Origin of the sequence: Cupriavidus sp. OTU4054 (assembly GCF_038440175.1) — a bacterium.
GTDB lineage: Bacteria > Pseudomonadota > Gammaproteobacteria > Burkholderiales > Burkholderiaceae > Cupriavidus > Cupriavidus pauculus_D.
Genome location: NZ_JASATF010000015.1, coordinates 1 through 115,343 on the forward strand (window position 1 = coordinate 1; position 115,343 = coordinate 115,343).

The window sequence follows — 115,343 nt, forward strand, 5'->3', positions numbered from 1 at the left end:
CCCCCCCCCCCCCCCCCCCCCCCCCCCCCCCCCCCCCCCCCCCCCCCCACGAGCGTGGATTCGGGCACCGCTTCCAGCAGGCCCATGCCCGCAAGGTGCGGCGACGCGCGCACCGACATGCGGTCCGGCATCGGCAGCGTGTTGCCGCTGACGTCCGTCAGCGTGTAGACCGGCGTTTGCAGGGTATAGGCGGTGCCATCCGGATACTTGCCCGACGTATTGCGATAGCTCGACACGCGCAGGATCGCATTGCGGCCATCCCACGTGCGGCCGCCATCGGTGACGAGGCCCTGCCAGATACGGCCGCCGAAGCGGCTATCGGGCACGACGTTGCCATTGGCATCGGCCGAACCCGTCAGCACGACCATATTGTTGAGCGGTACGTTGAAGCCCGGCGAGCTCTTGCCGTTGTTCGTGTGGCACTGCACGCAGGCCGCTTCCTGAAACTTCGGGCCCGCGCGGTTCGCGAGCGTGTCGAACAGCGTCGGATTGCCGGCCTCCACGTGCGCGCCGGTCAGGAACGACGAGTGGAACAGGCGGCGGCCTTCCACGAACGGCTGGATATTGCGGCCGGCGATGTTCGGCGACGCCTGCAGCAGCTGCATCTCCGGTTCATTCGACGCATCCTCGTGCAGCGTCATCATCGGTCCGCCCGCGAACGCTTCGATCGGAATCAGCTTCGTATCCCACGGAATCGCGGCGGCGTCGCAGCATGGGCCGCGGAACCACGGCACCACGCCGGGCGAGCCGACCTTGTAGGTGATGACGTCGGCGTAGTAGTTGAAGCGGCCCAACGCGTCGCCCTGCCTGCCCGCGAGAAAGATGCCGAGCTCGAATTCGACCAGATCGCCATTGCGCAGCCCGCGGTTCAGGCGCGGCAGCGTCTTGATCTGCTTGACCAGCACGAACTCGCCATCCTGCGGCGGCACGTTGAGGTCGGTGTCGTAGTTGCTGTCCGGATCCTCGCCCAGACTGTCGTAGTTGGCGATGGGCGTGCTCAGCTCCTGGCCGTCCTTGAGCATGCCCACCGGCAGGCGCTTGACGCCGCCGTTGTCGCCGTACAGGGCCACCGCGGTCGGGCCCGGATCGTCGCCATCGCGGCGGCCGATAAACCCGAAGCGGAAATTGGTGCCATACATCCACCATTGCGGCTTGATGACCAACGTGAGGATTCGCTCCGCCGGATTGGCAGGCGATACGTTGTCATAAATGGTAATCGCGTGGGTCCGGCGTTCAAAATAATGCGGCGCGAAAATGCCATAGAGATCGCCGCCGGCATTGGTGCCCGTTTCCGACGATTCGCGCGCGTGACGATCGCGCACGCGGCCGCCGACGCGGGTCACGAGCGTGCCGTCCGCCAGCGTGTATTGGGTAGACGGCTCGACGCTGGACCAGCTCAGCGGCGTAAAGGCGCCCACCGGCAACGGCTGGTTGGTCGAGGGACCGGTGCCGCCGCTGCTGCCATTGCCGCCGTTGCCACCGTTGCCGCCGCTGGCGCCGCTGCCGCCGGATCCATCGCCGCCGCCGCAGCCCGTCAGCGCCAGTATCCCGGCGAACATGCCCGCGCCCAGCAGACGACAGGCGGCCGCCATCCAGCGCGATGGCGCGTCGTTTCCCTGATGCATCATTGACCCTTTTTTGTATGAACGTGCTTTCTTTTTAAATTCGCACGTGTCGAACCATCTGACTCGATAAAACCGTTCGAAAATGCTTGCAAATCGCTAGCGGTAAATAATCGATGCCGATGACACGCGGATGATAAATTAATTGGATGGCTTGTAAATACCCTCCCCGTTAATTTCCGCGATGGTGCACGCGGACGGGGGCCGGCGCCAAACGGGGGCATAATCGGGCGGTCTGGAGGAGTGCGCCACGGCGCGCCTCGTTCCTGGGGTGATTCCCCCCAATGCATCATGACTTTCGACCTCTTCGACTCGCTGCCGCCGGAACCCGATGACGATCCGACCGAGACCCTCGCGCCCGGAGCGGTGTTGTTGCGGCGCTTCGCCCGCGACGACGACCAGGCGTTGCTCGCCGCAGTGGGCGACGTCACGGCCAGCGCGCCCTGGCGGCACCTGATCACACCCGGTGGCCTGCGCATGTCCGTGGCCATGACCAACTGCGGCAGCTATGGCTGGGTGTCGGACCGCGCGGGCTATCGCTACGATCCGATCGACCCCGACAGCGGACTGCCGTGGCCGTCGCTGCCCGCGCCGTTTCTGTCCCTGGCCGCGCGGGCCGCGGCCGCGGGCGGGTATGACGGGTTCGTGCCCGATGCCTGCCTGATCAACCGGTATCTGCCCGGAACGCGGCTGTCCCTGCATCAGGACCGGGACGAACAGGACATGCGCGCGCCGATCGTTTCGGTGTCGCTAGGACTGCCCGCAACGTTTCTGTTTGGCGGACTGCGCCGGGCCGACCGGCCCGCGCGCGTGCGGCTCGCCCATGGCGACGTCGTCGTCTGGGGCGGCCCATCGAGGCTGGTATTCCACGGGATTGCGCCGCTGGCCGATGGCGACCATCCATTGCTGGGCCACGAGCGCATCAACCTCACGTTTCGCAAGGCGCGATAAGGCGTCGTGGCCTGAAATCGTAAGGGGTTGCCTAAAAAATGTAACTCGGGGGGCGCGCGTCGTCGTACGATTGCCGGACCACGACAATACGCACCGACGCGCACGCGGACGGTGCCATAGCCGAGACAATCGCCATGACCACCACCCCCGCCGCCCCGGCCGCCGTGACGACCGGACGCGCGGCAGACTCGATTCGCGCCGCCCTGCTGATTCTCGCGTGCATTGCCGTGGCGACGATCGCCGGCCACGCGGCGGGCGCCTCGCCCAAGCTGATCCTGGCCGCGGCGCTCGTGCTGTCGACGGTGTGCTGCTGGGCCGTGGGCGTGCTGCCCGAGCCGACCACCACGCTGTTGTTCTTCCTCTGCGCCGTGGTGTTCCATATCGCGCCGCCGGCCGTCGTGTTCTCGGGCTTTTCCTCGGCCGCGTGGTGGCTGATGTTCGGCGGCGCCGTCACCGGTGTCGCGCTGCGCAATACGGGGCTGGCGCTGCGGCTGGCGGACCGTATCTTCCATCAACGCGCCAATCGCTACACGCAGGTCATCGCGACGGTCGCCGCAACGTCGGTCGGCCTCGCGTTCCTGATGCCCTCGACGACCGGACGCGTGCTGCTGCTGATGCCGATCGTGCTGGCGCTCGCGGATCGGCTCGGCTTCGGTCCGCACTCGAACGGGCGCATCGGCATGGTGCTGACCGTGGCCGCGGCGAGCTATATGCCGCCCGCGACGATCCTGCCGGCCAATATCCCGAACAGCGTGCTGCTCGGCGCCGCGAGCTCGCTCTATGGCATCAACCTCAGCTACGGCAGTTACCTGCTGCTGCATTTTCCGGTGCTGGGCCTGCTGAAGACCGTGATCCTGGTCTGGCTCGTGTGCAAGTTGTTTCCGGAGAGCGGGCCGATGCCGCCCCAGCAGGGCGCGAGCCATGCCGCGACGAGCCGGCAGGAACGCCTGCTCGCCGTGATTCTCGCGGTGGCCGTCGCCGGATTCGCCACCGATGCGTGGCACGGCATCTCGCCCGCATGGATTTCGCTGGCCGCGTGCATCGTCTGTCTGCTGCCCGGCATCGGGCTCGTGCCGTCGAAAGCGCTGAACGAGCAGGTACACCTCGTGCCGCTGCTGTACGTGGCCGGCTTTCTCGGTCTGGGCGCGGTCGTGGAGTCGACGGGGCTCGGCACCGCGATCAGCGGCGCGCTGCTGCATTGGCTGCCGCTCGCACCGGGCCATACCGTGGGAAACGTGGGCGCGTTGAGCGCCATGGGCGCCGCGCTGGGACTGGTATCGACGCTGCCGGCGTTGCCGGCCGTGCTGACACCGCTGGCGAAGGATCTGGCCACGGCCACGGGGCTGCCGCTGGAGACCGTGCTGATGCTGCAGGTGCCGGTGTTCTCCACCGTATTCCTGCCTTACCAGTCGCCGCCGATCATGATCGCGATGCAGCTCGGCGGCGTGGGGTTGCGGCACGGCACGCGACTGTGCCTCGCGCTGGCCGCGATCACGGTCGTCGTGCTGCTGCCGCTGGACTACCTGTGGTGGCGCGCGCTCGGCTATCTGCATTGAGCGCGCGCCAGGCGACCGCCGGGCCTCAGGCCCTGCCGTAGCCGCCGCCTCCCGGCGTTTCGATCACGAACGCGTCGCCGGCATTCACCGTGGCGGTGTGGGTAGCACCGAAATGCTCGACGGCGCCATCCGCGCGTTCGATCCAGTTGCAGCCCGCGGCCGCATCGCTGCCACCGGCCAGGCCGAACGGCCGCACGCGACGGCGTCCCGCGAGGATGCTCGCGGTCATCGGCTCGCGGAAGCGGATCTTGCGGATCGCGCCGTCGCCGCCACGCCATTTGCCGTCGCCACCGCTGCCGTAGCGGATCGCATGCGTTTCGACGAGTACCGGGAAGCGCGTCTCGAGCACTTCCGGATCGGTCATGCGCGAGTTGGTCATATGCGTCTGCACCGCCGACGTACCGTGATGGCCATGACCGGCACCCGAGCCGCCGGCGATCGTCTCGTAATACTGCCGCTGGGCGTCGCCGAACGTGAAATTGTTCATCGTGCCCTGCGAGGCGGCCAGCACGCCCAGCGCGCCGTACAGCGCGTCGGTCGCGGCCTGCGAGACTTCCACGTTGCCCGCGACCACGGCGGCCGGGTACACGGGGTTCAGCATCGAGCCCGTCGGAATCACGATATCGATCGGGCGCAGCACGCCTTCGTTCATCGGAATCGCTTCGTCGATCAGCGTACGGAACACATACAGCACCGCCGCCTTGCAGATGGAGCGCGGCGCGTTGAAGTTCGTCGGCCGCTGCGTGCTCGTGCCCGTGAAGTCCACCTTGACCTGGCCGCGCTCGCGATCGATCGACACGCGCACGCGGATCACCGCGCCGTCGTCCATCTCGCACGCGTACTCGCCTTCCTTGAGGTGCTTCGCGGCGCGGCGCACCGCTTCCTCGGCGTTGTCCTGCACGTGGCCCATATAGGCCATGACGACATCGCGGCCGTAGTGGTGGATGGCCCGCATGAGCTCGTTGACGCCGGTTTCGCACGCGGCAACCTGTGCAATCAGATCGGCGATGTTCTGGTCGATATTGCGCGCCGGATGCGGGCCGCTCGCGAACAGCTCCCGCACGGACTGCTCGAGGAACACGCCATTGCGCGCGATGCGCACGTTGTCCAGCAGCACGCCTTCCTGCTCGATCGACACGCTGGCCGACGGCATCGAGCCCGGCGTGATGCCGCCCACGTCGCCGTGGTGGCCGCGCGCGGCTACGTAGAACAGCAGGTCGCCGTCGTTGCGATCGAACACGGGCATGACCACGGTGATGTCCGGCAGGTGCGTGCCGCCGTTGTAGGGCAGGTTCAGCATGTAGACGTCGCCGGGCGCCATATGCGCGCGGTGGCCGTCGATCACGGCGCGAACGCTGTCGCTCATCGAACCGAGGTGCACCGGGATATGCGGCGCGTTGGCGATGAGGTTGCCCTCCGCGTCGAACAGCGCGCACGAGAAGTCGAGGCGCTCCTTCATGTTGACCGAGCGCGAGGTCTTCTCCAGCGTGGTGCCCATCTGCTGCGCGATGGACATGAACAGATTGTTGAAGATCTCCAGATGCACCGGATGGCGTTCCGTCGTGATGCCGCCATGACGGCTGCGTTCGCCGGTGCGCGCGAGGCGCAGCGTGCCATCGTCGAGGACGGTCGCGGTCCAGCCCGGTTCGACGACGATGGTCGAGATGTCCTCGCTGATCAGCGCCGGGCCCGCCACGCTGTCGCCCGCGGCGAGCGCGCGGCGGCGGCGCAGCGGGACGTCGCCCCAGCCGGCTTGTGCGCCGTCGTCTTCCGACGTCACGTGCAGCGTCACGGTTTCGTTCGCCGGCACGGCATTGCCCGCGGCGGCGGACTTGCCCTGATGGCCCGCCGCAGCCAGCGCGCCTTCGCGCGTGCCCGCCACATCCATCACGCCGATCGCTTCCACGGCGATGGACTCGATGACCAGCGGCTTGCCTTCCATCGCAAAGCCGAAGCGCTGGCGATGCGCCTGCTCGAACGCAAGCCCCATGTCGGCGGCATCGGCACGATCGACTTCGATTGGGGTATCGGTGTCCTTGTACTTGATACGCGCGCGCTCGACGTAGGTCACCGCATTGGGCGGCACCTGCTGTGCCGCGAGCTCGCCGCCGGCCTCGTCGGCCACGCGCGCCCACACGCCTTCCAGTGCCGACACTGCGCGGTCGTCGAGCACCTCTTCCACCGCGAATTCGCGTAGCGCGCGCAGGTCGGACAGGCCCATGCCAAGCGCGGACAGCACCCCCGCGAACGGATGAATCACCACGCGGCCGATGCCGAGCACGTCGGCCACGCGGCAGGCGTGCTGGCCGCCCGCGCCGCCGAACGAACACATCGCATAGTCGCTGACGTCATAGCCGCGCTCCACCGAGATCATCTTGATCGCGCGCGCCATGCTGTCCACCGCCACCGACAGGAACCCTTCGGCCACAGCCTCCGGCGTCATGGCCACGCCGCTCTGCGCGGCCACGTCGTGGGCCAGCAGCGCAAAGCGCTCGCGCACGACGTCCACGTCGATGGGCTCGTTGCCTTCGGGGCCGAAGACATGCGGGAAGTGCTCGGGCTGGATGCGGCCAAGCATCACGTTGCAATCGGTGACCGTCAGCGGGCCGCCGTTGCGATAGCAGGCGGGCCCGGGATTGGCGCCGGCCGATTCCGGCCCGACCTTGAAGCGTCCGTTCTCGAACGTGCAGATCGAACCACCGCCGGCCGCCACGGTATGCACGTGCATCATCGGCGCGCGCACGCGCACGCCCGCCACCTGCGTCTCGAATACGCGCTCGTATTCGCCGTCGTAGTGCATGACGTCCGTCGATGTGCCGCCCATATCGAAGCCGATCACGCGATGTTCGCCGACGTTGGCACACGTCTTGACCGCGCCGACCACACCGCCGGCGGGGCCGGACAGGATCGCGTCCTTGCCCTGGAAGCGCTGGGCGCTGGCCAGCCCGCCGCTGGACTGCATGAACATCAGCGGCGTGGGACCCGTGTGCCGCGTCACGCGGCCGACGTAGTCGCGCAGGATCGGCGACAGGTACGCGTCCATCAGCGTGGTGTCGGCGCGACCGACGATCTTCATCAGCGGGCTGGTCTCGTGGCTCACGGAGATCTGCGTATAGCCGATTTCGCGCGCGATCTTCGCCACGCGGCGTTCATGTTCGCCGTGACGATAGCCATGCATCAGCACGATGGCGATCGCGCGGATGCCGGCCGTATAGGCATCGGTCAGCGCGGCGCGCGTCGCGGCTTCGTCGAGCGTCCGTAGCACGTTGCCCTGCGCGTCCACGCGCTCCTCGATCTCGACCACGCGCTCGTAGAGCTGGTCGTGCAGCGCGATATGGCGCGCGAAGATGTCGGGCCGGTCCTGATAGCCGATGCGCAGCTGGTCGCCGAACCCCCGCGTGATGGCCAGCACCGTGCGGGCGCCCTTGCGCTCGAGCAGCGCGTTGGTCGCGACCGTGGTGCCCATCTTGACCACTTCGATGCGTTCGTGCGGCAGCGGCGCGTCGGCGGCAAGGCCGAGCAGGTCGCGAATGCCCTGGATCACCGCGTCTGGATAACGCGAGGGGTTTTCGGAGAGCAGCTTGTGCGTGACAAAGCCGCCGTCGGGACGCAGCGCGACGATGTCCGTGAAGGTACCTCCACGGTCGACCCAGAATTGCCAGCGGCGGGCGGTGTCGGATGCGAACGATGGGGTGGGAGCGGGGGTAGGCATGGTGGCAGTCTTCCTCTTCGGCAGCTTCGGTGGCGTATGCACGGTGGCATGTGGAATTTTTCGGGCATTCTGCAAAACGACGGCGGCCCCGGTCCAACTAGAAATCTTCGGCCCAATGCATAAGAAAATCGCATGCTCCTTTCCGATGCCCTACACTGCCCCACTTTGATGCCTGCTCGCGGGCATTCGCACCGTTCTCGCACGCGCCATGAATCTCAAGTTCATCGAAACGTTCGTCTGGGTCGCGCGGCTGCGCAGCTTCAGCCTCGCCGCGGACAAGCTCTTCACCACGCAGGCATCGGTATCGAGCCGCATCTCCGCGCTGGAGCGCGAGCTGGACGTGCGCCTGCTCGAGCGCAACTCGAAGACCGTGCGCCTGACGGCCGCCGGCTTGCGCGTGCTGGCGGAGGCCGAAGCGGTGAGCGAATCGGTGGAGCGGCTGCGCACGGCCCTGCGCGCGGACGAGAACGCGAGCGGCGTGGTGCGCATCGGCGCGATGGAAACCGTCGTGCACACATGGCTCGCCGAGATGGTCACGGCCGTGACGCGGCGCCATCCGAACCTCGAGGTGGAGCTGGTCGTCGATACGGCGCTGCGGCTGCATACGCTGCTGCGCGAGGGTCAGATCGATATCGCGCTGCATACCGACCTCACGCACGAGAGCGGTATCGCCAGCACCGCGCTGCTCAGCCATCCGCTTGCATGGATCGCGGCGCCCGACCTGCCCGACACCGCGCGCGATCGCATCATCACGTTCTCGCGGCATTCACGGCCGTATCAGGACCTGGCGCAGCTGCTGCGCGAGCACGGCATGGCGCGCGCGCGGCTCAACGGCATCAACTCGGTGGCCGCGATGGTCCGGCTGCTGATCGGCGGCTTCGGCGTGGGGGTGATTCCACCCGCGATCGTCGAGGAACCGCTGGCGCGCGGCGAGCTCGTCGTGCTGGACGACGCGCTGCCGCAGCCGCCCGCGCTGCCGGTCACGGCCTCGTGGCGCACCGATATCGGCTTTCAGGCCACGCAGCGCATTCTCGATCTCATCGACATGACGGTGGAACAGTACGCGGCCCGCGTCGGGCCCCAGCGCGCGGTGCTGGCCGTACGTTGAACTGCGTATTTACCCTGAGACACGGCGGCGGCCTGCGTATGCCCATGGTGCGGACGATCGTGCGGATGCGGCGTCAACCGTGGCTTTGGGGGAAATGACCCGCACGTGTTCACAAATACTTGACGCTGCCGGCAGAAATAACTTCGTCGCCAGACATTTTTTTTACTTCTAAGGTTGGAACCTTCATAAGCCGCTCGTTCCATCCATGTCCCTCATGTCATCCCCCGACCGGTCCAACGCCCTGCCCTCGCAACTGCGCAGGGCGGTGCGCGAGCGGCTCGTCACTGGCCCCACGGCGGGCTTCTGCGGCGAGTATGCGCAGGCGAACCTCGCGATCCTGCCGAAGGCCCATGCCGACGACTTCCTGCGCTTCTGCTTCCTGAATCCGAAGCCGTGCCCGTTGCTCGCGGTCGGCGAGCCCGGGCAGTGGCAGATCCCCGCGCTGGGCGAGGACCTCGACATTCGCACGGACGTCCCCGCCTATTACGTTTACGCGCACGGCGAGCGCACCGATGAGGTGCAGGATCTGCGAGCGCTGTGGCGCGACGATCTGGTCGTGTTCGCGATCGGCTGCTCGTTCTCGTTCGAGGAGATGCTCAAGCAGGAAGGCATTCCGCTGCGCCATGTCGATTGCGGCGTGAACGTGCCGATGTTCCGCACGAACATGCCGAATCACCCCGCTGGTCCCTTCGGCGGCAACCTCGTCGTATCGATGCGCCCGATGAAAGCCGCCGATGCGATTCGCGCGATCCAGATCACGAGCCGCTTTCCCGGCGTGCATGGCGCGCCCGTGCACCTCGGCGATCCCACGCTGATCGGCATTCGCGATCTGTGGCAGCCCGACTTTGGCGACGCGGTGCCCGTGCACGAGGACGAAGTGCCCGTGTTCTGGGCCTGCGGCGTGACGCCACAGGCCGCGATCGAAAGCGCGCGCCTGCCGTTCGCGATCGCGCACAAGCCGGGCCACATGCTGGTCACGGACATTCCGAACCGCACGCTCGCGGTCATCTAGCAACGAGGGAGCTACCAGCGATGGCGATCGATATCGAAACGAATCTTCCGGGCGCGGACGTGCAGGACCGCGCGAGCACATGGTACGGCCATATGACGCGCCCGCAGCGCAACGCGTTCTGGTCGTGCAAGCTCGGCTACATCCTCGACGCGATGGACACGCAGTTCCTGAGCTTCGTGATTCCCACTCTGATCGCGGCGTGGGGTATCACGCGCGGCGATGCGGGATTGATCGGCACCGTCACGCTGCTGACGTCTGCGGCCGGCGGCTGGATCGCGGGCGTGCTGTCGGACCGCATCGGCCGCGTGCGTACGCTGCAGATCACCATCGTGTGGTTCGCGTTCTTCACACTGCTGTGCGCGTTCGCGCAGAACTTCGGGCAACTGCTATGGGCGCGCGGGCTGATGGGCCTGGGCTTCGGCGGCGAGTGGACCGCGGGTGCGGTGCTCATCGGCGAAGTCATCCGCGCGAAGGATCGCGGCAAGGCGGTGGGCATCGTCCAGGCGGGATGGGCCATCGGCTGGGGACTATCGACGCTGCTGTTCACGCTCGTGTTCTCGCTGGTGCCGCCCGAGTACGCGTGGCGCGTGCTGTTTGCCATCGGCATCGCGCCCGCGCCGTTCGTGATTTGGATTCGCCGCTACGTCGAGGAGCCGGAGGTGCATCAGCGCCAGCAGGCGGCGCAAGCCGCGGGCGACGCGCAGCGTGCATCGTTCCTCGACATCTTTCGCGGCGATATCGCCTGGACCACGCTCCGCGCGTCCGTGCTCGCCACCGGCGTGCAGGGCGGCTACTACGCGATTACGACGTGGTTGCCGACCTACCTCAAGACCGAGCGCGGGCTCAGCGTGATCGGCACGGGTGCCTACCTCGGCGTCGTGATCGTGGGCTCATACTGCGGGTATCTGGCCGGTGCGTGGGCCAGCGACAGACTTGGCCGCCGGCGGGCCTTCATGCTCTTTGCGATCGCATCGGTGATCGTGGCGACGGTCTATACGCAGTTGCAGCTCGACAACGTGCTGATGCTCGTGCTGGGATTTCCGCTCGGGTTCTGCGCGTCGGGTATCTTCTCCGGCATGGGTGCGTTCCTCACCGAGCTCTATCCCACGCGCATTCGCGGCAGCGGACAGGGCTTCTGCTACAACTTCGGCCGCGCGGTGGGCGCCACGTTCCCGTTCCTGATCGGACACGTGTCGCAGGGTATGAGCCTCGGCCACGCAATCGGCCTGTTCGCCGCCGTCGCATACGGCGTCGTCATCCTCGCCGCGCTGACGCTGCCCGAAACACAGGGTCGCGCGCTGACCGAGTAAGCGCCCGCAGACACTCCCCCGGCGCTCAGCGCTTGATGTATAGCGCCAGTTCGTAGACCTCCATCAGCGCGAGCAGCTGGGCCGCGCTGATGGTCTCCGGATTGAGCTCCATATGCGAAATCCAGCTCTGGCTCACGTTCAGCCGCGCCGCGGCCTCCGCCTGACTGAGACCGGCAATCGTTCGTGCCCCCTGAAGCACCCGACCGAGGTCGAGTGCCGTGGCGATTCGTTCTTCCATAGTTATTGTTTCCCTCCATCTGCTGGCATTCCGCGCGGTGCCCTTCTCCTGATTTAGCAGTCACACGCATATTGCGCAACCCATGGCATTGCAAGCCGTTGCAACAAGCCTTGCAATAACTACCTCCGCCACACGGGCGAAAGCCGGCCAGATTGCGTGATTTCGCGGCGTTCCTTCGAGTGGAACGGACCTTGCGGCGCATGGCATGACGATCCCTGACTCGCACTGGAGACCATCATGCAAAAGAACCGAATTGCTCCACCGCTCACCGATTTTCACTATGGCGGCCACAGTGGCGTGAATGACGAGAAGAGCCGACCCGAGCGTCCGGTACGCGCGGCGGACGATCCCGCGCCAGGCTCGCATACGAATCTGCCAAAGCAGCCATATCGGCCGCAGCCGGGCTCAAACGAGCCTGCCGGCGTCGAGCGCTACGGCATGTATGGTGTGGCGCCGGGTTCGGACAAGCTTCCGCCCGAATTCGCGCAGTCCGGGCAGCGGCCGCTACCGGGCCCCGCGGCGCTCGGCCAGTTCGACGGCGACGATATGCGACCGCTCGAGCCGCTGAACGATGCGCAGCGCCTGGAGGTGCTGCATGAACGGCTATCGATGGTCGTGGACCCGGGCATCATCAGCATCGACATGGTCGACGGTGCCGTGACGCTGCGCGGGACCGTGCGCGATGCCCCCACGCGCAAGGCCGTGGAGAACATCGTCATGGGCTGCCTGACCGACCACTACGTGCGCAGCGAGATCGATGTCGCGGCGACGCGGTGATGACTATTTGAGGTAATTCCCATACCGCGCGCGGATATCGTCGATATGCGCGAGCGTGCCCGACAGATGCTCGCGCAGCACCGCCTCCGCGCGCACGCCGTTGCCCACGGCAATGGCCTCCACGATGGCCGCGTGGTCGCGCAGGACTTCATGCGCCTTGCCGGCGATGGGCAGATGCAGGCGTCGCAGCCTGTCCAGATGACCGCTCTGCCGGCGCACGAGCGCGTGGAGGTCCGGGACATTGGCCGCATCGTACAGCGCGCGGTGGAAGGCCTGATCGTTGTCGCTGAACTCGTCCAGCGCATGCACCTCGAGCATGCGCGTGGCGCGCGCCACCGTCGCACGCAGTTTTTCGATCAGCCGGGCATCGGGTGCCGCGGCCAGCGTACGGACGATCTCCAGTTCCACGGAACGCCGCAGGAAATGCGCCTGGCGCGCCAGTGCGACGTCGATGCGGCTCACCCGCGTCGCGTGCTGCGGAAAGATGTCTACGAGCCCTTCCTCCGCCAGACGGATCAGCGCGTCGCGGACCGGCGTCTGGCTGATGCCGTACTGCGCGGCCAGATCGATCCGCGACAGCACCGTGCCGGGCGGCAGCGCGAGCGCGATGATCTGCTCGCGCATATGCTCGAACACCTGCGGCGCCGCCTGGCGCGTGCGGTCGAACTGGAACAGGGTCGAAGGTTCCTGCAGCAAGGTTTCCATATTGGGGCGCGATTCTAGCCGAAAGCCGTCCGGGCGACGCCGTTGACGTACTAATATATTAGTGCTTTAATCGTCGGCATCAAGGCCGGCCATGCAGACCGGCTCCGCCATCTATATGGACATGGAAGAGACAACCATGACGGCACGAAAAACGCCCGACGCGCTGCGCAGCGCGCGCTGGTTTGCCCCCGACGACCTGCGTTCCTCCGGTCATCGCTCCCGCATCATGCAGATGGGCTACGCGCCCGACGAGTGGATGGGCAAGCCGGTCATCGCGATCATCAATACCTGGTCCGATATCAATCCCTGCCATTCGCACTTCAAGCAGCGCGTTGACGACGTCAAGCGCGGCATCCTGCAGGCCGGCGGCTTTCCCATCGAACTTCCCGCGATCTCGCTCTCCGAGAGTTCGGTCAAGCCGACCACGATGCTCTACCGCAATCTGCTCGCGATGGAGACCGAGGAGCTCATTCGGTCCCATCCGATCGACGGCGCCGTGCTCATGGGCGGCTGCGACAAGACCACGCCGGGGTTGCTGATGGGCGCGACCAGCGCGGGCGTGCCGGCCATCTACGTGCCGGCCGGGCCGATGCTGCGCGGCAACTACAAGGGCAATGTGCTGGGCTCGGGCTCCGACGCGTGGAAATACTGGGACGAGCGCCGCGCGGGGAACATCAGCAAGACCGAGTGGATCGGGATCGAAGGCGGCATCGCGCGCAGCCACGGCACCTGCATGACGATGGGCACGGCGAGCACGATGACCGCGATCGCCGAGTCCATCGGCATGTCGCTGACCGGCGCTTCGTCGATTCCCGCTGCCGACGCCAACCATATCCGCATGTGCTCGGAGTCCGGCCGCCGCATCGTGGAAATGGTGTGGGAGGACCTGACGCCCGCGCGCGTACAGACACATGCGTCGTACGAGAATGCGATTGCCGTGGCCATGGCGATGGGGTGCTCGACGAACGCGATCATCCACGTGATTGCGATGGCGCGGCGCGCGGGCCATGACATCGGGCTGGAAGACTTCGACGCGATGAGCCGCCACGTGCCGGTGCTCGCGAATATCCGGCCGAGCGGCGACAAGTACCTCATGGAGGACTTCTACTACGCGGGCGGCCTGCCGGCGCTGATGAGCCGCATCACGGACAAGCTGCATCTGGACGCACCGACGGTCACGGGCCGCACGCTTGGCGAAAACATCGCCGGCGCGGAGGTGTACAACGACGACGTCATCCGCTCGCGCGAGAACGCGCTGTATCAGGAAGGCGCGCTGGCCGTGCTCAAGGGCAATATCGCGCCCGATGGCTGCGTGATCAAGCCAAGCGCGTGCGAGCCGCGCTTCTACAAACATACGGGGCCAGCGCTCGTGTTCGACGATTATCCGTCGATGAAGGCCGCGATCGAGCGCGACGACCTCGACGTGACCGCGGACCATGTGCTGATCCTGCGCAACGCGGGCCCGCAGGGCGGCCCCGGCATGCCCGAGTGGGGCATGTTGCCGATTCCGAAGAAGCTCGTGCAGGCGGGCGTGCGCGACATGCTGCGTATGTCCGATGCGCGCATGAGCGGCACGAGCTACGGTGCCTGCATCCTCCACGTGTCGCCGGAAGCGTATATCGGGGGGCCGTTCGCGCTGGTACAGACGGGCGACATGATTTCCGTCGATATCGACCAGCGCCGCATCCATCTGGAGGTCTCCGACGAAGAACTCGCGCGACGCCGCGCCGCGTGGCAGCCGCTGCCGCCGAAATTCGGGCGCGGCTACGGCTGGATGTTCGCGCAGCATATCCGGCAGGCTCACGACGGTTGCGACTTCGACTTCCTGCAGACCGACTTCGGCGAGTCCGCGGGCGAACCGAGCATCTACTGACCGAAGCGACAGGACCCTCATGACCCAGCTCAGCCCTACCCTCCGCGACAGGCTCAAGTCCGTCAGCACGGCCACGCTCTGCACCGCCCTGTTCAAGCGCGGCCTGCGCAACCAGTTTATCCAGGACGTGCATCCGCTCGATCCGAGGCATGCCGCGAAGCACGGGACGATGGTCGGCGAGGCCTTCACGCTGCGCTATATCCCCGCGCGCGAGGACCTCAATCCGATCACCGTGTTCCAGGACCCGAACCATCCGCAACGGCAGGCGATCGAGCAATGCCCGCCAGGTGCCGTGCTCGTGATCGACAGCCGCAAGGATGCGCGCGCGGCGTCGGCTGGCTCGATTCTCGTCACGCGGCTGATGCAGCGTGGGTGCGCGGGAATCGTGACCGATGGCGGCCTGCGGGACTCGCCCGAGATCGCGCAGCTCGATATCCCGTCGTATCACCAGCGCGCCTCCGCGCCGACCAACCTCACGATGCATCAGGCGCTGGAGTTCGACGTGCCGATCGGCTGCGGCGACGTGGCGGTGTTCCCGGGCGATGTGGTCGTGGGCGATGGCGAAGGCGTGGTCATCATTCCGCGCGAACTGGCCGAGGAAATTGCCACCGAGGCAGTCGAGATGACCGCGTTCGAGGACTTCGTCACCGAGGAAGTGAAGAAGGGCCGCTCGATCATCGGCCTCTATCCGGCCACGACCGAACAGGCGCGCGCGGATTTCGCCGCATGGCGCAAGGCTTCTGGCCGATAATGGCCGTCTCGATACCCCAACAGGAAACATTCGCATGAAACCCCGCCTTCTGCAGCATGGCCGCCTGCCCGAACATATCGAAGCCCGACTCGCCGAACACTTCGACGTGCATCCGTTCTGGGCCGAGAAGGATCCGGCTGGCTATCTTGCGAAGCACGGCGGCGAATTCGTCGCGCTGACCGCGCGCGCCGCCACCGGCGTCGATGCGGCGACCATCGCGGCCTTGCCCGCGCTGCGCGTGATCTCCAGCTTTGGCGTGGGTCTCGACAAGATCGACCTCGACGCCGCGCGTGCGCGCGGTATCGCGGTGGGGTACACGCCCGACGTGCTCAACGACTGCGTGGCGGATACCGCGTTCGCGCTGCTGATGGATGCCGCGCGCCAGATCAGCGCGGCGGATCGTTACGTGCGTCGTGGCGAGTGGCCCAAGGCGCCCTACCCGCTGACCACGCGCGTGAGCGGCAAGCGCCTCGGCATCGTGGGTCTCGGCCGCATCGGCCATGTGATTGCCAAACGGTCGAGCGGCTTCGACATGGAAGTGCGTTACTTCGGCCGCAAGCCGCAGGAAGGCGTGTCGTACGGCTTCGAGCCGTCGATCGAAGCGCTTGCGTCGTGGGCGGATTTTCTGGTGCTGGCGACGTCGGGTGGCCCGACGACGAAGCATCTGGTCTCGGCCAGCGTGCTCGAGGCGCTCGGCCCCAGGGGCTATCTGATCAATATCGCGCGCGGTACCGTGGTCGATGAAGCGGCGCTGGTCGATGCGCTCGCAAACAAGCGCATCGCGGGCGCGGGGCTCGATGTCTTCGAGAACGAGCCGCACGTGCCGGAAGCGCTGTTCAAGCTCGACAACGTGGTGCTGCTGCCTCACGTGGCCAGCGGCACGCACGAGACGCGCAAAGCGATGGCGGATCTTGTATTCGACAATCTGCAGGCGTTCTTCGAGACGGGCAAGGTGCTGAAGTCCGCGGTCTGATCGGGCTGCCCACATAAAAAAACCGCGCCGGATGGCGCGGTTTTTTATTTGGCGTCAACCGTTACTCGGCCTTCGCGCCCGAGTCCTTGGCAACCTTGATCCACTTCGTGGTTTCGGTCTTGATGAACGCCGCCAGCTGCGGTGCGTTCATATCGCCGGCGGTCACGCCCTGTTCGTCGAAGCGCTTGACGACGTCGGGCTGCTTGAGCACCTTGGCCAGCTCCGCGCCCGCGCGCTGCTTGATCGCATCGGGCGTGCCCCGCGGTGCCATCAGCGCGTACCACGTCACCACTTCATAGCCGGGCACGCCGCTCTCGGCCACGGTCGGCACGCCGGGATAAGCGGCCGAGCGCCTGGCCGACGTCACGGCCAGCGCGCGCACCTTGCCGCTCTTGATATGCGGGTTCGCCGACGGGCTGGTCTCGATGGCCATCTGGATCTGGCCGGCGATGATGTCCGTCATCATCGGCGCGCCGCCCTTGTAAGGCACGTGCGAGATATCGGTGCCCGTGGCCGAACGGAACAGTTCGCCCGACAGGTGTTCCGTGCTGCCGATACCGGCCGACCCGTAGTTGACCTTGCCCGGATGCGCCTTGATGTAGGCGATGAGCTCCTGCACGGTCTTTACGGGAATCTGCTCGTTGACGATCAGCACATTCGGCGTGGAGGCGACCATGCCGATGGGCTCGAGGTCCTTCTGGAAGTCGTAAGGCAGCGACTTGTAGATGCCGGGTGCCATCGTGTGGGCGATGGTGGCCAGCAGGAACGTGTAGCCGTCCGGCTGGGCCCGCGCCACGTTGGCCGCGCCCAGCGTGCCGCCGGCACCGGGACGGTTGTCCACGACCACGGGCTGGCCCAGCGCTTCGCCCAGCTTCTGGCCGACGGCCCGGCCCACGATATCGGTGGTGCCGCCCGCGGCGAACGGCACGACCAGCGTGATCGGCTTGCTGGGCCACGCATCGGCGGCATGGGCCATCGGGAGGGTGGCGCCCGTGGCGATCAGCGCGGCACTGAGCATGGCCTTCAGCGCTGTACGACGCGCATGGCGGCGTGGCATCGATTTCATCTTGGTGTCTCCTCGGAACCTCTGGTGTTATGCGCCGGGCCGTTGCTGCCCGGCGGAATCACCCACTCTAACGCTCGCGAGGTCTCCCGCCCAGCCCCTGTTCGGCATGGGGGGATCACAAATCGTGAAGGCTCATGCCGTACGGCCGAATGCCTCGCGCAGCTTGCCTTTGGCACGCCGCAGCGTGGCCAGGCGCTCCCTGGGCAGATTGCGGCCCGCCCGGTTGATATAGAAGTTCAGCATGGACATCGCCGACTGGAATGGCGTGCCCTTGCGGCGGCGGCTACGCGTGGCGGAGTTCTTGAGCGAAGCGGCCACTTCCTCCGCAGTGCCGGACTTGAAGATGTCGTGCTTCAGGTCCATCGCGTCGCTGGTCTCGGTCACGTGCTGCGACCAGCGCCGCGCCTTGCGGCGCGCGCCGCCGCTGGCGGGACGATGACGGGTCGTTGCCATGGCAAGCTCCTTGCGGAAACCAAATGTCTGGCATTGTTGCGACATCCGTGCCAGCCTACCCCCCTGCTTACCCGGGTTCATCCCCGCGTTGAACGCGTCCAGAATGCCGGTAGGCTTTCTTCCCGCAGCGCATCTCACTGGAGTTCGCCATGCAAAGCATTCCACCGACTCTGTGGCCGATGACGGCGTTTTTCCCGCACCTGCAGGCCATGGGCGCCGCCGAAGGGCAGCAATGGAACGAGAACTGGGCCCGGCTGATGGGCCTGAATACCGATTTTGCGCGGTCGATGTTCGACGAGGCCCGTTTCGACTGGGCATCGATGTTCGTGATGCAGGACCCGGAATCGCTGTACGTACGGCAGATGACCAACCAGATTCCGGCGCTGAGCATTCCGCTCCACTACGCCTCCGCCTTGCTCGAGCTCGGCTGCGCCTCCCAGCGCGCGTGGCTCGATGTCTGGGGGCACTGGCTGGGCGTGCCTGCCGTACTGGTCGCGGACACGGCCGCCGGGGATGTGGAGGATGTGCCACGGCATGCAATTCGTGAGACGCGGCATCCCCGTAGCGGACGAAGCCGGGAGCACTAAGCAAGATATGCGCAGATCCTGCCAGTTTGACGCTTTTACCGGTACAAGCTACAACCGCCTCGCCTACATATGGACATTAAGACATCCACACCGATGGCACAACCAATGCGTGCTTCATCTAAAACTAAGGCATAGTGTCGTCTGCACTGACAGAGGGCTATGCTTGCAGAGTGCAGCATTAAGCTGCCTGTCCGATCGACGCGGGGCGCAGTCGACACAGGTATTCGGATCGCGCCCAATTACTACATCGCGAGGCACCTTATGAAGAAGACCCATCTCACCAGTCTGATCGTCGCGGCCGCGGCCGTGGTTGCCGCGCCGCTGGCCATTGCGCAGCAAAAGCAAGTTGACCCGTACACCCAGGGCGCCAAGACCGGCAAGCCCGATCCGTACACGGACGGCGCCAAGACCGGCAAGTTCGACCCGTACACCGATGGCGCCAAGTCGGGCTCGACCCGTTCGGACCTCGTGAACAGCAAGCGCGATCCGTACACGGACGGGGCCAAGTCGGGCGCGCGTGACCCGTACACCGACGGTGCGAAGACGGGCAAGGCCGATCCGTACACCGACGGCGCCAAGAAGCAATAAGACACACTTCGGGCTTCGGCCCGCCGGCGCCTCCTTCGGGCGGCGCCGCGGAACGCCCCTCTCCTGGCGGAGTGGGGCGTTTTGTTTTTTGCGGTACCGTTTTTATGACACCGATCAGGGCACGGGATTGACGGCGCCATCGATGGCGATGACCGCACCGTTCACGTAGGCCGCGCGGCCCGAACCGAGAAAGACGACCATGTCCGCGACTTCCCCGGGCGTGGCGAGACGACCCATCGGCATCTTGTCGGTGAGCGCGCGCATGGCTTCTTCCTTGCTGACCTTGGCCGCCGCGGCTTCCACCTCCATGCGCGCATGGTAGCGATCGGTCTCGGTCGTCCCCGGATTGACCGCATTGATGCGGATGCCATGCTTCGCGTAGGCGTGGGCGAGGCCCGTCGAAGCAAGCATCAGCGCCGCGTTGGCCGCGCCCCCGCCGAGGTGGAACGTCGAGGCGACACGGCCGCCCACACCCACCACGTTGACGATATTGCCGGTGCGCCGCTCGGCCATGCCTGGCAACACGGCTTCCATCATGTGGATGTACGTGAAGTACTTGGCCTCCATCGCCGCGTGCCAGTGCGCGGCGGTCAGTTCTTCCGCGGGCGTGCGCTTGGCCGCGCCGGCGGAGTTGACCAGCACGTCGATGGGACCGAGCGCGGCTTCCACGCGCGCCTTGAGGTCCGCGGCCTGCGCGGGCACGGTCAGGTCGGCGGCGAAGCCCCTGGCATCGAGACCTTCGGCGGCCAGTTGAGCCACGGCCGCATCCAGACCCTCCGGTTGACGCGCGGCAATGGCCACCTTTGCGCCCTCCTGCGCGAACAGGCGCGCGCACGCGAGGCCGATGCCCTTGCTGCCACCCGTGACCAGCACGACCTTGCCCTTCAATTGCAGATCCATCGCTCCCCCGATTTGTAAGAAAAAATCAAAGCGCTAATATACGCCGCGCTATCGCCTGCCGCACCGTCCGGCCTGCATGACCCGCTGGCCCGCGCTGTGCCTTGGCCATTTCTTTCAAAGGCTGAAAGGTCGAAAGTTCCCGTCCGATTCGTTCGCAAACCGAAACAGTCAGTTATCGGAATCGGGCTGTTACTCCGCAATGATTGGCCTAGAGTAAGGACTTCGAATCGCCCTGCCGATTGGTCTGAACAAGGAGCCCCATCATGCGACTCACGCCTGAAACCCTGCTTCCCGCTTCGAACGAAGTTGCCGCTGTTGCCGCCGATGATGTGGTGACCGCGATCCGCCATCAGGACATCGTCACCGCCTGGTCCGGCACGATGGCCGAGCAGCGTGTGGCCGTGCTGCACATGCTCTATCCGCGTACCGATGCGCGCACGCACCGCAGCCTCGACGCGCTGGTCAATGCGCTGCATGTGCACGGGCTGCATCAGGTGGCCGAGCTGATCGAGCAGGAAGCCCACTACCTCGTCTTCAAGGACCCTGTGAAGGCGTGGAAGGCCCTGAACGAGATTCGCCATGATTCGCTCGCGATCGGCGTGCATCTCTATTACAAGGGCCTCAGCGGTAACGAGGCGGAAGTTGCGCTCGATCGGGATGCGCATCGCAAGGGGTGATCCTCCCTTTCACCCTGCGCGGGCATGGGCGGAAATTACAAAATCGCTCATGCCTGCGGGTGCGGTTCTTCCACGGCTGATACCGTCCGTCACGGTATTTCCAGTGCTTCCGGCGATTTGACCGGCTGGTACGGATTCTGCGCGGGACCACGTTCTCACATCCCTCATCACGGAGAACGTCATGGACCCCAACAATCTCGATCCGCAGGACTCTGCTTCCCAGGCGACGTCGCAACTGCGCGCAAGCACCGACCAGCTCGCGCGCGATCTCGACGATCTGCTGACCCAGCTTCCCAACCTGACAGGTGAGGCCCTCGACGCGGCCAAGAAGACGTTTCTGGCCAAGGCCGAGCGCGGGTCCAGCGCGTTGCATTCGCTGAAGGAAAATGCATGCAGCCGCATGGAGCACGCGCAGGAGTGCGCACGCGACTACGTGCACCGGGAGCCGGTGCGCGCGCTGGGCATGGCGATGGGAGTGGGATTGTTGCTCGGGGCGCTGATCTGCCGGCCCCACGGGCGGGACTGAACCCCGGACGGAAGGCGGTCCCTCTCCCCGATGGGAGAGGGACTACCGTGTGGCTTACGCGCCGGCGGTCTTGCCTTCGACTTCTTCATCCGGCCAGCTGCGGCCGACCATCCATTCGTAGAGCGTCGGCAGCACGATCAGCGTGAGCATCGTGGCGGTGATCAGGCCGCCGATGATCACGATGGCCAGCGGGCGCTGGGTTTCCGAGCCGATGGCGCGGGAGATGGCCATCGGGAACAGGCCCAGCATGGCCAGCAGCGCCGTCATCAGCACCGTGCGCAGGCGGTCCATCGAGCCCGTGATCACGGCCTGCCGCAGCGGCATGCCTTCATCGCGCAGCTGGTTGAAGTACGTCACCATCACCACGCCGTTCAGCACGGCCTGGCCGAACAGCGCGATAAAGCCGATGGCTGCCGACACCGACAGCGGAATGCCCGTCAGGAACAGCGCGAACACGCCACCGATCAGCGCGAACGGGATGTTCGAGATGATCAGCGTGGCGCTCTTGAACGACTTGAACGCGTTGAACAGCAGCAGGAAGATCAGCAGCACCGACAGCGGCACGACGATCGACAGCCGAGCCATCGCGCGCTCCTGGTTCTCGAATTCGCCCGACCAGCCGATCTTCACGTCGTCGGTCTTCACGTTCTTCTTGACCAGTGCCTGCATGTCCTTCACCACGCTACCCATGTCGCGGTCGCGGATGAAGATGCCGATGGACGTCGTACGCTGGCCATTCTCGCGGCTGATGTTCATCGCGCCCGAGGCCGCGCGGAACGTCACAAGTTGTGACAGCGGGACCTGCGCGCCATCGGCCGTCTGCATGAAGATGTTCGGCAGGTTGGGCAGCTCGCGCTCGTTGGGCTTCAGCCTGACGGCCACGCTGAAGTGGCGCTCGCCTTCCCAGAGCTCGGTCGCCGCCTTGCCGGCCAGCGCGGTTTCCATCAGGTCCTGCACGTCGGCCACGTTGATGCCGTAGCGCGCCGCCTGGGCACGATCGAAGTCGAGCACATACTGGGGCAGCTCGCCATCGCGGTCGATGAACGCTCGCATCACGCCCTTGACCGTCTGCACGTTGGCCAGGATCTGGTCGGCCACCTGCTTGTTGTGCTCGAGGCTGTCGCTCTGCACCTTGATGACGATCTGGCCCTTGATCTGCGAAATGCTCTCGAGGATGTTGTCACGCACCGGCTGCGAGAAGTTCGGCTCGATGCCGGGCAGCGCGCGGAGGTTGCGGTCGATCTCCGTGATGATCTTGCGCTTGTCGTAGCCCGACCGCCACTGCTTGTCGCCCTTGAGGTCGACCAGGATTTCCACGGTGTTGATCAGCTTCGGATCGGTACCGTCGTCGGGACGCCCGACCTTGGAGATCGTGGTGTTGACCTCGGGCGTCTTGCGAATGACGTCGCGCAGGATATGCGCCTGTTCGCGGGCCTCGTCGATCGACACCGATGCGGGCAGGTCGAAGCTGACCCACATCGAGCCTTCGTCGAGTTCCGGCAGGAACTCGCTACCGAGGAACTTGCCCACGCCGACGGTGGCGACGAGCAGGCCCAGCGACACGCCGACCACGGCCTTCTTGTGGCCGAGCGCCCACGTCAGGATCGGCTCGTACAACCGCTTGCTGTGGCGCACGATGAAATTGTCTTCGTGCGAGATGTTCTTGGTAAGCAGCAGATGGCACAGCAGCGGCACCACGGTCAGCGAGAGGATCAGCGAGCCGATCAGCGCGCCCGTCACCGTGTACGCCATCGGCGCGAAGATCTTGCCCTCGTGCCGTTGCAGCGTGAAGATCGGGATATGCGCCGCGATGATGATCACCATCGAGAACACGGTCGGCCGGCCCACTTCCGTGGTGGCCTGCAGAATCGCGTAGAGCCGCGCCTTCTTGTCCTTGATCTGCTGTTCCTTCAGCTCGCCCAGCCGCTTGAAGATATTCTCGACGACGATCACCGCGCCATCGACGATGATCCCGAAGTCCATCGCGCCGAGCGATAGCAGGTTGGCCGGAATGCCCACCCACGTCAGGCCCAGGAACGTCGACAGCAGTGCCAGCGGAATCACGAGCGCGACGATGGCCGCCGCGCGCACGTTGGCGAGGAACAGGTACAGCACCGCCATCACCAGCAGCGCGCCCTCGACGAGGTTGCCGAACACGGTGTGCAGCGTCTTGTCGATGAGCGTCGAGCGGTCGTAGTACGGCACGATCTTGACGCCCTTCGGCAGGATCGAGTCGTTGAGCAGCTCGATCTTCTGCTTCAGCGCCTCCAGCACGATCGACGGGTTCTCGCCCTTGCGCATGACCACGATGCCCGACACGATGTCGTCCTCGTTGTCCTGGCCCATCAGGCCCTGCGGCGGCGCGGCGCCGATCTTCACTTCGGCGATGTCCTTGACGAGGATCGGCGTGCCGTTGTTCTCGGCCACCACGGTATTGGCGATATCGGCCGAGGTGCGGTAGCTACCCAGCGAGCGCAGCAGGTACTGCTGGCGGCCGTGGCTGACGGAGCCGCCGCCCGCGTTCGAGTTCGCGCGCTGCAGCGACGTGAACAGCTGCGACAGCGAGATCTTGGCGTCGCGCATGCGCGCGAGGTTCGGGTTGACCTCGTACTGCTTGATGGTGCCGCCGATGGTCACGAGATCCGCCACGCCAGGCACCTGGCGCAGGTTCTTCTCGACCACCCAGTCCTGCAGCGTGCGCAGCTCCTGCGCGCTGTAGCCCTTGCCGGTCAGGCGGAAACGATAGATTTCACCGATGGCCGTGGAGAGCGGCGCGAGTTCCGGGCTGACACCGTCGGGCAGGTCGACGCCACGCAGGCGTTCGAGGATCTGCTGGCGCGCGGTCACGTCGGTGGCCTTGTCGTTGAAGGTCACCATCATGAACGACAGGCCGAACTGCGTATGCGAGAACACGCGTACGGAGTTCGGCGTGCCCGCGAGCGCGGTCTCGATCGGAATCGTGACCTGGCGCTCCACTTCCTCGGCCGCGCGGCCCGGATACAACGTGATGACGTTGACCTGGATGTCCGAGACGTCCGGGAATGCCTCGATGGGCAGGTTCTTGAAGGCGGCCAGGCCGCCGGCGATGAAAATAAGCAGCCCCAGCCAGACGAACAGCTTCTGGTGAAGCGCAAAACTGACGATGCGCGAGATCATGTGGCCGCGGTCCTCACTGCTTGGCGGCGGCGGCGCGCACGCTGTTGACGGCGGTGGCATCGCGCAGGATGTCCTGCAGGTACAGGTTGCCGTCGGTCACGACGACTTCGCCATCCTTGAGCCCCTCGAGCACTTCCGTGGTGCCGGGCAGCGACACGCCGAGCGACACCTGACGGCGCTCGAACACGTTCTGCGACGGACGCACGAACACATAGTTCTTGTTGTCGGCCAGGAACACGGCCTTCGACGGTACGGCGATGCCCTTGAACGACGCGGCCTGCAGCTTGGCCGTCACGAACATCTCGGCCTTGAGGCGGCGGTCTGCATTCGGCACGACCAGGCGCACCTTGACGCTGCGCGAGTTCGGATCGACGTAGTCGGCCACCTTGATCACGGTGCCCGGGAACGTCTCGCCCGGATAGGCGGCGCTCGACAGCTTGACCGTGACGCCCGGCTTGAACAGCGCGAGGTCCGCTTCCGTGGCGTCCAGCTGCGCCCACAGCGTGCTCGGATCGGTGATCAGGAACAGCGGCGAGGCGGGCGGCTGGTCGGGACGCAGTTCCTGGCCCGGGTTGATATTGCGCTCGACCACGAGGCCGTCGATCGGGCTGCGCAGCGAGAACTTCTGGTTCACATTGTCGTTGGCGGTGCCGTACATGCGCAGCGCGGCCTGCGTGCGCTGGAGGTCCGCCATGGCGCGGGCGCTGTCCGCCTGTGCCTGCTCGAAGTCTTTCTGCGCGATCACGCCGGCATCGTAAAGCTCGCGCTGGCGCGTCAGCGACTTCTGCGCGAAGGCGCTATCGGCGGCCGCCTTGCGCGCGTCGGCCTGCGCGAGACCGAAGTCCGGCGAGGTCAGCATCGCGAGCGGCTGGTTCATCTTCACGGCGGTACCGGGCTGCACGAGGATCTCGGTGACGCGGCCCGCGAACGGCGAGCTGATGCGCACGGTCTTGTCCTCGTCCCAGACCAGGCGGCCCGGCATGCTCAGCATGCGTTCGCCGCCCAGCTTGACGGGCTGGCTCGCGATGCCGGGCAGCGAGCGGACGCTTTCCGGGAACGTGATGACCTGGCCGACGACCTTGGGATCGTCGTCGTTCTCTTCCACGGCCTTCTTGCCGCACGCCACGAGCGCGAGCGCGCACAGCGAGACGGCGGCGAGCCGGGCCACGCCGGCGCGGGACAGGACGGACATCTCGGTAAATCTCTGCATGCTGTTATTGACGCGGCGCATCGGTACGGACCTGGGGAAGCTTGTTGATATCGGTATTGGTGGCCTGCAGGGCCGTGCGGTAGGCGGCGAGCGCCTTGGCATAATCGCCCTGCGCCTCCACGGCGTCCAGCCGTGTCTGACGCAGCGCGCGACGCGAATCCAGCAGATCGAGCACGCCGGAAGCGCCCTTGCTGTACGCGAACTCGGCGCTGTTGGCCACGCTCTCGGCCGCGGGCAGCACGGACTCGCGCATCTGCTTCAGCGACAGGCGCGCCGACTCCAGCTGCGCGCGCAGCCGCTCGATGTCGTTCTGCGCTTCCAGCAGGATGCGGTTGCGATCGTCGAGCGCCGCGTAGTAATCGACCTCGGCGCGGCGGGCTTCGCCGCCGAAGCTGTGGCGCACGAACAGCGGAATCGAGACGAACACGCCCCAGCTGTTGCCGCTGCCGGTGGTGTTGGTCTGCGAGATCGGATAGTGCTCGTATTGCGCGCCGACGGTCACGTCGGGCACACGGCCCGCACGGGCCACGTCGCGGCTGGCCGCGGCCGCCGCAAGGCGCGCCTCGGCGGCGGTCACGTCGGGACGGCGCTGGAGCGTATCGGGATCGACCGGCGGCACCGGGGTGTCGAGCGACGGCCAGTCGGGAATCAGGCGATTGTCGGCCAGCGTGCCCGGCACGCCGATCGTGGCGGCCAGCGCGGCCTTGTCGCGCGCGTGGTCCGCTTGCGCCGCGCGCAGGTCGTTCTGCGCGCGCAGCGTGTCCAGCTGAAGCTTGGTCACGTCCGAGCGCGATACGTCGCCGGCCTTGAGGCGCGCTTCGTTGGCCTGCTGGGTGCGCCCGTACAGCCCGACCATATCGGTCAGGACTTCCACGCGCTCCTGGCTGACCACGGCCTCGTACCACGCCTGATCGACGGCGCCGACCTGCTGCGCGACGATGGCCTGCAATTGCTCGCCGGCGGCGGCATTGGACTTGCGCGCCGCATCCACGCGCAGGTTGCCCTTGTTCGCGGTCTCGATCACCTGATCGACACGGAACGTCGAATCGACCGTCTTGCTGCGGAGATTGCCCGCCCCAATGCCGTAGGTCTGGTTGATATTGGCCACGCCGACGCTGAGCACCGGATTGGGCCGTTGCGAAGCGATCTGGATATCGGCCTGGCTGGCCTCTTCGGTTCGGCGCGCGGCAATGATGTCTCGGTTGCAGCGCTCGGCGTCCAGGCGCGCCTGCGGCAGCGTCAGCGCGGCCTTCGAGGGCGGTGCCACGCAAGGGCCGTCGGGCGGCAGGGGCTGGCTGGCAGCGCGCCCGCCGGTGGCCGCCAGGGCCAGCAGCATCGCCACGGCAGCACGGGAAACAGGAAAATGCACGATCAGTTCGGCTCGAGTCGACAACGGTCAGAGGTAAACGACCGTGCCAGCCGAACGGTGCACCGGAATGGCAATTTTTCTTTTTAGACGCCCTTTATCCCGGATAACCGCAGTCCAATATGTTTTTGTTGATGACTGAGCACGATCTCCCGAGCGTCATTCAAACCGACCTGCATTACAAACGGCTTTCATCTGACCGCCAAAACGCAAGAAATCAGGCTAACCCCGTATAAAGGAAAACCCGAATGGCATTATTCGGCGATTCCCCGCGTCCTGCTCGCACGCGCGCGAATATTGCGCGGCCGTGATGAGGGCGCCGCGGTTTTGACGGGTTTCCGACACGCGGAGAGGTGTCGCGGCGCGCATTTTATTGCGCGCGCGGTGCCCGCGGCGGCCCTCACCGCGCGGCCGCCGCCACGATCCGTAGTGCCCGGTCGAGCACGGGCTTGTCGACCATCTTCCCATCCACCGCAATGGCGGCCCCATTGGCTGCGGCCGCCTGGTCGACTACGCGCCGTGCCCAGGCCACGGCGTCTGCGGACGGCGCCAGCGCCGAGTGCACACCAGCCACCTGGCTGGGATGGATCAGCAGCTTGGCGCCAAACCCGAACCGGCGCCCTCTCGCGGTGTCCGCGGCCAGCGCGTCGGCATCGCCGATCGCGGTGCAGACGCCATCCACGGGCGCGGGCAGGCCCGCCGCGCGGGAAGCGGCCACGATGGCGCTGCGGAAGTAATCGAGCGGCGTGCCGTCGTCGGCCACGTCGAGGTCGGCCATCAGGTCGATGCTCCCGAACAGCAGCCGCTCGACGCCGGGCGAGCGCGCCACGGCGCGCAGGTCGTCAAACCCGGCCGCCGTCTCGAGCAACGCCAGGCAGGGCGTATCGGGCAGCTGCGTCCGCATGGTACGCAGCGCGGGCGGATCGGCCTTGGGCAGCACCACGGCGGCCACGGCCATTTGCCTGCAACTGGCGAGATCGGCTTCGAACCATGCCGTATCGGCGCCGTTCACGCGGGCGAGCAGTGCCACGCCGGCTGCATCGGCCTGCGGACGCAGCGTCGGCCACGCTGTGGCGAGGGCGGCACGCGCCGCATCCTTGGCGTCCGGCGCGACGGCATCCTCCAGATCGACGATCACGGCATCCGCACCGGCGGCGATCGCCTTGCCGATGCGGTCCGGACGCGACGCGGGGACGAACAGATAGCTGCGGGCCGCCATCAGACCACCTCCCGGGCGTGGAGACCGGCAATCGCCTCGGCCGAATAGCCGAGTTCGGCAAGGATGGCATCGGTATGCTGGCCCACCGCCGGCACCGGGTTCATGCAGGCATCGGTCTGGCCCGGCGGCAGCAGCGCGGGCAACGGGCCGACCGGCGAGTCGATCGTGCGCCAGCGGTCGCGCGCCGCGAGTTGCGGGTGCTGCCAGACATCGGCCATGGTATTGACATTGGCGTTCGCGATCTTCGCGCGCTCCAGCCGCTCGACGACCTGCTCCGCCGTGAGCCGCGAGAACGCTTCGACGATATGGGCGCGCAGCGTGGCCCGGTTGGCGCTGCGCAGCGAATTGCTCGAGAAATCGGGGTGCGTGGCCAGCGCGGGCTCGCCCAGCACGATATCGCAGAACACCGCCCACTCGCGCTCGTTCTGCAGGCCCAGCATCACAGTCTTGCCATCACCGGTCGGGAACGGGCCATAGGGATAGATGGTGGCGTGCGCGGCACCCGCGCGCGGCGGCGGCGCGGCGCCCTCGAACGCGTAATACATCGGGAAACTCATCCACTCGACCATCGACTCCAGCATCGACACGTCGATGCGTTTGCCCCGGCCGGTCTGGCCGCGCTCGATCAGCGCGGCGAGGATATTGCTGTAGGCATACATGCCGGCAGCAATATCGGCGACCGAGGCACCGGCCTTGACGCCCTCTTCCGGCGTGCCGGTCACCGACACGAACCCGGACTCGCTCTGCACGAGCAGGTCGTAGGCCTTCTTGTCGCGATACGGACCATCGCCGCCGTAACCGGAGATATCGCAGACGATCAGTCGCGGATAGCGTTGCGAGAGCGTCTCGAAGTCGAGTCCGAGCCGGGCCGACGCGCCCGGCGCGAGATTCTGGACCAGCACGTCGGTCCTGGCCAGCAACGCTTCCAGCAATGGCGCGGCATCAGGCGCCTTGACGTCGAGCGACAGGCTTTCCTTCGAGCGGTTGGTCCACACGAAGTGGGACGAGAGCCCGCGGACGCGCGTGTCGTAAGCGCGCGCGAAGTCGCCCGGACCCGGCCGCTCGATCTTGATCACCCGCGCGCCAAGGTCCGCCAGCTGGCGCGTGCAGAACGGCGCGGCAATGGCCTGTTCGAGGGAGACGACGGTGATGCCTTCGAGGGGACGTGACATGGCGGAAGCAGACATGGCAGAAGAATGGGCGGCTGTTCGATGCCGCTCATCTTCCCGCCAAACGGTCCCGCTGTGAACTTGCGATTGCGGAAGGCTCGGTAAGGCTATGCAATAGCCTGCTCGGCGGGCCTCGTCAGCGCCGGAACACCAGGCTGAAATTGTTGGCCGGCATCGGCAGCTGCGCCTCGCAGGTCAGGCCATGGGCGGCCGCGAGCTCGATCACGGCCTCCATGTCGCGCACACCCCATGTGGGATTGGCCGCGCGCAGCTGCTCGTCGAACGCGGCGTTGGTCGGCGCCGTGTGCGATCCGTTGCGGCGGTACGGCCCGTAGAGGAACAGCACGCCGCCCTCGCGCAGGATCTGGCCAGCGCCGGCAAACAGCGCCTCGGTCGCGGTCCACGGCGAGATATGGATCATGTTGATGCAGACGATGGCATCCGCGCGCTCGATGCCCCATGGCTGCCGATGCACGTCGAGGGCCAGCGGCGCCCGCACGTTCGACAGCCCCGTATGCGCGGTCCATGCGGCGATGGACTCGCGCGAGGTGGCATCGGGATCGCTGGGTTGCCAGTCGAGCCCCTGCAATGCCCCGGCAAAGTGCACGGCATGCTGCCCGGTGCCGCTCGCGATCTCGAGCACGGTGCCGGTGGCGGGCAACACGTCGCGCAACACGGCGAGAATCGGTTCGCGGTTGCGTTCTGTGGCGGGCGCCATGCGGCGGGCATCCAGGTTCTGAGCGGTCATGGGAGGGGACGTTGGCGGCGGCTGAAATTGCAAGCGTAACAAAATCCGCGCCAACTGAGGTTGCCCTCCCTTCGTCAGCTTGCGTCCGTAACGTTCTTTCCCGACAAACCGTCAGACAACCGGTGATGCGCCGCCATCCACGTTGATGGCAGTGCCCGCGATGTAGGACGCGAGGTCCGATGCCAGAAAACACGCCATGGCCGCGAACTCGTCCGCCCGTCCCACGCGGCCTGCCGGGATATCGGCACCCATCTCCGCCAGCACCGCGTCGAGGGCGACACCGGTCTTCTCGGCCTTGCGCACCCACTGGTCGCTCTCGATGCGGCCCACGAGCAGGGCATTCACGAGCACGCCGAACGGCGCGCCTTCCTTGGACAGCGCCTTGGTCAGCGCCATGCCCGCGGCACGGGACGCCGTGGTCGGCAGAGAGTTCAGGCCGGGCGCCTTCGCGCCGGTGTTCAGCACGTTGATGATGCGGCCCCAGCGCCTTTCCTTCATTTGCGGCCACACGAGCCGGGTAAGCCGGATGGCCGCGAACAGCTTGAGGTCGAGGTCGGCCTGCCACTCCTCGTCGGAGGTCGCCTCGAACGGGCTCGCGCGCGACACGCCGGCGTTGTTGACGATGATGTCGACCTTGCCGAAGACATCCATCGCGCCGTCGTAGAGCCGCCGCACGCCGTCCGCGGTGGACACATCGCACGGCACCGCGGCGACCTTTGCCCCGTATCGTCCGGCAAGCGCGCTGCGCGCGGCCTCCAGTGCCTCCGCCCCGCGCGCCGCGAGGACGACCTCCGCCCCGCATGCGCAGAATTGCTCGGCCACGGCCAGTCCGAGTCCCTTGCTTGCGCCCGTCACGATGGCCGTGCGCCCATTCATCCGGATTTCCATCTTTGTCTCGACTTTCTGCTTCCTGCTACGTTAAAGGAACCAGGCCGTACTCCGGCCCGGATGTCTGTGCCAGTTGCGCCAGGATCGACTTGATCTCCTGCCGCACGTATCGCATGGCCTGCGTCACGGGACGATTGGAGGCTTCCGCGACCATCAGCCGGGTTTCCACCGTGGGTTCGTCGATGCGCACCTCCGAAACCTGCCCCGCATCGAGCGCGGGCTTGTAGGCTGGCCGCGCCAGCACCGTGGATGCCGCGCCGCCCTTCACGAGGTCCATGGCAAGGCGCAGGGCATCGACCTCGTATCGCACATCGAGCGCGATGCCGGCATGGCCCGCCGCAAACTCCAGCGTCCGGCGCAAGCCATGGTTGCGCCCGGGCAGCGCCAGGGGAATGCCCTGCAGTTCTCGGATGGCGATATTCCTGCGGACGCGATTGCCGATCTTCATGCCACGCGGGGTAACGAGCGCCAGCCGCGCGATGCCGACCGGATCGACGGCGACCGTGGCAGAGCGCCGGGCGTCGTGCAGCACGGCGATATCGAGCCGCGCATCGACGAGCCATTCATGGATATAGCCGCTGTAGCCCGATACGACATTGACGGTGATGTGTGGATACTTCTCGGACAGCGCCGTCAGCAGCCGCAGGCCGATCAGGTCGCAGACCGTCGGCGTCAGCCCGAGAATCACGGTGCCCTTGGGTTCTTCCCTGCCGTGCCTGAGATCGGTGGCGATGGCTTCGAGCTGCCGGACGAGGGGCCGTGCCCGTGCAATCAGCTGCTCGCCTTCCGGCGTCAGCGAGACCCCGCGCCCATGCCGGTAGAGCAACCGGGCGCCGCACTCCTCCTCGAGCTTCTGTATCTGCCGGCCGAGGGCCGGTTGCGCAATGCCGAGCACGGCGGCGGACTTGGAAAAACTGCCGAAGGTCGCCACATGCATCAGCAGTTCGAGTCTACGCAGATCCATCGCGGGTTACCCCTGTCTAGTGTCCGACGGAGCTTAACACCGGCCCGGATCCGCCGCGCCCTAGTTCCCGGAGCGCGCCTGCACGGCGGGCCGCGACGCGCGCGGGAGTATCGCGTCGAGACTGGTCCGCACTTCGATGAAGTAAGGCGCCTGCGCGTGGAAAGCCCGATCAAGTGCGCCGTCGATCTGGTCCGCCGCGTCCACACGCTCGGCCTGGATACCGAACGCGCGCGCGATGGCCACGAAATCCGGATTGCTCAGCGTGGTACCCACATGGCGGCCGGGATAGGTCTTGTCCTGATGGACGCGAATCGAGCCATAGCAGTTGTTGTTCGACAGGATAAAGACGATGGGCAGCGCGCGCTCGACCGCCGCGATCATTTCGTTGCCGGTCATCAGGAAGCCGCCATCGCCCACCATGCAAACGACCGGGCGTTCGGGATGACGCAGCTTCGTCGCCACGGCCGCGGGCGTGCCGTATCCCATGGCGCCGGACAGCGGCGCCATCAGCCGTTGCGGATAGACGAACGGAAAGTGACGGTACACCGGTGCGGCAAAGGTGCCCGCATCGAGGCAGACCGCGAGATTGGGCGGCGCGATGGCGGCCAGCCGTTCCACCACGCTGGCGAACGGCACGCCATCCTCCACCGCGATCGATGGCCATCGGGCGATGTCCGCGTGCATGGCGTGGAGTGTGTCGGACCATGCCTGCCGGCCTGCCCACGCTTCCACCGGCGTGTCTACCAGCGCGCGCTCGACGCGATCGGCCAGCGCCTCCGCGAACAACGCGGGATCGCACACTACCCCGACATCGGCGGAGACATGCAGTCCGACGATATGGTCGTCGGGGTACACATGGACGAGCGGTTGCCGGGGTTTCGGCAAACTGGGAAACGCATAGCCCTGCGTCGTGATATCCCCGAGCCGGGTGCCGATGGCGAGAATCAGGTCGCTCCGATCGAATGCGGCAATCTGCTCGCGCGGGTTCACAAGCCCCAGATCGCCGACGAACAGCGGATGCGTGTTCGGGAAGATATCGTGCTGGCGGAACGACACCGCCACGGGAACATGGGCCGCCTCGGCCAGACGCCGTAGGGCATTGCGGCCGCGGTCCGAGTCCAGTGCGCCGCCCGCGATGATCAGCGGGCGCTCCGCGGCGCGCAGGAGATCGACGACCTGCTCCAGCGCGCCCGGCGACGGCACGGTGGCGGCTTGCGGCGACATTGTCCAGTGCGGCTGGGGCACCGTCTGCTGCTGGATATCCTCGGGCACCACCAGCACCACCGGACCCGGCGTGCCGGACGTGGCAATGCGAATGGCCTTGAATGCGGCCTCCGCGAGCTTCGCGGGGTCGGTTACCTCCACGACCCATTTGGCGATGGACCCGTACATCCGCTGGTAATCGATCTCCTGGAATGCCTCCTTCCGGAGATCGGCCTTCGGGATCTGGCCGATGACGAGAATCAGCGGAATGGCGTCCTGCTGCGCGTTATGGACGCCGATGGAGGCGTTGGTGGCGCCCGGCCCCCGGCTCACCATGACGACGCCGGGCCGTTTGGTCAGGCGCCCATCCGCGCAGGCCATGAAGCTTGCCCCGGCTTCATGCCGGCAGGTCACGACGTCGATGTGCGGAAAGTCGCTCAGCGCATCGAGCACACCGAGGTAGCTCTCTCCCGGCACCAGAAAGACGCGGTCGAGGCCGTTATCGGCAAAGACCTGAAGCAGCGCGTGCGCCGATGTGGTCACGATGATTCCTTCACGTTGAATTCATGGACGATCTTTCCCCAGTCCTCGTACTCGCGCTTGAGAAAGCCATCGAACTCCTCGGGCGACGACGACGTGCGGACCTCGGCGCCGAGCTGCGTCAGCTTCTTGCGCGTTTCGGGCTCGGCCAGAATCGCGTTGACCTCCGTGGCCAGCTTGTTGCGGATCTCGGCCGGCACGCCCGCCGGCGCGACGAGACCGAGCCACGCGCCCATATCGAAACCGGGGAAGCCCTGCTCGGCAACGGTGGGGACATTGGGCAGCAGCTCGGTGCGCTTGGGCGTGCTCACCGCCAGTGCCTTGAGCTTGCCGCCCTTGACCATCGGCAGCAGCGAGACCATGGTGTCGAAGGTCGCGTTGACCTGTCCACCGATGATGTCCGTCTGGACCTGCGTGCTGCCCTTGTAGGGGACATGCGACATGGTGACGCCCGCGCGCGACAGCAGCACAGACATCACCAGATGGCTCGTCGTGCCGATGCCGCTGGTGCCATAGTTCACCGACGATGGGTTCTTGCGAGCGTTCTCGAGCCAGCCGTTGAGGTCCTTCGCGGGATTGTCCGGCGCCACGACGAACAGATACGGGAGCCATACCAGCAGGCCGATGGGCGAGAAGTCCTTGCGCGCGTCGTAGGAGAGCTTGCTGTAGATATGCGGATTGATCGCCTGCGGCGCCGAGGCCCCGATCATGATGGTGTAGCCATCGGGCTTCGCGCGCGCTCCGATGCCCGCGCCGATGCTGCCGCCGGCACCGGGCCGGTTATCGACGATGAACTGCTGCCCCAGCCGCTGGGAGAGTTTCTCGCCGACCAGCCGCGCCACGGTGTCGGTGGCCGTGCCCGGCGGGAACCCCACGACGATCGTCACGGGCTTCGAGGGATATTTCTCTTGTGCCTGCGCGGCAGATCCCGCGATAAGCAACGCGCCGGATAACAACGCCGATACGACCGCGCCGGCTCTGCCCGCGGCAGACCGGATATCTCTGCGTACCATCTCGTCTCCTTGATTTGCCCGTGGATTGGGCTTTGTTTGGATCGGAGCATCGCATAGGCATGCCGCGCAAGCAGCACCGCTGGCGCTATAGCAGCTATACAACTTCGGCATAGGAGCCCCGGGGCTGCTTTCGCACCGGAGCGGTACACTGCAGGCTTCCACGCCGGTTTTTCCCTGCTGTCTTGCCAACCCTGCCTTGCCAACCCTGTCTTGCCAACCTATACGCTTGCCTCCGCGGTGCATGCGGATATCGAAATCCGCAAGAGCCGATTTATCGCCCAGGCCATATCGGTCGCCGATCGCGATGCCGCCATGGCGGAGATCGGGCGGCTGCGCGCCGAGCATCCCACCGCGACGCATGTCTGCTGGGCACTGCTGGCCGGTGGCCAGTCGGGCATGTCCGATGACGGCGAACCATCGGGTACCGCCGGGCGGCCGATTCTCGAAGTGCTGCGTCACCATGACCTCGACGGCGTGCTGGCGACCGTGGTGCGCTATTACGGTGGGGTGAAGCTCGGTGCGGGCGGGCTCGTGCGCGCCTATACCGATGCGATTGCCGCGGCGCTGAAGCAGGCAGAACGGATCGAGCGCATTGCGTACGCCACGCTGGCCATCGAGGTCGACTATGCCGACGAGCCGCGCGTGCGCCGGTGGCTCGAGCAGTCGGCCGCGCAGGGATGTTCGCTCGCGGATACCGCGTATGGCGCGCTGGCGCGGCTCGATATCAAGTTACCCGCGGCGATGCGCGCGCAGGCCATCGACGCGTTGCGCGATGCCACGCATGGGCGTGCGCGTTTTCCCGACGATGCGGCGGACAACGATGCGGCGGACAACAATAGTGACAATGTCTGACGATCGCACGTTCCACGCCACGGTGCTGCCCGCCGGGACGACGTTCGAGGCGCCGGCCGACCTGAGCCTGCTGGAAGCCGCCCTGCTCGATGGCGTGCGCCTGCCGAGCTCGTGCCGCAATGGCACCTGCCGTGCCTGCCTCAGCAAGCTGCATTCAGGTAGCGTGCGGTACCGGATCGAGTGGCCGGGGCTCAGTCTCGACGAGAAGGAAGACGGCTATATCCTGCCCTGCGTGGCGTGCCCTGCCGAGGATGTCGTGTTCGAGCCCGTCGGCACGACCTGATGTTCATACGGCACCGCGTCCATTGACCGAGAAAAAACGCAGCGCGATCTTGAGGGCGTCCGGTCCGGTCGGATCGGAGAATGCCTGTCCGGGCGCTCCGCCGCTCCATGCATGGCGGAGCCCTTCCACCTTGACGAGCCGCAGGAACGGATGCGACGCCGAAGCGCGGGCCTGTCCGTCGGGCACTTCTCCACCGCGCGCCTGCCAGTCGAACACCTCTATCGCGCGACGCGCGCCGCGCCGGATGCGCTTGACGGGCATTGCCGTCGCCGTGCCCGCTTCCGCAGGCATCAACTCCAGCCATAGCGCCGCCGCGCCCGTTGCGCTGTCATACGTGACGACGGGATCTTCGTCGCCATACAGTAACACCAGTGGCGGCGGACGACGGCCGGCCAGCGCGAACTTCGCGGCGCCCGCATCGGCCACGCGCTCGCCCCGCATCGCGCGCGCGGCCTGTGCCGCGTTGGTCGCGCTGTATGGCGCCGCGCCCGAGTGCGAGCCGATGGCGGCAAAGCGTTCGGGATGACGCAGGCCCAGCATCATGGCCATGGCGCCGCCGGCGGAGAGGCCCATCGCGCAGACACGATCCGCCAGCACCGCATAGCGGCGGCAGATATGGTCGATCATGGACATCAGCAGGTCCGCTTCCGCCGCGCCGCGCGTGGCGGGCGTGAACCACTGCCAGCAACGCTGCGCGTTGGCTTGCACCGACTGTTCGGGCATCAGCACGATCCATCGCGCATCGCGCGCGATCGTGGCGACGCGGGTGCTGGCCGCAAAGCTGGCGGCATCCTGTCCGCAACCGTGCAGCAGGACCAGCAGCGGCGCCGGGCGCGCGGCGCTGACGCCGGGGGGGACATATAGGCGATAGCGGCGCTGCGTGTGGCCGAGGCCGAAACCCAGGCCCCATAGCCCTTCTTCCCAGATGCCGCCGGTGCCGTCCTTGCGGGTGACGGGCGGGCGCGCGGGCGTGGCCACGCCGGACAGGGCCTGGCGCGTGGCGTTGCCTACCGCCTTGCCGACGGCGGTGCTTTGCTGCCGCGCTGTGCGCAGGACCGAATCCGTGACGCTGCGTTGCAGCCGCCGCGCACTGCGCGCGGCCTGCTTGCCCAGCGTGGTCCACAGTTTGGTGCTGCCTGTGCGCCGCTTCATGCCGACTCGCCTCCCTTGCCGTGCCCGTCACGGTTGCCGATCCGCCAATCCATGATCGTGCACTAGTTTGCGGCAGCAATGTGTCAGCTATTTGCGGCGTCTGTCGTCAGAAAACGCCGCGCAATGCGAGTTCCGCACCCAGAATCAGCAGACCCGAGAAAAACAGCTTGCGGAAGCGTTCCGCGCTGATGCGGTGGCGCAGCCATTGGCCGATGAACATCCCGCCGAGCGCGGGCACCAGCGCGAGGGCCGAGGTCCAGAGCACCGGAGTGTGCAGCAGCTCGCCGTTCATGGCCAGGCCGATGGCCAGCGCGATGGTGGAGATCGAGAACGACAGGCCGAGTGCCTGGATGAGGCTTTCCTTGTCCAGCCCAAGGCCCTGCAGATACGGCACAGCGGGAATCACGAACACGCCGGTCACCGCGGTGATGGCGCCCGTCACGAAGCCGACGATCGGCGCGAGCCAGCGCTCGGCGTGCGGCGGCACGACGAGCTTGACCGCGGCAAGGCCCATCAGCGCATATAGCACCAGCGCGACACCGAGTGCGGGCGTGGCGTTGGCCATCATTTTCGCGGGCACGAGCGCGGCGCAGGCGACGGTACCCGCGCAGATCATCAGGAGCATCGGCCACAGGCGTCGCACCAGCTGGCCGAAGCGCGGGCCGCTGAACAGCTGCACGATATTCGTGACCATCGATGGCGCGACAAGCAGCGCGGCCGCCTGCGCGGGCGGCATGGTCAGGCCCAGCAGGCCGACGGCAACGGTCGGCAGGCCCAGCCCGACGACGCCCTTGACGAAGCCGGCAAGCAGAAACGTGAACGCGATAAAGACGTAGAGTTCGATCGACATGCTGGTATGCGTTCCGGATTAGCGATCGTGAACGGCACGGCTATCGGCCGGCGCCTGGTCGCGCTCGTCCATGCCGTAGTCGCGCAGCACCTGCGCCACGCGCAGGCGATAGCCGGCAAACACCCCACCCCGCCCGGCCTCCTGCGCCCGGCGATGCTCGAACGTATTCCGCCGCGCCATGACCGCCTGCTCGTCACGGAAGAACGACAGCGAGAGGATCTTGCCGGGGGTGGTCAGACTCTGGAACCGCTCGACGGAAATAAACCCGTCGATGGTTTCCAGTATTGGCTTGAGGGTGGCGGCGATGTCGAGGTAGGCATTCTGCCTGCCCTCGGCGGGCTGGACTTCGAAGATGACGGCGATCATGGGGGCTCCTTGTTGTTATGGGTATGGGTGTGGTGTCAGCGGATGCAGGGAATGATGACACGCGGAGCCGCGGGATGCTTCATGGGGGCGTGAAGTGTGGAATGCCCATGTGCAGCCGTCAGACCGTGTCGTCGTCGAACTCGGCGCGAGGGTGGGACCAGAGTAGCGTTAGCAAAACCACGATCACGAACCCGACGGTGCGGAGTCGGTCAACGACCCGTTCCAGCATGGTCATGCATTTCACGCGTCATGCCATTCGCCCTGCACCGTGCGGAGGGCGTGCCATACGTTGTCGACCGTTGGGCACTGTGCGACATTGCCGAGGTTCATCGCGCGGGGGGACTCCACCACGCCCGTTTGCGCCGGGTCGGTGTCCGTGTAGAGGGCGACCAGCGGCACGTTCAGCGCGTTGGCCAGATGTGTGAGGCCGGTGTCCACGCCGATGACCGCGGCGGCGTGGCCCATGAGCGCGGCCGCGTCCTTGATGCAGGTATGGGGGCCACGGCGATGCAGCAACTGCCTTCGCCACTGGCGCCATGCAATGGGAATGACCTCGCTGATCCCGGGATGAAGCGCCGGGATATCCGCAAACGCCGCCTCGGTCAGCCAGCTGATGCGCAGATGCGGGTGATGCGCCTTGAGTTCGGTGATCGCGGGGAGTGTGTGAACGAGGTCCCCCATCGAGGAAGTTCGCACGATGAGGACGTTCTGCGCGGCGGCAGGCTGCTGCGTGGCACGGTCGTGATGGCTGGGCATGGGATCGCGAGTGGAAGCGATTCCGGCCTTGGCAACTGCCTATGAATGTGAACCGGAGACGGGACGAAAATTTCCAGTGCCCCGGCCTGTCACATTTGATAAAGATCACATTGCGGGGAGCTGTCCTTGTCCGCCATATCACGAATGGTTGATGCCTGGCGAGAGGTCTAAGCTCGCCAGCACTGCCGCATCAGCTATCCCTTCCAGCCCGATTTCCGCGTCATCAAAAAATCCGACGCGACGCATGAGGATGCCGCCGTGCTCAGCGATAGCCGAAATAAGCCCGAAGTCGACACGCCAATCTCCAGAGAAGCCTTCGTCCAACGATGGGCGCCAGTGTTCATCGCTGGGGAGAGCAACGAGATAGCAGCAAGCCCCCGCAATGGTGCGCTCCCGATACTCTTCGGCCTGACCGAGCGCCGCGCCGTAACAGCCCACACAGGCGTTTCACCGTTTATACTTATTCTTCTTCCCATGGCCCTCGCTTAGGTGGAGCGGGGGGCTCCCCTCTCTCTTCACGGGAAATGGAACGAAGTTCCTTGATCAATTGGTAAGTTATACCCACGAATATTGTTACGTAAACGGGGAGACCGCCGATAATTGGCTTCCATCCTGCGCCCTTCGTCAACGAAACGACTAAGAACATAAGCGGAAGACACAGCAGACATATATATCCAATCGCAAATCTTTTATACACAGTTTTTCGTTTTTTAGAAATTTCATCCATTTTATTGATAACGACCTGAACTGATCCGGGGGCGACCTGCGTCACCTGATTTATGAACTTACAAATGGGGCCCGGGAAAATATTTTAAAAGCCCATTTCAGTCGCTGCGGCGCCGCTTGCCGACCGCGGTGTTCGTCTTGCTCAGTACTGATAAACAACCTGCAATCCTGCCGTCACCGACGCTGTGTGGAACTGCTCTGGCTTGTACACCGGCGTGCCGAGGAACACGTCGTATGACACCCCGCCAAACTTTGCCGAACCCATACCGCCGCGCAGGCCAATGACCGCGCCCGCGAGTTGCGTGCCGATCAGTGCCTCGGTGGAGGGGCCATAGACACGGCCGTAGTCCACGCCGACGTACACGGCCTGGTTGCTTGCGCCCAGAGGCGCCTGTAGTTCGTTGCGCCAGTAGAACCCTTTCTCGCCCGCCAACTGGCTTTCTCCGTCGAAACCTCGCACGGTATAGCGGCTGCCGATTGTCAGGTCGTCGATGTAGTAGAGGCGGTCGTTGGTGAACTGGCCTCTTACGGTGGTCACGTATCGCAATGCCTGCTCGGCGACCTTGAAGGGGACCGACAGGTTGGCGTCGAGCACCATCATCCGGTAGCGCCATGTGGGGCCGCCATCCGACGCCAATGCATCATCCTGCGCCCCGAGCGCGCCGATGCCTTGACGGAACGCTAGCGTCGCGTCCAGTTGCGATTGACCGAAGTAATGGCGGTCCGTCACGCCAACTTCGACGATCGTGTTGTTGCGGTGCTGCTGCGGGATTTCGGTGTCTTCGATGTAGCTCTTGCCGAAACGGCGCGTCAGCTTGACTTGCATCCCGAAGATGTCGTTCTGACTGCGGCTCAGGACCCGATGCAGTTTCAGGTCAACGTTCTCCGACTTGCCGCTCGACACAAACGTCGTGTTCACGCCCGCGATCTGCTGGAAGTAGTTGCTGCTGTATGCCGACAGCGTTGCGGTCCAGTAGCCCCATGGCACCGAATAGAACCCGTTCCATCCGCGCGTGCCGTGCTCCTTGTTGCTGAACATCAGGTCCTGGTTGTAGCCGATGTTGAAAATGTCGCTCAGGCCCAGCGGGTTATCGATGCCAACGCTCACATTGCCCTGCCATTTGCCAGTGGACCTGGAACCAGAGTTGTCTACCGACGCTACGACGGTCCATGGCTTGTTGCGTTTGACCGCAATCACGACATCGCTGCGGCCGGGCACAGCGGTTGGGACAATCTGCATGCCGACGTCCTGACTCGCCACGCGCTTCATCTGCTCGAGCCCTTGCTCGAGATCGCGGAGGTTCAGCAGTTCGCCCGGGGCGGTGGGAAACGCGCTCTTCCATGTACCCCAGAGGTCGGGGTCGCTGAAGCGAATGTCACCGATGACGCCGGGGATCAGGGACAGGATCAGCGTGCCTGACGATAGATCCTGAGTCGGAATCAGGACGCGGGTGGTGACGTAGCCTTTTGACAGGATGGTCTGCGACAGGCCCTTTACCAGCGTTTCAACGCCCTGCTTGCCGATGCATTGGCCTTCGTAGTGGGATAGCCATTGCTGGGCGAAGGCGAACGGGTCCATGGGCAGCGAGGAGGCGCCGATGGCCTGCATGGCAGGGGGAAGATCTTTCGGGACTTCGAGCTGGAACTGCGTGATGCGGAAGCATGGGGCTTCATTTTGCAACGCAGGGTACTCAGCGCGCGCGATGGCCTCGCCGCGGACTGCGGGCGCGTTGATGGCGGCAGCACGTTCGCGCGATTCTTGTTGTTGGCGCGTGCGTTGGTCTTGTTCGGCGTTGGTCAATGCGGCGGATTGACTGGGGGGCGGTAGACCTTGGGTGTTTCCATTGGATACGTAGAGGGTCGCCGCAATCGCAATCGCCATTGCGAAGGGAGATTGATTGTGAGACATAAAAGATGATGCACCAATGACCGAGCCGCGGTGTTGTCCACGGATCTTCTTTCTCGTTTATATGGGATTAGCATGCGCCCGAAGCAGGACCCTTCCTTCTTTGAGCATCAGCCTTTATCTTCATCGGGCCTTGCTGCGGGTGCGGCCTGCGTCTTTTCATTATTATCCTGATATGTTCGCTTGGCTTTTTTCCAATCTGGCTCTCCGAAAACCCATAGGCCAGACAGCTGTGCACGCGCGGAAAAATATCCTACTGACATTAGCAAAAATCCAACCAAAAACAAAACAATCCCCAACCATCGCGGCCTAACATCAATCCATGCAGCAGCAAAGAACATGGAAAATCCGATGACATACGTAAGCGTCTGCGACAGAGTAGTGAAATTTCCATTTCTAAAAAATCGGCCCAACTTCTTCTCCCCCACGATTTATTGTCACCGTATCCAATTGGTCCAGTTCAGGCCCGATATATTTTCGGCGCCCACCTAATCCACGCATGCCGCGCGCCGCTCGGATGGATACGTCATGTACAGGTATCCATTGCGCGTATCGTCATCAAGCATGATGAGAGCAGAGGCACCACCCTTACATAAGAATATTTTTTCGCCATAATCCTTCGATGTTATCCACCCCAACGAATTCAATGTCTCCTTATATTTCTTCATCAAAACTGCAGACCATGCATCGGACGAAACCGTAAGCCTTAGCGTAGCGCTGCTTATTTTTGTTTTCTTGTCATCATCAAAATCGAGAATCTTTACATTTTCACTGCGGATGATATCCATGTCATGCCGCATCATCTGACGAGCAGATCTTGTCTCTGCAAGAGACGGATTCGACTTGAACGAATATCCTATACATATTAAAACAATAATAAAAACAGTCGAAAGCAAAATCGAACAAAAGCTGCGCAATGTGGCTTCCCACGTTCCAGGCGTTGCACTAACGCCTTTCCCTATTTGAGCCTCAGGACGTTTCGACATCAGCCTTTATCTTTACCGGACTTTGCTGCAGATGCTTTCTGCGTCTTTTCATTATTATCCTGATATGTTCGCTTGGCTTTTTTCCAATCTGGCTCTCCGAACACCCATAGTCCCGACAGCTGAGCACGCGCAGAAAAACAGCCAACTGACATCAGAAATAATCCAGTTACAATAGAAGTCATAACCAACCATCGCGGCCTGACTTGAAACCATAAAACACCAAATATCATAGAAAATCCTATGACACACATAAGTGCTTGCGATAGGCCAGTGAAATTTCCATTTCTAAAAAATCGCCCCCACGAATAATTGTTCACGTCTATTTTCACCTTATTTTCGCAATCGAATTTCTTAACGCATGCATCGAGGATTAAAAACAAAGACCATCGTTCTAACCCTCCTGCCATAAACGCTTCCGCAGAGGCACCTTAAGCCCTGCCGAGCTTCAAAGTCTCCGCCGCCGGCGGCTTACTGTTTCGCCAGAAATTCATCGACGTGCTCTGCCAGAAGGCAGAGATCCGCATAAGCAGCCAAGGCAAAATCGGGGAAGCGCTGTGCAATGTAGCTCCTCACGTCCGATGTACCGCTCGCTTCAGCCACGGATTGCATTTCGTCTACGAACACGGGCTGAATAATCCAGTTGGTACCTGGAAGCGAATGACGGTCATGTCCGGTGATACTCCATTTAATGCCCCCCTCATACGCCTGCAGAGCTGTTCGCAAACGCTTGATTAGCAAATCTTCTCCCGACGTCACTCTAAAAGAAGTGAAGGGCGCCGAGGTCGAGTGATCCTCTCTGATGGATTCATCACGCTTTAACTTTACAAACACGATCCGTGGCTGGAATTTCCTCCACTCCAACGTACAAAATTTTTCTATTACCTGAAGAAGTTCATCCCCGTTAGCAAGCACGATCATTTGGCGCCCTTGCTTGCACTGACTGCGATTCCATCCGAATTAGCAGACGCGAGGGAGAAAGGACATTGAGACATATATGGCGATGCACTTTTGACCGAACCGCGGTGTTTTCAGCGATTTATTTTTTGAAAATAAAAATAAATATCCAACTTACACCAAGCATAAACCCAAAAGCTACCGCCTTTTTAAACCGCAGCCAAAACGCATCAAAATCAACTGTATTACGCCAAAGATCGCCGCTACGCACATAATCAATCAACGTCGCCATAGATCCACCGCCGCACTCGTTAATAAATCCACACCATTTTCTCAAGACATAATTTTGAGTCGCTTCTTTTATTAACGGAATAATAGTCAAATCTATGATTACGAGCATGGCGCTGATCATCACTGTAAAAACCAAAACAATCAATAAGGCCTGACGCATAGACAGCGTGCGCACAACTCTCATTTTTGCATCCCTTGGACTTGATCTTTCACCCCGTTACTAACGGGTTCTTGCACCCATGCTGATGCTACGCCGGCTACGGCGCCAGGCCAAACGCTCGGCGCATTCCACTTAGATACGCCATAATCCAAGGCTATCCAATCTGGAGACCACCATCCTCTTGGAGAAACAATTTTCCCTATAGACGTTTCGATAGCTTTTCCCACGCCATATCCAACACCTGTACTCAAAGCGGCTCCTGCCATACCGCTTATTGGATTCTCTCCTTTTATGGCCGATCCGAAAAGAGATCCTCCCGTATTAGCGACTAGTGAAGAACCGAATCCAGATCCAGTCGTAATGAACCCGGTTGTCCCAGCGATGGCGACATCTTTCCAGTCCGTCGCTCCGGACTGATACGCATAGTTTGCAGCAGCACCAACCCCGGCACCAAATAGCTTCATGCCCACGGCGGTTACACTACCGCCAGTCAAGCACCCAAGCCCAATCATGCCAATTCCTGCTACCGTGGTGCCAATCGGATCTTTTGCAACGTTGGAAGTCACTAGTTGATTGTAAGTCTGCCGTACTAAATCTCGCCTGACAATTCATCAACCGCGATAACTCACATCCTATTTAACCAATATAAAATAGAACAATAAGTTAATACAAACCCTCGAAAAAACTCCACATATCCATTACATTTGACCACTCCCCGGCAATCTAGGAATGTCAGCAATATCCCAATTCACTGGAAAAGATCTTAAGGATGTAAAATCCACTTTCCATATGTCTATTTCGCACGGAATATGTTCCCTATCGACGAAGAGCGTAGCCAAGACGAGCACCCCATCCGAGTCGAATGATTGCGCAGTCGAGACCATTTCTTTATATGTGCTGCTCTGATAATCGGGAGGCACCTCGGCTACCAACCGAAAACTTCCCATCCCTCCATCGCCCAGACTCTGCACCATTAGGCCTTCTAAGTTGTCGGGAAGGTCAACTCGCTCGGCGATGCCGCAAAGGAATTTCAGAAGAGATGCTTCCGCGCTAGATATAGCTCTCATTTTTCGCCCTGCTTGCCGATGCATTCGCCTGCGTAGGGCGTCAGCCATTGCTGGGCGAAAGCAAAAGGGTCCATGGGCAATGCCGAAGCGCCGATGGCCTGCAGGGCAGGCGGGAGGTCTTTCGGGACTTCGAGCTGGAACTGCGTGATGCGGAAGCAGGGGGCTTCCTGTGGCAACGCAGGAAACTCAGCGCGCGCGATGGCCTCGCCGCGGACTGCGGGGGCATTGATCGCGGCGGCGCGCTCGCGGGATTCTTGTTGTTGGCGCGTGCGTTGGTCTTGTTCGGCGTTGGTTAGGGCGGCGGATTGACTGGGAGGTTGGGGAACCTGAGCGATCGCGTTGGATGCGTAGAGGATGACCGCAATCGTCGTTGCGGACGCGAGGGGGAAGCGATTGTGAGACATATAGGAATATGCAACAGTGACCGAACCGCGGCGCTACTAACGCCAGCATCAAAACGTTTCGACATCAGCCTTTATCTTCGTCGGACTTCGCTACGAGTGCTTCCTGCTTCGTTTCAGCATCATCCTGATATGTTCGCTTAGCCTTTTTCCGCTCTGGCTCTCCGAAAACCCGTAATCAAGGGAGTCTTAATGTCTACATCGATTACATTCCAATAACACAAAAACACCTACTTTATTCCTCTTCCCATGGTCCCCTCCGCGTAGGCGGTTCCAATTCGCCACGATCTCGCCGCTTCTGCGCTCGCAAATCCTTTACGAAGTAGTAGGTAATAGCCACGAAGAATGTGAGAAAAACTGGCAAGCCCGCAATAAGCGGCCTCCACCCGGCCCCCTGAGCCAAGGAGAAGCCTGCCGCCACAAGAACGAGATACGTCAGACTGAGATAGCCCACAATAAGGCGCTTGAATATTTTCTTACGATTATCTGACGAACTCATTTCCGTTCCTTAAGACGACTCTCTATCCCGGCTTGCAAGGGGCCTGCATTCATTTGGATCAGTAGGTTCGCAAACACTCCGACCGGTCCCCGAGCAGCGTATTGAAGGCCAGGTCCGATTACCGCAGATGCAGCTGCCAACCCTCCAGCGAGGCCGGGATTCAGAGTGGGGCTAAAGATTGACGAAGCGCCCAATGCTGCTTCACCAGCCAATCCAGAAAAATTTAAGGATGAGAATGATTGTCGAAATCTTTTACTCTTCAATTTTTGGGAAACTGGCAGAGCCACCTCAACCATTCCTCCACCAAGATCCCATTTCGCGAAGAGGACAACCCAATATTCCGGCCTTTCTCAACGGCGACGGAAGGTAAATCAGCAAGTAAATTCCTACCAAAACAGCCGTTGGACAAAATACCAATATCATGCTTTCTCGCTCATCGAATCCAACTATTTTTTGCGCTACTCCAGCGAAAACCATCCCCCAAAAAATCGCCCCAACTGGACGCAGCACCGCCAACCACGATGCAGATCTTCAATGCGCATAAGATTTTGATCCAATTCATTTTTATTTTGATATGTTAGCTTGGCCTTTTTTCCAATCTGGCTCTCCTAAAACCCATAGACCAGAAAGCTGTGCGCGCGCGAATTCCCATTTCTAAAAGATCGACCCAACTTCTTCTCTCCCACGATCTATTGTCACCGTATCCAATTGATCCAGTTCAAGCCCGATATATTTTCGGCGCCCACCTAATCCGCGCATGCCGCACGGCGCTCGGATGGATACGTCATGTACAGGTATCCATTGCGCGTATCGTCATCAAGCATGATGAGAGCAGAGGCACCACCCTTACATAAGAATATTTTATCGTCATAATCCTTCGATGTTATCCACCCCAACGAATCCAATGTTTCCTTATATTTTTTCATCAAAACTGCAGACCATGCATCGGACGAAACCGTAAGCCTTAGCGTAGCGCTGCTTATTTTTGTTTTTTTGTCATCATCAAAATCGAGAATATTTACATTTTCACTGCGGATGATGTCCATGTCATGCCGCATCATCTGACGAGCCGATCTTGTCTCTGCAAGAGACGGATTCGACTTGAACGAATATCCTATACATATTAAAACAATAATAAAAACAGTCGAAAGCAAAATCGAACAAAAGCTGCGCAATGTGGCTTCCCACGTTCCAGGCGTTGCGATAACACCTTTCCCTCTTTGAGCCTCAGAACGTTTCGACATCAGCCTTTATCTTTACCGGAGTTTGCTGCGGGTGCTTTCTGCGTCTTTTCATTATTATCCTGATATGTCCGCTTGGCCTTTTTCCAATCTGGCTCTCCGAAAACCCATAGCCCGGACAGCTGTGCACGCGCGGAAAAAAATCCCACCAACGTCAGTAAGAATCCAGTTATAAGGAGAGTGAAAGCTAGCCATCGCGACCGGACTTGAATCCATAGAACACCGCATATCATTAAAAAACCAATGACGCACATCAACGATTGCGCTAGCCCCGTAAAATTTCCATTCTTAAAAAATCGATTCATTTCTCCGCCCCATTTATAATCTTCCGCCAGAGCTGATTCATTTGCCGCTTGATTTCATCCATCGAGACTGTACCTTTAATGGTTTCGCCAAATTCGTTCAGAAATGGTCCCGCAACCGGCACTTTGACACTCAGCGCTCCGATCTCAGCACCAAGGACACTCTCACCCACGTACTGCCCAACGTCAGGCCGAGCAAGCTGCTCAAGACCGCCTAGCGCCCAACTCGCGCCTCCGAAAAAGAGCGATATTGCATCCGCCGGAATCGCGACCGTGGGATTCGTTGCTCCCACCGCTGCGGCGATAGCGCTGGCACGCCCCGTTTGCGTACTTAGAGAACTTGCGATGTTCGCCACATCAGTCGCACGCTGCTGTATCTCCTTATCAGTGTAGGGGGCGGAACTCCCGCCACGCAATCGGCTTGTCCCGCGCCACACCTTGATGTCGGAAGCGCCCCCGGAGAACTAGTGAAACGCGGCACGCTGCTGTAGTCCTGGCGATGTTCATAAGGAATATCACCGAGGATAGCTTTCTGTTGCGATTGAATGTACGCCATGATTGCGGTGTCCGGCTTCGCTTGGACCTCTTGAATGCGGGTAGTCCCTGCAAGCGACGTCCATTCCACGCTACCGTCTGTTGGTTTGGATGTCGCCGCATCAATCACGTCTCGATTGCCGGACTCCAGTACGTTCCCGTTCATGTCTACCAAACTAGACAATCGCATCTGGGCTTCGATTTGTTCGACGGTGTAGAGGCCTCCGCTGTTCTCCGCCATCCGCTTCGCCAGCGCCTTCTCATCCGGATGCAACTGCCGATTAAACCGATCCGCATTCGCCGCAGTCGCTGCACCTGAGCCACCGCCAGCAACAGCACCGATGCCTCCCGCCGCGAGGTTCGCCGCCAGGTTGCCGATGGCCTTGTCCAGATCCTTGTTACCGGTGTTGGCGCTGTCCGCCACGGCTTTGCCCAGCGCGGCGAGCTGTTCTGCCGCGAGCGATGACAGGCCCGCGCCTGTCGCGCCGGCGAGGGCGTTGCCGCCGCCGAGGGCGGCGATCATGGCGCCGCCGGCGGCGTGGAGGGCTGCGCGGTAGGCGCCGCCTTCCTTCCAGCCTTCGACGTCTGCCTTGGCTTGATCGAGCGTTGCGCGGTTCTCTTCGGACGGATTCGCGTCGTAAGCGATCTGCGCGGCCTTTTGCGCGTCGGTCGCTTCCTTGCGCTTCGCATCCGCAATATCCCCGACCGTCCTCCCAACCGCCTCCCCTGCCGCCTGCGCCGCCGCCATCATGTCGGCCTGCTTGCCCAGCACGTTGTTGAGGTCCGGACCCTTGCCGACCGTGGTGTTGGTATTGCTCAGGTCACGGTTCAGTGTCGCCACATCCTGATTCTGGTTGGCCTGATCGGTGATGGTAATCGTGCCGGCCGCGATGCCCGCCTGGCTGACGCCGCTCTGGCTGCCGCTTTCGCTTTGCGGGATGAATGGGCTCACACCGCCCGTGTTGTTCCCTGCCGTCTGGCCCGACTTCTTGTCGATGACCTTCTGCCCGAAGGTGAGCCCTCCTGTCAGACCCATCGACGTGCCGCTGTAGTCCGACTTGTTCTCGATATCGCTCCAGGTAAGCGTGCCGGTCGTCAGCTTGTTCTTGTCCTCGTCGGCCGTGCTCGCAATGATGGCGCCCTTGAGGTCCGTGTTGCCCTTGACGTTGAGATCGAACCCATCGTCGCCCGCGCGGATGCCGGATTGTTCCGTCACGTTGGCGTAGTTGCTGTCGGCCTTGCCTTTTGACGCCGAGAAAGAACCACCCGCGCCGCCCTGGCTGATGCTCAGGCCGCCGCCCATGCTCTTCTGCTCCGCATGACTGACTTCCGTATCCTGACGACTTGCGATGTTCAGGTTGCCGCCGATATCGGCCGACACCTTGCCGCCGCTGACCACGCCGCCGAGGATATTGGTGTCGTTGCCCGATACGATCGTGACCGACTCGCTGCCGGTCACGTGGCTGTTCACCTGCGTGGTGCCGACCGTGTCGCTGTTGCCCTTGCTCATCTGGCCGGACACCGACACGCCGAAACCCTGCGCGCCGTAGGAGACGCCGATGCTGCCGCCGCTCGACTTGTTCGTGGAATGGGTTTCGTAGGTGTCGGTGGCCGAGACGATATTGACGTCGCCCTTGGCGCCTAGACCCACTTTGGTGGCCGAGACGTCGGAGCCGACGATGTTCAGGTTGCCGGCGGTCTTGTTGCCGTCGGCATCCACGCCCGTTGCGATGAACGTGGCGGTGCCGCCCGCCTGAATATTCGATCCCGTATGGGTCGTACTGTCCTGCGTGAGCGTGTTCTTGCTCTGGCTGGTGCCGAAGGACAGCGTGATGGCCGCGCCCTGCGGTCCCTCTCCCGCTTTCAGGGCGTCATAGGCGGCGCCTGCACCAGCGGCCGCGTCATAGGCGTCCCGACCTGCTGCGATGCCCCACAACGCCGACGCGCGCCCATCTTCGCTCTTCGTGCTCGCGTTGATCTTCTGGCCGGCATTGATCGCCGCGCCGATGGCCCCGCCGCTCACACCGAGCGTGAAGCCCGTCTGCTTGATCTCATGGGTCTCGTCGTGGTGCTCGCTGCCTTTGGCGGCCTCGATGATGACATCGGCGCCCACGCCGGTCAGGTCCTTCGCCGCGATGACCTGACTGCCGGTGATCTGCAGCGTGCTGCCTGCTTTCAGGCTGACGCTGCCGTCGGTGCTGCCGACGAGGCTGCCGGTCTGTGTGACCGAGCTGTCATGCGTCGTGTCCTTCTGGTCGCGCATGCCGTAGGACAGACCGCCGCCGGTGGCACCGAAGCCGGTGGCCTTCGTATGGGAATACGTCTGGCTTTCGCTAGTGCTTTCAGCCGTGGTGATGGTCAGGTTGCGACCCGCTTCGAGGCTGAGGTCGTGCGTGCCGGCGACGGTCGAGCCGGCGATGGTCATATCGCGGCCAGCGCTGCCGGTGATGGTGTCGCCCGACACGACCGAGCCGACCGCCACGCTGTCGCGCGTGCTCGATGTCGTTGTCGTTTCCTTCTTCGACATGAAGCCCGAGCTTTCGGTATGGGACCAGCTGTCGCTGCGATGTTGTTCGGTCACCGTACCGATGGTCACGTCGCCGGTGGCAACCAGCTTGACGGCGCCGTCCGTGCTCGACACGCCCGAGCCGAGGATCGCCACATTGCCAGTGCCGTCGGACTGCGCGGCAGCAATGCCGTTGCCCTGCAGGATCTGATTGACAACGGCGGTCTGCCCCGCGCCAAGCGTGACATTGCCGCCCGCGTCGATGGTGGCGGCGCGGGTGCTTTCGTCGTACGCGGATTGCGTGAACTGGGAGGCCTTGTTGCTCATCGCACCGGCGGCCTGCGTGTGCGTGTCCATGGCGGCGGTTACGGTCGTGTTGCGGCCGGCCACCAGCGCGGCGTCGCCACCAGCGTCGATGGCCGAGCCCGTCAGCGTCGCATCACGTCCCGCCACCGCGGTCATGCTGCCGTCGGTCTTCACCGTGCTGCCGGCATTCACGGTGGTCTCTTCGCGCAGATAATCCTTCCCGCCATGCGCGGTCGCATCCTGCGTCGTGCCGAGTTGTACCGTCCCGATGTTCAGGTCACGGCCCGCAGCCAGCATCGCGTTGTTGCCGGCATCCACCGTACCGCCAGCGATCGTGATGTCGCGGCCGGCCAGCATGGCGACGTTGCCCGTGCCTTCGATGGTGGCCACCGCGCCAATGCCCGTGGCGCTGGCCGTGTTGCCGTTGGCCATCGTCGTGGTATTGGTGATCGTCTGCGACTGGTTGACGATGTCGCGGCCCGCCGCCACGACGACATCCTGGCCGCCGATGCGGCCGCCCAGGTTGCGGACGTCCTGCGTGGCGCTGACGACGGTCGTGCCGCTGCTGCCGATGCTGCCCCGGTTGACGATGTCAGTACCGACGATCTGCGTGGCAAGGTTGCCGACAATCGAGCCGCTGTTGTCCACGGTGCCGGTTGCATCGATCGACACCGTATTGCCCGCGACCAATGCGCCGGTGCTGTTCAGGTCAACGCCGTTGCCTTGGGCGAGATAGACCTTCGGCACGAGCACCGACTGGGTGGTGCCGTCCGGCAGCGTGACATCCTGCGACACCATCCACACCATATCGGTGGTGAGCTGGCGCATCTGCTCGTCCGTGAGACCGACGCCCGGGGTCAGGTCGAAGGCCTTGGCATACGTGACGCCGTTGTTCATCAGCGTCTTGTACTCCTCCAGCTGGTCCGTATAGCCCGTGAGGAAGGTCTTCCCCGTCAGTTGCGTAATCTGGTCGCGGACCAGTTTCTCTTCGTAGAAGCCGTCGCCAAGGCGCTTCTGGGTCTTCTGCGGATCGAGACCGAGCGCGCCCAGCATGTAGTCGCTCGAGATGAAGTTCGTGTACTGCGTGAAGCGCGGGTCCGTGGCGACAAGGTAGGTGTCGCCGGGGGCAGTGCGGAAGCGGTAGAGGCCGTTGGTGGGCAGCGTGAGGTTGGGGATGCCGCCTTGCGGCGTGCCCAGCGTCTGCACTACGCCCTTGACGGTGCTGGTCCCGACTGCGCCGGCCTGCCCTGCATTGCCCGTGGCACCGGCGGCCTGCGTACCGGTGGCCCCGCCGCCGGAGACCGTTGCGCCCGTCACCGCGGCGCCGACGGTGTTCACCGAGGCCACGGTCACGTTCTGCGCCGTGGTCTGGACGTTCTGGTTCGCAGTGGCCACTGCGGCGAGCGCCGACGTCGTGGTGGGTGCCTGCGGCGCGCTCGGGTAGGCGACGACCTGCGTGTCCGAACTGCTGCCCGTGCGCTGGTGCCAGTAGTAGGTGGAGGTGTCCTGCGTCGTGACCGTTTGCTGGAGCACCGTGCCAACGTCCTGAATCGTCCCGTTCGCGGCCACGCGGATCAGGTTGCCACCGGCCGCCATCGTCGACGACTGATTCAGGATATTGCCGTTGTTGCTATTGATGCGGATGCTGCCCGATGCCTGGATCTTCGCCGCGTCCGTCGCGCTGACGAGCTGGTCCGTCGCGGTCGTCGTCACCGTGGTACGGCTGATCTCGTTGTAGTCGTGACCGAAGTTAGCCTGTTTCACCTCGTCCGGGCGGATGTGCAGGTTCGGGTCCCAGTCGGGCCATAGCGTGATGCTGTAGGTCGTGCCGTTGTCTGTGATCGACTGGTAATACTGCGTGGGCCGCGTAGCGATCTCGCGCGTGCAGATGCCCGTGGTCTGGTCGCACGGGGAACTCGGGGTGGCGATCTGGTCGATGTACTCCTCGATGGGAGACTTCACGAACGACAGCGTCTTGTTCGTCGTGTCGAGGTTCTTGATATCGGCCTTGTCGACGGTCACCGTGATCGGGCCGCGCAGCGCGTTGGTTTGCGGCGTGCTGACCTGCGCGCTCTGGGTGTTCCAGTTCCACTGGGGGAACGTCAGGCTGGTATGGATGGCCAGATCGATGCCCGAGAGTCCCGCCTGCCACAACGTCAGCGTCTGCGACGCGGTCTGCGTCGGCGTGCCGGCCGTGGTGACGATGCTCGTACGCGTGTTGCTGAGCTGATTGGCGGCGATGTCGATATCGCCGTCGGCCTCGATATTGGCCGAGCGGTTGACAAGCGTGTTCGTCTGGTTGACGAGCAGGCCCGTACTTGCGTCACGGTTGCCGTCGCGGGCGATCTGCAGGTTGCCCGCGCTATACAGCGTCGCACCATCGAGGTTCTGGACCGAGTGGGTCGCGTACAGGTTCAGGTTCTGCACGGCGGCCATCAGGGCCGAGGGGCCGTTGTTGAGAATATCCGTGCCCTGCACCTGCACGTTGTTGCCGATGACCGTCCCGGTATTGCTGACCGTCGGGCCCGTGACCTTGACGGCATCGCCCTCGATACGGCCGGCGTTGGCGACAACGTTGGTGGCTGTGACCGTGGTGGTCGTGGCGTTGATGTCTGCGGAGTTGGCGTTGATGACGTTGGTGCCTGTTACCGTGACAGCGCCTGCGGAGGCGAGCGTGCCGGTGTTGGTCAGGGTGCCCGTGGCATTGACGCTCAGGTTGCCGTTGGCGTGGACTTGATTGGCAGCGTCGTTGGTGTAGTCGCCCGCGACGTTCAGCGTGAGGTCGCGGCCGGCGATCATGGTGCCACTGCCCGATAGCGCGCCTGCGACGGCGACGTCCTGATTCGCCTTGACCGCGCCGCCGAGGTTCGATACGGATCCGACGTTGACGCTGACGTCCTTGCCTGCCAGCACCTGCCCGCTGGCGTTGTCGAGCGTGGCACCGCTCTGGTTCAGCGTCAGGCTCTGGCCATAGAGGGTGCCATTGCGGTTGTCGAGTTGCGAGCGGATCTGCAGGTCGAGCGCGCGCCCGGCGGCGATCTGGGCGCCGGTGTCATTGGCGAGCGTTTGCGCGGCGATCGTGATGTCGCCGTTGGCGCCGATCTTGCCCGACGTGTTGGTCAGCGCGTTGGTGGCCGTGATCTTCGTGGCGCCATCGCCGGCGTTGACGAGCGCGCCACGCGTGTTGTCGATACTCGTGGCGGTGACGATTGCCGTGGTCGTCGCCCCGTTGGCGGCCAGCGTGCCATCGGTATTGATAAGGGCGCCGGTAGCCCCGACGGACAGATTGCCGGCGGTCTGGGCCGAGCCCGCGGTGTTGTCGATGCTGCCGCCGCTCGCAAGCGTGAGGCCGGTGTTGCCGAAGACCTTGCCCTGCCGGTTCGACAGGTTGCCGCTCGTGATGGCGGTGGTCTTGCCCTGCGCGGAGAGCGTACCGCTCGCATTGTCGAGCGTGGTGGCCTGCGCGGCGAGGTTGCCGTTGGTCTGGATGACGCCGCTCACATTGGAAAGCGTCTGCCGGCTCGTGACCGAGAGATCGCCTGTACCCGCGTGAGACACCGTGCCGCTGTCGTTGACGACACTGCTGCCGTCGATCGAGAGGCTCGCGCCGTTGGCGACGATAGTGCCGCCGGTGTTGTCGAGCGTGCCCCCTGCCGACAGCGTCGTGGCCCCCTGGCCGTATTGCTGGATCGTGCCGCCGCGGTTCGAGAGATCGCCGGTGGCGGTGACCGTTACGCGGTCGCCGTCGAGCCAGCCGCCGGTGTTGTCGACAGACGCGGCGGTGATGGTGGTGCTGGCGGCGGAGATTTCGCCGTCGCGGTTCGTGGTGGCGCCCGTGCTCGTCAGCTGCAGATTGCCGCTGGCGGTCAGGCTGCCGGTGTCGTTGTCGATCGTTTGCGCGTTGAGCGTTGCGTTGCCGCGCGAGGTGATGGTGCCCGCATTGGTGATCGTCGTGCCGGCGTCGAGCTTCATGGCGCCGTTGCCGCCGATCAGGCCCGTGTTGGCGTTGACGATGGCCTGTTGCGCGGTGACTTGCGTCAGGCCGTCGCCTGCGTTGGCGATGCGGCCGTCGGTGTTGTCGACGCGCGCGGCGGCTGCCGTCAGGGTGCCACTCGCTGACTCGATGCGGCCGCCGGTGTTGGTGAGCTGGCTATTGGCGTTCAGTGTGAGGCCGGTTTCGGCGTGGAGCGTCGCGTTGGTGTTGTCGAGGGGGCCGTCTGTGGTGACGGTAAGGGCCTTCTGCGATGACACCGTACCGCCGGTGCCTTTGAACGCGCCGAGCGTTGCCGTGAGGTCGCCGTTGCTCTGGATCGTGCCGGCCACGTTGCTCGCCGCACCGCGCGTCGTGACCGCGAGTGTTCCTGTGCCGGCGTGGGAGATCTGGCCAGCGTCGTTGGTCAGCGTCACCGCGTTGATGGTCAGATTCCGCGCGTTGGCGGCAATGGTGCCACCGGTGTTGTCGAGTGCGCCGCCAGCGGTGATCGCTGTATCGGTAGCGCCGGTCTGCTTCAGCGAGCCAGCGCGGTTGATCAGGTCGCCCGTCGTCTGGATGGCGAGTTGCGTGCCCTCGATCTGGCCGGAAGTGTTGTCGAGGGACTGGGCCGTGATGGCAACGCTGGTCGCCGAGACGGTGCTCTGGCGCGTGCTCAGCGCGTCTGCGTGGGTCGTCAGTGCGCCAGTTGTCTGGACGGTTGCGCCGGACAGGTCCATGGCGCCGCCCGACAGCGTCAGGTTGCCATTGGCCGCGGTCTGGCTACCCGCAAGGTTCAGGCTGCCACCCCGCAGCGTGACATTGCCGCTGGCGGAATTACGGCCCGTCGCCGTGACGGCGCCCGTGGCGTTGACCGTGAGGTCGGCGGACCCGGCGGTGGCACCATCGGGCATCATGCCTGCGGCAAGTGTGCCGGTCGACGCGACGCTCTGCGCGTTGACGCCGAGCCACTGCTGCGCGGCCAGCGTGCCGCTGTTCGTGAGCGTGCCCTCGGTACGGACGTCTACTGCACCGACGGCGTACGTCGTGCCGCTGTTGTCGATGCCATCGCGTGCGGACACCGAGAGATTGGTGCTTGCGCTCGTCTGCCCCGCCAGCACGAGCTTGCCCTGCGCGGTCAGCGTCATGTCGCCGGCCTGCGCGGCCGCGATGCCGCGGAGCGAGACGCCGACGCCGAGTTCCGTGGATGCCAGCAGGATCTTGTTGGCGTACATGCCGCCGAGCTGGCTGACGTCGATGCCGGCGGACGGTGCGGGGCCATTGCCCGCGATGGCGTTCGCTTCGAGCGTGCTGTAGTTGACCTGGTTGGCCCCGGCCACCACGTTGAGGCGGTTGGCGTAGAGCGCCGCGTTGGCCCTGACCGCGCGCGCGATCACATCCACCTGGTCGACGTTGGCGGCGTTAAGGCCCGCGCCCTCGAAACTGATCTGGCCACCGGTCACGCGGAACGCGTCGAGGCTGCCGCTGCCGCCGTAGATCGGCGTGCCGGTCGTCAGCGTCGCGCGCGGCGTGTTGATAAAGCCCGCGCCGTCCACGAAGATGCCATTCGGGTTCGAGATGACCACCTGCGCGCCCGGGCCAGCCACTTCCACATAGCCGCGCAACTGGCTTGGGGACATGCTGTTGACCTGGTTGACGATGATGCGCGCGGAGCCGCCGGCAGCAGGTTCGGGTTGCCGTTGATCAAGCCGGCCTGCTGCGTGTTGACGATGCCAGGCGAGTTATTGAGGATGGCGCCGCCGCGGTTGACGTCGAATTGGTTGTAGTGGTTCGTTGAGACGCCCGCGGCGGAGGGACGGGTGATATTGACCTGCGGCAGGCCGTTGGGGGTCGCGATGACCGTGGGGCGGTTGGCGCCCGCGTTCGGGTCGGCGACGATCTGCGCCGTTGCCGTCGTCGACAAACCCATGCAGGCCCCGAGGGCGATCCATACCGCCAGACGGATAGCCCCGATCGTTGAAATCGCGAAGCGATGCACGGCCGCCCCGGGCAGCGTGCCGCGCTGCGCCCTGCCCAGGGCGGCACTGTGCCGGCCCGTTCCGGTGCTGCTGGCGGTCTCCGCCACGGCCATCGGCATGGCGCGCGTGTGGTTGAAGACGATGCGGTAACAAAGGCGATTCATGGGACCCCGGATGCATGGCGTGTCGCTTGGCGCATCACACGGCGACATGCTGGGAATCCGCTGCAACCTCGGGGCAAAACACCAACGTACTACCCTTCGTACCGCGCGCAACTACAGCTGTAACCATTTGTAACGACACTGATGGGGCGCAGCGTAGAGGATGTGTAAAGAGATTTACACCCTACTTTTTGGCTAGCTCAAGTCTGTTTTGATTCACAAGTCCTCAACGCCCGCAAGAGCATACGGCTGTGCAACCGCGCTGGATATGGCATTACCGCCATTTTCCGGCGTTCGAGATAACCGCTGTCTCCTGATATAAAAAATATTTACATCAGATTTAAATGTACGATCGGCGCAACGGTTTCTACTGCGCAAGCCACCCCGGCAACTGGGCAACGAGATATAGCGTCGCGCCAATCAGGCCCCCGACGATCGTGCCGTTCATGCGGATGTACTGGAGGTCCCTGCCGACGTTTAGTTCGATCTGCCTCGACATGTCGCGCGCGTCCCAGCCGCGTACCGTGCCGCTGATATGCCGCGTGATGAAGTCCGCGAAATCGGGCGCCATTTGCCCCGCGGCGTCGCGCAGGTGCTGGTTGATCGATTGCCGGAGCGATGCGTTGCGCGCGAGTTCGTCGCCGACCCATTGCCCCGCGGCAACAACGCGTTGATAGACGGACGAGTCCTCGCGCGTCAGGTCTTCCTTGAGCCGTTCGTGCCAGTCGTTCCAGAGCTCGCCGATATACGCGTGCAGCGCCGGATGTTCCTGCAGATAGCGCTTGATATCGTTGGCCTTCGCGTGGAACGCGGCATCGTCGCGCAGCCGGCGAATCAGGTCCTGCGTCACCTCGTCGAACTTCTTGCGCAGCGCGTGGCTGTCGTCCTGCTCCACCTGCGTGAGAATGCGCAGCAGCGCGGCGGAGATCATGTCCGCGCCGCGATTGCCGATCCATTCGGTCGGCAGCACCTTCTCCTTGGCAGGATGCTCGGCCTTGAGCCATTCGACGATACGCGCCGCGATGAGCATGCGTGTGTTGGGCTCGTTGAGCAGCGCGACCAGATGCGTGATCGACTCCTTGAGCAGCACCTGATGGCGGTTGTCGCGCGTGAGCATGTCGAGCACGTCCGCCGCGGCCTGCGTCAGGTCGATGCGGCGTAGCACCGCGTTGATGGCATCGCGCGCGAACTTGCGCATGTCATCTTCATCGAGCAGGTCCAGCATGCCGCGCAGGAACTTCGCCACCGCGTCGCCAATCCTGCGTGTGTTCTCGGCGGACTGGAGCCAGTCCGCTACGGCCTGTGCCGGGTTATGCCGGTCGATCAGCGCGACGACCGAATCCTTGTCGAGGAATTTCTCTTTCACGAACACCGCGAGGCCATCGGCAATGTCGTCGCGCTTGCGGATGATGATGTTCGTGTGGCCGGACAGGCCCGGAATCGGAATACGGCGGAACAGCGCGGCCACGGCGAACCAGTCGGCGAGACCGCCGACCATGGCGGCTTCCGCGGCCGCGCGTATCCAGTCGGTGGCCAGGCTATGCGGCATGAACAGGGTGGCGGCGAATATGCCGGCCGCGGCGAGCAACAGGGCGGTGGCGCGGCGCTTGGCCTTGCCCAGTTCCTGCGCCTGCGTCATCGCGTTCGTGTCGTGTGCTTGAGGGGTCTGCATGGGGCTATTGTCGTCCATTCGCGGAGCAGGCTCACGAGCCATATAGCGAAACCGCCTATTCACATGCCAAATGGTCAGTTCGGGATGCAGGCGCGCAGCCGTAGGATGCAAGGCTCGCCTCTCGCCCGTACATCATGTCCATCGCTCGCATTCTTTCGCGACGCGCGGCGCTGCTCGTCCCTACGATTGCCGCCACGCTGTCGCTGTCCATCCTTGCCAACGTCTCCGCGCATGCGGAGGGTGTGTATCCGCAGAAGCCGATCACCTGGGTCGTGCCCTACACGCCCGGCGGCACCAATGACAATGTGGCGCGCATCGTCACCAAGCGGTTGTCGGAGAAGACCGGGCAGCCGGTCGTGCTCGAGTACAAACCCGGTGCGGGCGGCACGCTCGGCGCGGGCTTCGTCGCGGCGGCCGCGCCCGATGGCTATACGTTGCTGAACACGTCGATTGGCAATCTTGCGATTGCGCCGCAGCTGATGCCCGTGAAGTTCGATCCGTTCCGGGACCTCGTGCCTGTGGCCTATATCGGCAACTCGCTGGCGACGGTCGCGGTGAATCCGCATGTGCCCGCGCAAACGCTGCCGCAGTTGATTGCCTATGCGCGCGCGCATCCGGGGCAACTGACGTTCTCCAGCTCCGGCAATGGCACGCCGGGCCACCTTGCCGGCGAGCTGCTCAAGCAGACGGCCAATATCGATATCCGGCACGTGCCATACAAGGGCAGCGCGCCTGCTGTGGCCGATGTGGTCGCGGGGCACGTGGATATCGTGTTCGATCCGCTGAGCGCGCAGTTTATCCGGCAGGGGAAATTGCGCGCGCTCGCCTATTTTGGCGGCAGCCGCGCACCCGACATGCCCAACGTGCCGTCGATCCGTGAGTCGGGCGTGAAGGATTGGGAAGATTCGCTCGCCGGCGCGTTCTTCATCACCGCGCCGCGCGGCGTGCCGCCCGAGGTGCTCGCGAAATTGCGGCAGCTGATCGGTGAGATTCTCGACGAGCCCGACACGCGGGCCGCGCTCGCACGCGTGCAGGTCGATGTGCAACGCCTGACGCCGGAACAGACGTCGCAACGGATCCGGCAGGTGCATGACATTGCCGCGCGGGTTGCCACCAGCGGTGCGCTGGCGGCGAACTGACCAGTCCCCCGCCGGGGTTCCGCCTGGTTTTTGACTACCGCCCGCTCGCCGCGCAGATGGCGAGCGGTTTCCTTCCCACCTTCTTCATTCCCCCAGATGAAACTCGGTCTCTTCCTGCTCGCCGCAGGCCATCATGCCGCCGGCTGGCGACACCCCGACGCGGAATCCGGCACCGAAAACATCGACCTCGTCGTCCGCATGACGCAAGCCGCCGAGCGCGCGACGTTCGATATGGTGTTCTTCGGCGATCGCCTGCTGACGACCCCCGACTCGCATCCGTCGATGATCACGCGGCCCGATCCGCTCGCCATGCTCGCCGCGCTGTCGATGGTGACCACGCGGATTGGACTGGCCGCGACGGCCTCCACCACGTACACCGAGCCGTTCAATCTCGCCCGCACGCTCGCCACCGTGGACAAGCTGTCGCGCGGGCGCGCCGCGTGGAACATCGTGACGACGTTCGCGGACGGGTCGATCAACTTCAGCCGCTCGCGCCATCCCGATCACGACGAGCGTTACGAGATCGCGGAGGAGCATGTCAGCGTGGTGAAAGGCCTGTGGCGCTCGTGGGACAAGGATCCCTACGTGCAGGACAAGCAGGCCGGCATCTACGTCGACGTGAACAAGATGCATGCGCTCCACCATGAGGGCAAGCATTTCTCGGTAGCGGGGCCGCTCAACGTCACCAACAGCCCGCAGGGACACCCGGTGCTGATCCAGGCCGGCTCGTCCGGTCCGGGGCAGGCGCTCGCGGCGCGCCACGCCGAGGTCGTGTTCACCGCGCAGCAGGACCTCGAGGCCGCGCAGGCCTTCGCGCAGGGACTGAAGGCACAGGTCCGCGATGCCGGCCGCGATCCGCGCCACTGCCTGATCATGCCGGGGCTGATGCCGATTATCGGCCGGACGGAAGCGGAAGCCCACGAGAAACTCGCGCAGCTGCAATCGTTCACTGACCAGTCAAATGCCCTGGCGATCCTCAACGAGCAGCTGGGCATGGATGTGTCGGCGTACGCGCTGGACGAACCGCTGCCGCCGCTCCCCACCGACATCGTCGTGCACAGCCGCAGTGCGCTGCTGATCAAGCTGGCCCGCGCGCGCAACCTCACGCTGCGCCAGCTCTACCACCTGTGCGCGAGCGCGCGTGGCCATCAGATCGTCGTGGGCACCGCGGAACAGGTCGCCCAGCACATGATCGACTGGGTGCGCGCGGGCGCGGCCGACGGCTTCAACATCATGCCGGCGTACTTCCCGGGCGGCCTCGAGGAATTTCTGAACGAGGTCGTCCCCATCCTGCAGACACGCGGCGAATTCCGCCGCGAGTACGAAGCCGACACGCTGCGCGGCAACCTGGGGCTGCCTCTGCCCCGCTGACCGCGACGCCATCGACAATCCTCCTCGCGCCCCGGAGTGACATTGACTAATATAGGTCACTGCAAGGGCAACGGGACTTGTCGATGTCATGCTGAATCGCAGATCGTTCGTTCTGGGCAGCACGGGAGCGGTGGCGCTCGCCATCGGCTGGGTGGTCTGGTCTCCGGACCGCCGGCTGACCGGCAAGGCCACGCCCGCCAGACCCGCGCGTGGCGACGTGCCGCTCAACGGCTGGGTCATGATCGACGCCGACGACAACGTCACCGTGGTCATGTGCAAGGCCGAGATGGGCCAGGGCATCCATACCGGTGCCGCCATGATCCTGGCCGACGAGCTCGGCGCCGACTGGTCCCGCGTCCGCGTGATACAGGCCCCCATCGATTCGCTGTACATCAATCGCGAGATCCTTCCCGCCAGCCTGCCGTTCCGGCCCGACGATAACGGCGTAGTGGCCCGCACACTCAGACGCACGGTGCGCCGCGTGGCGCCGCTGGCGGGATCGATGGCGACGGGCGGCTCGACCAGCATCGCCGACCTGTGGACGCCGATGCGCGAAGCGGGCGCGTCCGCACGCGCGATGCTGTGCGCGGCGGCGGCCAGACGCTGGGACGTTCCCGTCGGCCAATGCGATACGAAGGATGGCAAGGTCTTCGACACCTCGGGCCGCTCGCTGACCTTCGGCGAACTGGCACTGGCCGCGAAGGACGAAACGCCGCCGCGCGATCCGGTATTGAGGACCGAGGGCCGATTCACGCTGATCGGCAAGCCCGTCAATCGGCTCGCGCGCGAAGCGCAATCCAAGCTGAACGGCTGCGCGCGGTTCGGCATCGACGTGCAGTTCGACGACATGCTGTACGCGAGCGTGATGATGAACCCCTCGCTCGGCGGCACGCTGAAGCGATTCGACAGGTCGGCCGTCACCCATACCGAAGGCGTGCAGGGTTTCTATCCCATCGACGGCTACAACGGCGGCACCGCCGGCATCGCCGTGATTGCCGCCAATCCATTCATTGCCATGCGCGCGCTGAGCGAGCTGCCGGTCGAATGGCATCCGGGCCCCGCCGCGGAACTCGATACCGCGGCCATTCGCGATACGTTGCTGAAGTCGCTCGATGACGATGACGACAACGTCCATAGCTTTTACAAGACGGGCTATCCCGACGCGGCGCTGAAGCAGCTGAAGACCGTCGCGGAGATGACATACGAGGTACCCTACCTCGCCCACGGCGCGCTGGAGCCCGTGAACTGCACGGTGCAGGTCGAGCGCGATGTCGCACACGTGTGGGTCTCCACGCAGGTGCCCATGGATGCCCGACGCGCGGTCGCCGATGTGCTCCGCCTGCGCGAGCGCGATGTGCATATCCACGAGCAGCTGCTCGGCGGTTCGTTCGGCCGGCGGCTCGAAGTCGATTTCATCGCGCAGGCCGCGGTCATCGCGCGGCACGCCACGCCGCGGCCCGTGCAAACGATCTGGTCGCGCGCGCAGGACACCACGCACGATTTCTATCGCCCCGCATGCGTGGCGCGATTCACGGGTGGACTCAATGCCCGCGGCGAACTGGTGGCGTGGCGTAGCGCTTCGGCAAGCCAGTCGATCGCCGCGCAGGTATTGCCGCGCGCGTTTGGCCAGCCCGAGTGGTTCGCGCGGCTGATGCCGGACGCGTCGATGGCGGAAGGGGCGTTCGACCAGCCGTACGAATGCAGCAATATATCCGTCAGGCATCATCGCGTGGACCTGCCCTTCCCCGTGGGTTACTGGCGTTCGGTCGGGCATTCCCACCAGGCCTTCTTCGTCGAGAGTTTTATCGACGAGATGGCGGCGGCGGCCGGCAAGGATCCGATCGCGTTTCGGCTCGGCATGCTGACACAGGGCGCGCACGCGCGGCACGCGGCCGTGCTGCGCGCGGTGGCAACGATGGCCGGCTGGCGCGCGCCGCACCGCTGGCGAGAGGGTGCGGATGCGGGGGGCAACGCGGGGGGGAACGATTACGCCCGCGGCGTGGCGCTGCACGAATCGTTCGGCAGCGTGGTGGCGCAGGTAGCGGAGATCCGACGGGAACGCCGCGGGCAACAGGAAGGGTTCACCGTGACGCGCGTGTTCTGCGCGGTCGACTGCGGCCGGGCCATCAATCCCAACCTCGTCGCGCAGCAGATGGAGAGCGGCATCGTCTTCGGCCTGTCGGCCGCGTTGGGACAGGCCATTACCGTGCGTGACGGCGTAGTGCAGCAGCGCTACTACACCGACTACCCGATGGTCTGCATGGCGACATGCCCGGAGATCATCGTCAAGGTGCTCGCGAGCGAAGCGACGCCCGCAGGCGTGGGGGAATCGGGCACACCGCCCATCGCACCCGCCGTCGCGAATGCGCTGTTCGCGCTCACAGGCAAACGGCATCGCGCGCTGCCGCTGCTGGCGCCGCCGAAACCTGCGGAGGGAGAAGACAAATGGAGCACGTGGTGCAGATCGATCTCAACGGACAACCCACCGAGTTCCACGCCGAAGCCGCCACTCCCCTGCTTTGGGCCCTTCGGTGCGACAAGCACCTGACAGGCACGAAGTTCGGCTGCGGGGTCAGCGTCTGCGGCGCGTGCACGGTGATCGTCGACGACGAGGCCGAGTATGCGTGCCAGTTGACGCTCGGTCAGCTGCGGCAACGCGGCGCCCGGCACATCACGACCATCGAGGGCCTGTCCGGCCCCGTTGCCGACGCCCTGCGGCAGGCGTGGATCGATTGCGATGTCGTGCAATGCGGTTACTGCCAGAGTGCGCAACTGATGGCGGCCGCCCAGCTGCTCGGGCATGCGCGCAATCCTTCGGACGATGCCATCAAGGAGGCCATGAGCCGCGTGTTGTGCCGTTGCGGCACGTATCCGCGCATTCTCAAGGCGATCAGACAGGCAGTGACCCAGCTGGGCCGCGGCCGCTGACGTCAGTGGCGCCGCTGGCGTCGAGGGTGTTGTCCGCGCCGAACAGCGCGTCGCGACAGCAGGTCAGCGCGTCGCGGATCATGAAGTTCACCAGCGTCGGCGACACGTTGAGCATGACGGCGATGTCCTTCTGCGGCACCCCGCGAAAGCGATACATCTCGAATGCCCATTGCGTGCGTTCCGGCAGCGATGCCAGCGCCTGCATGACCGAGCCGAGCGCCTGCTGGCCCAGCATGACGTTCTCGGGCGACGCGGCCTCGCTCGTCACGAGCAGGCCCTCTTCCTCGCCACCGACGTGGCGGTTTTCCACCTCGTTATGACGATGCCTGTCGATCGCAAGATTGCGGACGGTCTGAAACAGATAGCTGACCGGATAGCGCACGACGATGGCCTTTTCCTGGTCGAACAGTTTGACGAACGTGTCCTGCACCACGTCTTCGGCGCTCTCGCGAGAGCCCACGATACGTGCCGCAGCCTCGATCAACGCGCGGCGATAGCTGATGAACACCCCATACAATTCCTGGTTCATCCGCACGGGCTCCGCACCCCTTGCGTCCGCGACATTCCCTAGCTCCATCGACTTCTCGCTCATGCGATACCCCCTGGAGAAATTCGTCAAATATGCTACGTGAAATGCGAATCATTCGCAATGCATTTGCAGCATAGGGTCATTTCGATGACGGGGGTATGACGGCGCAAAGAGCGTCGGAAACGGGGCTGACCGTGCCCCGGCTTATCGGAAAAGCGGCAGGAAACTTCCGAGCGACGGCCTAGCGCGCCGCGGCATCGTTCCCCTGCGCGGGGCGTTGCGGATCGAGGGCCGCGGTCAGTTCGGGCGACAGCTTCCCCGTGACCTGCCAGACCACGAGGGCCTGCCTGAATTGCTCCGCATGGCGGGGCGATGTCCCCAGCCATTCCAGCAGCCGTTGTTCGGCCGTGGCGTCCAGTTGCTGGTCGCGCATCAACATGACCCAGCCAAGCGCCGCATCCCAAACGGGATCGTTGCCCGTCTTGTGCAGTTCTCCCACGAATGACTCCCAATTACCCGTTCCAACACCGGCCTCAAGGCTGGCACTTGTCGTGTCATTGTACTCACACGCCGTGATGTGGCGGCGTTTATCCGGCTAGCGATTGCAAACATTCGTTCAGGCGACACGCGCGTTCGCGTGCGTGTCCGCGCCGGTGGCGGGCGGTGTATCGGTCAGCCGGCCGTTCTCGATCCAGACCATGCGGTCCGCGGCGTCGAAGTAGCGGTCGTCGTGCGAGATCACGAGCACGGCCTTGCCCTGCGCCCGCAGTTCGCCAAGGATCTCGCGATAGAAGATCGCCTTGAAGGCAGGGTCCTGGTCGGCGGCCCATTCGTCGAGCACGATCACCGGACGGTCCTCGAGGCAGGCCGCCACGAGCGCGAGCCGCTTGCGCTGGCCCTGCGACAACGCGCGCGTGGAGAACATGCCGTTGGCGACCGACACCTTGTGCTGCAGCTGGAGCCGCGCGATAAGCCGGTTGGCGCGCGCATCGATGCCTTCGCCCGCGAGCCCGACGAGGCTGTCGAACAGATGGAAGTCGGAGAACACGGCCGTACATTGCTCGCGGTGCGTGGCGGCCCCGGCGCCGCCGGACAGCATGCGGCCGTTCATGCCGACGTGGCCGCCCTCGGGCGCATAAAGCCCTACCAGCAGCTTGGCCAGCGTGGTCTTGCCGCTGCCGTTGCCACCCACGAGGAAGACCACCTCCCCCGCGCGCAGCGACATGTCGATGGGGCCGAGCAGGAACGAGGCGTCCTCCGCTTCGCGGTGATAGCGATGGGTGACACCATGCAGGGCGAGCTCGCGGAACGGTTCGATGGCGCCATTCACCGTGGCCTGCATCGGCGCCGCATGATCGGCATCGAGCGATGCCGCAGCCTGCTCGATGCGCTGGCACGCCACGCGCGCCAGGTTCATCTGCGGCAGGCTGTTGAGCAGCCCTTCCAGCGGCGCCATCATGTAGAGGAACACCAGCGTGTAGCCGCTGGCCACGGCCGCATCGGCGCCCAGCGGGCGTTGCAGCACGAACAGGATGATGCCGATGACCACGAAGAACAGCGTGCTGCCGATGGTCAGCGACAGGTATAGCAGCGACAGGCCCGCCGTGCGATGCGCGCGCACGCGGTCGATGGCATCGGCCAGCGGGCCGCCCAGAAACGCCGCGGCGCGCGCGCGATTGAGCTTGAGTTCCTTGGCACCGCTGAAGATCGCGCTGAAATGTCCGGTCAGCACATCCTGCCATTGCGCGGCTTCGCGCAGCGCGCGCTGGGAACGCTTGCGGCTGGCGCGGTAACAGAGCGACCCGCCGAACACGGCCACCAGCGACAGCAGGAACACCTGCCACGACAGCCATGCGAGGTAGCTCAGGCAGCCCACGACGATGGTGCCGTTCATCACGATGAATGGCATGGCAACAAGCAGCGTGGCCACCTGATTGGTGTCCTCGCCCAGCAACGCCATGCCCTTGCCGCCGCCCAGACGTTCCAGATCGCGATACGGCGCGGCCAGCAGGCGCGCGCCGACATGTTCGCGCAGGCGCGCGAGCACGGTCTGGTTCAGACGGACAAACAGCATCAGCGAGACCGTGCGGCAAACCAGCACGAGCACCGCGAGCACGGCGAAGCGCAGGCCCAGCGCGGCCAGCGCGTCGGGCGGCGTGCGCAATGCCGCGTTGATGGTTGCGACCAGTCCGACGGCCGCCGCGCCGCCGCCGAGGCTGGCGACGGTGCCGAGCACGAGCAGCCGGCCGGACGCCTGGAACAGCACGTGCCGGAGCGACAATCGCGCCGATGCCGATGGGGCGTCAGGCGCGGCGGGCGCGGTCGGCGCGGTGGGGGGCGGAGACGACGAGGCGGAAGCAGGGGAAGCGGTCATGCGCGGGTCCGTGATGGCGTTCGTTATCTGGGATGACGAACGACACCGGCCGCGAATTACCCCTTCCCTGCCCTTTCCTCCCATTTCCGCGCCTGACGACGCGTATTTCAGCGTATTACGATCAGCAACATCAGAAACGATAGGTCGCCGTGCCGATCACGTTGCGGCGATAGCCGTAGTAGCAGGTGGTGGCGCTCCCGCACTGGCCGACGTATTCCTTGTCGAGCAGGTTGTTCGCGGTGATCGAGAAGCGCCAGTGCTGGTCCAGCGTGTAATGGAGCGCGGCGTCCATCAGCCAGACCTCGGGCACCTCGAACGTATTGAGCGCGTCGCCGTAGCTCTTGCCGATATAGCGCACGCCGACGCCGCCGCCCAGGCCCTTGGCCCAGCCCGTGCGCTGGGTGTAGTCCACCCACAGCGAGGCGACATGGCGCGGACGGTTGGTCGGCGTCTTGCCGAGGTCCGTGTTGTTGCTCTTGGTGACTTCCTGATCCATGTACGTGTACGCGGCCAGTGCCTTGAAGCCATTGTTGAAATCGAACGTGCCGTCGATTTCGAAGCCGCGCGAACGGATCTCGCCCGTCTGGATCTGGAACAGCGTGTTGGCCGGATCGCGCGTCAGCACGTTCTGCTGGCGCAGGTCGTATAGCGACGCGGTGACAAAGCTGTTGAAGCCGGTGGGCTGGAACTTCACGCCGACTTCGGTCTGCTTGCCGGTGGTCGGCTGGAACGGCGTGCCCTGCGCGCTCACGCCGGCCTGCGGCTGGAACGACGTGGAATAGCTCGCGTAAGGCGCCAGGCCGACCGGCGTCTCATAGACGAGGCCGAAGCGGTAAGTGAAGTCGTTCTGATCGATACCGGCGTTGGTCGGCGTGGTGGTCGCGCCCGTGGCCGCGGTCTGCCGGCGCGTGTTGGTACTCGCATTGGCCCAGTCCTGGCGGCCGCCCGCCACGAAGGTCAGGCGCTCGGTCAGCTTCATCTGGTCCTGGAAATACAGGCCGAGCTGGCGCTGCGACTGGTCCACCAGCGTGTAGGTGGCGATGGGGTTGATCGTCGCGCCGTAGACGGGATTGAACGGATTGATCAGCCCCAGCGGCGGCGTGCCGACGGTGCCGAAGCCCTGGCGGTCGTCGAAGCTGCCGTGCTGGTAGTCCACGCCGACGATCGCGGTATGGCGAATCGGACCGGTGGAGAACTTGGCCTCGAGGTTGGTATCCAGGCCGATCGTGTCGAGCGAACCGCCCGCGCTCAGCGAGCCGCGATTCAGCAGCGTCTGGGCCGCGTTGTTCCAGCCCACCGCATACACGCCGGTGTAGAACAGGTTCGAGTGCATGTAGCGCGCGCTCTGGCGCACGCGGAACGTGTCGTTGAAGCGATGCTCGAACTCGTAGCCGATGGCATATTCCTCGCGGTCGAACGTATTGAACGACGGTTCGCCCGTGAAGAACGAGGTGGAAATGCGGCGGCCGCCGACCGTATCCGTGACCGAACCCTGCCGCGGCAGGAAGTTGATGGCCGTGCCCTGCTTGTCGTGCTGGTAGTGGGTCAGCAGCGTGAACGTGGTGTCGGCGCTCGGCCGGATGGTCAGCGACGGGGCGATGAAGATGCGATCGTCGTCGGCCCAGTCCACCTGCGTATCGGACTTGCGGAACAGGCCGGTCAGGCGATACATGACGGTCTTGTTCTCGTCCACCGCCCCGCCGATATCGAAGCTCGCCTGCTTGCGGTCGTACGAGCCGTACTGGAGGTTGATCTCGCGCAGCGGATCGGCGGTCGGACGCTTGCTGACCAGGTTCACGAGTCCGCCCGGCGCATTGGCGCCGTACAGCACGGAGCTCGGCCCGCGCAGAATTTCCACGCGCTCGAGGCCATAGGTCTCCACGCGCGGCATCAGGTAGCCGCTGGCGTAGTAGTTGACGTACAGGCCGTCCATATACTGGCGCGCCGCAAAGCCGCGGATCACCGGCTTGTCGTAGCGGCCCTCGGCAACGTTGTCGCCGATGATGCCGGCCGTGTACGCAAAGGCGTCCGACAGGTTCTGCACGCCACGGTCTTCCATCTGGTCGCGCGTGATCACGCTGATGGACTGCGGCGTTTCCAGCAGGGTGGTGTCCGTCTTGGTCGCCGTGGCACTGCGCTTGGCCACGTAACCCGCCAGCGGGCCGGTCGGCGTTTCCACCGGCGCGCGCACCGTGACTTGTGGCAGCACGCTCGCGGCGGGCGCGGCCCCGGCCGCACCGGCGGCATTGGCGGCATTGGCGGCATTGCCCGCTTCCTGCGCGTGAGCGGCACCGCCCGCCAGCGCGAACAATACGATGACCGCGCGCCCGACTTCCGTCCGGCGCGCGCAAGACACCTTGGCTCCCATGAAAAGCTCCCCTGCTTTGTTGTGCGAAAAATTAGAAAAGGACCAGAAACGCGCCAATTATTTTCTAAACGCAAACGTTAATACGAATAATTCGCATTATTACGTATAGCGTCAGGCACAGGCAACACACTTTCCCTTGGGAGACGCGGGGTTTTTAGCGGCAACTAAATTTCCGGCGCGCCAAAACGTCACCAGTAGTGCGTGCGCGTGGCGCGCCGCGCCAATCGTCCGGAGATTTGCTTGCTGCCAGAACTCGCACCGTTCTTTCCCGGCCCGCTCCGCGCCTATGGCGAGGGGCTGACGGCATTGCCAGCGCCGCCGAAAGCCACGCCTGGCGCGCGTCTCGCGGAAATCGACGGCATTGCCGAACTCGTGCGCGGCTACGGCAAGGTGCTTGGCGCCACCGATATGCCGGCGCTGGCATCGTGGTGGACGCGTCGCTACTGCCTCGCCATCGTGCCGCCCGTGCTCGTCGCCGCGGTGGTGCTGGAACGCGCATTGCCGGTGGCGCTCGACGACATCGAGGTGTCGCTTGCGCGCGACTATCGGGCAGAACGTATCCATATTGGGCACGCGCGTACGGTCGTCGGCCATGACTTTGTGGCAGCCATCGACCTGCTGGTCCGTCACAACCTTGCCCCGCTCTTTCAGGCGATGGCGCCGCTGCGCGCGTCGCCGCGCGTGCTGTGGAGCCATGCCGCCGAGTTCGTGCAGACCGTGGGACAGGTGCTCTGTGGCCACCCGGCCGTGGACCCTGCGCGGCGCGAGGCGCTTGCGCACTGGCTGGCCAACGCGGGCGCGCTCGGCCCGGCCTATCGGCACCTGCCTCCCATTGCCGTGGCCGATGGCGGCGACGGCCATGCGCGCCGCGTGCGCCGCGTCTGCTGCCTCAACTACCGGCTGCCCGACGAAGACTATTGCGGCGTTTGCCCGCTGACCTGCGCCAAATCGCTTGCCAAATCGCGCGCCAACACGACAGACACGCATCCCGCCTAAATTCAAACCGCCCTGCCTCGTCTACCAGATGACGCATTCACTGGAAGAGCTGCAATGGCTGGCAAGACGCGCGAGACGCTGCTTCATCATTTGCTGGATCTGGCGACGACGCGCCCCGACGCGCCCGCGCTCACGATCGTGGACGACGCGAACCCCGATGGCATCGACTACAGCTATCGCGAACTGATGCAACGCGCCGCAGGCCACGCGCGCGTCCTGGCGGGCATGGCACAGCCGGGCGACCGCGTGATGCTCGTGCTCGACACCGGCATCCACTACGTCAGCGCATTCTTCGGCTGCCTGCTCGCGCGCATGATCGCGGTGCCCGCGTTTCCGCCCGAGTCGTTGCGCCCGCAGCATCTGGCGCGGCTCGACGCCATACTCGCCGACTGCGATGCGCGGGTGGCGGTGACCGAGGGCGAATTTGCCAACGCCTGGGCTGGCCAATCCGCGCGGCTTGCCATGCTCGACGTGGCGTGCAGCGCCGATGTCGCGGCGACGCTGCCCGACGCGCTCGACGCCATCCATGCCGACGACATCGCTTTCCTGCAGTACACATCGGGCTCCACCGCCTCGCCCAAGGGCGTCATGGTCTCGCACGCGAACATCATGGCCAACGAGGCCGCGATTGCGGAATCGTTCGGCACGCGCGCCGACGATGTCATGCTGAGCTGGCTGCCGCTGTATCACGACATGGGCCTGATCGGCGGCCTTATGCACCCGCTCTACACGGGCACGCGGCTCGTGCTGATGTCGCCCGGATACTTCCTGCGCCATCCGCGCCGCTGGCTCGACGCGATCTCGCGCTTTCGCGCGACCATCAGCGGCGGTCCCGATTTCGCGTACCGCCTGTGCGTCGACCGCATTCGCCGGACGCCCGGCGACGCGCTGGACCTGTCCTGCTGGCGTCTGGCGTTCTGCGGTGCCGAGCCGATTCGCGCCGAGACGATGACGCGGTTCGCCGAGCGGTTTGCTGCTTCCGGTTTTGCGGCTGGCGCGCTGTATCCGTGCTATGGCATGGCGGAGGCGACACTGCTGGTCACGGGATCGCGCGCGGGTTCGGGCGCGCATATCGCGCGATTCGATGCGGACGCACTGGCGCAGGGCCGCGCGCAGCCGGGCGCCGATGCGGACGCGAGCGCGCTCGTCGCCAGCGGCTTCGCGCCGTCCCGCCATCTCGTCGACATCCGCGACGTGACGACCGGACAGTCTCTGCCCGACGGCACTGTCGGCGAAATCTGCATTCAGGGCCCAAGCGTCATGCGCGGTTACTGGCAGCGGCCCGATGCCACCGCCGAGGCGTTCTTCGCCGATGGTGCGCTACGCAGCGGCGACCTGGGCTTCCGCGCCGACGGCCGGCTCTATGTCGCGGGGCGCCGCAAGGATCTGATCATCGTGCGCGGCGTCAACGTGTACCCGCAGGATGTCGAGATGACCGTGGAGGGTGCGGTCGATGCCGTGCGGCGCGGGCGCGTCGCGGCGTTTCCATATGTGTACAACGGCATCGAGTCGATCGGCATTGCGGCGGAAGTGGCGCGCACTGCCATGCGCGGCGGCGACGATGCCGCCTCGGCAGCGGCGATTGCCCAGGCCATCCGTGCGGTGGTCGCCGAGGACTGCGGCGAGCCGCCGGCACTGGTGCTGCTGCTTCAGCCCGGCGAACTGCCGCGCACGACCAGCGGCAAGCTCCAGCGTTCGCGATGCGTGCCCGCATGGCGGGCCGGGGACCTCGATACCTGGGCGGTGTTCGAGGGTGACGCGGCCTTCCTCACTCCCGCTGGCGAAACGCGAGACCTCACGGCGACGGAGGCCAGGCTTGCCGATATCTGGCGGGAAGTGCTCGGCATGCGGCCCGGCGCCGATGACAGTCTCTTTGCACTGGGTGGCAATTCCGTGCAGGCCGCGCAGATCGTGGCGCGCGTGCGGGAGCGGCTGCACGCCGGTTTCTCGCTGGCGCTGCTGTTTGCGCACCCCACGCTCGCGGCTTGCGCCGGGGCGATCGATGCGATGGAGGCGGCGGCCGATAGTCTGCGGTCCGACGTGGGGGTCGTGGGGGTCGTGGGGGTCGTGGGCGTCGTGGGCCGCGTGGGCGGCGCGGACGCCGACGCAGCGCTCTCCCCTATCCAACGCGGACTATGGGTGCTCTGGTGCCTGGCCCCCGAAAGCGGCGCCTACAACGTGTGCGGCGTCATGCAGCGCTCGGGCCCCTTCGACACCGCGGCCCTGCAGACCGCCATCGATACGCTGGCCGAACGCCATGTGGCCTTGCGCACGCGGATCGTCGTCGAGCGCAGCTCGCAGCCGTTGCAGCGCGTGCTGCCCGCGTCGTCCGTCCCGATCGACGTCCGGCATTGCGCGACCCGCGCCGAAGCCGAGCAGGCCGTGCGGCGCTGGAGCGAGCAGCCCTTTGCGCTGACCGCGCAGGCCGCGTTTCGTGTGCTGCGTGTCATCGTGGATGGCGCGGAGTGGGTTGCCCTCTGCGTCCACCATCTGTTCGTGGACGGATGGTCGATGAACGTGATGGTCGACGAGTTCTGCGCGCTGTACGAGCGACGCGGCGCGCTGCCGCCCGCGACGCAACATACCGAGATCGCCGCCGGCCATGCACGCGCGCTTGTCGCGTGCCGGACCGATGCCATCGACTACTGGACGCGCACGCTGGGCAAGGATCCCGTGGTGCTCGAACTGCCAACGGACCGCCCGCGCCCGGCGCAACCGAGCGGACACGGCGACGCACTGGACTTCTCGATCGACGCGACGCTCGCCTCGGGGCTGCGGCAGATGGCGGCCCGGCAGCAGACGACGCTGTTCACGGTGCTGCTGGCCGCCTGGCACGCGCTGCTACATCGCTACGCCGGCCAACGCGATATTCGCGTCGGCGTGCCGTTTGCACTGCGCGACAGCGTCGCGGCCGAGCGCGCGGTCGGCTACTTCATCAGCACGCAGACGATTCGCGCCACGGTCGAGGGCGCGCAACCGTTCGAAGCGCTGCTGCGGCAGGTGAGCGGCGCGGTCCGCGCGGTGCAGCCTTACCTCGCGTTGCCGTTCGAAGAGGTCGTGGACGCGCTGCAGCCCGACCGCACGCTTGCCCACAATCCGCTGTTCCAGGTCAAGTTCAACCTGGGGCTTCCCGTCGCGGCACCGGCCACACTGGCGGGCGACACGTTGCGGGCCATGCAGATCGAAGGCGACGTGACGCGTTTCGATCTCGCGCTGGATATCATCGATGGCAGCGATGCACTGGCGGGACGTCTTGCCTTTGCCACCGATCTGTTCGACCGCGCGACCGTCGAACGCATGATGCGGCACTATCTGTCCGTGCTCGCGCACGTGGCGGCGGCGCCCGAGACGGCCATCACGCTGCTGCCGCTCGGCGACGATACCCCCGCGCTGGTTGCGGCGCCGCTGCCGGACGCCCCCATGGACGTGATGGCCGCGTGGAGCGCCGCGCTCCAGCGCGATGCGCAGGCGGTGGCGCTGTGCGACGACACGCGAACGCTGACCCGCGCCGAGGCCGATGCGCTGGCCAATGGCGTGGCGCTCGCCCTGCAGGCACGCGGCATCGGCCGCGAGGATGTGGTCGCCATCGACCTCGAACGGTCGGTGCCATTCGTCGTGGCGCTGATCGGCACGCTCAAGGCCGGTGCCCTGGCGCTGCCGCTCGATATTGCGCAACCGGTGGAACGCCGCCGGCAACTCGTCGATGCCGCCAACGCGCGCGTCGTCATCGGCAACGCGGACCTCGGCGTCGATGGCCTCGATATCGCGACCGTGTCCCCAAGCGAACGCTTCACGGACGTACCGGTGTTGCCGCAGCAGGGTGCGTACCAGATCTTTACCTCGGGCTCCACGGGCACGCCAAAGGGCGTGATCGTCAGCCGGCAGGCGCTCGCACACTATGTCGCTGGCGTACTGTCGCGTCTGTCGCTGCCCGCCGGCACCAGCATGGCGATGGTATCGACGCCCGGGGCCGATCTCGGCCACACCGTACTTTTCGGCGCGCTATATGCCGGGCACTGCTTGCATCTGATCGCCTCGTCGCGCGCGACGGACGGCGATCGGTTTGCCGAATACATGGCCCGCCACCGCGTCGGCGCGCTCAAGATCGTGCCGAGCCATCTGCGTGCCCTGTTGCATGCCGAGCGTGGCGCCGACGTGCTGCCGCATGCGGCACTGATCCTCGGCGGCGAGGCCGCGCCGGCCGAGCTCATCGCGCAGGTGCGGGCGCTGCGGCCGGGTTGCCGCATCTTCAATCACTATGGGCCGACGGAGACCACGGTTGGCGTGCTGACCCATGCGCTGGGCGACGATGAAACGATCCTGCCGCTCGGCGAGCCGCTGCCCGGCGTGCGTGCGTATGTGCTCGACGCCGGTATGTCGCCGTTACCCGAAGGCATCGCGGGCGAGCTCTACATTGGCGGCTTGCAGCTCGCGCGCGGTTATCGCGAGGCGCCCGCGCAGACCGCGGAACGCTTTCTGCCCGATCCGTACGTGCACGGCGCGCGGATGTACCGCACCGGCGATCGCGTGCGGCGCCGGCATGGCCGGCTGCATTATCTTGGGCGCGCCGACGAGCAGGTCAAGATCCGGGGCTATCGCGTCGAGCCCGCCGAGGTGGCGCGGATGCTGCGGACGATCGAAGGCGTGGTGGATGCCGCCGTCATCGTTCATGACGAGCGACTGATCGCGTATGCCGTGCTCGCACCGTCGATGGCGGGCGCCGACGTACTGCGCATTGCCGCGGCGCGACTGCCCGCCTATATGGTGCCGGCGCAGGTCGTGGCGATGGATCGCCTGCCCGTGACGTCGAATGGCAAGCTCGATCGCCGCGCGCTGCCGGCGCCCGTGTTCGAAGCCGCCGGACATGCGGAAGCCGCGAACGAAACCGAGATGGCGCTCGCGCGGATCTGGCAGGACGTGCTTGGCATCGAACGCGTCGGCGTGACGGATAATTTCTTCGAGCTCGGTGGCGATTCGATCCTGTCGATCCAGGCCGTCAGTCGTGCACGGCGTGTGGGGCTGCGGTTCACGCCCAAGGATCTGTTCCTGCATCAGACGGTACGCGCGCTTGCCGCGGTGGTCACCCGCGTGCAGTCCGCACCCGTGAAGTCCGATGCGCCGGGCGGCGAGGTGCCGCTACTGCCGGTGCAGCGCGCGTTCTTCGAGACGCACGTTCCCGCGCGGCATCACTGGAACCAGGCGGTGCTATTGCGGCCAATGCAATCGCTCGACGTCGTACGTCTCCAGACGGCGGTGGATCGGCTTGTTGCGCATCATGACGCGTTGCGGTTGCGGTTTGCCGGGCGCGATGGGGTCTGGACCCAGCAGTATGCGGACACAGCGATCACGACCGTGACGCACGACGCGGTGACCGCGGACGCGCTGACCGACGCTTGCACGCGCGCGCAACGGGGCCTCGATCTGGAGCACGGCCCGCTGTTACGCGTGGCTTTGTTCACGTTGCCCGATGGCTCGCAACGGTTGCTCATTGCGATTCACCACCTCGTGGTGGATGGCGTGTCGTGGCGCATTCTGCTGGAAGACCTCCAGCAAGCCTACCGCGATGACGCAGCCCTGCCCGCGCGCACCTCGTCGTACCAGACATGGTCCCGCAAGTTGCAGCACCATGCCGCTTCGCTCGCACACGAGCTCTCATTCTGGCGCGCCCAGCAGGGGCCCGCCGTTGCCGCGCCCCGCGATGTGCGACTGCGCGACGCGACCGTGGCAACGGTATCGCTGCCCGCCGCGGCCACGCGTGCGTTGCTGACCGATGCGCATGGCGCCTACCGGACGCAGATCAACGACCTGCTGCTCGCCGCGGTGGCACGCGCGGTCGGGCAATGGCAGGGATTCGATACGGCCGCGGTCCTGCTCGAAGGGCATGGCCGGGAAGCGCTGTTCGACGATATCGATCTCTCGCGCACGGTCGGCTGGTTCACAAGCCTGTTCCCGGTCGCCCTGCCCATCGACGACGACCTCGGCGTGCATATCAAGCGCGTCAAGGAAGCCGTGCGTGCGGTGCCGCGGAACGGCATCGGTTTTGGCCTGTTGCGCGACGCACTGCAGGACGTGGCCCGGCCGTCGATTACCTTCAACTATCTTGGGCAGTTCGATGCGCGTGACGGCGCCATGTTTGCCCACGCGCATGAACCGGCCGGCGATAGCCGAGATCCCGATGCACCGGTCGGCAATGCGATCGTCATCGACGGCATGGTCCGCGATGGCGAGCTGGCGTTCACGCTGACGCTGGCGGACCCTGCGTTCACGCCGTTTGCCGAGCGGCTGCGCGCGGCGCTCGAAGAGATCGTCACGCATTGCCTGCAGGCTCCCGCCGGCGCGCTGACGCCGTCCGACGTACCGCTGTCCGGTCTGACGCAGGCTCAGCTCGATCCGCTCGCCGGCGCGGCCATCGCCGATATCTATCCGCTGACGCCGATGCAGCAGGGGATGCTGTTCCATGCCCTCTACACGCCCGATGCGGGGATGTATGTGAACCAGATCGCGGTCGATCTGGAGGGACTCGATGCCGATCGCATGCGCCGCGCGTGGAACGACACGATTGCCGCGCACGATATCCTGCGCACGGCCTTTCTGCATGTCGATGGCAAGCCGCTGCAGGCCGTGATGCACAGCGTGCCGTCACCGGTCCTGATCGAATCGCACGGCGATGTGGAAGCGCTGGCGCTGCACGATCGCACGCGTCCGTTCTCGCTCGACACGGCGCCGCTGATGCGCGTGCGGCTGGTCGCACAGGGCGCGTCGCGGCACCGCATGATCTGGACCAGCCATCATCTGCTGCTCGATGGCTGGAGCACGGCGCGGCTGATTGGCGAGGTTCTGCAGCGGTATCACGGCCAGCCCGTGGAGGCCGTCGCCACGCGCTATCGCGACCATATCGCTTGGTTGCAGGCGCAGGATGCGTCGGCCAGCGAGGCGTTCTGGCAGCAGCGGCTGCCCGCGCTCGAGACGCCGACGCTGCTTGCGCAGGCGCTGCCCGCGCCGGCCGAGCCTATGACGGGCCATGCCGTGCAGCGTGTGCGCATCGATGCCCAGCCGCTGCAACGCGCGGCACAGCAACAGCGCGTGACATTGAACACGTTGCTACAGGCCGCATGGATCGTCGTGCTGCAACGCTATACGGGCCAGCGTGCGGTCGCGTTCGGCGCCACCGTGGCGGGCCGCCCGGCGACGCTGCCCGGTGCCGACACGATGCTCGGGCTGTTTATCAACACGTTGCCCGTGATTCAGGCACCTTCGCCCGACCAGCGCATCGATGCGTGGTTGCAGGCGTTGCAGCAGGAGAATCTGTCGCTGCGCGAGCACGAACACGTGCCCCTGTACGAGATCCAGCGCTGGGCCAATCAGGGCGGGCAGCCGCTGTTCGACTCGATCCTCGTGTTCGAGAACTACCCGATCGACGCCGCGCTGCGCGAGCGGGAGCAGCACGGTCTGCGCATTGGCGACGTCGATCATGCCTCGACGACCAACTATCCGTTGACGCTGGTCATTACGGGCAACCAGACGCTGGACGTGATGTTCAACTATGCGAGCGGGCTGTTCGAGGCGGATCGCATCGCGCAGTTGCAGCGGCACTTCGTCGCGACGCTGGAGCGGATCGCCGCGCAGCCGGACCAGCGCATCGCGGATCTGGTGCTCGAACAGCCGGACGCCGTCACCGAGGAAGACGATCGCTTTCGCGACGCCCCGCCCGTGCATGTCGCCATCGCAATGCGGGCTGCCAGCCAGCCCGACGCCGTGGCCGTGCGCTGTGGCGAGCAGACGCTGACCTATGCCGGGCTCGATGCCGCATCGGGCGCGCTGGCGCTGGCACTGCGCTCGCGGGTGACCGCACACGAACCCGTGATCGGCGTCGTGATCGATCGCACGCCCGGCATGATCGTGCGGCTGCTGGCCGTGCTCAGGGCCGGTGCCGCATACCTCCCGATCGATCCCGAGCTGCCGCGCGCGCGGATCGACGAAATGATCGACGGCGCGCGCGTGCAGCTGCTGCTTGGCGCGCGGGCGCTGCGTCCGCGCCTCGATGCGAAGGTGCCATGGCTCGACATGGAGGACGCCGAGTGTCTTGTGCCTTCCCCCGGGTCGCTGCCCGAGGTCTCGCGCCAGCAGCTGGCTTATCTGATCTACACCTCGGGCTCCACCGGCAAGGCCAAGGCCGTGGCCGTCGAGCACGGACCGTTGGCCATGCATTGCCACGCAACGGCCGAGCAATACGGCATGGCGCCGGGCGAGCGCGAGCTGCACTTCCTGTCGTTCAGCTTCGACGGTGCTCACGAGCGCTGGATCGTGCCGCTCGTGGCCGGCGCGGAGGTCGTGCTGCGCGACGACGAACTGTGGAGCGCGGAACGGACGCTCGCCGCCTTTACGCTCCACGGCATTACCAATGCGGGGTTCCCGCCGGCCTATCTGATGCGGCTGACCGAGGCCGCCGATCCGGATGCGCCGCCGCTGCGACTGCTGTCGTTCGGCGGCGAGGCGATTTCGCGCGAGAGCTTTGCGCGCGTACGCAAGACGTTCCGCCCGCGCACGCTGATCAATGGCTACGGTCCGACCGAAGCCGTGGTCACGCCGCTCGCGTGGGTGGCCGACGCCGATACGCCCTGCACGCCCGCCTACGCGCCGATCGGCCGGCCCGTCGGCTCGCGCCATGTGTACCTGCTGGACGCGGATCTGCATCGGGTGCCGCAGGGGGTGATCGGCGAGCTCTATATCGGGGGCTATGGCCTTGCGCGCGGCTATGCGCAGCGCCCGGGGCTCACCGCCGAGTTGTTCCTGCCAGATCCGTTCGTGCCCGGCGCGCGCATGTATCGCACCGGCGATCTCGTACGCCAGGGTCCCGATGGCGCCATCGAATATGTGTCGCGCCGCGACCATCAGATCAAGATTCGCGGGTATCGCATCGAGCCGGGCGAGATCGAGGCGCGGCTGCGAGCGGCGGCGGGTGTGCATGCGGCGGCGGTGCTGGCGGTGCCGACACCCCAGGGATCTCAGCTCGTTGCCTACGTGGCGGGCGACGGCGACACGACGCCCGATACGGAAGGCCTGCGCGCGATGCTCGCGGCCGCACTGCCGCCCTATATGGTGCCCGCGCAGATCGTCGGCATGGCGCAGTGGCCCGTCACGGTCAACGGCAAGCTCGATCGCCACGCGCTGCCGGCGCCGGTGTTTGCGAGCCATGACCACGTGGCACCGCGCACGGAACGCGAACAGGCGCTGGCTGGCATCTGGCAATCGCTGCTCGGCGTCGAGCGCGTCGGCATCCACGACAACTTCTTCGAGCTTGGCGGGCACTCGCTGTTGCTGACGCAGCTGGTCTCGCGGCTGCATCGCGAGATGGGGCTCACGCTGAGCCTGCGCGATGCGATGGCGCATCCGACGGTCGCGCAGCTGGGCGCGTGGATCGATGCGCGTCCCGATGCACGCCAAGAGACCGCGCGGCAGCTTGCCGCGCTGGACGACCTGATGGCAGATTTGGAGGCTTCCTGATTGATGATCGATCCACAACAAGGCCGTGACCTCGTCCGGCGTTATGTCGCGCTGCCGCGGGACAAGCGGGGCGTGCTGCTCGAACGGCTGCGCGCGCAGGGCATCGATTTCTCGATTTTGCCGATTACCGCGGACTGGCGTGGGACGGCGGCGGATGCGCAGGCGCTACCGCTTTCGGCCGCGCAGCAGCGGATGTGGTTTCTGTGGAAGCTGGATCCTTTGGGGAGTGCCTATCATCTGGCGGGGATGTTGCGGTTACGAGGTCGGCTCGATCTTGTTGCGCTGCAGGCGAGCTTCGATGCGCTCGTGGCACGGCATGAGAGTTTGCGGACGACGTTTCATGAATCCGACGGGGTCGCGGTGCAGCGGATCCATGCTGTGCTGCCCGTGACGATTCCGGTTGTGGATGTCACGGAAGGTTCCTTGACCGCGCATGTGGATGCGGAGGCCCAGGCACCGTTCGATCTCGAGCATGGGCCGCTGATGCGCGTGCGGCTGCTACGTCTGGCCGACGACGACCACGTGCTGCTCGTGACCATGCACCATATCGTCTCGGACGGATGGTCGATGGGCGTGGTCATCGACGAGTTTGCCGCGCTCTATACCGCGCACACGCAAGGACGGCCTTTGGCGCTGCCGTTGCCGGACGCGCAGTATGCGGACTATGCGGCGTGGCAGCGGAACTGGCTCGAGGCCGGGGAGCGGGAGCGGCAGCTCGCGTACTGGCACGCGACACTGGGTCCGGACCCCGTCGTGCTCGAGCTCCCTGCCGATCGGGCTCGGCCTGCGGTGCCTTCGCATCGCGGGGGCTTTGTCTCGTTCTCGCTTGGGCGTGATGATGTGCGTCAGCTTGGCGAGCTGGCCCGTCTGGCCGATACCACGACGTTCACGGTGTTGCTCGCGGCGTTCCAGATTCTGCTCTATCGCTATACGGGGCAGCAGGACATTCGCGTCGGCGTGCCAGTCGCCAATCGCAATCGTGCCGAGACCGCTCGGACGGTCGGGTTCTTTGTCAACACGCAGGTGTTGCGCGGTCTCGTCGATGGCTCGCGTAGTGTGTTGCGCTTGCTGGGCGAGGCACGCGAGTCCGTGCAGCAGGCGCAGGCGCATCAGGAGCTCCCGTTCGAGCAACTGGTCGAGGCATTGCAGCCCGAGCGGAGCCTGTCGCATAACCCGCTGTTTCAGGTGATGCTCAATCACCAGCGACGGGATCTGCGGGCATTGCGGCAGTTGCCGGGCCTCACGCTAGAGCGCGTGGCGCGGACGGCCAGCGCGGCCAAGGTGGATCTCGCGCTCGATACACAGGAGGATGAGGACGGGATCGAGGGTGTGTTCGGCTACGCGAGCGATCTGTTCGAGCATGCGACGGTGGAGCGGTTGCAGGGGCATTATGTGGCGGTGTTGCGGCAGATGATGGCAGCGCCCGATGGATTGGTGGCCGACATCGTGCTCGAGCAGGCCGAGGCTCGGGATGAGGATCCTCGGTTCCGCGAGGCCATGCCTGTGCATATGGCCATCGCCCGGCAGGCGGTGGTGCAGCCGGATGGGATTGCTGTGCGATGCGGGGAGATTGCGCTGACCTACGCGCAACTGGACCGCGAGGCCGACCGACTCGCCCGCGCGCTGGTCGAGCGCCTTGCGGGCACGCAGCCCGGCCCCGGTACGGTGCCCCCTCGCGCGGTCGCGATGCTCGGGGCGGGCGGCGTCCCCGCCGGCGGCGTAGGCGCGGACCGCGCTCTCGCGACGCCCGGGACTCGCGCCGAGCCGTCCGACGGCGTAGCCGTGGACGGCTCGACCTCGATGCACGCGACGGGCGGCGTGCCCGGGGACAGCCCGACCGCAGTGCGCGGGACGGGTGGCGTGCCCGTGAGCGGCTCGACCGCGATGCACGCGATGCATGGCGAGCCCGTCGTCGGTGTCGTCATCGACCGTACCCCCGCCATGATCATCCGGCTGCTGGCCGTGCTCAAGGCCGGGGCGGCCTATGTGCCGATCGATCCGGAATTGCCGGCGGCGCGTATTGCCGAGATGACCGACGGGGCTCGGGTGCAGCTACTGCTGTCCTCGCGGCGTCTGCACGCGCGTGTGCAGACCGCGCTGCCCGTGCTGGAGATGGAAGACGCGCACGATAGCGACGCAGCATTGCCCACTGTGCTGCCGGGCCAGCTCGCCTACCTGATCTACACCTCGGGCTCGACCGGCACCCCCAAGGCCGTCGCCGTCGAGCACGGCCCGCTCGCCATGCATTGCCACGCGACCGCCGAGCAATACGGCATGGCCCCCGGCGAGCGCGAGTTGCACTTCCTCGCCTTCAGCTTCGATGGCGCGCATGAGCGCTGGCTTGCGCCGCTTGTCGCCGGCGCCGAAGTCGTGCTGCGCGATGACGAGCTCTGGGATGCGGAACGAACGCTGGACGCATTCACGCGTTACCGCATTACCAACGCCGGATTCCCGCCCGCCTATCTGATGCGCCTGGTCGAGGCCGCCCGTGGCAATGCCCCGGCATTGCGCCTGCTGTCCTTCGGCGGCGAGGCCATCTCGCGCGAGAGTTTTGCGCGTGTGCGGGATACCTTCCGCGCGAAGACGCTGATCAATGGCTATGGGCCGACCGAAGCGGTCGTCACGCCGCTGGCATGGGTGACGGACGCGCAGGCGCACTGCAGGCAAGCTTATGCGCCAATCGGCCGGCCCGTGGGCTCGCGGCATGCGTACGTGCTCGATGCCGATCTGAACCCAGTCCCGTATGGCGCCATCGGCGAGCTGTATATCGGTGGCTTCGGGCTTGCACGTGGGTATGCGCATCGGCCCGCGCTGACGGCTGAACGGTTCCTGCCCGATCCGTTTGCGGCCGGTGCACGCATGTATCGAACCGGCGACCTCGTGCGGCAGGCGCCCGATGGCAATGTCGAGTACGTTTCGCGACGCGATCATCAGGTCAAGATTCGCGGGTATCGGATCGAGCCGGGCGAGATCGAGGCGCGGCTTCGGGCCTGTGCGGGTGTGGCGGAAGCGGCCGTACTCGCAGTGGAGACCGCGACCGGGGCACAGCTGGTTGCGTATGTCTCCGGGGCGGCTGACCCGCTGGTGTTGCGGCGCCTGCTCGAGGACACGCTGCCTGCCTATATGGTCCCGGCGCAGATCGTCGCGCTCGACCGGTTGCCCGTCACCTCGAACGGCAAGCTCGACCGGCGTGCGTTGCCGGCGCCCGTCTTCGAGGCCGCCGAGCATGTGGCCGCTGCCACCGACATCGAAGCCGCGCTTGTGCGGATCTGGCAGGACGTGCTCGGCGTCGAATGTGTGGGCGTGACCGACAACTTCTTCGAGCTCGGCGGGGATTCGATCCTCTCGATTCAGGCCGTGAGCCGGGCCCGGCAGGCGGGGCTGCGATTTACGCCGAAGGATCTGTTCCTGCATCAGACGGTACGGGCGTTGGCACAGGTGGTGACGTCCGCGCAGAGCGCCGGGGAAGCGATGCCCACGGGCGAGGTGCCGCTGCTACCCGTGCAGCGCGAGTTCTTCGAAGCGCCGATTCCTTCCCGGCATCACTGGAATCAGGCGGTGTTGCTGCGGCCGACGCAAGCGCTCGACGTCGCACGGTTGCAGATCGCGGTCGATCGGCTCGTCGCGCATCATGACGCGTTGCGGTTGCGGTTTGCCGAGCGTGACGGCGACTGGACGCAGCACTACGCGGACACGGCAATCACGACCGTGACGCACGATGCCATCACAGAGGACACGCTGACCGATGCCTGCACGCGCGCGCAACAGGGACTGAACCTCGAGCACGGGCCGCTGCTGCGCGTGGCATTGTTCACGCTGCCCGATGGCTCGCAACGGTTGCTCATTGCGATTCACCACCTCGTGGTCGATGGGGTATCGTGGCGCATCCTGCTGGAAGACCTCCAGCAAGCCTACCGCGATGACGCAGCCCTGCCCGCGCGCACATCGTCGTATCAAGCGTGGGCGCGCAAACTGCAACAGCATGCCGCGTCGCTCGCGCACGAGCTGCCATTCTGGCGAACCCAGCAGGGTCCAACGCTGAACGCGCGGAAAGACGTGCCCGCGCGCAACGCCACGGTAGCAACGGTATCGCTGCCCGCCGCGACCACCCGCGCGTTGCTGACCGACGCGCACGCCGCCTACCGGACGCAGATCAACGACCTGCTGTTGGCCGCCGTCGCACGCGCGGTCGGCCAGTGGCAAGGCTTCGATACCGTCGCTGTGCTTCTGGAAGGCCACGGCCGGGAAGCGCTGTTCGACGACATCGATCTCTCCCGCACCATCGGCTGGTTCACGAGCACGTTCCCCGTCGCGCTGCCCATCGACGCCGACCTCGGCACGCATATCAAGCGCGTCAAGGAAACCCTGCGCGCCGTGCCGCAGCATGGCATCGGCTTCGGCCTGCTGCGCGACGGCCTGCGCGACATGACGCCACCGTCGATTACGTTCAACTATCTGGGCCAGTTCGAGCAAGGCAGCCAACCCAACGCGCTGTTCTCGCGCGCCGCGGAATCCGCGGGCGAGACGCGCGGTGCCGATGCCCCGCTTGGCAATGCCATCGTCATCAATGGCATGGTGCGCGACGGCGCGCTCGCGTTCGATCTTGCGTTTGCCGAGCCCGGCCACTCGGCATTTGCGCCGCTGCTGCAGCGCGCGCTCGAAGCCGTCGTCGCGCATTGCGTCGCGATGCCGGCCGGCGCGCTCACGCCATCGGACGTGCCGCTGTCTGGGCTCGATCAGGTTCAACTCGACCGACTGCCGGGCGCGGAGATCGCGGACATCTATCCGCTTGCGCCGATGCAGCAGGGGATGCTGTTCCATGCGCTCTATGCGCCGGACACGGCCATGTATATCAACCAGATGTCGGTGGATCTGGCGGGACTCGACGCCGAGCGCATGCGCCGCGCCTGGAACGACACGATTGCCGCGCACGATATCCTGCGTACCGCATTTGTCCATATCGATGGCGAGCCCTTGCAGGTCGTGCGCCGTGATGTGCCGTCGCCTGTGCGGATCGATGCGACCGGCGATGCCGATGAACTGGCCTTGCAGGATCGCACGCGGCCGTTCTCGCTCGACACGGCGCCGCTGATGCGCGTGCGGCTGGTCGCGCAGGGCGCGTCACGGCACCGCATGATCTGGACCAGCCACCATCTGCTGCTCGATGGCTGGAGCACCGCGCGGCTGGTCGGCGAGGTTCTGCAGCGGTATCACGGCCAGCCCGTGGAGACGGTTGCCACGCGCTATCGCGAGCATATCGCTTGGTTGCAGGCGCAGGATGCATCGGCCAGCGAGGCGTTCTGGCGGCAACGGCTCCCCGCGCTCGAGACGCCCACGCTGCTCGCGCAGGCCCTGCCCGCGCTGGCCGAGCCAATGACGGGCCATGCCGTGCAGCGTGTGCGCATCGATGCCCAGCCGCTGCAACGCGCGGCACAGCAGCAGCGCGTGACCTTGAACACGTTGCTGCAGGCCGCATGGATCGTCGTGCTGCAACGCTATACGGGCCAGCGTGCGGTCGCGTTCGGCGCCACCGTGGCGGGACGCCCCGCGACGCTGCCCGGTGCCGACACGGTGCTCGGGCTGTTTATCAACACGTTGCCCGTGATTCAGGCACCTTCGCCCGACCAGCGCATCGATGCGTGGTTGCAGGCCCTGCAGCAGGAGAACCTGTCCCTGCGCGAGCACGAACACGTGCCGCTGTACGAGATCCAGCGCTGGGCCAATCAGGGTGGGCAGCCGCTGTTCGACTCGATCCTCGTGTTCGAGAACTACCCGATCGACGCCGCGCTGCGCGAGCGGGAGCAGCACGGCCTGCGCATTGGCGAGATCCGCCATGCCGCCACGACGAACTATCCGCTGACGCTCGTCGTGGCGGGCAACCAGACGCTCGACATTGCGTGCAGCTATGCGACCGAGCTCTTCTCGGCCGGCCGCATTGCCGAGTTGCAGCAACACTTCGTTGCGGTGCTGGGGCAACTGGCCGCCGCACCCGACGCCCATGTCGGCACGCTTGGGATCGGCACGGCAGGGACATCGATCGATGGCGGCGATCCGGGCACGCCGACGCTGCTGCTCGATGCATGGGCGCGGCATGTCGAGGTCGGCCCGCAAGCGATCGCGGTGCAGTACGAAGCGGAGGCCATGACGCGGGCCGAGATCGATGCGCAAGCGAATGGCATTGCGCATGCCCTGCATGCCCAAGGCATCGGCACCGAAGATGTCGTCGCGCTCTGCCTCGAACGATCTCCCGCATTCGTGGCCGGCTGGCTCGGCATTCTCAAGGCGGGCGCCATATGCCTGCCGCTCGATGCGTCGCAGCCCGAAAGCCGGCTGCGGCAGCTGGCCGAAGCCGCCAATGCGCGGGCGACGATCGGTACGCTGTCCGATGTCGGCACGCTCGACCCCGCGCGGGTGCCACCGCGCGAGCAGGCGCCGGACATACGCGTGCATCCGGACCAGGGCGCGTATGTCATTTTCACCTCGGGTTCCACGGGTACGCCCAAAGGTGTGCTGGTCAGTCACCGTGCGCTCGGCCAGTATCTCGATGGCGTGCTGACACGGCTCGCGTTGCCGGCGGACGCCAGCATGGCCATGATCTCCACCACCGCGGCCGATCTTGGGCATACCGTGTTGTTCGGCGCGCTCCACAGCGGCCGGACGCTGCATCTGATGTCGCGCGAGCGTGGCTTCTCGCCCGACCGCTTCGCCGAGTATATGGCCGCGCATCGCGTGGGCGTGCTCAAGATCGTGCCCAGTCATCTGCGGGCGCTGTTGCAGGCGGCAACGCCCGCTGACGCCCTGCCGCATACGGCGCTGATCGTCGGTGGCGAACCCACGCCGGCGGACCTCGTCGCGCAGATCCGCGCGCTGCGTCCCGACATGGCCCTGTTCAACCATTACGGTCCGACGGAGGCGACGGTTGGCGTGCTGACGCATGCGAGCCACGCCGACGAACAAGGGGGCCTGCCGCTGGGCGGGCCGCTGCCTGGCATGACCGCGCATGTGCTGGACAGCGACCTGAACCCGCTGCCCGCGGGCATTGCCGGCGATCTCTACCTGCGCGGCGCGCAACTCGCGCGCGGGTATCTTGCGCAGCCCGGCATGACGGCCGAGCGCTTTGTGCCCGATCCGTTCGCAAACGGTCAGCGCATGTATCGCACTGGCGACCGCGTGCATGTCGATGGCGAAGGCCGGCTGCATTACCTCGGGCGTGCCGACGAGCAGGTGAAGGTGCGCGGCTATCGCATCGAACCCGGCGAAGTGGCCGAGCGGCTGCGCGCGCAGCCAGGCGTGCGCGATGCGGTGGTGCTCGTGCGCGGGGAGCGGCTTGTGGCGTGGTGCGTGCTGGACGGCACCGATATCGACACGCTCAAGGCGCTGGCCAGGGCGCAGCTGCCCGACTACATGGTGCCGGCGCAGATCGTGGCGATCGATCGCGTGCCCGTCACGGCCAATGGCAAGCTCGACCGCCGCGCGCTGCCCGATCCGGTATTCGATGCCGAGTCCTACGTCGCGCCGCGCACGGACACCGAGGCGATGCTGGCCACGCTCTGGCAGGAGCTGCTCGATGTGCCGCGCGTGGGGGTGCACGACAACTTCTTTGCGCTCGGGGGGCACTCGCTGCTGATTACGCGCCTGGCCGCGCGGCTCGGTGCGGCGCTCGATCTGACGTTGCCGCTCAAGGTCTATTTCGACGCGGCAAACCTTGCAGAGATGGCCGCGCATATCGATGCCGAACGTGCCGCGCGTGGTGGCGGCAGCGCGGATGCCGCGGGCAATGCCGAGGCGTGGCAGGACATGGAAGACTGGATGGATGATCTGGAGACGCAGGCATGAGCCTTGACAAGATGCGGCTTGCCCAACGTTTTGCCGGCCTGCCGCCGGCGGCGCAGGAACGCTTTCTTCACGAACTGCGGCAGCGCGGGCTCGACTTCGGCAGCCTGCCGATTCCGCCGCGTGGGCAGGCGGAGAGTGCGTTGTCGTATGCGCAGCAGCGGTTGTGGTTCTTGTGGCAGATGGACCGGGGCGCCGGGCTTTACAACATTCCGCGGGCGGTGCGGTTACGGGGTCGGCTCGATCTTGTTGCATTGCAAGCGAGCTTCGATGCGCTGGTGGCGCGGCATGAGAGTTTGCGGACGACGTTTCATGAATGCGACGGGGTCGCGGTGCAGCGGATCCATGCTGTGCTGCCCGTGACGATTCCGGTTGTGGATGTCACGGAAGGCTCCTTGACCGCGCATGTGGATGCGGATGCCCAGGCACCGTTCGATCTCGAACAGGGTCCGCCGATGCGCGTGCGTCTGCTGCGGCTGGCCGACGACGACCACGTGCTGCTCGTGACCATGCACCATATCGTGTCCGATGGCTGGTCGATGGGCGTGGTCATCGACGAGTTTGCCGCGCTCTATGCCGCGCACACGCAAGGACGGCCTTTGGCGCTGCCATTGCCGGACGCGCAGTATGCGGACTATGCGGCGTGGCAGCGGAACTGGCTCGAGGCCGGGGAGCGGGAGCGGCAGCTCGCGTACTGGCACGCGACACTGGGTCCGGACCCCGTCGTGCTCGAACTGCCGGCCGATCGGGCTCGGCCTGCGGTGCCTTCGCATCGCGGGGGCTTTGTCTCGTTCTCGCTTGGGCGTGATGACGTGCGTCAGCTTGGCGAGCTGGCCCGTCTGGCCGATACCACGACGTTCACGGTGTTGCTCGCGGCGTTCCAGATTCTGCTCTATCGCTATACGGGGCAGCAGGACATTCGCGTCGGCGTGCCGGTTGCCAATCGCAATCGTGCCGAGACGTCTCGTACGGTCGGGTTCTTTGTGAACACGCAGGTGTTGCGTGGGCAGGTGGAGGGCACGCGGTCCGTGCTCGCGCTACTGGGCGAGGCACGCGAGTCCGTGCAGCAGGCGCAGGCGCATCAGGAGCTCCCGTTCGAGCAACTGGTCGAGGCATTGCAGCCCGAGCGGAGCCTGTCGCATAACCCGCTGTTCCAGGTGATGCTCAATCACCAGCGGCGGGATCTGCGGGCATTGCGGCAGTTGCCGGGCCTCACGCTAGAGCGCGTGGCGCGGACGGCGAGTGCGGCCAAGGTGGATCTGGCGCTCGATACGCAGGAGGATGAGGACGGGCTCGAGGGTGTGTTCGGCTACGCGAGCGATCTGTTCGAGCATGCGACGGTGGAGCGGTTGCAGGGGCATTATGTGGCGGTGTTGCGGCAGATGATGGCTTCGCCCGATGGATTGGTGGCCGACATCGTGCTCGAGCATGCCGAGGCTCGGGATGAGGATCCTCGGTTCCGCGATGCCGTGCCGGTACATACGGCGATTGCCTGGCAGGCGGCGGTGCAGCCGGATGGGATTGCTGTGCGATGCGGGGAGATTGCGCTGACCTACGCGCAACTGGACCGCGAGGCCGACCGACTCGCCCGCGCGCTGGTCGACCGCCTTGCGGGCGGCGAGCCAGTAGTCGGTGTCGTCATCGACCGTACCCCCGCCATGATCATCCGGCTGCTGGCCGTGCTCAAGGCCGGGGCGGCCTATGTGCCGATCGATCCGGAATTGCCGGCGGCCCGTATTGCCGAGATGACCGACGGCGCGCGCGTGCAGCTACTGCTTTCCTCGCAGCGGCTGCGTGGGCGTGTGCAGACTGCCCTGCCCGTGCTGGAAATGGAGAGCGTCGGCGACAGCGACGCAGCATTGCCCACCGTGCTGCCGGGCCAGCTCGCCTACCTGATCTACACCTCGGGCTCCACCGGCACCCCCAAGGCCGTCGCCGTCGAGCACGGCCCGCTCGCCATGCATTGCCACGCGACCGCCGAGCAATACGGCATGGCCCCCGGCGAGCGCGAATTGCACTTCCTTGCCTTCAGCTTCGATGGCGCTCACGAGCGCTGGCTCGCGCCCCTCGTTGCCGGCGCCGAAGTCGTGCTGCGCGATGACGAGCTCTGGAGCGCCGAGCGGACCCTCGAGGCCTTTGCCGCGCATCGCATTACGAATGGCGGCTTTCCGCCCGCCTACCTGGCCCGCCTGGCCGAAGCCGCGCAGGCCAGCGCCGACGAGCCCCCAACGCTGCGGTTGCTATCGATGGGCGGCGAGGCTATCTCGCGTGAGAGCTTCAACAATATTCGTCGCGCATTCCGCGTCAAGACCCTCATCAATGGATACGGACCGACCGAGGCCGTGGTGTCGCCGCTCGCGTGGGTCGCCAATCCCGACACGCCATTCACGGCGGCGTATGCGCCGATCGGCCGGCCGGTAGGATCCCGGCATGCATATGTGCTCGATGCCGATCTGAACCCAGTCCCGTATAGCGCCATCGGCGAGCTGTATATCGGTGGCTTCGGGCTTGCACGTGGGTATGCGCATCGGCCCGCGCTGACGGCTGAACGGTTCCTGCCCGATCCGTTTGCGGCCGGTGCACGCATGTACCGGACCGGCGATCTCGTGCGGCAGGCTCCCGATGGCAATGTCGAATACGTTTCGCGGCGCGATCATCAGGTCAAGATTCGCGGGTATCGGATCGAGCCCGGTGAGATCGAGGCGCGGCTTCGGGCCTGTGCGGGTGTGGCGGAAGCGGCCGTACTCGCAGTGGAGACCGCGACCAGCGCGCAATTGGTCGCGTATGTCTCTGGCGCGGCTGACCCGCTGGTGTTGCGGCGCCAACTCGAGGACACACTGCCCGCCTATATGGTCCCGGCGCAGATCGTCGCGCTCGACCGGTTGCCCGTCACCTCGAACGGCAAGCTCGACCGGCGCGCGCTGCCCGCACCGGTCTTCGAGGCCGCCGAGCATGTGGCCGCTGCCACCGACATCGAAGCCGCGCTTGTGCGGATCTGGCAGGACGTGCTCGGCGTCGAGCGTGTGGGCGTCACCGACAACTTCTTCGAGCTCGGTGGGGATTCGATCCTGTCGATTCAGGCCGTGAGCCGGGCCCGGCAGGCGGGGCTGCGATTTACGCCGAAGGATCTGTTTCTGCATCAGACCGTGCGGGCGTTGGCACAGGTGGTGACGTCCGCGCAGAGCGCCGGGGAAGCGATGCCCACGGGCGAGGTGCCGCTGCTACCCGTGCAGCGCGAGTTCTTCGAAGCGCCGATTCCTTCCCGGCATCACTGGAATCAGGCGGTGTTGCTGCGGCCGACGCAAGCGCTCGACGTGGCACGGTTGCAAACCGCGGTGGACCGGCTTGTTGCGCATCATGACGCATTGCGGTTGCGGTTTGCCGAGCGCGATGGTGTCTGGGCCCAGCGGTATGCGGACACGGCGATCACGACCGTGACGCACGATGCGATCACCGAGGGCGCGCTGACCGACGCTTGCACGCGCGCGCAGCGGGGCCTCGATCTGGAGCACGGCCCGCTGCTGCGCGTGGCATTGTTCAGGTTGCCCGATGGCTCGCAGCGGCTGCTCATTGCGATTCACCACCTCGTGGTCGATGGGGTATCGTGGCGCATTCTGCTGGAAGACCTCCAGCAAGCCTACCGCGATGACGCAGCCCTGCCCGCGCGCACATCGTCATATCAGACGTGGTCCCGCAGGCTGCGGCACCACGCGCAATCCACCACGATGGCCGACGAATCGGCATTCTGGCTCGGCCAGCCCGATGCCCCGCAACCCGTCCCCGACCACGACGTCCCCGCGCTCGCCCGCGATGCCGCGCACGAGACCGTGCGGATCGACCCCCACCGCACCGCGCAGTTGCTGCAGGACGCCCACGCCGCCTATCGCACGCGGATCAACGACCTGCTGCTTGCCGCAGTCGCGTCGGCCACGGGTCAGTGGACCGGCCACTCGCGCATCGGCATCGTGCTCGAAGGCCATGGACGCGAGTCGCTGTTCGAGGACGTCGATCTGTCGCGCACCGTCGGCTGGTTCACGTCGATCTATCCGCTTGTGCTGCCCGTCGGCACGGACATCGGCGACGGCATTCGCCAGGCCAAGGAGGCGCTGCGCGCCGTGCCATCGCAAGGCCTCGGCTATGGCCTGCTGCGCCATGACGGCCCTGACGCCGTGCGCAACGCACTGGCCGCCCGCACGCTGCCCCGCATCACGTTCAACTATCTGGGGCAGTTCGATCAGGGTGACACCCGGGACCAGGGCGCGCTGTTCGAGCGTGCGAACGAACCATCGGGGGACAGCCGCAGCCCCGATGCACCGCTCGGCAACTGGATCACGATCAACGGACAGGTCTTCGACGGCGTGCTGGAGTTTCGCATCGGCTACAGCCGGGCGCAGTTCGCGACCCTGCGTCCGCTGGCAGAGGCGTTGCAAGCCGCGCTCGAAGGCGTGGTCGACCACTGCGTCGCGCAGGGCACGGACGCCCATCATCAGAGCATGACGCCGTCGGACCTCGTGAACGTGACAATGGACCAGGCGTCGCTGGACGCGCTGCTCGACACCGTGTTGTAGGACATACGCATGACTTCGGAACGACGCAAGCAGGATATCGAAACCATCGCGGCCCTCACGCCGCTGCAACAGGGGGTACTGTTCCACGCCCTCGAACGCGGGCACGAAGATCCCTATCACTACCAGCGCGTGTTCGTGCTGGAGGGCGACCTCTCCGTGCCGCGCTTCGAGCAGGCGTGGCAGCAAGCCGCCGATCGCCATCAGGCCCTCCGCACCGACTATATCGTCGGCGAAAGCGATACCCCGCTGCAGGTCATCTACAAGCGCCGCCCCGTCACGCTCGAACAGGTCGACTGGCGCGATCAGGATGCAACGAGCCAGCGTGCCGCGCTCGAGGCTTGGCTCGCGGTGCAACGCGCGGAAGGCTTCGGCTTTCGCCGTGCCGCCGATCTTCGGCTGCGGCTCATGCGGGTCGGCGCGAACCAATGGTGGCTGGCCTGGAGCTTTCACCACGTGCAGATGGATGGCTGGAGCGTCGGCATTGCGCTGTCCGACGTGCTGCGCGCCTATCGTGGCGACGCGCTGCCGCCGCTGTCGCGCCCGTTCAGCAGCTATCTGCAATGGCTCGGCCAGCGCGACCATGCCGGCTCGCTCGCGCACTGGCAGTCGGTGCTCGATCTCGCCGACGGGCGCACGCCCCTGCCGTATGCGGGCATTGCGCAACGCGCGGCACGCGCGGGCTATGCGGAGCAGAAGCTCAGTTGCGGTCCCGCGCTCAGCGCCGCATTACGCGATCGCGCGCGCGGCGCCGGTGTCACGCTCAATACGATCGTCCAGTCCGCATGGGGCTGGCTGCTGGCGCGCCACGCCGGCACCGATGGCGCGATGTTCGGCACGACCGTTTCGGGCCGTTCGGGGGAGTTGCCCGGCATCGAGCAGACCGTCGGCCTGTTTATCAACACGCTGCCGCAGTATGTGCCGGTGCCGGCCGATATGGCCGTGCGCGAGTGGTGGCAGGCCGTGCAGCGGCAGGCCGTCTCCAATCAGCAGCATGAGCATACGCCGCTGCCCGATATCCAGCGTCTGCGCGAAGGCGGTACGGACGGCGGCGCGCTGTTCGAGAGCATCGTGGTGTTCGAAAATTATCCGGTCGATGCCGCGCTGCGGCAACCGATCGACGGCCTCGCGATCCGCCTGCTCGATCTGCGCCAGCCCACGGGCACCGGCGAGGCGGTAACCACGCATGGCCGCAACAACTTCGCGCTGAGCCTGATCGCCGTTGCCGAAGCGCAGCTGCATCTGACGCTAGCCTACCGGCGCGATGCGTTCGACGACGACGCCGTGACCACGCTGCTGCGTCAGCTGGAATCCGGGCTGCAGGCCATGGCCGACGACCCGGGACAGCCGCTGGGCGTCCTCGCCCTGCCTACGCCGGACCGCGACGGTATCGTGCGCGGCGAACCCGCGCTTCCGGCGCCCGGCGTGCTGGACCGCTGGCAACAGCATCTGGCCGCCAATCCCGACGCCCCGGCGCTGCAGGACGACACCACCGTGCTTACGCGCGCGCGGGCCGATGCGCTCGCCAACGCTATCGCCCATGCGCTGCGCGCACAGGGTGTCGGCGCGGAAAGCGTGGTGGCGCTATGCATCGATCGCTCGGTGGCGTTCGGCGTCGGCTGGCTCGGCGTGCTGAAGGCGGGCGCCATCTGCCTGCCGCTCGATCCGGCCCAGCCCGCCGAGCGCCTTCGGCAGTTGCTGCACGATGCGGATGCAATGGCCATCGTGGGCGCACCCGTCGGCGCGACGCCGTTGCCCGCCATCGACCCCATGACGGCCACGCCTGCCGAGCGCCCTCGGCAATTGCTGCACGATGCGGGTGCGGTGGCCATCGTGGGCACACCCTTCGGCGCGACGCCGTTGCCCCTCATCGACCCCATGACGGCCACGCCCGCCGAGCGCCCTCGGCAGTTGCTGCACGATGCGGGTGCGATGGCCATCGTGGGCGCACCCGTCGGCGCGACGCCGTTGCCCGTCATCGCCCCCATGACGGCCACGCCCGCCGAGCGCCCTCGGCAATTGCTGCACGATGCGGGTGCGACGGCCATCGTGGGCGCACCCGTCGGCGCGACGCCGTTGCCCGCCATCGACCCCATGACGGCCACGCCGCGGACCGATGCGCCGGCCAACCCGTGGCGGCCCGATCAGGGCGCCTACCTGATCTACACATCGGGATCGACGGGTGCACCGAAGGGCGTGGTCGTCAGCCATCGGGCAATCGCCCACTACACGGCCGGCGTTCTCGCTCGGCTCGCCCTCCCGCAGGCATCGAGCATGGCGATGGTCTCGACGCCGGCCGCCGACCTCGGTCATACGATGCTGTTCGGCGCGCTGTGCGGCGGCCATCTGCTGCACCTGATATCGGCGCGGCGCGCGACCGATCCCGATCGGTTCGCCGAATACATGGCGTTGCACGGCGTCGGCGCACTCAAGATCGTCCCCGCGCATCTGCGCGGACTGCTGGAGGCGAAGGACGCAGCCAATATGCTGCCGGCCCATGCGCTCGTGCTCGGTGGCGAGGCCACGTCCGCGGAGCTTGCCGCGCGCCTGCATGCGCTGCGTCCCGAGATGCAGCTGTTCAACCACTACGGTCCCACCGAGACCACGGTCGGCGTGCTGACCCATCATGCGGAAGCTGACGCGTTCGCGGCCGGCGGCCCAGCCGTGCCCACGGGCCTGCCGCTGCCGGGCACACATGTCCATGTGCTCGACCGCGCGGGAAACCCCGTGCCGCGCGGCGTGGCCGGCGAGCTGTACGTGGGCGGACCGCAGGTCGCGCGTGGCTATCTGCGGCAGGCGGGCGTCACGGCGAGCCGCTTTTTGCCGGATCCGATCGTGCCCGGCGGCCGCATGTATCGCACCGGCGATCGCGTGCGGCAGGATGAAGCTGGCCGCATCCACTACATCGGCCGCGCCGACGATCAGGTCAAGATTCGCGGATACCGTGTGGAGCCCGGCGAGGTCGCGCATGCGGTGCGCGCCATCGCGGGCGTACGCGATGCGGCCGTGCTCGTGCGCGATGGCCGGCTCGTGGCCTGGTGCGTGCTCGACGGCGTGACGGCGGACGCCGTGCGTGCCGCGCTGCAGGGTGCCCTGCCCGACCATATGGTGCCGTCGCATGTGGTGCCGGTGGACAGGCTGCCGGTAACCGCCAATGGCAAGCTCGATCGCCACGCATTGCCCGATCCCGAAGCGACGGCCCACGCGTTCGTTCCACCGCGGACCGAAACGGAGACTGCGCTCGCGCAGGTCTGGCAGGACGTGCTCGGTGTGCCGCAGGTCAGCGCCACGGACAATTTCTTTGCGCTGGGCGGCGATTCGATCCTGACGCTCAAGATCATTGCGCGGCTCAAGAAGGGCGGTCGGCGTTTGTTGCCGAGGCAGATGTTCGAGTCTCCGGTGCTGACTGACCTTGCCGCGGCCATCGACGCCGCGACACCCGCTGCCACGCCGGCGGCAACTCAGGCGGTGACCGCGCCCGCAGCCGTCTCCCTCGCCGACCGCACGCGTCCGCTCGCGCTATCGTTCACGCAGCAGCGGCTCTGGTTCCTGTGGCAACTCGATCCGCAGGGCGGCACCTACAACATCCCGCGCGCGGTCCATCTGCGCGGCACGCTCGATCGCGACGCGCTGCAACGGACCTTCGATGCGCTCGTGGCGCGGCACGAAGCGCTGCGCACCACGTTCGACGCGGAAGGCAGCGAGGTCTGGCAACGCATCCACGCGCCCGCGCGCGTCGATATCGCCATCACCGATCTGCGCGCGGCGCCGGACACCGCGCCCGTGCATGCCGATGCCGAGGCGCTGGCCCCGTTCGATCTGCGCCAGGGTCCGCTGTTGCGCGTGCGGCTGCTCCAGCTGGCCGACGACGACCACGTGCTGCTGGTCACGCTGCACCATATCGTCGCCGACGGCTGGTCGATGGGCATCGTGATCGACGAGTTCGCGCGGCTCTATTCGGGCTTTGCCACCGGCAATGCGGTCACCCTCGCGCCGCTGGCCCAGCAGTACGCGGACCACGCCGCGTGGCAACGGCGTCCCGAGCAGACGGCCGCCATCGCGCGTCAGCTGGACTGGTGGCGCGCGCATCTGGATGGGGCGCCGCGTGTGCTGGCGCTGCCGACCGATCGCGGGCGTCCGGCCACGCCGTCGCATAGGGCCGACGTGGTGCCCGTTGACTTCGCACCGGCACTGGTCGCGCAACTCCGGGGGCTTGCACAGTCGTCCAACACGACGCTGTTCGCGGTGCTGCTCGGCGCGTTCCAGGCGCTGCTCTATCGTGTGTCGGGGCAGACGTCGCCGTGCATCGGCGTGCCGATTGCCAATCGCCATCGCGCGGAAACCGCGGAGGTGGTCGGGGTGTTTATCAATACGCAGGTGTGGCGGGCGCGGCTGGCGCCCACCATGACCTATCGCGAACTGCTTGCGCAGGTGCGGCAGACCGCGGCCGATGCGCAGGCCAATCAGGACCTGCCGTTCGAGCAGCTCGTGGAGGCGTTGCAGCCCGCGCGCGATCTGTCGCGCAATCCGCTGTTCCAGGCGATGGCGAACCATCAGCGGCGCGACCGTGGCGCGGCGCGGCGCATTGCCGGCCTGACCGTGGAACCCGTGGAACGGCTCTCGCGGCGGACCAAGATGGATCTCTCGCTCGACACGCAGGAGGACGAGACCGGCGCGCTGCAGGGCATGCTGGGCTATGCCACCGATCTGTTCGATGCGGCGACCATTGCGCAATGGCGCGATCTGTATCTCGATATCCTCGCCCGCATGGTCAGCCAGCCCGATGCGGCATTGGGTGCTACCGATGCGGTGCCGCCGGTGGCCGAGCCTGGGCGGCCGGCTTCGGTGCCGGGCTATGTCCCGCCGCGTACGCCGACGCAGCGCTGGCTCGCGGATGTGTGGGCGCGTGCGCTTGGCGTGCCGCGTATCGGCGTGCATGACAACGTGTTCGAGGCTGGCGCGCACTCGCTGCTGTGCCTGCAGGTGCTGGCGCAGTTGCGTTCCGCTGCTGCGGGCATGCACGTTGAACTGCGCGATCTGATGCAGTATCCGTCGATCGTCACGCTTGGCGAGGTCATCGATCGACGTGCGCGCGGCGAGGCGGAGCCCGAGGCGCGGGACCATGCGGTGCGGCTCAATCGCGCGGTTGCCGGGGCTGCTCCGCTGTTCTGCGTGCATGCCTCGTTCGGTACCGTGTCCGACTATGCCGCGCTGGCACAGGCGCTCGATGGCCAGCGCACGGTGTATGGGCTGGCGTGCCCGCCGGTCGAACGCTTCGACGACATCGAGGCACTTGCGCGTGCCCATGTCGAGGCCATATGCCTTACGCAGCCTCTTGGGCCGTATCACCTGCTCGGCTGGTCGCTCGGTGGCGCGCTGGCGGCGCGCATCGCGTCGCTGCTCGAACAGCGTGGCGAGACGGTTGCCTTCGTTGGTCTCGTGGACAGCCATGTGCCAAAGGCCGCTGGGCACGTGGCGCAGCCGCGCGGGTCGATCGAGGAACTCGTCGATTATCTCGGGCAGGCATTGCCGGGGCTCGACCGCGCCGCGTTGGCGGTAGAGGTGGAAGCTGCGAGGGCGGAGGCCGACGGGGCCGCGCGCGTCGAACGCATCGTGCGCGCCGCGTTCGCGCAGGCCGGCGGTGCGCCGGATGCCGACATTCAGGCGGAAGTCACGCGTATGCTCGGCACGGCGACGCGCCTGCGCGCGCTGGTTGGTGCGGTGACGATCGCGCCTGTACGCGTGGCGGTGGACAACTGGTGGACCGCGGACCGGGCGACGGCCGACATCGCCCGCATGCACGCGCTACTGCCGTCGTGCACGGCGGCGCAGCGTATCGACGCGACCCACCTCGGCATCGTCCGCGCGGAGGACTGGATCGCGGCGGTCGCCGCAAAGGTCGCGCAGGGCGAGGTGGCGACGCTGGCACGCTAATCCCGCGCCGGCCGCCTGCTCCGCGCCGGGCCATCGCCGGCGCACCGTTCGCACGAGGCTCGTGCTTCGCGCCGGGCCATCGCTAGCGCACCGTTCGCCCGAGGCTCGTGCTTCGCGCCGGGCCATCGCCGGCGCACCGTTCTCGCACGAGGCTCGTGCTTCGCGCCGGGCCCTCGCCGGCGCACCGTTTGCACAGGGCTCGCGCGCCGCGCCGGGCCATCGCCGGCGCACCGTTCGGCCGAGACTCGCGCTCCGCGCCGGGCCATCGCCGGCGCACCGTTCGCACGAGGCTCGTGCGCCGCGCCGGGCCCTCGCCGGCGCACCGTTCGCACGAGGCTCGCGCGCCGCGCCGGGTCATCGCCGGCGCACCGTTCGCACGAGGCTCGCCCTCCGCGCTGGGTCATCGCCGGCGCACCGTTCGCACGGGGCTCGCGCTCCGCGCCGGGCCATCGCCAGCGCACCGTTCGCCCGAGGCTCGCGCGCCGCGCCGGGTCATCGCCGGCGCACCGTTCGCACGAGGCTCGCGCGCCGCGCCGGGCAAGGGAGGCACGCACCCGCCCCATCAACGCCCATCCGCACGAGGCTCGCGCTCCGCGCCCGGCAGTGTGGCCGCACGTCTGGGCGCGGCCTCGCGTGCCCTGGCGGCGGGCTTCAGCGCATACCAGAGCCCCGTCGCCGTCATCGCCCCGAGCGCGATCCACGAGATCCAGTCCCAGATGCCATCGGCGAACAGCGCCGCGGCCAGGCCCACGAGGCCGATGGCCGCGAGCCACAGCGGTGCGCCGTAGATCCACAGAAACGTGCCCGTCGCCTTGCGGTCGCCGCTCATCGCGCGGCTCCCGCATTGGCCGGTGCCGCCGCCCGATGCGTGGCTTCGATATCGCGCAGGCGCGACTGCATCTGCCGTGTGCGCCCAATCCACAGATACAGGCCACTACCAAGCAGCACGATGGCAATCACATCGAGCACAGCCCACAGCACCTTGAGCGGCATCGCGCCATAATCCCCGAAATGCAGCGGCCCCGAGATCCGCAGCGCCGCCACATACCACGGCATATCGCGCTTGGCGGCGAACGCGCCAGACTCCGCATCCACGAGCACCGGCTTGATCAGCCGCGACGTGATATGCGCATCGCCGCGCATGAACACCGCATAGTGCCGCGGCCCCGCGAGCGGCGTCCCCGGAAACGCGACAAACGCCGTCGTCATATGCGGCTCCTCGGCCTGTGCCAGGCCAATCGCCTTGTCCAGCGAGCTCAGCGCGCGCGGCGCGCCCTGCCCCACGAACGGCGCGACCATCGCCTTCAGTTCCGTCGATTGCCAGATGCCGTAGGTCGGCTTGGCCAGCGTCAGCAGCACACCGGTAACGCCCACCACCGTCAGCCAGGACAGCGTCGCCATGCCCAGCACGTTATGCAGGTCGAGCCATTTGAGGCGCGGCGAACGTTCGCGGCGCACCGTGCCGAACGGCAGCTTCTTCATCAGCGGGCCATACACGACCACACCCGACACGATCGACACCACGAACAGCAGCCCCATGAAGCCGAGGAACAGCGTCCCCGGCAGGCCCGCGAACAGATCGGTATGGAGCTTGACCATGATCAGCATGAAGCCCGAGCGCAGCGGCGTATCGCGCAGCAGATCGCCCGTGCGCGCGTCGTAGGTCAGCAGCGCGCCGCCCTGGCGCGGCGACTCGCGCGAGGACAACGACACGAACCACACCGGCTCCTCGTCGTCCGCCGTGACAAAGCGCACAGCCGAGCCCGGCCGCCGCTCGAGCGCGTCAGCGACGATGCGATCCACCGGCATGCGCGCCGTATCCGCGGGCATCTCCGGCGCTTCCACGCCATTGCCGAACCAATGGTCGATCTCGTGCCCGAACACGAGCGGCAGCCCGGTCAGGCACAGCAGGAGCAGGAAGACGGTGCAGACGAGGCTGGTCCATTTATGGACCAGATACCAGATTCGAAACGTGCGGATATGCATGGCGATCCGGCGGTTTTGAGAACGATTCGCATTTTAATCGAGTGCGGTGACGAACAGCTACCTAAATTCGCCCCGGCCCAATGCGTCTCCCCGGATATCGGCCCCGTGTGGGGCCGTGCAAACAGATCCGGGAAAACACCATGTCGACTGCATTCACACCCATCCAAGGCTTCCGCGCCTTCGAGGCCAGCGGCAGACCGCTCCTCGTCGCCGCGGACGCCGACCGCCTGACGGTGCGCGCGCAGGGCGCCGCCGAAGCCGAGGCCAGCTTCGTACTCGTGCCCGCGCAGACGCCCGTGCTGCGGCTGGCCGGCACCACCCTCGATGGCAAGCCGCTGACCGACGCCACACTCGCGGCACTGGAGGCCATCACGACGCACTGGGGCGTGCGCACGGTCGGTCTCGATATCGAGCACGCGGCCACGCTCGATGCGTTATCGCGCATGGGCCTCGCCGAACCGGCACAGGGCCTGCCGCGCGCGCGGCACCAATGCCGGGCGGAGATGCTGTGGCAGCATGCGCCGTTGTGGATGCCGGAGAAAACGCCGTATCCGCTGCGCTACACGATGACCGGCGAGAAGCGGCATCCCGTGCGCGCCCCCAAACCGGGCGGCACCGTCTACGCGCGCTACATTCCCTGGCTCGGCCGCACGCTCAAGCTGCGTGCCGCCACGGTAGAGGACGACACCGCGCTGCTGCATCGCTGGATGAACGACCCCGACGTGGCGCACTTCTGGCAGGAGGAAGGCGACGAGGACAAGCATCGCCGCTATCTGCAGGGGCTCGTCGATGACCCGCACATGCTGCCGCTCGTGGTCAGCCTCGACGACTCCCCGTTCGGCTACTTCGAGATCTACTGGGGCAAGGAGAACCGTCTGGCGCCGTTCTACGACGCGCACGATCACGACCGTGGCTGGCACGTGCTGATCGGCGAGCCCGCCTTCCGCGGCAAGTCGTTCCTGACCGCGTGGTTTCCGGCCATCCAGCATTTCCAGTTCCTCGACGATCCGCGCACGCAACGCATCGTCGGCGAACCGCGCGCCGACCATCACCGGCAGATCGCCAACCTCGACAAGGCCGGCTTCTCCAAGGTCAAGGAGTTCGATTTCCCGCACAAGCGCGCGATGCTGGTGATGCTGCTGCGCGAGCGTTTCTTTGGCGAGGGCCTGTACCTGCCGCGCGCCGAGGTCGCGGCCTGAGCGTCGCCTGATTGCCGCGCGAGCAGGCGGCCCGGCAACAGCCGGCCGCCTGCATCGTCATTGCGACATCGGCAGCGGTTCGGCCATCGATGCCTGCGCGCGGGACACGGCATCCAGCGCGGGCAGCGCCCCCCCGTCGCCGGCGCCCTGATGCAGCGCCTCGACGATCTCCTGCGAGCGGATCGACAGCACCGACAGCAGCGTATCGCTGAGCCCATGGCTGTCCTCGCAGGCGCCCTGCAGGAAGATCTGCGGCTCGCACGACTCGCACGTCTTGAGCCGGTAGCGCCGATCGACGCCAAACCCTTCCGCGGGCAGCAATGCGCCGAGCGGCGCGAGCATGCGCTGGTACGCATCGCGCCGATAGCCGGTGGCCACCACGACGAGGTCATAGACATGACGCTCGGTGCCGCCCTCCCCGCGATCGCGCAATACACATTCGATGCCATCGGCCGATGGCGTCACGAGCTCGATATCGCGGCTGGCCAGCAACGCATGCTGGGCATGCCCACGCACACGCTGCTGGTACAGCAGTTGATAGATGCGTTCGATAAGATCCAGATCCACCACGGAATAGTTGGTGTTGCGGAACTCCTCGAGCATGCGGCGGCGGCGCTCGTCGGGCTGCCAGTAGATATAGTCGGTAAAGCCGGGGTTGAAGATCTCGTTCACGAACGGGCTGTCGTCGGACGGCTTGAGCGCGCCGCCGCGCATGATCAGCGAGACCGACGCCTCGTCAAAGCGCTGCACGAGGTCCATATAGACCTCGGCCGCGCTCTGCCCGCCACCGATCACCGCCACGCGGCGCGGCCGCAGCCCCGGATTCGCGCGCAGATGCTCGAGGTAACGTGACGAATGGACGATGCGCGCATCGCGCACGCCCTCGAACGCGTCCGGCACCAAAGGCTCCCCGCCCACGCCGATGACGAGGTTCCGCGCAAAGCGCTCGTGCAGACGGCCATCCGCATCGCGCGAGCGCACCACCAGGCGGCGCACCCCGCCACCGGTACCCGCCGCCGTGGCGGCGGCCGACCCCACGCCATAGTCGGGGAGGATTTCGACCACGTCTTCGCCGTAATGGCAGCGGTTCTCGAAATGACCGGCCACCCACGACAGGTAGTCATTGAACTCGAGCCGCGACGGAAAGAACGTCTTCAGGTTGATGAACGATTCCAGCCGCCCCTTCGCATGCAGATAACTGATGAACGAGTAGGCACTGCGCGGGTTGCGCAGCGTCACGAGGTCCTTCATGAACGAGATCTGCATGTCCGCGTCTTCCAGCAGCATGCCCCCATGCCAGACGAACGACGGCTTGCGTTCGATGAACGCGAACTGGGCGCGCGTGCCGTGGCTGGCGGCGTACTCCTCCATGGCGATGGCGAGCGCCACGTTGGACGGGCCGAAGCCGATGCCCAGAAAGTCGTATTCCATTGCTCGATTGTTCATGCTGTCGCACCTTTCTCCGACTGTTCCGATACGGGGTTGTCCCCCAGTGACGAACCGGCGCGCGCGATATTTACCCCGGCGCCGTGCTAAATCCGCACAGGGGCCGTTCGTCTATGCCATATCGACACCGGGAGACCGACAACATGAGCATCGACAGCGACACCATCGATTTCCACGTCGTGATCAACGACGAGCAGCAATATTCGATCTGGCCCGCCTATCGCCCCGTGCCCGCGGGCTGGCGGACCGTGGGCGTCACCGCGCCGCGCGCGCAGTGCCTGGCCTATATCGAGGAGCACTGGACCGACATGCGCCCGGCCACCCTGCGCGCCCAGATGGACGGCACAGCCGCCGGCACGCACTGACGGACCCCGCACGATGCACGATCCCGTGACGCTCTGGTGCCTGCCCAATGCGGGCGCCAGTGCCGCGCTCTACGCGGGTTGGCGCCGTCATCTGCCTGCCGTGGCAGGGCAACCGCCAGAGCCTGCGCTCCGGGTTGCGCTACGGGTTGCGCTCCGGATTGCGCCGCTGGAGTTGCCGGGACGCGGCGCGCGCGCGGCCGAACCGCTGTGCGAGGACTTCGGCGCGCTATGCGACGACCTCGAACACGCGCTGACGCGTCAGCTTTTGCCCGGTCAGCCCTATGCACTGTTCGGGCACAGCATGGGCGCGCTGCTCGCGCACGAACTCGCCCACCGGCTGCGTGACCGGCATCCGCCGCGCGCGCTGTTCGTGGCGGGCGCCGCCGCACCCGCGCTGCGCGACCCCTCGCGCTTTGCCGGGCCGCTCGACGACGCGAGCCTGCTCGCGCAGATGCGGGCGCTCGGCGGCACGCCGCCCGAACTGCTCGACGATCCCGAGATGATGGCCATCGCCTTGCCGATCCTGCGCGCCGACTATCGCGCGTGCGCCAGTTATCGGGCGCGTGCGGTCGCGCCGCTCTCATGTGCGCTGCATGCGTTTGGCGGACGCGACGATCGTGCGGTCGGACAGGCCATTACCGGCTGGCGTTGCGAGTCCACCGGGCCGACCTCGCTCACGTGGTACGACGGCGGGCATTTCTTCGTACGCGACGCCGTGCCGGACCTGCTCGCGCGCATGGCGCGCCTGCTTGCGGACAGCCGCGTGCCGGATGCCGTCGCGCCATGCTGATCGAGAACACGTTCCAAGGCACGGAGGAAGACGCGGTGCGTTGGTGGCTCGTGCATATTCCCACCGCGTACGAACCGCCGGACGACCTGCTGGCCGACCTCGGCGATGCGGAGCATCAGCGTCTGCGCCAGTACCGGCAGCGCGCCGATCGCGCGCGCTTCGCCACCGTGCGCGGCACGTTGCGCAGGCTGCTGGCCAGCCGCCTCGGCACCTCGCCGCGCGATGTGCCATTCGAGACCGGCGCGCGCGGCAAGCCACGCCTCGGCCGCGGCGCGGGCGGATGGTGCTTCAACGTCTCGCACAGCGGTGCATGGGGCGCGATTGCCATGGCGCCGGACACCGCATGCGAGGCCGTGGGCATCGATCTCGAGCAGTGCGCGCCCGTTGCACCGCTGCCGCTCGCGCAGGTCACGTTCTCCGCGCGCGAAACGGCAAGCCTGGCCGCGCTGGCCGACGACGCCGCGCGCATGGACCGCTTCTACACGCTATGGACCGTAAGGGAGGCCTATGCCAAGGCCACCGCCATGGGCATCGCCGATCCGCGCTGGCAGGCGACGACCTTCGTCCCGGGCGCATCCCGCGCCTGGCATGCCGACGACGGCGGCACCACGCGCGTGTGGTCGCTCGCGCTCCCGAACGATTGCGCGGAGCTCCGGCACTATCGGGCGGCCATCGCACTGTCGCCAACGGTCTCCCCCGCGCATTCGCGCCAGACCATCACACCCAACGACAAGAGGTTCGCATGACCGATCTTTCGCAACCGACGCCCGCCATCCTGCAGGGCGAACTGCCGCGCATCGTCAGCGCCACGCGGGCGGGCGAATCGTTGCTCGAGGCACTGCCGCGCCTGCGGGCCGATATCGAAGCCACGCTGCTTACCGTGGGCGGCGTCCTGCTGCGCGGCTTCGACGTCGGCGGTGCCGAAGGCTTCCGCGCGTTCGCGGCGGGCTTTGGCCATCCGCTGCTGACTTACGAGTTCGGCTCCACGCCGCGGAGCCAGGTCACGGGCGGCGTCTACACGTCCACCGAGTACCCCGCGCACCAGTCCATTCCCCTGCATAACGAGCAGGCGTACACGCGCGACTGGCCCATGAAGATCTGGTTCTATTGCGAGACCGCGGCACCGGTCGGCGGCGAAACGCCGATTGCCGACAGCCGGGCGATCTATCGCGCCGTGGACGCCGGCACGCGCGAACGCTTTGCCTCGCGCGGGCTCATGTATGTGCGCAACTACGGCAACGGGCTCGACGTGCCCTGGCAGCAGGTGTTCAACACCGGGGAACGGTCCGAAGTGGAAGCGTACTGCGCGCGCCATCGGATCGCGTGCGAATGGAAGGACGATGGCGAACTGCGCACACGACAGTTGGTACAGGGCGTCGCGACGCATCCCGTCACGGGCGACCCGGTCTGGTTCAACCAGGCGCACCTGTTCCACGCCTCGGCGCTGACGGAGGAGATGCGCGAGGTACTGGTCGATGCGGTCGGGGCCGACAATCTGCCGCGCGACGTGTTCTATGGCGACGGCACGCCCATCGCCGACGCCGAGCTCGATGCCGTGCGCGGCGTGCTGGACGCGCACAAGATCGTATTCCCCTGGCAGCAGGGCGACGTGGTGATGCTGGACAACATGCTGACCGCGCACGCGCGCGAGCCGTTCAGCGGTCCGCGCAAGGTGATCGTGGCCATGGCGCAGGCGCACGGGGCCACACCGCCGTTGTGACGGGTTGCGCGCGGTAATCTGCGACAATGCTGGCCGGTCTACTTCGCACATCAGGGTGACATGGCTTCGAGTCGGGAAAAGCAGCCGGGCGCAACCCCACCCGCCAGCGTCATGGCGGCACCGCGCCGTGCGCCCACTGCGCACGATGTGGCGGCGCTCGCGGGCGTTTCGCAGTCGGCCGTCTCGCGCTGCTTCACACCCGGGGCCAGCATCTCCGAGGAGACCCGGCAACGCGTGCAGGCGGCGGCCGAACAGCTCGGCTACCGCCCCAACCTGATCGCACGCTCGCTGATCAAGCGCCGGTCGACGATCATCGGCGTGGTGATTCCCGGCCTGCAGAACCCGTTCTACGCGGCGATGCTCGAAGCCCTGTCCGCCGACCTCGCCACCGCCGGCTATCGCATCCTGCTCTTCAACGCCCCCGCGCGCGGCACGCCCGATCCCGTGCTCGACGAGATGCTCAACTACCGCGTCGATGCGTTGATCCTCGTCTCCTCGTCGCTCTCGTCAGGGCTCGCCGACGAATGTCAGAAGATCGGCCTGCCGGTGGTGCAGCTCAACCGCACCACCGAACGCAGCACGGTCTCGAGCGTGGTCGGCGACAACCACGGCGGCGCGGAAGCAATTGCTCGCTTTCTGCTCGCCTGCGAACACGAGCGCTTTGCGTTTATCGCCGGACTGGAGACCTCGTCCACGGGCAAGGCGCGCGAGGCCGCGTTTCTCGGCACGCTCGGCGCCGCCGGCAAGCCCGTGGCGCGCGGGGTGGCGAATTACGCGTTCGAAGAGGCCGAGGGCATCGCACGGCAGATGCTCGGCGGCGCCAATCCGCCCGATGCGATCTTCTGCGCCAGCGACCATATGGCCATTGCCGCGCTGGGTGTGGCGCGCACGGAGTTCGGGCTCACCATTGGCAGCGACATTTCCATCGTCGGGTTCGACGATATCCAGATGGCGGGCTGGCCGCAGATCTCGCTGACGACGTACCGCCAGCCGGTGCGCGCGATGTCGTCACGCGCGGTGGCCATGATCGAAGCGCAATTGCAGGGCACGGGCACCGGCTCCGGGCTCAGCGAAGTCGTGCCCGGCGATCTGGTCGTGCGCGGCTCCACGCGCGAGCCGGCGCATGGCGTGATCGACCTCGGATACGAGCGCGTTTGGCGCCCATGAGGGTGCCGGCAGCCTAGGATGCCGAGAATTTCGCCCCGACTTCCAGCAGCCACGTGGTGAACGCCACGATCGCGGGTTCCTCGCGGCGCGCGTTGTGCACATAGCAGCCGTATCGCCATGCGGGTAGCGCGGGCCCCTCGAACGGAAAGACGAGGCGCCCTTCCCTGACATCGAGCGCCACGAGCGCCGTGGGGCCCATGGCGATCCCCAGCCCGTCGATCGCGGCCTGCAGCGTCAGATAGAAATGGTCGAGCTGCAGCGACTGGCCACCGGCCAGTTGCGGGCTGCCGCATGCCGTAAGCCATTGCGCCCAGAGCTCCGGATAGGTCGCGGTATGCAGCAGCGTGTGATGCGCGAGGTCCGACACGTCGCGAATCGGATGCGCCTGGAGCACCTTCGGCGAACACACGGGCAGCCGCACCTCCGTCAGGAATTCGGTGACGACATACCCCGCGGGCTGCTGCTCGCCGCCGCGAATGGCCACGTCGAACGGCTCGCGCACACGCTCGATGGGCTCGTCCGAGGTCGTCAGACGGACCTCGATCGACGGATGGGTCAGCTGGAAATTCGATAGCTGCGGCAACAGCCAGCGCAGGGCGAACGTGGTGGGCGCGTTGACGCGGATGACCTGCTGGCGCGTGGCCTTCAGTTGCTCCGCGGTGGCGAGCGCAAGCCGGTCCAGCGCGGCCGATACCTCGGACAGATACCGGCGCCCAAGCGGCGTCAGGACCACGCGCCGGCCTACCCGGTCGAACAGCCCATGCCCGAGCCACGACTCCAGTTGCGCCACCTGCCGGCTGACCGCGCCATGGGTCACGGACAGCTCGTCCGCGGCGGCGCTGAAGCTCTCGAGGCGCGCGGCGGCCTCGAAGACGCGGACGGCGTTCAGTGGCGGCAATCGGCGCGGCATCGTCTATGTGAGTTTTCCTGACAAGAACGCTGAGTTTATATCGATTTTCATCGGCGTGGATGGCGGCTACATTTCGTCCGCAGGACACGGCATGGCGTCGGACCTGTCTCGTTTCATCACAACAGGAGCTGATCGGATGTCGAACGTCGTGGTAGTGGGCGCACAGTGGGGCGATGAAGGAAAGGGCCGGATCGTGGACTGGCTCGCGGAGCGCGCGGATATCGTCGCCCGTTACAACGGCGGCCATAATGCGGGCCATACGCTCGTCATCGACGGCAAGACCTACAAGCTCGCGCTGCTACCGAGCGGCGTGGTGCGCGGCAAGCGCGGCGTCATCGGCAATGGCGTGGCGCTCGACCCCGAAGCGCTGCTCGCCGAGATCGCGCGCATGGAGGCGCTTGGCGTGCGCATCACGCCCGATCTGCTGCAGATCGCCGAGACCGCGACGCTCGTGCTGCCCATTCACCGGGCCATCGACGCCGCGCAGGAACAATTGCGGACGCGCCTGCAGGAGTGCCCGCTCGGGACCACGCTGCGCGGCATCGGCCCGGCCTACGAAGACAAGGTGGGCCGCCGCGCGCTGCGCGTCTGCGACCTCGCCAATCCCGAATACCTGTCGGCACGGCTCGACCTGCTGCTGGCGCACCACAATGCATGGTTCCGCGGCCTGGGCCTGGAGACGTTCGAGAAGGCGCCGCTGCTGGATGCCCTGCTCGCCATGGCGCCGAAGGTCCTGCCGTTCGTCGGCCGCGTGTGGGAGCAACTCGACGTTGCCCACCGCGATGGCCAGTCGGTCGTATTCGAAGGTTCGCAGGCCGTGATGCTCGATATCGACTGGGGGAGCTATCCGTACGTGACGTCGTCGAGCACGGTGGCCGCGGGCGCGGCCAGCGGCACCGGTATCGCGCCGTCGCGCATCGGGCATGTGCTCGGCGTGAGCAAGGTCTATGCAACGCGCGTGGGCGAAGGTCCGTTCGTGTCGGAACTCGACGGCGAACTCGGCGGGATGCTGCGCGATCGCGGCCGCGAGTATGGCGTGAACACGGGGCGTCCGCGCCGTTGCGGCTGGCTCGATGCGGTGCAGCTGCGGCAGGCCGTCAAGGTGGGCGGCATCGACCGCCTGGCGCTGACCAAGCTCGACGTGCTCGACGGCTTTGCTTCCATCAGCCTCTGCGTCGGCTACGAACGCGATGGCCAGCGCATCGACTACATTCCCGCGAGCGATGCCGCGCTGGCTGGGGTACGGCCCGTGCTGCGCGAGTTTGCCGGCTGGTCGCGGCCGACGCAGGGCGCGCGCACGATGGATGCGCTGCCTGCGGAGGCAGTGGCGCTGATCGAGGCGATCGAGGCCGAAGTCGGCGTGCCGGTGACGATGGTTACCACCGGCGCGGAGCGGGACGACGTGATCGTTCGCAACGCCGCCGTCTAGGCACGGCGCCTATTGTGGACGGACGACGGCGTCGCGCGTGCGAACGCCGTTGACCAGACGCTCGATCCCTAACGGATTGCCATCGCGCAATGCCTCGGGCAACAGCGCGTCGTCGAAATCCTGATAGCACACGGGCCGCAGAAAACGATCGATCGCCAGCGTGCCTACCGACGTGCCGCGCGCATCCGACGTGGCCGGATACGGGCCGCCGTGCACCATCGCATCGCATACCTCGACGCCGGTCGGGTAGGCGTTGATCAGCAGGCGGCCCGCTTTCTCTTCCAGCACGGCAACGAGCGCGCCGGCACCGGCAAGGTCCTCGCGCTCCGCGATCAGCGTGGCCGTGAGCTGGCCCTCTAGCGCCTGCACGGCCTTGTGCAGCTGTTCGGCATCGTCGAACTCGACGAGCACCGTGCAGGGGCCGAACACTTCCTGCTGCAATCGCCCATCCGCCTGGAACAGCAGCGCGCTGTCGGCACGCCACAGTTGGGCCGGCGCGCGGCCGGTCTCGGCCACGCCTTGCGCGAGCAGCATCATGCCCGGCGTATCGGCAAAGCGTCCAACCCCCTGCTGGTAGTGCGCAAGCCCCGCGGTATTGAGCATGACCTGCGGGGCAATACCGGTGATGGCCGCCTGCAGATGCTCGACAAACGCGCCGAGCGCCGGGGAACGCACCGCGAGCACGAGCCCGGGGTTCGTGCAGAACTGCCCGGCGCCCAGCGCGACCGACGCCGCGAGCTGCGTGGCAATCGTCGCGCCGCGCCGTTCGAGCGCATGCGGCATCAGCAATACCGGGTTGACGCTGCTCATCTCGGCGAACACCGGAATCGGATGCGGGCGCGCCGCCGCCATGTCGCAGAGCGCGCGGCCACCGCGCAACGACCCCGTGAAGCCGACCGCGCGAATCTCCGGATGCTTGACCAGCGGCTCGCCCACGCGGTCTCCATAGATCATGTTGAACACGCCGGCGGCCATCTCCGTGCGGTCCGCCGCGGCGACGATGACCTCCGCCACCATCGCGGCCGTGGCCATATGGCTCGGGTGAGCCTTGAACACGACCGGGCAACCGGCCGCGAGTGCCGACGCGGTATCGCCGCCCGCCGTCGAGAAGGCCAGCGGGAAGTTGCTCGCGCCGAACACGGCCACGGGGCCGACGCCAATGCGGTACTGGCGCAGGTCCGCGCGCGGCAGCGGCGCGCGTTGCGGCTGCGCGAGGTCGATGCGCGCGCCCAGGTAGTCGCCGCGCCGCAGCACGGTGGCGAACAGCCGCAACTGACCGCTCGTGCGCGCGCGCTCGCCGGCGATGCGCGCCGGCGGCAGCGCGGACTCGCGGCAGACCAGTTCGATAAAGCCGGCATCGAGCGCGTCGAGACCATCGGCAATCGCGTCGAGAAAGCGCGCGCGGCGCTCCGGCGACAGTGCGCGAAAGGCCGGGTAGGCCGCCGCGGCCGCGCTGGCTGCCGCGTCCACTTCGCCCGCCGTGGCCTCGCGGAACGTGTAGGGCAGACGCTCGCCCGTGGTGGCGTCCACGCTATAAAGCACGACGCCGCTGGCGGCGACCTGCCCGCCGTTGATGAATTGCTGGAAATGCCGGATGGTCATGCGTGTCTCCTTCATCGATGTCGGAGCACTCTATGGGGCGTCGCGCCGCGCGGCTAATGAAAAGACCTGATCGGCCGATGCTTGCCGGTTATGTCCCGCCAGCAACGTCGTTGGTATAGTGTGGGCTTTTGCGCGCCCCGCATGCGTTCCACGCCCCTGCCCTCCCTCGCCACCATCGCGTCGCGCCTGCGCCTCAAGCAGTTGCGGCTGCTGATCGCGCTCGACAATCACGGTTCGCTGCACAAGGCCGCCGACGAGATCGCCATTTCGCAGCCGGGCGCCACCAAGGCGCTCCGCGAGATCGAGGACATCCTCGGCATGGCGTTGTTCGAGCGGCAGCCCAAGGGGCTCGTTGCCAACGAACTCGGCCAGTGCGTGACACGCTATGCGCGGCTGATCTACAGCGACCTCGAGCACCTGCATGCGGAGATCACCGCGATTGCCCACGGTCATGGCGGGCACCTCGCGGTGGGCGTGATCATGGGCGCCATTCCGCTGCTGACCCGCGCGATCGCCGCCTTGCGCGCGGAACAGCCGCATCTGTCGGTCGAGATCATCGAGAACACCAGCGCCACGCTGCTTGCACTCCTCGACGAAGGTCGCATCGACCTCGCCCTTTGTCGATGCGGCGTGAGCCGTCGTCCGGGCGCGTACGAGTGCATGGCGCTGGAAATGGAACCGCTGGCCGTCGTCGCCGCGCCATCGCACCGGCTGGCCGGCGCCGCGGCGCTGGCGCTGGCCGATCTGGCCGGCCTGCCGTGGATGGCATATCCGGTAAACACGCCGATGCGCAATACGCTCGAGCGCGAACTCGGCGACGCGGGCATCGACCTGCCCCGCTATCCGCTCGAAACCGCCTCCGCGTTCGCAATGCTGACCATGTTGCAGGAGACGCCGGACCTCGTCGCGGTGATGCCGCGCGCGGTGGCCGAGTTCGGCGAACGCTTCGGCATGCTCGTGCGGCTGCCCGTCCCGATGCGCGCGCTGGAAGATCCGTATGGCGTGATCACGCGCACCGGCGCGCAACTGTCGCCGGGCGCGCGCCTGCTCATCGATGCGTTGCGGGCGCACCGGACGGCGCCCCTTCCCGACGACGACGCCGCCTGACCGACGTTACCTGACCGACGTTATTTGATTGGCGAGAAGTCGGCGGGACGCAGCAGCTTCGACTCCATGTTGACCAGCATCGGAAACGCCACGGGCACGAATTTCTCGAGCCAGTCCTTGTCCTCGTACAGCGCATTGCGGCGCGCGATGCGGTCGTCGAGGCTTTCGTACGCCCAGATGTGCACGACCTGGTTCAGCTCGCCGATCTCGGTGTACCACCAGCCGACGAGCTTCGCGTAGCGCGAGATGACGGGCAGGCCCTCCTTCTCGAAGTGTTTCAGATAGTCCTTCATCTTGCCGATCTGGACCGTGTACGTTCGCATTTCGTAATACATGGTGCTTCCTGAAGCGTAGTTAAACGAGTTCTTCGATATTCCCGCGATGTGCCGCCACGATGATGCGTTCGATATCGCCCGCATTCGTCAGCCGCGGATTCACGAGCACATTGCCGCTGCGCATCGAGTCCTTGACCATCTGCGGCAGATGGGCGAGGTCCACGCCGAGTTCGCGGATATTCGAAGGGATGTTCAGCGCGCGATTGAGCGTCCGGACCTCCTCCACCACGCGCTGCGCGGCCGTCAGATCGTCGAGGCCCGTGACGTCCGCGCCGAGGGCCTGCGCGATATCGCGGAAGCGTTCGGGACATGCGGGCACGTTGAACGCCACCACGTAGGGCAGCAGCGCGGCATTGGCGATGCCATGGGCGATATCGAACACGCCGCCCATCGTGTGGGAGATGGCGTGCACATTGCCGAGCTTTGACTGCGAGAACGCCACGCCGGCCAGGAACGAGCCGAGCAGCATGTCTTCGCGCGCCTGCAGGTCCGCGCCCACGTAGTACGCCTTGCGCAGGCTGCGGCCGATCATGCGGATGGCGTGCAGCGCCAGCGCCTGGCTGATCGGGTTGGCCTGCTTCGACACGTACGACTCGATCGCATGCGTGAGCGCGTCCATGCCGGTGGCCGCGGTAATCGCGGGCGGCAGTTTCAGCGTGAGTTCGGGATCGAGAATCGCCAGCTGCGGGAACAGCTTCGGGCTGATGATCACGGTCTTGAACAGCGTCTCGCGATTCGTGAACACGGTGGATGCCGTGCATTCGCTGCCCGTGCCCGATGTGGTCGGCATCGCGATGATCGGCAGCGGTGCCTCGCGAATGCGGTCGTATCCCTCGTAGTCGAGAATCGAACCCGCGCTGGTCGCCATCGCGGCCACGCCCTTGGCCGTATCGATGCTGCTGCCGCCGCCGACGCCGGCCACCGCCGTGCAGCCATGCTGCCTGAGGAACGCCACCGCGCGTTCGAGCACGCTGGTATCGGGGTTCGGCGCCACGCCGTCGAATGTCTCATAGGCGATCTCGGCCGCGCGCAGCGAGGCGAAGAAGCCATCGAGCACGCCGCTGCGCATCAGGCCTTCGTCGGTGACGACCAGCAGCTTGCCGCTGGCGGGGACGAACGGCCGGATCAACGCGCCGGCCTGGGCTGCGAGGCCGTTGCCGAACTTGAGCGTGGTCGGAAAGTAATAGGGGAAGGCATGCATGATGTTGTCGTCCTGAGGTGTCTCCGGCTTCAACGTTACAAACCTGCCCCGGCGCTGCCTAATGAAAAGGCGTGATGCCCCGATAACCAAACGCCACCGAACGCCCTCCGCATATCCGTTGGTTATCGCGTGATCACATCCCGTCATTAGCCTTGTGCGATGGCTGCTCATACATTGCCGGGAACAATCACAAGGACGAGACAGCCATGCCATCGACGCATCCCACCGCCTCTTCGACCGCACTCTCGAATGGGGCCGCACCCCACGCCGCACCCCACGCCCCATCCCACGCCGCATCCCACGCCGCATCCCACGCCGCCGCCATGCGGCCCACCAACGTGCGCTGGCGCATTTTCCTGATCATGCTGCTGCTGACCGCGATCAACTACATCGACCGCGCGTCGCTGTCGGTCGCGCTGCCGCTGATCGCTCCCGAGTTCAACCTCACGCCCGCCATCGAGGGCCTGATGCTCAGCGCGTTCTTCTGGTCCTACGCGCTCATGCAGATTCCCGCCGGCATGATGCTGGACCGCTACCATACGCGCGGCATCATCGCCACCGCGACCATCGCCTGGGGCGCCTTCCAGGCCCTTGCCGCGGCCTCGCACAACTGGATCATCCTGCTGCTGACGCGCATGGGCCTGGGCGTGTCGGAGTCGCCGATCATGCCGTCCGGCGCCAAGCTGATCGGCTCGTGGCTCACGCCGCACGAGCGCGGCCGCGGCGCGGTGCTCGTCGATGGCGGCGCCCCGCTGGGCAGCGCGTTCGGCGCCATCATCATCGCGGGCCTGATCTCGTGGCTGGGTTCGTGGCGCATCGCGTTCGTCATCGCCGGCATCGGTACGATGCTCGCCGGCCTGCTGGCCTGGCGCTATATCCGCAACCATCCGTCGGAGCATCCGGACGTCAATGCGGCCGAGCTCGAGCATATCGCGCGCGGCAACGCCACGGACAACCACGCCGCGGCAGAGAAGATTCCGATGCGCGAACTCATTCGCGACCGCTCGGTGCTCGCGATGTTCGCCGGCTACAGCTGCATCCTTGCCGTGTTCTACGGCCTGCTGACATGGATGCCGAGCTACCTGCACAAGGCGCACGGCTTCAATATCGCCGCGATGGGCGGCGCCACGTTCCTGATCTTCATGTCGGGTTTCGTCGGCGAACTGATCGGCGGCTATATCGGCGACAAGTGGAAGGCATCGGGCGCCTCGCCGAACCTCGTCATGCGCACGATGTTCAGCGGCTCGTCGCTGGTGGCCGCCGCCTGCATTCTCGCGGCCGCCTATATCGCCGACTCGGCGGTAGTGGTCGCCCTGCTGTGCGTGGCACTGTTCTTTATTCGATTCTGCGGCATGTACTGGAGCCTGCCGGCCGTCATCGGCGGCCCGGCGCGCGCCGGCGTGCTCGGCGGCACCATGAACTTCTGCGGCAATATGGCCGGCGTGGTGGTGCCGATCCTGATCGGGGTCATCGTCCAGTGGTCGGGCTCGTACTTCCTCGCGCTGCTGTTCTTCGTGGCCATGGCCGTCGGCATCGCGGTGTTTTCCAGCATGATCGACTATCGACCGCGTTCGCCAGGAGGTCAGGCATAAAAAAGTCAGGCATAAAAAATTCATGCATAATCGCGCCATCGCGGAGATGGCATTCCTCCCTCAACCGCCGTTTGCTTCGGGACTTTTCCGATAGTCCCCGAGCCTTCGTGCTAATGATGCCTGCAAGTTCCTGGGCACAGGAAGTTGCGGGCGCTCGTCCATCCCGTACGCGATCGATCCCCCGCAGCGTCCTGCTGCCCAGGTTTGAGTCCTTCAGATCTGGTCATACCAT

General features: G+C 65.9%; 78 protein-coding genes, 3 pseudogenes and 1 riboswitch. Of the genes and pseudogenes, 35 read left to right on the top strand and 46 right to left on the bottom strand.

From position 1 onward, the window contains the following. A pseudogene (locus tag AAHB16_RS18195) lies at positions 1-1,628 on the bottom strand (di-heme oxidoredictase family protein); the annotation flags it as partial. Between the two features lie 285 nt (positions 1,629-1,913). Between AAHB16_RS18195 and alkB the strand changes: the two are divergent. Continuing rightward, on the top strand, positions 1,914-2,573 hold the full coding sequence (gene alkB / locus AAHB16_RS18200; RefSeq protein WP_150375169.1) for a DNA oxidative demethylase AlkB: 660 nt from the start codon (positions 1,914-1,916) through the stop codon (positions 2,571-2,573). A 134-nt stretch (positions 2,574-2,707) separates the two neighbouring features. Then, entirely contained in the window at positions 2,708-4,129 is a 1,422-nt protein-coding gene (locus tag AAHB16_RS18205) for an SLC13 family permease (protein WP_342051617.1), read from the top strand. Between the two features lie 25 nt (positions 4,130-4,154). Here the strand turns inward: AAHB16_RS18205 and AAHB16_RS18210 are convergent, their stop codons facing one another. Beyond that, positions 4,155-7,841: a hydantoinase B/oxoprolinase family protein gene (locus AAHB16_RS18210; protein WP_342051618.1), complete on the bottom strand. Its 3,687-nt coding sequence runs from the start codon at positions 7,839-7,841 to the stop codon at positions 4,155-4,157. A gap of 208 nt (positions 7,842-8,049) precedes the next feature. Between AAHB16_RS18210 and AAHB16_RS18215 the strand changes: the two genes are divergently transcribed. From AAHB16_RS18215 to AAHB16_RS18225, 3 genes are all read left to right on the top strand, one after another. Next, a complete protein-coding gene (locus AAHB16_RS18215; protein ID WP_150375172.1) occupies positions 8,050-8,949 on the top strand; it encodes a LysR family transcriptional regulator in 900 nt (299 codons plus the stop codon). 214 nt (positions 8,950-9,163) lie between these two features. Then, entirely contained in the window at positions 9,164-9,961 is a 798-nt protein-coding gene (locus AAHB16_RS18220; protein WP_150375173.1) for a putative hydro-lyase, read from the top strand. A 92-nt stretch (positions 9,962-10,053) separates the two neighbouring features. Then, entirely contained in the window at positions 10,054-11,271 is a 1,218-nt protein-coding gene (locus tag AAHB16_RS18225; protein ID WP_342051702.1) for an MFS transporter, read from the top strand. A 25-nt stretch (positions 11,272-11,296) separates the two neighbouring features. On the opposite strand, the gene AAHB16_RS18230 is transcribed toward AAHB16_RS18225, so the two are convergent. Then, positions 11,297-11,509 (bottom strand): helix-turn-helix domain-containing protein, encoded by a 213-nt coding sequence (locus AAHB16_RS18230; protein ID WP_150375175.1) that lies wholly within the window; start codon positions 11,507-11,509, stop codon positions 11,297-11,299. A gap of 237 nt (positions 11,510-11,746) precedes the next feature. On the opposite strand from AAHB16_RS18230, the gene AAHB16_RS18235 reads away from it, so the two are divergent. Then, a complete protein-coding gene (locus AAHB16_RS18235; protein ID WP_342051619.1) occupies positions 11,747-12,286 on the top strand; it encodes a BON domain-containing protein in 540 nt (179 codons plus the stop codon). Positions 12,287-12,289: 3 nt separating this feature from the next. Here AAHB16_RS18235 and AAHB16_RS18240 read toward each other — a convergent pair whose 3' ends face one another. Next, positions 12,290-12,991: a GntR family transcriptional regulator gene (locus tag AAHB16_RS18240; RefSeq protein ID WP_150375177.1), complete on the bottom strand. Its 702-nt coding sequence runs from the start codon at positions 12,989-12,991 to the stop codon at positions 12,290-12,292. 136 nt (positions 12,992-13,127) lie between these two features. On the opposite strand from AAHB16_RS18240, the gene araD reads away from it, so the two are divergent. From araD to AAHB16_RS18255, 3 genes are read left to right on the top strand one after another with little or no spacing between them, the layout of a single operon-like run. Then, on the top strand, positions 13,128-14,864 hold the full coding sequence (gene araD / locus AAHB16_RS18245) for an L-arabinonate dehydratase (RefSeq protein WP_342051620.1): 1,737 nt from the start codon (positions 13,128-13,130) through the stop codon (positions 14,862-14,864). Positions 14,865-14,883: 19 nt separating this feature from the next. Next, positions 14,884-15,615, top strand: coding sequence for a ribonuclease activity regulator RraA (locus AAHB16_RS18250; protein ID WP_342051621.1), 732 nt, complete (start codon positions 14,884-14,886; stop codon positions 15,613-15,615). Positions 15,616-15,649: 34 nt separating this feature from the next. Next, positions 15,650-16,588, top strand: coding sequence for a 2-hydroxyacid dehydrogenase (locus AAHB16_RS18255; protein ID WP_342051622.1), 939 nt, complete (start codon positions 15,650-15,652; stop codon positions 16,586-16,588). A 61-nt stretch (positions 16,589-16,649) separates the two neighbouring features. Here AAHB16_RS18255 and AAHB16_RS18260 read toward each other — a convergent pair whose 3' ends face one another. Both AAHB16_RS18260 and AAHB16_RS18265 read right to left on the bottom strand, forming a co-directional pair. Further along, positions 16,650-17,654: a Bug family tripartite tricarboxylate transporter substrate binding protein gene (locus AAHB16_RS18260; RefSeq protein ID WP_411859877.1), complete on the bottom strand. Its 1,005-nt coding sequence runs from the start codon at positions 17,652-17,654 to the stop codon at positions 16,650-16,652. 132 nt (positions 17,655-17,786) lie between these two features. Then, positions 17,787-18,107 (bottom strand): DUF3175 domain-containing protein, encoded by a 321-nt coding sequence (locus AAHB16_RS18265; protein WP_223851782.1) that lies wholly within the window; start codon positions 18,105-18,107, stop codon positions 17,787-17,789. Positions 18,108-18,256: 149 nt separating this feature from the next. Here AAHB16_RS18265 and AAHB16_RS18270 point away from each other — a divergent pair, with 149 nt between their 5' ends. Both AAHB16_RS18270 and AAHB16_RS18275 read left to right on the top strand, forming a co-directional pair. Next, the gene (locus tag AAHB16_RS18270; protein ID WP_150375182.1) at positions 18,257-18,694 is read left to right on the top strand and encodes a polyhydroxyalkanoate granule-associated phasin; all 438 of its coding nucleotides are present in this window, start codon (positions 18,257-18,259) and stop codon (positions 18,692-18,694) included. A gap of 261 nt (positions 18,695-18,955) precedes the next feature. After that, positions 18,956-19,282: a hypothetical protein gene (locus AAHB16_RS18275; protein ID WP_150375183.1), complete on the top strand. Its 327-nt coding sequence runs from the start codon at positions 18,956-18,958 to the stop codon at positions 19,280-19,282. A gap of 114 nt (positions 19,283-19,396) precedes the next feature. On the opposite strand, the gene AAHB16_RS18280 is transcribed toward AAHB16_RS18275, so the two are convergent. Beyond that, positions 19,397-20,182 carry an SDR family NAD(P)-dependent oxidoreductase gene (locus AAHB16_RS18280; RefSeq protein WP_150375184.1) on the bottom strand — a complete coding sequence of 262 codons (786 nt, stop codon included), beginning with the start codon at positions 20,180-20,182 and terminating at the stop codon, positions 19,397-19,399. Positions 20,183-20,445: 263 nt separating this feature from the next. Here AAHB16_RS18280 and AAHB16_RS18285 point away from each other — a divergent pair, with 263 nt between their 5' ends. Both AAHB16_RS18285 and AAHB16_RS18290 read left to right on the top strand, forming a co-directional pair. After that, on the top strand, positions 20,446-20,859 hold the full coding sequence (locus AAHB16_RS18285; protein ID WP_150375185.1) for a hypothetical protein: 414 nt from the start codon (positions 20,446-20,448) through the stop codon (positions 20,857-20,859). A 181-nt stretch (positions 20,860-21,040) separates the two neighbouring features. Next, a complete protein-coding gene (locus AAHB16_RS18290; protein ID WP_150375186.1) occupies positions 21,041-21,385 on the top strand; it encodes a DUF883 family protein in 345 nt (114 codons plus the stop codon). A 54-nt stretch (positions 21,386-21,439) separates the two neighbouring features. Here AAHB16_RS18290 and AAHB16_RS18295 read toward each other — a convergent pair whose 3' ends face one another. The 10 genes from AAHB16_RS18295 to AAHB16_RS18340 form a co-directional block, all read right to left on the bottom strand. Then, positions 21,440-24,541, bottom strand: a complete 3,102-nt coding sequence (locus AAHB16_RS18295; protein ID WP_150375187.1) for an efflux RND transporter permease subunit — start codon at positions 24,539-24,541, stop codon at positions 21,440-21,442. Positions 24,542-24,554: 13 nt separating this feature from the next. Then, positions 24,555-25,733, bottom strand: a complete 1,179-nt coding sequence (locus tag AAHB16_RS18300) for an efflux RND transporter periplasmic adaptor subunit (protein WP_223851783.1) — start codon at positions 25,731-25,733, stop codon at positions 24,555-24,557. 22 nt (positions 25,734-25,755) lie between these two features. After that, on the bottom strand, positions 25,756-27,120 hold the full coding sequence (locus AAHB16_RS18305) for a TolC family protein (protein ID WP_411859878.1): 1,365 nt from the start codon (positions 27,118-27,120) through the stop codon (positions 25,756-25,758). Between the two features lie 397 nt (positions 27,121-27,517). Beyond that, a complete protein-coding gene (locus AAHB16_RS18310; protein ID WP_342051623.1) occupies positions 27,518-28,336 on the bottom strand; it encodes an HpcH/HpaI aldolase/citrate lyase family protein in 819 nt (272 codons plus the stop codon). Continuing rightward, positions 28,336-29,508 (bottom strand): CaiB/BaiF CoA transferase family protein, encoded by a 1,173-nt coding sequence (locus AAHB16_RS18315; protein WP_150375190.1) that lies wholly within the window; start codon positions 29,506-29,508, stop codon positions 28,336-28,338. Before AAHB16_RS18315 ends, AAHB16_RS18310 begins: the two co-directional genes overlap by 1 nt. 133 nt (positions 29,509-29,641) lie before the next feature. Next, on the bottom strand, positions 29,642-30,253 hold the full coding sequence (locus AAHB16_RS18320) for a DUF938 domain-containing protein (protein WP_342051624.1): 612 nt from the start codon (positions 30,251-30,253) through the stop codon (positions 29,642-29,644). A gap of 111 nt (positions 30,254-30,364) precedes the next feature. Beyond that, positions 30,365-31,141 carry an SDR family oxidoreductase gene (locus AAHB16_RS18325; RefSeq protein ID WP_150375192.1) on the bottom strand — a complete coding sequence of 259 codons (777 nt, stop codon included), beginning with the start codon at positions 31,139-31,141 and terminating at the stop codon, positions 30,365-30,367. Between the two features lie 25 nt (positions 31,142-31,166). Continuing rightward, complete coding sequence (locus AAHB16_RS18330) at positions 31,167-32,105, bottom strand: LysR family transcriptional regulator (protein ID WP_150375193.1); 939 nt, start codon at positions 32,103-32,105, stop codon at positions 31,167-31,169. Positions 32,106-32,165: 60 nt separating this feature from the next. Further along, complete coding sequence (locus AAHB16_RS18335) at positions 32,166-33,851, bottom strand: thiamine pyrophosphate-dependent enzyme (RefSeq protein WP_342051625.1); 1,686 nt, start codon at positions 33,849-33,851, stop codon at positions 32,166-32,168. Next, on the bottom strand, positions 33,848-34,861 hold the full coding sequence (locus AAHB16_RS18340; protein ID WP_342051626.1) for a Bug family tripartite tricarboxylate transporter substrate binding protein: 1,014 nt from the start codon (positions 34,859-34,861) through the stop codon (positions 33,848-33,850). Before AAHB16_RS18340 ends, AAHB16_RS18335 begins: the two co-directional genes overlap by 4 nt. A gap of 210 nt (positions 34,862-35,071) precedes the next feature. On the opposite strand from AAHB16_RS18340, the gene AAHB16_RS18345 reads away from it, so the two are divergent. Beyond that, positions 35,072-35,713, top strand: a complete 642-nt coding sequence (locus tag AAHB16_RS18345; protein ID WP_342051627.1) for an IMPACT family protein — start codon at positions 35,072-35,074, stop codon at positions 35,711-35,713. Beyond that, positions 35,706-35,996, top strand: a complete 291-nt coding sequence (locus AAHB16_RS18350; RefSeq protein WP_342051628.1) for a 2Fe-2S iron-sulfur cluster-binding protein — start codon at positions 35,706-35,708, stop codon at positions 35,994-35,996. Before AAHB16_RS18345 ends, AAHB16_RS18350 begins: the two co-directional genes overlap by 8 nt. A gap of 3 nt (positions 35,997-35,999) precedes the next feature. Here the strand turns inward: AAHB16_RS18350 and AAHB16_RS18355 are convergent, their stop codons facing one another. The 18 genes from AAHB16_RS18355 to AAHB16_RS18435 all read right to left on the bottom strand — a co-directional run bounded on the left by AAHB16_RS18355 (position 36,000) and on the right by AAHB16_RS18435 (position 58,688). Further along, a complete protein-coding gene (locus AAHB16_RS18355) occupies positions 36,000-37,148 on the bottom strand; it encodes an extracellular catalytic domain type 1 short-chain-length polyhydroxyalkanoate depolymerase (RefSeq protein ID WP_342051629.1) in 1,149 nt (382 codons plus the stop codon). 106 nt (positions 37,149-37,254) lie between these two features. Continuing rightward, positions 37,255-37,998 carry a sulfite exporter TauE/SafE family protein gene (locus AAHB16_RS18360; protein ID WP_342051630.1) on the bottom strand — a complete coding sequence of 248 codons (744 nt, stop codon included), beginning with the start codon at positions 37,996-37,998 and terminating at the stop codon, positions 37,255-37,257. Positions 37,999-38,016: 18 nt separating this feature from the next. After that, positions 38,017-38,364, bottom strand: a complete 348-nt coding sequence (locus tag AAHB16_RS18365) for an antibiotic biosynthesis monooxygenase family protein (RefSeq protein ID WP_342051631.1) — start codon at positions 38,362-38,364, stop codon at positions 38,017-38,019. A gap of 240 nt (positions 38,365-38,604) precedes the next feature. Beyond that, positions 38,605-39,120, bottom strand: coding sequence for a glycosyltransferase family 9 protein (locus tag AAHB16_RS18370; protein WP_342051632.1), 516 nt, complete (start codon positions 39,118-39,120; stop codon positions 38,605-38,607). Positions 39,121-39,258: 138 nt separating this feature from the next. Continuing rightward, entirely contained in the window at positions 39,259-39,444 is a 186-nt protein-coding gene (locus tag AAHB16_RS18375; protein WP_342051633.1) for a hypothetical protein, read from the bottom strand. A 544-nt stretch (positions 39,445-39,988) separates the two neighbouring features. After that, on the bottom strand, positions 39,989-41,755 hold the full coding sequence (locus AAHB16_RS18380; RefSeq protein ID WP_446718108.1) for a ShlB/FhaC/HecB family hemolysin secretion/activation protein: 1,767 nt from the start codon (positions 41,753-41,755) through the stop codon (positions 39,989-39,991). 107 nt (positions 41,756-41,862) lie between these two features. Then, complete coding sequence (locus AAHB16_RS18385) at positions 41,863-42,093, bottom strand: hypothetical protein (RefSeq protein ID WP_342051634.1); 231 nt, start codon at positions 42,091-42,093, stop codon at positions 41,863-41,865. A 147-nt stretch (positions 42,094-42,240) separates the two neighbouring features. After that, positions 42,241-42,738 (bottom strand): hypothetical protein, encoded by a 498-nt coding sequence (locus AAHB16_RS18390; RefSeq protein WP_342051635.1) that lies wholly within the window; start codon positions 42,736-42,738, stop codon positions 42,241-42,243. After that, entirely contained in the window at positions 42,738-43,055 is a 318-nt protein-coding gene (locus AAHB16_RS18395) for a hypothetical protein (protein WP_342051636.1), read from the bottom strand. Before AAHB16_RS18395 ends, AAHB16_RS18390 begins: the two co-directional genes overlap by 1 nt. Before the next feature lie 151 nt (positions 43,056-43,206). Next, entirely contained in the window at positions 43,207-43,656 is a 450-nt protein-coding gene (locus AAHB16_RS18400) for a hypothetical protein (RefSeq protein WP_342051637.1), read from the bottom strand. 118 nt (positions 43,657-43,774) lie between these two features. Further along, entirely contained in the window at positions 43,775-44,098 is a 324-nt protein-coding gene (locus tag AAHB16_RS18405) for a hypothetical protein (protein WP_342051638.1), read from the bottom strand. A gap of 5 nt (positions 44,099-44,103) precedes the next feature. Further along, positions 44,104-44,649, bottom strand: a complete 546-nt coding sequence (locus tag AAHB16_RS18410; RefSeq protein ID WP_342051639.1) for a hypothetical protein — start codon at positions 44,647-44,649, stop codon at positions 44,104-44,106. Positions 44,650-44,781: 132 nt separating this feature from the next. Next, complete coding sequence (locus tag AAHB16_RS32775) at positions 44,782-45,198, bottom strand: DUF6984 family protein (protein ID WP_446718109.1); 417 nt, start codon at positions 45,196-45,198, stop codon at positions 44,782-44,784. After that, positions 45,147-45,554, bottom strand: coding sequence for a hypothetical protein (locus AAHB16_RS18415; protein WP_342051640.1), 408 nt, complete (start codon positions 45,552-45,554; stop codon positions 45,147-45,149). Before AAHB16_RS18415 ends, AAHB16_RS32775 begins: the two co-directional genes overlap by 52 nt. Before the next feature lie 1,242 nt (positions 45,555-46,796). Then, positions 46,797-47,294 carry a hypothetical protein gene (locus tag AAHB16_RS18420; protein WP_342051641.1) on the bottom strand — a complete coding sequence of 166 codons (498 nt, stop codon included), beginning with the start codon at positions 47,292-47,294 and terminating at the stop codon, positions 46,797-46,799. Between the two features lie 630 nt (positions 47,295-47,924). Further along, positions 47,925-56,522, bottom strand: a complete 8,598-nt coding sequence (locus tag AAHB16_RS18425) for a hemagglutinin repeat-containing protein (RefSeq protein WP_446718110.1) — start codon at positions 56,520-56,522, stop codon at positions 47,925-47,927. Then, entirely contained in the window at positions 56,423-57,052 is a 630-nt protein-coding gene (locus AAHB16_RS18430) for a two-partner secretion domain-containing protein (RefSeq protein WP_342051642.1), read from the bottom strand. The genes AAHB16_RS18425 and AAHB16_RS18430 overlap by 100 nt, the downstream gene beginning before the upstream one ends. Positions 57,053-57,416: 364 nt before the next feature. Beyond that, entirely contained in the window at positions 57,417-58,688 is a 1,272-nt protein-coding gene (locus AAHB16_RS18435) for a DUF445 domain-containing protein (protein ID WP_446718111.1), read from the bottom strand. Between the two features lie 167 nt (positions 58,689-58,855). On the opposite strand from AAHB16_RS18435, the gene AAHB16_RS18440 reads away from it, so the two are divergent. The 4 genes from AAHB16_RS18440 to AAHB16_RS18455 all read left to right on the top strand — a co-directional run bounded on the left by AAHB16_RS18440 (position 58,856) and on the right by AAHB16_RS18455 (position 64,159). Further along, on the top strand, positions 58,856-59,860 hold the full coding sequence (locus AAHB16_RS18440) for a Bug family tripartite tricarboxylate transporter substrate binding protein (protein ID WP_150375209.1): 1,005 nt from the start codon (positions 58,856-58,858) through the stop codon (positions 59,858-59,860). 96 nt (positions 59,861-59,956) lie between these two features. Next, the gene (locus AAHB16_RS18445) at positions 59,957-61,231 is read left to right on the top strand and encodes an LLM class flavin-dependent oxidoreductase (RefSeq protein WP_342051644.1); all 1,275 of its coding nucleotides are present in this window, start codon (positions 59,957-59,959) and stop codon (positions 61,229-61,231) included. Positions 61,232-61,319: 88 nt separating this feature from the next. Further along, a complete protein-coding gene (locus AAHB16_RS18450) occupies positions 61,320-63,779 on the top strand; it encodes a xanthine dehydrogenase family protein molybdopterin-binding subunit (protein ID WP_342051645.1) in 2,460 nt (819 codons plus the stop codon). Next, on the top strand, positions 63,686-64,159 hold the full coding sequence (locus tag AAHB16_RS18455) for a (2Fe-2S)-binding protein (RefSeq protein ID WP_342051705.1): 474 nt from the start codon (positions 63,686-63,688) through the stop codon (positions 64,157-64,159). The genes AAHB16_RS18450 and AAHB16_RS18455 overlap by 94 nt, the downstream gene beginning before the upstream one ends. Here AAHB16_RS18455 and AAHB16_RS18460 read toward each other — a convergent pair. From AAHB16_RS18460 to AAHB16_RS18475, 4 genes are all read right to left on the bottom strand, one after another. Beyond that, on the bottom strand, positions 64,122-64,688 hold the full coding sequence (locus AAHB16_RS18460; RefSeq protein ID WP_263364838.1) for an RNA polymerase factor sigma-70: 567 nt from the start codon (positions 64,686-64,688) through the stop codon (positions 64,122-64,124). The genes AAHB16_RS18455 and AAHB16_RS18460 overlap by 38 nt on opposite strands. A gap of 241 nt (positions 64,689-64,929) precedes the next feature. After that, positions 64,930-65,187 carry a FecR/PupR family sigma factor regulator gene (locus AAHB16_RS18465; RefSeq protein ID WP_150375213.1) on the bottom strand — a complete coding sequence of 86 codons (258 nt, stop codon included), beginning with the start codon at positions 65,185-65,187 and terminating at the stop codon, positions 64,930-64,932. Between the two features lie 117 nt (positions 65,188-65,304). Then, entirely contained in the window at positions 65,305-67,062 is a 1,758-nt protein-coding gene (locus AAHB16_RS18470; protein WP_342051646.1) for a cyclic peptide export ABC transporter, read from the bottom strand. Positions 67,063-67,192: 130 nt separating this feature from the next. Then, complete coding sequence (locus tag AAHB16_RS18475) at positions 67,193-69,430, bottom strand: TonB-dependent siderophore receptor (protein WP_150375215.1); 2,238 nt, start codon at positions 69,428-69,430, stop codon at positions 67,193-67,195. Between the two features lie 240 nt (positions 69,431-69,670). On the opposite strand from AAHB16_RS18475, the gene fhuF reads away from it, so the two are divergent. The 7 genes and pseudogenes from fhuF to AAHB16_RS32790 all read left to right on the top strand — a co-directional run bounded on the left by fhuF (position 69,671) and on the right by AAHB16_RS32790 (position 98,262). Beyond that, positions 69,671-70,426 carry a siderophore-iron reductase FhuF gene (fhuF, locus tag AAHB16_RS18480; protein WP_342051647.1) on the top strand — a complete coding sequence of 252 codons (756 nt, stop codon included), beginning with the start codon at positions 69,671-69,673 and terminating at the stop codon, positions 70,424-70,426. A gap of 54 nt (positions 70,427-70,480) precedes the next feature. Continuing rightward, complete coding sequence (locus AAHB16_RS18485) at positions 70,481-79,930, top strand: amino acid adenylation domain-containing protein (protein WP_342051648.1); 9,450 nt, start codon at positions 70,481-70,483, stop codon at positions 79,928-79,930. Positions 79,931-79,933: 3 nt separating this feature from the next. Next, positions 79,934-87,766 carry an amino acid adenylation domain-containing protein gene (locus AAHB16_RS18490; RefSeq protein WP_342051649.1) on the top strand — a complete coding sequence of 2,611 codons (7,833 nt, stop codon included), beginning with the start codon at positions 79,934-79,936 and terminating at the stop codon, positions 87,764-87,766. Then, entirely contained in the window at positions 87,763-92,331 is a 4,569-nt protein-coding gene (locus AAHB16_RS18495; RefSeq protein ID WP_342051650.1) for an amino acid adenylation domain-containing protein, read from the top strand. The genes AAHB16_RS18490 and AAHB16_RS18495 overlap by 4 nt, the downstream gene beginning before the upstream one ends. Before the next feature lie 9 nt (positions 92,332-92,340). Further along, positions 92,341-93,690 (top strand): annotated as a pseudogene (locus AAHB16_RS32780) (condensation domain-containing protein); the annotation flags it as partial. 90 nt (positions 93,691-93,780) lie between these two features. Then, a pseudogene (locus AAHB16_RS32785) lies at positions 93,781-95,268 on the top strand (AMP-binding protein); the annotation flags it as partial. 6 nt (positions 95,269-95,274) lie between these two features. Then, positions 95,275-98,262, top strand: coding sequence for a condensation domain-containing protein (locus tag AAHB16_RS32790; RefSeq protein WP_446718112.1), 2,988 nt, complete (start codon positions 95,275-95,277; stop codon positions 98,260-98,262). Between the two features lie 562 nt (positions 98,263-98,824). On the opposite strand, the gene AAHB16_RS18505 is transcribed toward AAHB16_RS32790, so the two are convergent. Together AAHB16_RS18505 and AAHB16_RS18510 are read right to left on the bottom strand one after the other, a co-directional pair. Continuing rightward, positions 98,825-99,091 (bottom strand): hypothetical protein, encoded by a 267-nt coding sequence (locus AAHB16_RS18505; RefSeq protein ID WP_342051652.1) that lies wholly within the window; start codon positions 99,089-99,091, stop codon positions 98,825-98,827. Then, entirely contained in the window at positions 99,088-100,248 is a 1,161-nt protein-coding gene (locus AAHB16_RS18510; protein WP_150375222.1) for a PepSY-associated TM helix domain-containing protein, read from the bottom strand. Before AAHB16_RS18510 ends, AAHB16_RS18505 begins: the two co-directional genes overlap by 4 nt. 140 nt (positions 100,249-100,388) lie before the next feature. On the opposite strand from AAHB16_RS18510, the gene AAHB16_RS18515 reads away from it, so the two are divergent. Then, a complete protein-coding gene (locus tag AAHB16_RS18515) occupies positions 100,389-101,447 on the top strand; it encodes a GNAT family N-acetyltransferase (RefSeq protein WP_342051653.1) in 1,059 nt (352 codons plus the stop codon). Positions 101,448-101,504: 57 nt separating this feature from the next. On the opposite strand, the gene AAHB16_RS18520 is transcribed toward AAHB16_RS18515, so the two are convergent. Then, complete coding sequence (locus tag AAHB16_RS18520; protein WP_342051654.1) at positions 101,505-102,893, bottom strand: lysine N(6)-hydroxylase/L-ornithine N(5)-oxygenase family protein; 1,389 nt, start codon at positions 102,891-102,893, stop codon at positions 101,505-101,507. 143 nt (positions 102,894-103,036) lie between these two features. On the opposite strand from AAHB16_RS18520, the gene AAHB16_RS18525 reads away from it, so the two are divergent. From AAHB16_RS18525 to AAHB16_RS18545, 5 genes are read left to right on the top strand one after another with little or no spacing between them, the layout of a single operon-like run. Next, positions 103,037-103,258: an MbtH family protein gene (locus AAHB16_RS18525; RefSeq protein WP_150375224.1), complete on the top strand. Its 222-nt coding sequence runs from the start codon at positions 103,037-103,039 to the stop codon at positions 103,256-103,258. Between the two features lie 13 nt (positions 103,259-103,271). Then, the gene (locus AAHB16_RS18530) at positions 103,272-104,048 is read left to right on the top strand and encodes a thioesterase II family protein (RefSeq protein ID WP_342051655.1); all 777 of its coding nucleotides are present in this window, start codon (positions 103,272-103,274) and stop codon (positions 104,046-104,048) included. Further along, positions 104,042-104,794, top strand: coding sequence for a 4'-phosphopantetheinyl transferase family protein (locus tag AAHB16_RS18535; RefSeq protein WP_342051656.1), 753 nt, complete (start codon positions 104,042-104,044; stop codon positions 104,792-104,794). Before AAHB16_RS18530 ends, AAHB16_RS18535 begins: the two co-directional genes overlap by 7 nt. Further along, positions 104,791-105,768, top strand: coding sequence for a TauD/TfdA family dioxygenase (locus tag AAHB16_RS18540; protein ID WP_342051657.1), 978 nt, complete (start codon positions 104,791-104,793; stop codon positions 105,766-105,768). The genes AAHB16_RS18535 and AAHB16_RS18540 overlap by 4 nt, the downstream gene beginning before the upstream one ends. A gap of 60 nt (positions 105,769-105,828) precedes the next feature. Next, positions 105,829-106,935 carry a LacI family DNA-binding transcriptional regulator gene (locus AAHB16_RS18545; RefSeq protein ID WP_342051658.1) on the top strand — a complete coding sequence of 369 codons (1,107 nt, stop codon included), beginning with the start codon at positions 105,829-105,831 and terminating at the stop codon, positions 106,933-106,935. A gap of 13 nt (positions 106,936-106,948) precedes the next feature. On the opposite strand, the gene gcvA is transcribed toward AAHB16_RS18545, so the two are convergent. Next, complete coding sequence (gene gcvA / locus AAHB16_RS18550) at positions 106,949-107,845, bottom strand: transcriptional regulator GcvA (protein ID WP_342051659.1); 897 nt, start codon at positions 107,843-107,845, stop codon at positions 106,949-106,951. A 136-nt stretch (positions 107,846-107,981) separates the two neighbouring features. Between gcvA and AAHB16_RS18555 the strand changes: the two genes are divergently transcribed. Further along, positions 107,982-109,274, top strand: a complete 1,293-nt coding sequence (locus AAHB16_RS18555; protein WP_150375229.1) for an adenylosuccinate synthase — start codon at positions 107,982-107,984, stop codon at positions 109,272-109,274. Positions 109,275-109,283: 9 nt separating this feature from the next. Here the strand turns inward: AAHB16_RS18555 and AAHB16_RS18560 are convergent, their stop codons facing one another. Beyond that, complete coding sequence (locus AAHB16_RS18560; RefSeq protein WP_342051660.1) at positions 109,284-110,876, bottom strand: aldehyde dehydrogenase (NADP(+)); 1,593 nt, start codon at positions 110,874-110,876, stop codon at positions 109,284-109,286. A gap of 141 nt (positions 110,877-111,017) precedes the next feature. On the opposite strand from AAHB16_RS18560, the gene AAHB16_RS18565 reads away from it, so the two are divergent. After that, the gene (locus AAHB16_RS18565) at positions 111,018-111,983 is read left to right on the top strand and encodes a LysR family transcriptional regulator (RefSeq protein ID WP_342051661.1); all 966 of its coding nucleotides are present in this window, start codon (positions 111,018-111,020) and stop codon (positions 111,981-111,983) included. Positions 111,984-112,003: 20 nt separating this feature from the next. On the opposite strand, the gene AAHB16_RS18570 is transcribed toward AAHB16_RS18565, so the two are convergent. After that, positions 112,004-112,318, bottom strand: coding sequence for an NIPSNAP family protein (locus AAHB16_RS18570; RefSeq protein ID WP_150375232.1), 315 nt, complete (start codon positions 112,316-112,318; stop codon positions 112,004-112,006). Positions 112,319-112,337: 19 nt separating this feature from the next. After that, a complete protein-coding gene (locus AAHB16_RS18575; protein WP_342051662.1) occupies positions 112,338-113,519 on the bottom strand; it encodes an iron-containing alcohol dehydrogenase in 1,182 nt (393 codons plus the stop codon). Between the two features lie 323 nt (positions 113,520-113,842). On the opposite strand from AAHB16_RS18575, the gene AAHB16_RS18580 reads away from it, so the two are divergent. Beyond that, complete coding sequence (locus tag AAHB16_RS18580; RefSeq protein WP_342051663.1) at positions 113,843-115,111, top strand: MFS transporter; 1,269 nt, start codon at positions 113,843-113,845, stop codon at positions 115,109-115,111. A 33-nt stretch (positions 115,112-115,144) separates the two neighbouring features. Beyond that, positions 115,145-115,241: riboswitch (Fluoride riboswitch) on the top strand. The last annotated feature ends 102 nt before the right edge of the window (positions 115,242-115,343 follow it).

What these genes read in the sequence shown, in the direction of transcription:
- alkB (WP_150375169.1), top strand. Translation starts at nt 1,914, where the DNA reads ATGACTTTCGACCTCTTCGACTCGCTGCCGCCGGAACCCGATGACGAT.
- AAHB16_RS18205 (WP_342051617.1), top strand. Translation starts at nt 2,708, where the DNA reads ATGACCACCACCCCCGCCGCCCCGGCCGCCGTGACGACCGGACGCGCG.
- AAHB16_RS18210 (WP_342051618.1), bottom strand. Translation starts at nt 7,841, where the DNA reads ATGCCTACCCCCGCTCCCACCCCATCGTTCGCATCCGACACCGCCCGC.
- AAHB16_RS18215 (WP_150375172.1), top strand. Translation starts at nt 8,050, where the DNA reads ATGAATCTCAAGTTCATCGAAACGTTCGTCTGGGTCGCGCGGCTGCGC.
- AAHB16_RS18220 (WP_150375173.1), top strand. Translation starts at nt 9,164, where the DNA reads ATGTCATCCCCCGACCGGTCCAACGCCCTGCCCTCGCAACTGCGCAGG.
- AAHB16_RS18225 (WP_342051702.1), top strand. Translation starts at nt 10,054, where the DNA reads ATGACGCGCCCGCAGCGCAACGCGTTCTGGTCGTGCAAGCTCGGCTAC.
- AAHB16_RS18230 (WP_150375175.1), bottom strand. Translation starts at nt 11,509, where the DNA reads ATGGAAGAACGAATCGCCACGGCACTCGACCTCGGTCGGGTGCTTCAG.
- AAHB16_RS18235 (WP_342051619.1), top strand. Translation starts at nt 11,747, where the DNA reads ATGCAAAAGAACCGAATTGCTCCACCGCTCACCGATTTTCACTATGGC.
- AAHB16_RS18240 (WP_150375177.1), bottom strand. Translation starts at nt 12,991, where the DNA reads ATGGAAACCTTGCTGCAGGAACCTTCGACCCTGTTCCAGTTCGACCGC.
- araD (WP_342051620.1), top strand. Translation starts at nt 13,128, where the DNA reads ATGACGGCACGAAAAACGCCCGACGCGCTGCGCAGCGCGCGCTGGTTT.
- AAHB16_RS18250 (WP_342051621.1), top strand. Translation starts at nt 14,884, where the DNA reads ATGACCCAGCTCAGCCCTACCCTCCGCGACAGGCTCAAGTCCGTCAGC.
- AAHB16_RS18255 (WP_342051622.1), top strand. Translation starts at nt 15,650, where the DNA reads ATGAAACCCCGCCTTCTGCAGCATGGCCGCCTGCCCGAACATATCGAA.
- AAHB16_RS18260 (WP_411859877.1), bottom strand. Translation starts at nt 17,654, where the DNA reads ATGAAATCGATGCCACGCCGCCATGCGCGTCGTACAGCGCTGAAGGCC.
- AAHB16_RS18265 (WP_223851782.1), bottom strand. Translation starts at nt 18,107, where the DNA reads ATGGCAACGACCCGTCATCGTCCCGCCAGCGGCGGCGCGCGCCGCAAG.
- AAHB16_RS18270 (WP_150375182.1), top strand. Translation starts at nt 18,257, where the DNA reads ATGCAAAGCATTCCACCGACTCTGTGGCCGATGACGGCGTTTTTCCCG.
- AAHB16_RS18275 (WP_150375183.1), top strand. Translation starts at nt 18,956, where the DNA reads ATGAAGAAGACCCATCTCACCAGTCTGATCGTCGCGGCCGCGGCCGTG.
- AAHB16_RS18280 (WP_150375184.1), bottom strand. Translation starts at nt 20,182, where the DNA reads ATGGATCTGCAATTGAAGGGCAAGGTCGTGCTGGTCACGGGTGGCAGC.
- AAHB16_RS18285 (WP_150375185.1), top strand. Translation starts at nt 20,446, where the DNA reads ATGCGACTCACGCCTGAAACCCTGCTTCCCGCTTCGAACGAAGTTGCC.
- AAHB16_RS18290 (WP_150375186.1), top strand. Translation starts at nt 21,041, where the DNA reads ATGGACCCCAACAATCTCGATCCGCAGGACTCTGCTTCCCAGGCGACG.
- AAHB16_RS18295 (WP_150375187.1), bottom strand. Translation starts at nt 24,541, where the DNA reads ATGATCTCGCGCATCGTCAGTTTTGCGCTTCACCAGAAGCTGTTCGTC.
- AAHB16_RS18300 (WP_223851783.1), bottom strand. Translation starts at nt 25,733, where the DNA reads ATGTCCGTCCTGTCCCGCGCCGGCGTGGCCCGGCTCGCCGCCGTCTCG.
- AAHB16_RS18310 (WP_342051623.1), bottom strand. Translation starts at nt 28,336, where the DNA reads ATGGCGGCCCGCAGCTATCTGTTCGTCCCCGCGTCGCGTCCGGACCGC.
- AAHB16_RS18315 (WP_150375190.1), bottom strand. Translation starts at nt 29,508, where the DNA reads ATGTCACGTCCCCTCGAAGGCATCACCGTCGTCTCCCTCGAACAGGCC.
- AAHB16_RS18320 (WP_342051624.1), bottom strand. Translation starts at nt 30,253, where the DNA reads ATGACCGCTCAGAACCTGGATGCCCGCCGCATGGCGCCCGCCACAGAA.
- AAHB16_RS18325 (WP_150375192.1), bottom strand. Translation starts at nt 31,141, where the DNA reads ATGGAAATCCGGATGAATGGGCGCACGGCCATCGTGACGGGCGCAAGC.
- AAHB16_RS18330 (WP_150375193.1), bottom strand. Translation starts at nt 32,105, where the DNA reads ATGGATCTGCGTAGACTCGAACTGCTGATGCATGTGGCGACCTTCGGC.
- AAHB16_RS18340 (WP_342051626.1), bottom strand. Translation starts at nt 34,861, where the DNA reads ATGGTACGCAGAGATATCCGGTCTGCCGCGGGCAGAGCCGGCGCGGTC.
- AAHB16_RS18350 (WP_342051628.1), top strand. Translation starts at nt 35,706, where the DNA reads ATGTCTGACGATCGCACGTTCCACGCCACGGTGCTGCCCGCCGGGACG.
- AAHB16_RS18355 (WP_342051629.1), bottom strand. Translation starts at nt 37,148, where the DNA reads ATGAAGCGGCGCACAGGCAGCACCAAACTGTGGACCACGCTGGGCAAG.
- AAHB16_RS18360 (WP_342051630.1), bottom strand. Translation starts at nt 37,998, where the DNA reads ATGTCGATCGAACTCTACGTCTTTATCGCGTTCACGTTTCTGCTTGCC.
- AAHB16_RS18365 (WP_342051631.1), bottom strand. Translation starts at nt 38,364, where the DNA reads ATGATCGCCGTCATCTTCGAAGTCCAGCCCGCCGAGGGCAGGCAGAAT.
- AAHB16_RS18370 (WP_342051632.1), bottom strand. Translation starts at nt 39,120, where the DNA reads ATGCCCAGCCATCACGACCGTGCCACGCAGCAGCCTGCCGCCGCGCAG.
- AAHB16_RS18380 (WP_446718108.1), bottom strand. Translation starts at nt 41,755, where the DNA reads ATGTCTCACAATCAATCTCCCTTCGCAATGGCGATTGCGATTGCGGCG.
- AAHB16_RS18385 (WP_342051634.1), bottom strand. Translation starts at nt 42,093, where the DNA reads ATGTTCTTTGCTGCTGCATGGATTGATGTTAGGCCGCGATGGTTGGGG.
- AAHB16_RS18390 (WP_342051635.1), bottom strand. Translation starts at nt 42,738, where the DNA reads ATGTCGAAACGTCCTGAGGCTCAAATAGGGAAAGGCGTTAGTGCAACG.
- AAHB16_RS18400 (WP_342051637.1), bottom strand. Translation starts at nt 43,656, where the DNA reads ATGATCGTGCTTGCTAACGGGGATGAACTTCTTCAGGTAATAGAAAAA.
- AAHB16_RS32775 (WP_446718109.1), bottom strand. Translation starts at nt 45,198, where the DNA reads ATGGCTGACGCCCTACGCAGGCGAATGCATCGGCAAGCAGGGCGAAAA.
- AAHB16_RS18415 (WP_342051640.1), bottom strand. Translation starts at nt 45,554, where the DNA reads ATGTCTCACAATCGCTTCCCCCTCGCGTCCGCAACGACGATTGCGGTC.
- AAHB16_RS18420 (WP_342051641.1), bottom strand. Translation starts at nt 47,294, where the DNA reads ATGTCGAAACGTTCTGAGGCTCAAAGAGGGAAAGGTGTTATCGCAACG.
- AAHB16_RS18430 (WP_342051642.1), bottom strand. Translation starts at nt 57,052, where the DNA reads ATGAATCGCCTTTGTTACCGCATCGTCTTCAACCACACGCGCGCCATG.
- AAHB16_RS18435 (WP_446718111.1), bottom strand. Translation starts at nt 58,688, where the DNA reads ATGACGCAGGCGCAGGAACTGGGCAAGGCCAAGCGCCGCGCCACCGCC.
- AAHB16_RS18440 (WP_150375209.1), top strand. Translation starts at nt 58,856, where the DNA reads ATGTCCATCGCTCGCATTCTTTCGCGACGCGCGGCGCTGCTCGTCCCT.
- AAHB16_RS18445 (WP_342051644.1), top strand. Translation starts at nt 59,957, where the DNA reads ATGAAACTCGGTCTCTTCCTGCTCGCCGCAGGCCATCATGCCGCCGGC.
- AAHB16_RS18450 (WP_342051645.1), top strand. Translation starts at nt 61,320, where the DNA reads ATGCTGAATCGCAGATCGTTCGTTCTGGGCAGCACGGGAGCGGTGGCG.
- AAHB16_RS18460 (WP_263364838.1), bottom strand. Translation starts at nt 64,688, where the DNA reads ATGAACCAGGAATTGTATGGGGTGTTCATCAGCTATCGCCGCGCGTTG.
- AAHB16_RS18470 (WP_342051646.1), bottom strand. Translation starts at nt 67,062, where the DNA reads ATGACCGCTTCCCCTGCTTCCGCCTCGTCGTCTCCGCCCCCCACCGCG.
- AAHB16_RS18475 (WP_150375215.1), bottom strand. Translation starts at nt 69,430, where the DNA reads ATGGGAGCCAAGGTGTCTTGCGCGCGCCGGACGGAAGTCGGGCGCGCG.
- AAHB16_RS18485 (WP_342051648.1), top strand. Translation starts at nt 70,481, where the DNA reads ATGGCTGGCAAGACGCGCGAGACGCTGCTTCATCATTTGCTGGATCTG.
- AAHB16_RS18490 (WP_342051649.1), top strand. Translation starts at nt 79,934, where the DNA reads ATGATCGATCCACAACAAGGCCGTGACCTCGTCCGGCGTTATGTCGCG.
- AAHB16_RS18495 (WP_342051650.1), top strand. Translation starts at nt 87,763, where the DNA reads ATGAGCCTTGACAAGATGCGGCTTGCCCAACGTTTTGCCGGCCTGCCG.
- AAHB16_RS18505 (WP_342051652.1), bottom strand. Translation starts at nt 99,091, where the DNA reads ATGAGCGGCGACCGCAAGGCGACGGGCACGTTTCTGTGGATCTACGGC.
- AAHB16_RS18510 (WP_150375222.1), bottom strand. Translation starts at nt 100,248, where the DNA reads ATGCATATCCGCACGTTTCGAATCTGGTATCTGGTCCATAAATGGACC.
- AAHB16_RS18515 (WP_342051653.1), top strand. Translation starts at nt 100,389, where the DNA reads ATGTCGACTGCATTCACACCCATCCAAGGCTTCCGCGCCTTCGAGGCC.
- AAHB16_RS18520 (WP_342051654.1), bottom strand. Translation starts at nt 102,893, where the DNA reads ATGAACAATCGAGCAATGGAATACGACTTTCTGGGCATCGGCTTCGGC.
- AAHB16_RS18525 (WP_150375224.1), top strand. Translation starts at nt 103,037, where the DNA reads ATGAGCATCGACAGCGACACCATCGATTTCCACGTCGTGATCAACGAC.
- AAHB16_RS18530 (WP_342051655.1), top strand. Translation starts at nt 103,272, where the DNA reads ATGCACGATCCCGTGACGCTCTGGTGCCTGCCCAATGCGGGCGCCAGT.
- AAHB16_RS18535 (WP_342051656.1), top strand. Translation starts at nt 104,042, where the DNA reads ATGCTGATCGAGAACACGTTCCAAGGCACGGAGGAAGACGCGGTGCGT.
- AAHB16_RS18540 (WP_342051657.1), top strand. Translation starts at nt 104,791, where the DNA reads ATGACCGATCTTTCGCAACCGACGCCCGCCATCCTGCAGGGCGAACTG.
- AAHB16_RS18545 (WP_342051658.1), top strand. Translation starts at nt 105,829, where the DNA reads ATGGCTTCGAGTCGGGAAAAGCAGCCGGGCGCAACCCCACCCGCCAGC.
- gcvA (WP_342051659.1), bottom strand. Translation starts at nt 107,845, where the DNA reads ATGCCGCGCCGATTGCCGCCACTGAACGCCGTCCGCGTCTTCGAGGCC.
- AAHB16_RS18555 (WP_150375229.1), top strand. Translation starts at nt 107,982, where the DNA reads ATGTCGAACGTCGTGGTAGTGGGCGCACAGTGGGGCGATGAAGGAAAG.
- AAHB16_RS18560 (WP_342051660.1), bottom strand. Translation starts at nt 110,876, where the DNA reads ATGACCATCCGGCATTTCCAGCAATTCATCAACGGCGGGCAGGTCGCC.
- AAHB16_RS18565 (WP_342051661.1), top strand. Translation starts at nt 111,018, where the DNA reads ATGCGTTCCACGCCCCTGCCCTCCCTCGCCACCATCGCGTCGCGCCTG.
- AAHB16_RS18570 (WP_150375232.1), bottom strand. Translation starts at nt 112,318, where the DNA reads ATGTATTACGAAATGCGAACGTACACGGTCCAGATCGGCAAGATGAAG.
- AAHB16_RS18575 (WP_342051662.1), bottom strand. Translation starts at nt 113,519, where the DNA reads ATGCATGCCTTCCCCTATTACTTTCCGACCACGCTCAAGTTCGGCAAC.
- AAHB16_RS18580 (WP_342051663.1), top strand. Translation starts at nt 113,843, where the DNA reads ATGCGGCCCACCAACGTGCGCTGGCGCATTTTCCTGATCATGCTGCTG.